General features: G+C 54.0%; 101 protein-coding genes and 1 pseudogene (1 of these 102 running past the window's edge). 43 read left to right on the forward strand and 59 right to left on the reverse strand.

Going from position 1 to position 115,343, the window contains the following annotated elements:
- Window positions 1-409: 409 nt before the first annotated feature.
- Window positions 410-970 (reverse strand): D-glycero-beta-D-manno-heptose 1,7-bisphosphate 7-phosphatase, encoded by a 561-nt coding sequence (gene gmhB, locus C7433_RS06400; protein ID WP_006117790.1) that lies wholly within the window; start codon window positions 968-970, stop codon window positions 410-412.
- Window positions 971-1,158: 188 nt separating this feature from the next.
- On the opposite strand from gmhB, the gene metN reads away from it, so the two are divergent.
- From metN to proS, 6 genes are all read left to right on the forward strand, one after another.
- Complete coding sequence (metN, locus tag C7433_RS06405; protein ID WP_033740329.1) at window positions 1,159-2,190, forward strand: methionine ABC transporter ATP-binding protein MetN; 1,032 nt, start codon at window positions 1,159-1,161, stop codon at window positions 2,188-2,190.
- Complete coding sequence (locus C7433_RS06410; RefSeq protein WP_110267832.1) at window positions 2,183-2,836, forward strand: methionine ABC transporter permease MetI; 654 nt, start codon at window positions 2,183-2,185, stop codon at window positions 2,834-2,836. The genes metN and C7433_RS06410 overlap by 8 nt, the downstream gene beginning before the upstream one ends.
- Window positions 2,837-2,865: 29 nt before the next feature.
- Window positions 2,866-3,681 carry a MetQ/NlpA family lipoprotein gene (locus C7433_RS06415; protein WP_033740328.1) on the forward strand — a complete coding sequence of 272 codons (816 nt, stop codon included), beginning with the start codon at window positions 2,866-2,868 and terminating at the stop codon, window positions 3,679-3,681.
- A 126-nt stretch (window positions 3,682-3,807) separates the two neighbouring features.
- Window positions 3,808-4,206 (forward strand): Rcs stress response system protein RcsF, encoded by a 399-nt coding sequence (rcsF, locus tag C7433_RS06420; RefSeq protein ID WP_006117786.1) that lies wholly within the window; start codon window positions 3,808-3,810, stop codon window positions 4,204-4,206.
- The gene (gene tsaA, locus C7433_RS06425; RefSeq protein ID WP_033740326.1) at window positions 4,203-4,907 is read left to right on the forward strand and encodes a tRNA (N6-threonylcarbamoyladenosine(37)-N6)-methyltransferase TrmO; all 705 of its coding nucleotides are present in this window, start codon (window positions 4,203-4,205) and stop codon (window positions 4,905-4,907) included. The genes rcsF and tsaA overlap by 4 nt, the downstream gene beginning before the upstream one ends.
- Before the next feature lie 89 nt (window positions 4,908-4,996).
- Window positions 4,997-6,715 (forward strand): proline--tRNA ligase, encoded by a 1,719-nt coding sequence (gene proS, locus C7433_RS06430; protein ID WP_033740325.1) that lies wholly within the window; start codon window positions 4,997-4,999, stop codon window positions 6,713-6,715.
- Between the two features lie 90 nt (window positions 6,716-6,805).
- Here proS and arfB read toward each other — a convergent pair whose 3' ends face one another.
- A complete protein-coding gene (arfB, locus tag C7433_RS06435) occupies window positions 6,806-7,216 on the reverse strand; it encodes an alternative ribosome rescue aminoacyl-tRNA hydrolase ArfB (protein ID WP_006117783.1) in 411 nt (136 codons plus the stop codon).
- A 217-nt stretch (window positions 7,217-7,433) separates the two neighbouring features.
- Between arfB and C7433_RS06440 the strand changes: the two genes are divergently transcribed.
- Both C7433_RS06440 and rof read left to right on the forward strand, forming a co-directional pair.
- On the forward strand, window positions 7,434-7,634 hold the full coding sequence (locus C7433_RS06440) for a YaeP family protein (RefSeq protein ID WP_033740323.1): 201 nt from the start codon (window positions 7,434-7,436) through the stop codon (window positions 7,632-7,634).
- Window positions 7,621-7,881 (forward strand): Rho-binding antiterminator, encoded by a 261-nt coding sequence (gene rof / locus C7433_RS06445; protein WP_033740322.1) that lies wholly within the window; start codon window positions 7,621-7,623, stop codon window positions 7,879-7,881. The genes C7433_RS06440 and rof overlap by 14 nt, the downstream gene beginning before the upstream one ends.
- Before the next feature lie 40 nt (window positions 7,882-7,921).
- Here rof and C7433_RS06450 read toward each other — a convergent pair whose 3' ends face one another.
- From C7433_RS06450 to rpsB, 21 genes are all read right to left on the reverse strand, one after another.
- Window positions 7,922-8,230, reverse strand: a complete 309-nt coding sequence (locus C7433_RS06450) for a cytochrome c (RefSeq protein WP_006117780.1) — start codon at window positions 8,228-8,230, stop codon at window positions 7,922-7,924.
- Window positions 8,227-9,534: a tRNA lysidine(34) synthetase TilS gene (tilS, locus tag C7433_RS06455; RefSeq protein ID WP_110267833.1), complete on the reverse strand. Its 1,308-nt coding sequence runs from the start codon at window positions 9,532-9,534 to the stop codon at window positions 8,227-8,229. Before tilS ends, C7433_RS06450 begins: the two co-directional genes overlap by 4 nt.
- 47 nt (window positions 9,535-9,581) lie before the next feature.
- A complete protein-coding gene (locus C7433_RS06460; protein WP_033740319.1) occupies window positions 9,582-9,971 on the reverse strand; it encodes a VOC family protein in 390 nt (129 codons plus the stop codon).
- Window positions 9,972-9,991: 20 nt separating this feature from the next.
- Window positions 9,992-12,148 (reverse strand): lysine decarboxylase LdcC, encoded by a 2,157-nt coding sequence (locus C7433_RS06465; protein WP_039338658.1) that lies wholly within the window; start codon window positions 12,146-12,148, stop codon window positions 9,992-9,994.
- A gap of 121 nt (window positions 12,149-12,269) precedes the next feature.
- Window positions 12,270-13,226, reverse strand: a complete 957-nt coding sequence (gene accA, locus C7433_RS06470) for an acetyl-CoA carboxylase carboxyl transferase subunit alpha (RefSeq protein WP_033740317.1) — start codon at window positions 13,224-13,226, stop codon at window positions 12,270-12,272.
- 12 nt (window positions 13,227-13,238) lie between these two features.
- A complete protein-coding gene (gene dnaE, locus C7433_RS06475; protein WP_110267834.1) occupies window positions 13,239-16,721 on the reverse strand; it encodes a DNA polymerase III subunit alpha in 3,483 nt (1,160 codons plus the stop codon).
- Between the two features lie 28 nt (window positions 16,722-16,749).
- Window positions 16,750-17,376: a ribonuclease HII gene (rnhB, locus tag C7433_RS06480; RefSeq protein ID WP_033740315.1), complete on the reverse strand. Its 627-nt coding sequence runs from the start codon at window positions 17,374-17,376 to the stop codon at window positions 16,750-16,752.
- Window positions 17,369-18,517 carry a lipid-A-disaccharide synthase gene (gene lpxB, locus C7433_RS06485; protein WP_054688129.1) on the reverse strand — a complete coding sequence of 383 codons (1,149 nt, stop codon included), beginning with the start codon at window positions 18,515-18,517 and terminating at the stop codon, window positions 17,369-17,371. The genes rnhB and lpxB overlap by 8 nt, the downstream gene beginning before the upstream one ends.
- A 3-nt stretch (window positions 18,518-18,520) precedes the next feature.
- Entirely contained in the window at window positions 18,521-19,309 is a 789-nt protein-coding gene (gene lpxA / locus C7433_RS06490; protein WP_006117770.1) for an acyl-ACP--UDP-N-acetylglucosamine O-acyltransferase, read from the reverse strand.
- 3 nt (window positions 19,310-19,312) lie between these two features.
- Window positions 19,313-19,768 (reverse strand): 3-hydroxyacyl-ACP dehydratase FabZ, encoded by a 456-nt coding sequence (fabZ, locus tag C7433_RS06495; RefSeq protein ID WP_006117769.1) that lies wholly within the window; start codon window positions 19,766-19,768, stop codon window positions 19,313-19,315.
- A gap of 151 nt (window positions 19,769-19,919) precedes the next feature.
- Window positions 19,920-20,945 carry a UDP-3-O-(3-hydroxymyristoyl)glucosamine N-acyltransferase gene (gene lpxD, locus C7433_RS06500; protein ID WP_033740314.1) on the reverse strand — a complete coding sequence of 342 codons (1,026 nt, stop codon included), beginning with the start codon at window positions 20,943-20,945 and terminating at the stop codon, window positions 19,920-19,922.
- Between the two features lie 3 nt (window positions 20,946-20,948).
- Window positions 20,949-21,494: an OmpH family outer membrane protein gene (locus tag C7433_RS06505; protein WP_191091151.1), complete on the reverse strand. Its 546-nt coding sequence runs from the start codon at window positions 21,492-21,494 to the stop codon at window positions 20,949-20,951.
- Window positions 21,495-21,545: 51 nt separating this feature from the next.
- Window positions 21,546-23,957 (reverse strand): outer membrane protein assembly factor BamA, encoded by a 2,412-nt coding sequence (gene bamA, locus C7433_RS06510; RefSeq protein ID WP_033740313.1) that lies wholly within the window; start codon window positions 23,955-23,957, stop codon window positions 21,546-21,548.
- 51 nt (window positions 23,958-24,008) lie between these two features.
- Window positions 24,009-25,358, reverse strand: a complete 1,350-nt coding sequence (gene rseP / locus C7433_RS06515; protein ID WP_033740312.1) for a sigma E protease regulator RseP — start codon at window positions 25,356-25,358, stop codon at window positions 24,009-24,011.
- A gap of 12 nt (window positions 25,359-25,370) precedes the next feature.
- Window positions 25,371-26,228 carry a phosphatidate cytidylyltransferase gene (cdsA, locus tag C7433_RS06520; RefSeq protein ID WP_006117764.1) on the reverse strand — a complete coding sequence of 286 codons (858 nt, stop codon included), beginning with the start codon at window positions 26,226-26,228 and terminating at the stop codon, window positions 25,371-25,373.
- Between the two features lie 18 nt (window positions 26,229-26,246).
- Window positions 26,247-26,999 (reverse strand): (2E,6E)-farnesyl-diphosphate-specific ditrans,polycis-undecaprenyl-diphosphate synthase, encoded by a 753-nt coding sequence (gene ispU, locus C7433_RS06525; protein WP_006117763.1) that lies wholly within the window; start codon window positions 26,997-26,999, stop codon window positions 26,247-26,249.
- A 177-nt stretch (window positions 27,000-27,176) separates the two neighbouring features.
- A complete protein-coding gene (gene ispC / locus C7433_RS06530) occupies window positions 27,177-28,373 on the reverse strand; it encodes a 1-deoxy-D-xylulose-5-phosphate reductoisomerase (RefSeq protein WP_006117762.1) in 1,197 nt (398 codons plus the stop codon).
- A 110-nt stretch (window positions 28,374-28,483) separates the two neighbouring features.
- Entirely contained in the window at window positions 28,484-29,041 is a 558-nt protein-coding gene (frr, locus tag C7433_RS06535) for a ribosome recycling factor (RefSeq protein ID WP_006117761.1), read from the reverse strand.
- Between the two features lie 143 nt (window positions 29,042-29,184).
- Window positions 29,185-29,910, reverse strand: coding sequence for a UMP kinase (pyrH, locus tag C7433_RS06540; RefSeq protein ID WP_006117760.1), 726 nt, complete (start codon window positions 29,908-29,910; stop codon window positions 29,185-29,187).
- 154 nt (window positions 29,911-30,064) lie between these two features.
- Window positions 30,065-30,916, reverse strand: coding sequence for a translation elongation factor Ts (gene tsf / locus C7433_RS06545; RefSeq protein ID WP_006117759.1), 852 nt, complete (start codon window positions 30,914-30,916; stop codon window positions 30,065-30,067).
- 183 nt (window positions 30,917-31,099) lie between these two features.
- Window positions 31,100-31,825 carry a 30S ribosomal protein S2 gene (gene rpsB / locus C7433_RS06550; RefSeq protein ID WP_006117758.1) on the reverse strand — a complete coding sequence of 242 codons (726 nt, stop codon included), beginning with the start codon at window positions 31,823-31,825 and terminating at the stop codon, window positions 31,100-31,102.
- Between the two features lie 316 nt (window positions 31,826-32,141).
- Here rpsB and map point away from each other — a divergent pair, with 316 nt between their 5' ends.
- From map to C7433_RS06570, 4 genes are all read left to right on the forward strand, one after another.
- The gene (gene map / locus C7433_RS06555; RefSeq protein ID WP_033740309.1) at window positions 32,142-32,936 is read left to right on the forward strand and encodes a type I methionyl aminopeptidase; all 795 of its coding nucleotides are present in this window, start codon (window positions 32,142-32,144) and stop codon (window positions 32,934-32,936) included.
- Window positions 32,937-33,001: 65 nt separating this feature from the next.
- Window positions 33,002-35,650, forward strand: coding sequence for a bifunctional uridylyltransferase/uridylyl-removing protein GlnD (glnD, locus tag C7433_RS06560; protein ID WP_039338672.1), 2,649 nt, complete (start codon window positions 33,002-33,004; stop codon window positions 35,648-35,650).
- 80 nt (window positions 35,651-35,730) lie between these two features.
- The gene (gene dapD / locus C7433_RS06565) at window positions 35,731-36,555 is read left to right on the forward strand and encodes a 2,3,4,5-tetrahydropyridine-2,6-dicarboxylate N-succinyltransferase (protein ID WP_033740308.1); all 825 of its coding nucleotides are present in this window, start codon (window positions 35,731-35,733) and stop codon (window positions 36,553-36,555) included.
- Between the two features lie 217 nt (window positions 36,556-36,772).
- Window positions 36,773-37,165: a DUF3461 family protein gene (locus C7433_RS06570; protein WP_006117754.1), complete on the forward strand. Its 393-nt coding sequence runs from the start codon at window positions 36,773-36,775 to the stop codon at window positions 37,163-37,165.
- A gap of 73 nt (window positions 37,166-37,238) precedes the next feature.
- Here C7433_RS06570 and C7433_RS06575 read toward each other — a convergent pair whose 3' ends face one another.
- From C7433_RS06575 to dgt, 4 genes are all read right to left on the reverse strand, one after another.
- Window positions 37,239-38,456 carry an alginate lyase family protein gene (locus tag C7433_RS06575; RefSeq protein ID WP_110267835.1) on the reverse strand — a complete coding sequence of 406 codons (1,218 nt, stop codon included), beginning with the start codon at window positions 38,454-38,456 and terminating at the stop codon, window positions 37,239-37,241.
- A 31-nt stretch (window positions 38,457-38,487) separates the two neighbouring features.
- Window positions 38,488-39,645, reverse strand: a complete 1,158-nt coding sequence (locus C7433_RS06580) for a CdaR family transcriptional regulator (RefSeq protein WP_058702035.1) — start codon at window positions 39,643-39,645, stop codon at window positions 38,488-38,490.
- A gap of 177 nt (window positions 39,646-39,822) precedes the next feature.
- Complete coding sequence (gene degP, locus C7433_RS06585; protein WP_033740303.1) at window positions 39,823-41,271, reverse strand: serine endoprotease DegP; 1,449 nt, start codon at window positions 41,269-41,271, stop codon at window positions 39,823-39,825.
- 133 nt (window positions 41,272-41,404) lie between these two features.
- Window positions 41,405-42,895 (reverse strand): dGTPase, encoded by a 1,491-nt coding sequence (gene dgt / locus C7433_RS06590; protein ID WP_006117749.1) that lies wholly within the window; start codon window positions 42,893-42,895, stop codon window positions 41,405-41,407.
- A gap of 92 nt (window positions 42,896-42,987) precedes the next feature.
- Between dgt and mtnN the strand changes: the two genes are divergently transcribed.
- The 3 genes from mtnN to C7433_RS06605 all read left to right on the forward strand — a co-directional run bounded on the left by mtnN (window position 42,988) and on the right by C7433_RS06605 (window position 44,864).
- Entirely contained in the window at window positions 42,988-43,686 is a 699-nt protein-coding gene (gene mtnN / locus C7433_RS06595) for a 5'-methylthioadenosine/S-adenosylhomocysteine nucleosidase (protein WP_006117747.1), read from the forward strand.
- On the forward strand, window positions 43,679-44,491 hold the full coding sequence (gene btuF / locus C7433_RS06600) for a vitamin B12 ABC transporter substrate-binding protein BtuF (protein WP_006117746.1): 813 nt from the start codon (window positions 43,679-43,681) through the stop codon (window positions 44,489-44,491). Before mtnN ends, btuF begins: the two co-directional genes overlap by 8 nt.
- A gap of 121 nt (window positions 44,492-44,612) precedes the next feature.
- Window positions 44,613-44,864 carry a hypothetical protein gene (locus C7433_RS06605; RefSeq protein ID WP_110267836.1) on the forward strand — a complete coding sequence of 84 codons (252 nt, stop codon included), beginning with the start codon at window positions 44,613-44,615 and terminating at the stop codon, window positions 44,862-44,864.
- 29 nt (window positions 44,865-44,893) lie between these two features.
- On the opposite strand, the gene erpA is transcribed toward C7433_RS06605, so the two are convergent.
- Window positions 44,894-45,241 (reverse strand): iron-sulfur cluster insertion protein ErpA, encoded by a 348-nt coding sequence (gene erpA / locus C7433_RS06610; protein WP_006117744.1) that lies wholly within the window; start codon window positions 45,239-45,241, stop codon window positions 44,894-44,896.
- Between the two features lie 200 nt (window positions 45,242-45,441).
- Between erpA and hemL the strand changes: the two genes are divergently transcribed.
- The gene (gene hemL, locus C7433_RS06615; protein WP_033740299.1) at window positions 45,442-46,722 is read left to right on the forward strand and encodes a glutamate-1-semialdehyde 2,1-aminomutase; all 1,281 of its coding nucleotides are present in this window, start codon (window positions 45,442-45,444) and stop codon (window positions 46,720-46,722) included.
- A 31-nt stretch (window positions 46,723-46,753) separates the two neighbouring features.
- Here hemL and fhuB read toward each other — a convergent pair whose 3' ends face one another.
- The 6 genes from fhuB to hrpB all read right to left on the reverse strand — a co-directional run bounded on the left by fhuB (window position 46,754) and on the right by hrpB (window position 57,966).
- Window positions 46,754-48,733, reverse strand: a complete 1,980-nt coding sequence (gene fhuB, locus C7433_RS06620) for a Fe(3+)-hydroxamate ABC transporter permease FhuB (RefSeq protein WP_110267837.1) — start codon at window positions 48,731-48,733, stop codon at window positions 46,754-46,756.
- Window positions 48,733-49,611 (reverse strand): Fe(3+)-hydroxamate ABC transporter substrate-binding protein FhuD, encoded by an 879-nt coding sequence (gene fhuD, locus C7433_RS06625; protein ID WP_039338689.1) that lies wholly within the window; start codon window positions 49,609-49,611, stop codon window positions 48,733-48,735. The genes fhuB and fhuD overlap by 1 nt, the downstream gene beginning before the upstream one ends.
- Before the next feature lie 10 nt (window positions 49,612-49,621).
- The gene (gene fhuC / locus C7433_RS06630) at window positions 49,622-50,416 is read right to left on the reverse strand and encodes a Fe3+-hydroxamate ABC transporter ATP-binding protein FhuC (protein WP_039338691.1); all 795 of its coding nucleotides are present in this window, start codon (window positions 50,414-50,416) and stop codon (window positions 49,622-49,624) included.
- 39 nt (window positions 50,417-50,455) lie between these two features.
- Window positions 50,456-52,657 carry a ferrichrome porin FhuA gene (gene fhuA / locus C7433_RS06635; RefSeq protein ID WP_110267838.1) on the reverse strand — a complete coding sequence of 734 codons (2,202 nt, stop codon included), beginning with the start codon at window positions 52,655-52,657 and terminating at the stop codon, window positions 50,456-50,458.
- 198 nt (window positions 52,658-52,855) lie between these two features.
- The gene (gene mrcB / locus C7433_RS06640) at window positions 52,856-55,387 is read right to left on the reverse strand and encodes a bifunctional glycosyl transferase/transpeptidase (protein ID WP_039338694.1); all 2,532 of its coding nucleotides are present in this window, start codon (window positions 55,385-55,387) and stop codon (window positions 52,856-52,858) included.
- An 83-nt stretch (window positions 55,388-55,470) separates the two neighbouring features.
- Complete coding sequence (gene hrpB / locus C7433_RS06645; protein ID WP_110267839.1) at window positions 55,471-57,966, reverse strand: ATP-dependent helicase HrpB; 2,496 nt, start codon at window positions 57,964-57,966, stop codon at window positions 55,471-55,473.
- 36 nt (window positions 57,967-58,002) lie between these two features.
- Here hrpB and thpR point away from each other — a divergent pair, with 36 nt between their 5' ends.
- From thpR to panD, 9 genes are all read left to right on the forward strand, one after another.
- Window positions 58,003-58,530 carry an RNA 2',3'-cyclic phosphodiesterase gene (gene thpR / locus C7433_RS06650; protein ID WP_039338696.1) on the forward strand — a complete coding sequence of 176 codons (528 nt, stop codon included), beginning with the start codon at window positions 58,003-58,005 and terminating at the stop codon, window positions 58,528-58,530.
- A gap of 11 nt (window positions 58,531-58,541) precedes the next feature.
- On the forward strand, window positions 58,542-59,246 hold the full coding sequence (gene sfsA / locus C7433_RS06655) for a DNA/RNA nuclease SfsA (protein WP_110267840.1): 705 nt from the start codon (window positions 58,542-58,544) through the stop codon (window positions 59,244-59,246).
- Window positions 59,247-59,493: 247 nt separating this feature from the next.
- On the forward strand, window positions 59,494-59,949 hold the full coding sequence (gene dksA, locus C7433_RS06665) for an RNA polymerase-binding protein DksA (protein ID WP_006117731.1): 456 nt from the start codon (window positions 59,494-59,496) through the stop codon (window positions 59,947-59,949).
- A 70-nt stretch (window positions 59,950-60,019) separates the two neighbouring features.
- A complete protein-coding gene (gene gluQRS / locus C7433_RS06670) occupies window positions 60,020-60,901 on the forward strand; it encodes a tRNA glutamyl-Q(34) synthetase GluQRS (protein WP_110268090.1) in 882 nt (293 codons plus the stop codon).
- An 86-nt stretch (window positions 60,902-60,987) separates the two neighbouring features.
- Complete coding sequence (pcnB, locus tag C7433_RS06675) at window positions 60,988-62,406, forward strand: polynucleotide adenylyltransferase PcnB (RefSeq protein WP_203232196.1); 1,419 nt, start codon at window positions 60,988-60,990, stop codon at window positions 62,404-62,406.
- Window positions 62,403-62,888, forward strand: coding sequence for a 2-amino-4-hydroxy-6-hydroxymethyldihydropteridine diphosphokinase (gene folK, locus C7433_RS06680; protein ID WP_054634482.1), 486 nt, complete (start codon window positions 62,403-62,405; stop codon window positions 62,886-62,888). The genes pcnB and folK overlap by 4 nt, the downstream gene beginning before the upstream one ends.
- 83 nt (window positions 62,889-62,971) lie before the next feature.
- On the forward strand, window positions 62,972-63,766 hold the full coding sequence (gene panB / locus C7433_RS06685) for a 3-methyl-2-oxobutanoate hydroxymethyltransferase (protein WP_110267841.1): 795 nt from the start codon (window positions 62,972-62,974) through the stop codon (window positions 63,764-63,766).
- A 15-nt stretch (window positions 63,767-63,781) separates the two neighbouring features.
- Window positions 63,782-64,636, forward strand: coding sequence for a pantoate--beta-alanine ligase (panC, locus tag C7433_RS06690; RefSeq protein WP_006117725.1), 855 nt, complete (start codon window positions 63,782-63,784; stop codon window positions 64,634-64,636).
- Window positions 64,637-64,687: 51 nt separating this feature from the next.
- Entirely contained in the window at window positions 64,688-65,068 is a 381-nt protein-coding gene (panD, locus tag C7433_RS06695) for an aspartate 1-decarboxylase (RefSeq protein ID WP_033740289.1), read from the forward strand.
- Window positions 65,069-65,119: 51 nt separating this feature from the next.
- On the opposite strand, the gene C7433_RS06700 is transcribed toward panD, so the two are convergent.
- Entirely contained in the window at window positions 65,120-65,890 is a 771-nt protein-coding gene (locus C7433_RS06700; protein WP_006117722.1) for an ABC transporter permease, read from the reverse strand.
- Window positions 65,887-66,813, reverse strand: coding sequence for an ABC transporter ATP-binding protein (locus C7433_RS06705; protein WP_006117721.1), 927 nt, complete (start codon window positions 66,811-66,813; stop codon window positions 65,887-65,889). Before C7433_RS06705 ends, C7433_RS06700 begins: the two co-directional genes overlap by 4 nt.
- A 106-nt stretch (window positions 66,814-66,919) precedes the next feature.
- On the opposite strand from C7433_RS06705, the gene can reads away from it, so the two are divergent.
- Window positions 66,920-67,585, forward strand: a complete 666-nt coding sequence (gene can, locus C7433_RS06710) for a carbonate dehydratase (RefSeq protein ID WP_033740288.1) — start codon at window positions 66,920-66,922, stop codon at window positions 67,583-67,585.
- Between the two features lie 59 nt (window positions 67,586-67,644).
- Here the strand turns inward: can and hpt are convergent, their stop codons facing one another.
- A complete protein-coding gene (hpt, locus tag C7433_RS06715; protein WP_006117719.1) occupies window positions 67,645-68,190 on the reverse strand; it encodes a hypoxanthine phosphoribosyltransferase in 546 nt (181 codons plus the stop codon).
- A 234-nt stretch (window positions 68,191-68,424) separates the two neighbouring features.
- On the opposite strand from hpt, the gene C7433_RS06720 reads away from it, so the two are divergent.
- Window positions 68,425-69,708 (forward strand): cystathionine gamma-synthase family protein, encoded by a 1,284-nt coding sequence (locus tag C7433_RS06720; protein ID WP_110267842.1) that lies wholly within the window; start codon window positions 68,425-68,427, stop codon window positions 69,706-69,708.
- Window positions 69,709-69,710: 2 nt separating this feature from the next.
- Here C7433_RS06720 and cueO read toward each other — a convergent pair whose 3' ends face one another.
- Window positions 69,711-71,312 carry a multicopper oxidase CueO gene (cueO, locus tag C7433_RS06725; protein WP_110267843.1) on the reverse strand — a complete coding sequence of 534 codons (1,602 nt, stop codon included), beginning with the start codon at window positions 71,310-71,312 and terminating at the stop codon, window positions 69,711-69,713.
- 159 nt (window positions 71,313-71,471) lie between these two features.
- Between cueO and C7433_RS06730 the strand changes: the two genes are divergently transcribed.
- The 5 genes from C7433_RS06730 (at window position 71,472) to C7433_RS06750 (ending at window position 76,282) form a co-directional block, all read left to right on the forward strand.
- Window positions 71,472-71,819, forward strand: coding sequence for a YacC family pilotin-like protein (locus C7433_RS06730; RefSeq protein ID WP_006117717.1), 348 nt, complete (start codon window positions 71,472-71,474; stop codon window positions 71,817-71,819).
- A 107-nt stretch (window positions 71,820-71,926) separates the two neighbouring features.
- Entirely contained in the window at window positions 71,927-72,790 is an 864-nt protein-coding gene (gene speE / locus C7433_RS06735) for a polyamine aminopropyltransferase (protein WP_033740285.1), read from the forward strand.
- A gap of 28 nt (window positions 72,791-72,818) precedes the next feature.
- Complete coding sequence (gene speD, locus C7433_RS06740; protein ID WP_033740284.1) at window positions 72,819-73,628, forward strand: adenosylmethionine decarboxylase; 810 nt, start codon at window positions 72,819-72,821, stop codon at window positions 73,626-73,628.
- 643 nt (window positions 73,629-74,271) lie between these two features.
- Window positions 74,272-75,108 carry an alpha/beta fold hydrolase gene (locus C7433_RS06745; protein WP_033740283.1) on the forward strand — a complete coding sequence of 279 codons (837 nt, stop codon included), beginning with the start codon at window positions 74,272-74,274 and terminating at the stop codon, window positions 75,106-75,108.
- 1 nt (window position 75,109) lies between these two features.
- Complete coding sequence (locus tag C7433_RS06750; protein WP_033740282.1) at window positions 75,110-76,282, forward strand: nucleotide disphospho-sugar-binding domain-containing protein; 1,173 nt, start codon at window positions 75,110-75,112, stop codon at window positions 76,280-76,282.
- A gap of 47 nt (window positions 76,283-76,329) precedes the next feature.
- On the opposite strand, the gene C7433_RS06755 is transcribed toward C7433_RS06750, so the two are convergent.
- From C7433_RS06755 to C7433_RS06780, 6 genes and pseudogenes are all read right to left on the reverse strand, one after another.
- Window positions 76,330-77,877 carry a methyl-accepting chemotaxis protein gene (locus C7433_RS06755; RefSeq protein ID WP_110267844.1) on the reverse strand — a complete coding sequence of 516 codons (1,548 nt, stop codon included), beginning with the start codon at window positions 77,875-77,877 and terminating at the stop codon, window positions 76,330-76,332.
- A 586-nt stretch (window positions 77,878-78,463) separates the two neighbouring features.
- Entirely contained in the window at window positions 78,464-79,732 is a 1,269-nt protein-coding gene (locus C7433_RS06760) for a four-carbon acid sugar kinase family protein (protein ID WP_110267845.1), read from the reverse strand.
- Window positions 79,729-80,299, reverse strand: a pseudogene (locus C7433_RS06765) (2-keto-3-deoxygluconate permease). The gene C7433_RS06760 and the pseudogene C7433_RS06765 overlap by 4 nt, the downstream one beginning before the upstream one ends.
- A 150-nt stretch (window positions 80,300-80,449) precedes the next feature.
- Window positions 80,450-80,812 (reverse strand): protein YacL, encoded by a 363-nt coding sequence (yacL, locus tag C7433_RS06770; protein ID WP_006117708.1) that lies wholly within the window; start codon window positions 80,810-80,812, stop codon window positions 80,450-80,452.
- A 159-nt stretch (window positions 80,813-80,971) separates the two neighbouring features.
- A complete protein-coding gene (acnB, locus tag C7433_RS06775; RefSeq protein ID WP_072021701.1) occupies window positions 80,972-83,569 on the reverse strand; it encodes a bifunctional aconitate hydratase 2/2-methylisocitrate dehydratase in 2,598 nt (865 codons plus the stop codon).
- A gap of 245 nt (window positions 83,570-83,814) precedes the next feature.
- Window positions 83,815-84,813: an aldo/keto reductase gene (locus C7433_RS06780; RefSeq protein ID WP_006117706.1), complete on the reverse strand. Its 999-nt coding sequence runs from the start codon at window positions 84,811-84,813 to the stop codon at window positions 83,815-83,817.
- A gap of 97 nt (window positions 84,814-84,910) precedes the next feature.
- On the opposite strand from C7433_RS06780, the gene C7433_RS06785 reads away from it, so the two are divergent.
- Window positions 84,911-85,831 (forward strand): LysR family transcriptional regulator, encoded by a 921-nt coding sequence (locus C7433_RS06785; protein ID WP_058702052.1) that lies wholly within the window; start codon window positions 84,911-84,913, stop codon window positions 85,829-85,831.
- Between the two features lie 615 nt (window positions 85,832-86,446).
- On the opposite strand, the gene lpdA is transcribed toward C7433_RS06785, so the two are convergent.
- The 4 genes from lpdA to pdhR all read right to left on the reverse strand — a co-directional run bounded on the left by lpdA (window position 86,447) and on the right by pdhR (window position 93,597).
- Window positions 86,447-87,871 (reverse strand): dihydrolipoyl dehydrogenase, encoded by a 1,425-nt coding sequence (lpdA, locus tag C7433_RS06790; protein ID WP_028724707.1) that lies wholly within the window; start codon window positions 87,869-87,871, stop codon window positions 86,447-86,449.
- Between the two features lie 282 nt (window positions 87,872-88,153).
- Window positions 88,154-90,049 (reverse strand): pyruvate dehydrogenase complex dihydrolipoyllysine-residue acetyltransferase, encoded by a 1,896-nt coding sequence (gene aceF, locus C7433_RS06795; RefSeq protein WP_033740275.1) that lies wholly within the window; start codon window positions 90,047-90,049, stop codon window positions 88,154-88,156.
- Window positions 90,050-90,063: 14 nt separating this feature from the next.
- Window positions 90,064-92,730 carry a pyruvate dehydrogenase (acetyl-transferring), homodimeric type gene (aceE, locus tag C7433_RS06800; protein WP_033740274.1) on the reverse strand — a complete coding sequence of 889 codons (2,667 nt, stop codon included), beginning with the start codon at window positions 92,728-92,730 and terminating at the stop codon, window positions 90,064-90,066.
- Between the two features lie 102 nt (window positions 92,731-92,832).
- Window positions 92,833-93,597 (reverse strand): pyruvate dehydrogenase complex transcriptional repressor PdhR, encoded by a 765-nt coding sequence (gene pdhR / locus C7433_RS06805; protein ID WP_033740273.1) that lies wholly within the window; start codon window positions 93,595-93,597, stop codon window positions 92,833-92,835.
- Window positions 93,598-94,108: 511 nt separating this feature from the next.
- Between pdhR and aroP the strand changes: the two genes are divergently transcribed.
- From aroP to C7433_RS06820, 3 genes are all read left to right on the forward strand, one after another.
- Complete coding sequence (gene aroP, locus C7433_RS06810; RefSeq protein ID WP_039338716.1) at window positions 94,109-95,464, forward strand: aromatic amino acid transporter AroP; 1,356 nt, start codon at window positions 94,109-94,111, stop codon at window positions 95,462-95,464.
- A 174-nt stretch (window positions 95,465-95,638) separates the two neighbouring features.
- Window positions 95,639-97,033 (forward strand): glycoside-pentoside-hexuronide (GPH):cation symporter, encoded by a 1,395-nt coding sequence (locus tag C7433_RS06815; protein ID WP_110267846.1) that lies wholly within the window; start codon window positions 95,639-95,641, stop codon window positions 97,031-97,033.
- A complete protein-coding gene (locus C7433_RS06820; protein ID WP_054634492.1) occupies window positions 97,030-97,989 on the forward strand; it encodes a family 43 glycosylhydrolase in 960 nt (319 codons plus the stop codon). The genes C7433_RS06815 and C7433_RS06820 overlap by 4 nt, the downstream gene beginning before the upstream one ends.
- Here the strand turns inward: C7433_RS06820 and ampE are convergent.
- Both ampE and ampD read right to left on the reverse strand, forming a co-directional pair.
- The gene (gene ampE / locus C7433_RS06825) at window positions 97,971-98,825 is read right to left on the reverse strand and encodes a beta-lactamase regulator AmpE (protein WP_006117697.1); all 855 of its coding nucleotides are present in this window, start codon (window positions 98,823-98,825) and stop codon (window positions 97,971-97,973) included. The two genes, C7433_RS06820 and ampE, sit on opposite strands and share 19 nt — an antisense overlap.
- Window positions 98,826-98,827: 2 nt before the next feature.
- The gene (ampD, locus tag C7433_RS06830) at window positions 98,828-99,382 is read right to left on the reverse strand and encodes a 1,6-anhydro-N-acetylmuramyl-L-alanine amidase AmpD (protein ID WP_006117696.1); all 555 of its coding nucleotides are present in this window, start codon (window positions 99,380-99,382) and stop codon (window positions 98,828-98,830) included.
- Window positions 99,383-99,582: 200 nt separating this feature from the next.
- Between ampD and nadC the strand changes: the two genes are divergently transcribed.
- From nadC to hofC, 4 genes are all read left to right on the forward strand, one after another.
- Entirely contained in the window at window positions 99,583-100,479 is an 897-nt protein-coding gene (gene nadC, locus C7433_RS06835) for a carboxylating nicotinate-nucleotide diphosphorylase (protein WP_110267847.1), read from the forward strand.
- 174 nt (window positions 100,480-100,653) lie between these two features.
- Entirely contained in the window at window positions 100,654-101,103 is a 450-nt protein-coding gene (gene ppdD / locus C7433_RS06840) for a prepilin peptidase-dependent pilin (RefSeq protein WP_006117693.1), read from the forward strand.
- The gene (gene gspE, locus C7433_RS06845; RefSeq protein ID WP_054688150.1) at window positions 101,096-102,478 is read left to right on the forward strand and encodes a type II secretion system protein GspE; all 1,383 of its coding nucleotides are present in this window, start codon (window positions 101,096-101,098) and stop codon (window positions 102,476-102,478) included. Before ppdD ends, gspE begins: the two co-directional genes overlap by 8 nt.
- Window positions 102,475-103,674 (forward strand): protein transport protein HofC, encoded by a 1,200-nt coding sequence (gene hofC / locus C7433_RS06850; RefSeq protein ID WP_110267848.1) that lies wholly within the window; start codon window positions 102,475-102,477, stop codon window positions 103,672-103,674. The genes gspE and hofC overlap by 4 nt, the downstream gene beginning before the upstream one ends.
- 39 nt (window positions 103,675-103,713) lie before the next feature.
- Here the strand turns inward: hofC and C7433_RS06855 are convergent, their stop codons facing one another.
- Entirely contained in the window at window positions 103,714-104,754 is a 1,041-nt protein-coding gene (locus tag C7433_RS06855; RefSeq protein WP_058709137.1) for a GMP reductase, read from the reverse strand.
- A gap of 226 nt (window positions 104,755-104,980) precedes the next feature.
- On the opposite strand from C7433_RS06855, the gene coaE reads away from it, so the two are divergent.
- Genes coaE through yacG form a run of 3 tightly spaced genes read left to right on the forward strand, consistent with a single transcriptional unit; the run spans window position 104,981 to window position 106,551 of the window.
- A complete protein-coding gene (coaE, locus tag C7433_RS06860; RefSeq protein ID WP_006117689.1) occupies window positions 104,981-105,598 on the forward strand; it encodes a dephospho-CoA kinase in 618 nt (205 codons plus the stop codon).
- A gap of 3 nt (window positions 105,599-105,601) precedes the next feature.
- Window positions 105,602-106,345 (forward strand): cell division protein ZapD, encoded by a 744-nt coding sequence (gene zapD / locus C7433_RS06865; RefSeq protein ID WP_006117688.1) that lies wholly within the window; start codon window positions 105,602-105,604, stop codon window positions 106,343-106,345.
- Between the two features lie 8 nt (window positions 106,346-106,353).
- Window positions 106,354-106,551: a DNA gyrase inhibitor YacG gene (gene yacG / locus C7433_RS06870; protein ID WP_006117687.1), complete on the forward strand. Its 198-nt coding sequence runs from the start codon at window positions 106,354-106,356 to the stop codon at window positions 106,549-106,551.
- Window positions 106,552-106,582: 31 nt separating this feature from the next.
- Here yacG and mutT read toward each other — a convergent pair whose 3' ends face one another.
- From mutT to C7433_RS06910, 8 genes are all read right to left on the reverse strand, one after another.
- Window positions 106,583-106,978: an 8-oxo-dGTP diphosphatase MutT gene (gene mutT, locus C7433_RS06875; RefSeq protein ID WP_006117686.1), complete on the reverse strand. Its 396-nt coding sequence runs from the start codon at window positions 106,976-106,978 to the stop codon at window positions 106,583-106,585.
- Between the two features lie 133 nt (window positions 106,979-107,111).
- Window positions 107,112-109,817, reverse strand: a complete 2,706-nt coding sequence (gene secA, locus C7433_RS06880) for a preprotein translocase subunit SecA (protein ID WP_033740260.1) — start codon at window positions 109,815-109,817, stop codon at window positions 107,112-107,114.
- A gap of 67 nt (window positions 109,818-109,884) precedes the next feature.
- Window positions 109,885-110,391: a secA translation cis-regulator SecM gene (secM, locus tag C7433_RS06885; RefSeq protein WP_233255760.1), complete on the reverse strand. Its 507-nt coding sequence runs from the start codon at window positions 110,389-110,391 to the stop codon at window positions 109,885-109,887.
- A gap of 290 nt (window positions 110,392-110,681) precedes the next feature.
- Entirely contained in the window at window positions 110,682-111,599 is a 918-nt protein-coding gene (gene lpxC / locus C7433_RS06890) for a UDP-3-O-acyl-N-acetylglucosamine deacetylase (protein WP_033740259.1), read from the reverse strand.
- Window positions 111,600-111,700: 101 nt separating this feature from the next.
- Complete coding sequence (gene ftsZ, locus C7433_RS06895; protein WP_006117682.1) at window positions 111,701-112,855, reverse strand: cell division protein FtsZ; 1,155 nt, start codon at window positions 112,853-112,855, stop codon at window positions 111,701-111,703.
- Between the two features lie 71 nt (window positions 112,856-112,926).
- Window positions 112,927-114,183 carry a cell division protein FtsA gene (gene ftsA, locus C7433_RS06900; protein ID WP_110267849.1) on the reverse strand — a complete coding sequence of 419 codons (1,257 nt, stop codon included), beginning with the start codon at window positions 114,181-114,183 and terminating at the stop codon, window positions 112,927-112,929.
- Entirely contained in the window at window positions 114,180-115,019 is an 840-nt protein-coding gene (ftsQ, locus tag C7433_RS06905; protein WP_033740258.1) for a cell division protein FtsQ, read from the reverse strand. The genes ftsA and ftsQ overlap by 4 nt, the downstream gene beginning before the upstream one ends.
- 1 nt (window position 115,020) lies before the next feature.
- Window positions 115,021-115,343 carry the final stretch of a D-alanine--D-alanine ligase gene (locus tag C7433_RS06910; protein WP_054634501.1) on the reverse strand. It continues 595 nt past the right edge of the window, so 323 of the gene's 918 nt are visible here — the last part of the coding sequence; the start codon falls outside the window, past its right edge; it ends in the stop codon at window positions 115,021-115,023.

The raw sequence follows: 115,343 nt of genomic DNA on the forward strand, positions 1-115,343 counted from the left end.
TAAAGTTTGATTTGCTGCAACCAGTGCAGCGATGCTCAAGGAAAACGTCGTAATGAATTTCAATACGTGTTCACTCTTAAGACTTGATATTTTTTGCGTCCGGAGACGCGGATATCAATCCTGCGAGTGCCCACACAGATTGTCTGATAAATTGTTAAAGAGCAGTGCAACCAGCGGGTTAACCGTCTGTTGCGAGGTGGCGTATATTACGCTTTCCTCCTTCAGAGTCAACTTCTTTTTCAGAAGTTTTTCTCCGGCGAAAACTCCGGGGAGTTCTCTGCTGAACACCGCGTTACGTAAGCCGTTGTGCCGTGTCAGTGGAGGCGCATTATAGGGAAGCTTTCGCAGAGCGCAAGTGCAAATTTAAACTTTTTTGCTGTTCGTCTGAAATTTGCACAAAAGCGCTGTTTTAACCCTTTTTAATACGGGAAGGGAGCGCCGCAAGACTCTCTATTACCCAGTCAGCCAATGCCTCGCCTTCCGGCGTAACCGGCTTACCACTGCGCACTAACACTTTCTTACCGACACCGGCGGCCTGGGCGGCCTGCATATCTTCCAGCTTATCCCCTACCATATAAGACGCAGCCATATCAATATGCAGCTCTTCTTGCGCGGCCAGCAGCATGCCGGGTTGCGGTTTACGGCAGTCGCACTGCTGGCGATACGCTTCTACCGTTGCATCCGGGTGATGTGGACAGAAATAGATCCCATCAAGGTCGACATCGCGATCGGCCAGCGACCAGTCCATCCACTCGGTAAGCTGCATAAACTGATCTTCACTAAACATGCCACGTGCGATGCCAGACTGGTTTGTCACGACAACCAGCGCAAAGCCCATCTTTTTGAGTTGCTGCAACGCTTCGATTACACCATCAATAAACTGAAAATGATCGATTTCGTGGACATAGCCGTGATCAACATTGAGGGTGCCATCGCGATCGAGAAAAATGGCCGGGACTTTATTCGCCACGTAGAAACTCCTGCTATAAAAATTGCCGCTCAGTATCGCACGATTGTCATAAAAGGGAGAATGCCCGTTTACATGACTTCGATTGATTTAGACGTCTGGATGCCTTAACATCCATCCAGCTTATGCATGCTGTCCTTTATGGCAGCACACCAGACCACGGATAATGCAAGACGGCAATAAATAACGTAATGATTAAATTAGAAAATATAACCAAAGTGTTCCAGCAAGGTTCGCGAACGATAAAGGCGTTATCTAACGTCAGCCTGCATGTCCCGGCCGGACAGATCTATGGCGTCATCGGCGCATCCGGTGCCGGAAAAAGTACGCTGATTCGTTGCGTGAATCTGCTCGAACGCCCTTCTTCAGGCCGCGTGTTGGTTGATGGCGCGGATTTAACGGCGCTGAGCGAACGACAGCTGACGCAGGCCCGCCGTCAGATTGGTATGATTTTTCAGCACTTCAACCTGATGAACTCCCGCACCGTCGCCGGCAATGTTGCGCTGCCATTAGAGTTGGGTAGCCTTTCTCGTGATGAAATTAAAAAGCGCGTCTCTGAGCTCCTGGAGCTGGTCGGCCTGGCGGATAAGCACGATGCCTGGCCTGCCAATCTCTCCGGCGGGCAAAAACAGCGTGTTGCCATTGCCCGCGCTCTGGCCAGTAACCCGAAAGTTCTGCTGTGTGATGAAGCCACCAGCGCTTTAGATCCAGCGACCACGCGCTCAATTCTGGAATTACTGAAAGATATTAACCGCCGTCTGGGCCTGACTATTCTGTTAATTACCCATGAGATGGATGTGGTGAAACGCATCTGCGATCAGGTTGCGGTCATCAGTCAGGGTGAGCTGATCGAGAAAGACAGCGTAAGTGAAGTCTTCTCGCACCCCAAAACCCCGCTGGCGCAACAGTTCATCCAGTCAACCCTGCATCTGGATATTCCAGACGACTACCAGCAGCGCCTGTCGCCCGAAGCGGGCCCTGACAGCATGCCATTACTGCGTATGGAATTTACCGGCCAGTCCGTCGATGCTCCATTGCTGTCTGAAGCAGCGCGGCGTTTTAATATCAATAACAACATTATCAGTGCGCAGATGGATTACGCCGGCGGTGTGAAGTTTGGCATCATGCTGGCGGAAATTCACGGTAGCGAAAGCGATACACAAGCCGCCATTCAGTGGCTGCAGGAACATCATGTCAAAGTCGAGGTATTAGGTTATGTCTGAAGCGATGATTGCGCTGCTGGGGCGCGGCGTCTGGGAAACGTTGATGATGACCTTTGTCTCTGGCTTTTTCGGCTTCGTTCTGGGTTTACCGGTCGGCGTACTGCTGTATGTTACCCGTCCGGGACAGATTCTTGAAAACAAAGGGCTGTACCGTGTGCTGTCCGCCCTGGTTAACGTTTTCCGCTCGATCCCTTTCATTATCCTCCTTGTGTGGATGATTCCGTTTACCCGCGTCATCGTTGGAACCTCTATTGGCTTACAGGCGGCCATCGTGCCCCTGACTGTCGGTGCGGCACCGTTTATTGCCCGTATGGTTGAAAATGCCCTACTGGAACTCCCGACCGGGTTAATTGAAGCATCACGCGCGATGGGTGCCACGCCGATACAAATCGTGCGCAAAGTCCTGCTGCCTGAAGCCCTGCCCGGTCTTGTTAACGCGGCCACCATTACGTTGATTACCCTGGTAGGTTACTCGGCGATGGGCGGCGCAGTCGGCGCGGGCGGCCTCGGACAAATTGGCTACCAGTATGGTTATATCGGATATAACGCGACGGTGATGAATACGGTATTAGTGTTATTAGTCGTTTTGGTGTATCTCATACAATTCTGTGGCGACCGCATCGTGCGTGCTGTGTCCCATAAATAAGCAAGCAATATCACTATTAAGGAAAGGATATGTCTTTCAAATTTAAAAACATTGCCGCTGTGGGTGCATTAATTGGCGCGATTGCGCTGGCAGGATGCGATCAAAAAGCCAAAGATCCCAACCATATCAAAGTGGGCGTGATCGTCGGCGCTGAACAGCAGGTTGCCGAAGCGGCGGCCAAAGTGGCGAAAGATAAGTACGGTCTGGATGTTGAGCTGGTGACCTTTAATGACTATGTGCTGCCGAACGAAGCACTGAGCAAAGGCGATATCGATGTGAATGCGTTCCAGCACAAACCGTATCTGGATCAACAGATCAAAGATCGCGGTTACAAGCTGGTTTCTGTAGGTAACTCTTTTGTTTATCCGATTGCGGGCTATTCGAAAAAAATCAAATCGCTGGATCAACTGCAGGATGGCGCACAGGTTGCCATTCCTAACGACCCAACCAACCTGGGCCGTTCGCTGCTGCTGCTGCAGAAAGTGGGCCTGATCAAGCTGAAAGACGGTGTGGGCCTGCTGCCAACCTCGCTGGATATCGTTGAGAATCCAAAACACCTGAAGATTGTTGAGCTGGAGGCGCCACAGCTGCCACGTTCACTGGACGATCAGCAAATCGCCCTGGCCGTGATCAACACCACTTACGCCAGCCAGATTGGCCTGACGCCGGCGAAAGATGGCATCTTTGTGGAAGATAAAGACTCCCCTTACGTGAACCTGATTGTGGCGCGTGAAGACAACAAAGACGCGGAAAATGTGAAGAAATTCGTGCAGGCTTATCAGTCTGACGAAGTGGCTGACGCGGCCAATAAAGTGTTTAACGGTGGTGCCGTTAAAGGCTGGTAAGGTCGTCTGATCTCTTCCCTCAGGGCGGCTTTTAGCCGCCCTTTCTGTTATTGCCATTTGCTGACTTGTTATTTATCCGTGTCCTTGTTTCAATAACGCCACTTTTTGACACTTGAGGATGTTGCTATGCGTTTTTTACCGCTCTGCTTGTTAGCATTGATGCTGACAGGGTGTGTTCGGGAATACCACCCAATAAGCAGCGCACCTTCTCATCCGCAGCAATCCAGCGAACCGACACGTAAGCCAACGTATCGTCCCGCCCCCGTTAAGGTGTACACCGATGCTGCCGATCTGGTGAGCAAGCCCTTCCGCGATCTGGGTGAAGTCTCCGCAGAGGATTGCCAGATGAGCAATCAGAGCTCACCGCCCAACATCGCTACCGCGCGTAAACGTATGCAGATTAAAGCCGCGCAGATGAAAGCTAATGCGGTACTGCTTCACAAATGTGAAATCGTGAGCAGCACCCCGGGCTGCTACCGTCAGGCTGTCTGCCAGGGTTCGGCGCTGAAAGTCACCAGTCAATGAGTGATTTTGCCTTTGCGCAGATCGGCGTAATCCGTTCGCCGTGGAAAGAGAAGTTCGCTGTCCCGCGTCAGCCTGGTCTGGTTCAGGACGGCGGCGGCGAACTGCATCTTTTGCCGCCTTATAATCAGGCAGAGGCCGTGCGCGGCCTGGAAGACTTCAGCCATCTCTGGGTGCTGTTTGTTTTTCATCAGACCCTGGAAGGCGGCTGGCGTCCGACCGTTCGCCCGCCCCGCCTGGGCGGTAACGCGCGCATGGGCGTTTTTGCTACGCGATCGACCTTTCGCCCTAATCCGATTGGGATGTCGCTGATTGAGCTCAAAGGCATCCGCTGCGCGAAGCAACAGGTCATTCTGGAGCTGGGCAGTCTGGATCTGGTGGACGGCACGCCGGTGGTCGATATCAAGCCCTATCTGCCCTTCGCCGAAGCCCTGCCTGAGGCGAGAGCGGGTTTTGCGCAGTCCGCGCCGGAAAGCAGCATGCCTGTGCGGTTTTCGCCGCTGGCCGGGCAGCAGTTGCAGCAGTATGCGCGCTATCCCTATCTTGCCCGCTTTATCCGTGAGGTTCTTGCGCAGGATCCGCGCCCTGCTTACCGTAAAGGTGAGGAAAAGGATCGCATTTATGCCGCCTCGCTGCTTGAGTTTACTGTGCGCTGGCGCGTTGATCATGCAGGCACGGAAGTCGTGGCCATCGATCCGCGTTAAAACCCGCTTTTTAGCCGGTGATCTCACTGGTACACTAGCCGCCAGCCTATTTTTGTCCGTGAATTTCCGATCAACTGGAATTGTAATCAATGCGTACTACTCAATATCTGCTCTCTACTCAGAAAGAGACACCGTCTGACGCGGAAGTGATCAGCCACCAGCTGATGCTGCGTGCCGGCATGATCCGTAAACTGGCCTCAGGGTTATATACCTGGCTGCCAACCGGACTGCGCGTATTAAAAAAAGTCGAAAACATCGTTCGCGAAGAAATGAACAACGCCGGTGCCATTGAGATTTCAATGCCTGTGGTCCAACCCGCAGACCTGTGGCAGGAGAGCGGCCGCTGGGAGCAGTACGGTCCAGAATTACTGCGTGTTGCCGATCGTCATGAACGTCCGTTTGTGCTCGGCCCAACGCATGAAGAAGTGATTACCGATCTGATTCGTAATGAGCTGAGCTCTTATAAACAGCTGCCGCTGAATCTGTATCAAATTCAGACCAAATTCCGTGATGAAGTGCGCCCACGTTTTGGCGTGATGCGTTCGCGCGAGTTCATCATGAAAGATGCCTACTCCTTCCACACCACGCAGGAATCACTGCAGGAAACCTATGACGCGATGTACCGCGCTTATAGTCAGATCTTCAGCCGTATGGGTCTGGATTTCCGTGCCGTGCAGGCGGACACCGGCTCGATTGGTGGCAGTGCCTCACATGAGTTCCAGGTACTGGCACAGAGCGGCGAAGATGATGTGATCTTCTCAACCGACTCTGACTATGCGGCGAACATTGAACTGGCCGAAGCCGTGGCACCGGCGGGCGAACGCCCTGCGCCTCAGGAAACAATGCGTCAGATCGATACACCGAATGCCAAAACCATCGCCGATCTGGTGAATCAGTTCCAGATGCCGATTGAGAAAACCGTGAAGACGCTGATGGTCAAGGGTGCAGAGGGAAGCGGTCATGCTCTGGTTGCCTTCCTGGTCCGCGGCGATCACGAACTGAACGAAATTAAGGCTGAAAAATCGCCGCTGGTTGCGTCACCGCTGGTTTTCGCGACCGAAGAAGAGATTCGTGCCGTGGTGGGTGCTGGCTTTGGTTCGCTGGGGCCGGTCGGGTTGACGATGCCGATTATCGCAGACCGTACCGTGGCGAAGATGAGTGATTTCTGCGCCGGTGCAAATGTGGACGGTAAACACTACGTTGGCATTAACTGGGAACGCGATCTGCCCATGGCCGAGGTTGCCGATATCCGTAATGTGGTAGAAGGCGATCTGAGCCCGGACGGCAAAGGCACATTGCAGATCAAACGTGGTATCGAAGTAGGCCATATTTTCCAGTTGGGCACCAAATACTCCGAAGCGATGAAAGCGGCCGTTCAGGGTGAAGATGGTCGTAATCAGGTCATGACGATGGGGTGCTACGGCATCGGTATTACCCGTGTAGTGGCGGCGGCGATCGAGCAGAACCATGACGATCGCGGTATCATCTGGCCTGCGGCACTGGCCCCGTTCGATGTAGCGATTCTGCCAATGAACATGCAGAAATCATTCCGCGTAAAAGAGTTAGCGGAAGAACTATATAACACGCTGCGCGCGAAAGGCGTCGAGGTGATTCTGGATGACCGTAAAGAACGTCCAGGCGTTATGTTCGCCGATATGGAACTGATTGGCGTCCCGCATACCATCGTGATTGGCGATCGCAATCTTGATAACCAGGAGATCGAATACAAAGCCCGTCGTGCCGGTGAAAAGCAGATGATTAAGCAGGATGAGATTGTCGATTTCCTGCTCAAGGCACTGAACAAATAAGCCTGCCATAACGCCCCTTCATGGGGCGTTTTTTTAACGCATGGTCGACTCCGTTCTCCTGACGACCACAGGTAATTCTCTGGCCACGTCTTACAGCACTTTACCGCGCAATGCTTTGGTCTGGCTGCGCCGTGATTTCCCTTCCAGCCTGCGCGCTTTCGACGCGCGTGTCGGTCGTGTTGAGCGCCGGACTTTCTCTACCTTCGTGAGCTCCTGAATCAAATTCACCAGCCGTTGCAGCGCCGCTTCGCGGTTCATCTCCTGGCTGCGGTATTCCTGCGCCTTGATGATAATCGTCCCGTCGCCGGTAATTAAATGATGGCTGGCACTGAGCAACCGCTCTTTATAAAACGGCGGCAGGGAAGACGCGGCGATATCAAAACGCAGATGAATAGCGGTGCTGGTTTTGTTGACGTGCTGCCCCCCTGCCCCCTGCGCCCGAATGGCCGTCAGTTCAATTTCATTGTCTGGCAGCTCGACATTCCGTGACAGCGCAATCATCGTCCACCCGCCTTTGTCCGGTTCCCGTTTTTTCGCTCTGACCTGTTCATCAACTTAACCTTTCGTGCTTTATCCTGAAACGTCTGATACGGCGTAGTCCGCTACTTTAGCAGTGATTTGCTCGCTGTTCCTGCTTTCGCCTGGCTGATTTTCTTGAAATGCCTGTGATATAGTCGCAAATCAACCAGAGTATTTATGCTCTGCTGAGGAGGTGCCCGTGCAAAAATATTGTGAGTTAGTTCGCCAAAAATATGCCGAAATTGGCAGCGGAGATCTGGGCTATATTCCCGATGCCATCGGCTGCGCGCTTAACGCGCTTGATGCTATTGCCGCGAATGCTGCGCTAAACTCTTCTCTCAGGGAACAGGCGGCTTATGCCGCCGCAAACTTATTGGTGAGCGACTATGTTGATGAATGAAGCTTATAAACCCATCAATTGCGATGACTACGATAATCTGGAACTCGCCTGCCAAAAAAACTGGATGCTGTCGCTGGCGTTAAAAGATGGCGAGCAGCTAAAGGCAAAGGCCAGGGACATCCTTTCACGTAAAAACGTGGAGTATCTGGCCATTGAACTGTCCGGTGAAACGCGCGAGTTACGTCTCGATCATATTGCCAGTTTTAGCCATCCTGAACTCGGCACCGTCGTGGTCAGCGAAGAGTAATTCACTTCCCGTCGGGCGGGATGCATTCCCGCCCATCTCATCAGGGCTTTAACGAACTGTAGTACGCCGCTAAATCTGTTATCTCCTCATCGCTGAGCCCCGCAACAAACGCTTTCATCACTTCTGCCTGACCACCGTTGCGCTCTCCCTTCTTATAGGCCTGTAGAGCGTGCGCGAGATAAGCGGCGTTTTGGCCCGCCAGGCTGGGATAAAGGGGAACCGTCGCAATGCCTTTCGGACCATGGCACGCCGTACAGGCCGCCGAACGCTGTTCGCCCGCGTGAATATCGCCTGCGGCACAGGCCGGAAACAACGTAAAAAACGTTAATGCCACTATCCATTGTTTCACAACGATACTCCTGTAGGTTTGTGCCAGTGAATCTGCCAGCCCTGTGCCTCCCCTGCTGCGCCTTCACGGGTCACGAACAGGCCGGGCGCGCAAATAAGCGTTTGATTATAATAAATGAGCGGAATACGTTCCCGCTGCCATGACGGGATATTCAACGCCTGCCAGATTTTCTTCATCTCGCGCCCGCCCGCGCGATCCACAATATGCACGTACCCTGTCGCGTGAAAACGCACAAATACCTGTTCCTCCGGCGTCGGTCGTCGTAGTGAAGGCATTGTATAATCGGGCTGCAGCGTGCCGATATGCTGCGGCAGGGGCAATGTCTGGTTGAGATTCTTCCAGACGATTTCGCAGTCGCGTAACGATTCTCTGATCGGCAAAATATAAAGCCGCTGGCGATAACGGCGAATTTCGCTGTGGCCTAACCGTAGCCGTGGCTGGGCATCTTCACGACTCAGCATCACTTCCTGACGAATGCGGCGCAACGCATCGCGCGAGGGCATTTGCGCGCCCTGTCCGGCCAGCCAGCGACGCAGCAAAGCATTGCTGCGCACTTCACTCATCGTCAGTAACGCGGAGAAACACAGGCTACCGTCCGGCTGAATCAGCGCAGCGAGTTGTTCCGCCAGCAACTCATCCAGCAGTTGCTCCTGCTCAGCACAGAGTGCCGCACTGCGCGCCGTCGCACTGGCGAAATGAGGCCAGCGTGCCACGACGGCCGGTAAGAGTTGCTGACGAAGAAAATTGCGGTCGTAACGCACATCCTGATTGCTCTCATCTTCAACCCATTGCAACTGATGCGTTTGGGCATACAGCTCTAATGACTGCCGGGAACAGCTTAACAGCGGGCGAAGCAGAGGGTTTTTACCCAGAGAGCCCGTCACCGGCATGGCCGCCAGACCGGCCGGGCCACTGCCGCGTTTCAGGGCCAGCAGGACGGTTTCACACTGATCGTCCAGGTGCTGTGCGGTAAGGAGTTTCTCATCAGTATGGAGCGCCTGGTGCAATGCCCGATAACGCGCCTGCCGCGCCGCCGCTTCAATGCCGTCGCCCTGATCGGTAACCTGCACGCGCAGGATTTCGCAGGGGATCTGCCATGTTGCGCACAGGGTCTGGCAATGCGCCGCCCAGTGGTCGGCATTAGTACTGAGGCCATGATGGACATGCAGCGCACGCAACCGCGAGGCCGGATGGTGCTGTTGCCAGTCCCGCAGCTTATGCAGCAGGACGGTAGAATCCAGGCCACCGCTAAACGCCACTACCAGCGCGTCGTTTTCATTCAGCAGTGCGTCAAAATCAGACATGATAATTCCATAACTCAGGCAGTGGGACGAGCCATAAAGCCGCCAGTTTACGCCTGATACAACTCAAGCGGCAAACCATCCGGGTCAGCAAAAAAGGTACAGGGTTTCCCGGTAAGCGCGTCAATGCGAATGGGTTCGCATGTCACGCCCTGCGTGTCCAGATAGCGCACCGCGGCTTCCACGTCCGGCACGCTGAAAGCCAGATGGCGAAGGCCACAGGCTTCCGGCTGACTGACCCGGGCGGGCGGGTGTGGAAAGGAAAACAGCTCAATGGTGTACTGACCGTTTAACGCCAGATCGCCTTTCCACGAATCGCGCGCTTCGCGGTAGTGCTCACTTTGCAGTTCAAATCCCAGTATGTCGCAGTAAAAGGCTTTACTGCGATGATAATCTGACGCAATGATGGCGATATGGTGAATGTGCGTTAGCTGTAGCATGTTTGCTTCCTGTTGGTCCTTCATTCCTGTTCCCCGCTCTGTTTCAGCACACGTACCCGATATTCACCTTCATCGGTTAGCGTCGCGCCGTGAATATCTGTCTCAAAGCCAGGATAGTGGCGCCCAATGCTACACAGCATGAGCAGGAAGTCGAGCACGGCGCGGCTTTGTTCTGTGATCATTTCGCCAGGCATCACCAGCGGTACACCGGGAGGATAAGGCAATATCATGTTGGCAGAGATACGGCCCACCAGCTCATTTATGTTTACGGTCTCAATATTGCCTTTCACCTGCTGCTGGAACGCCTGATGCGGCGTCATTTTCATCTCAGGTAAGACATCAAAGGCTTTCAGCATCAGACGCGGCAGGTCATGTTGCTGAATCAGGCGATGAATCCCCTGCGCCAGCGTCTGGATGCGCATCGTGCGGTAAAAGTCGGGATCTTCCGCATACAGATCCGGCAGCATGTTTTTTACGCGCAGATTCAGGTCGTAGGCGCGCTTAAATTCGGTTAATCCACGCAGCACGCTCATCGCCTTGGTCTTGTCGATGCCAATACTGAACAGGAACAACAGGTTATACGGACCGGTCTTTTCCACCACAATCCCACGCTCATCAAGGAATTTCGCCACCAGCGCAGCGGGGATCCCCTCTTCGGCCATTTCTCCTAACTCGCTCATGCCCGGTGTAAGAATGGTGACTTTGATCGGATCGAGATACATATGATCGCGATCGGCCTGGGTGAAACCATGCCACGCTTCGTCTCCCGGCTGGATCGGCCAGCACTGCGCTTCATCCACATGCTCTGGTTGCCAGATATCAAAGAACCAGCTGTCCGACTCTTCGCGCAACCGCTGTATTTCACGACGAAAATGTAACGCGCGCTCGACTGACCGATTGATGAGCCTTTTCCCCGGATTCCCCCGCAGCATGGCGGCGGCTGTTTCAATAGAGGAAACAATCGCGTAATTGGGCGATGTGGTGGTGTGCATCATGTAGGCTTCATTAAAGGTTTGTTCGTCGTACTCGCCTTTGATGTGAATTAATGAGGCCTGCGAAAAGGCAGCCAGCAGTTTATGCGTGGACTGGGTTTCATAAATCACCTTGCCCGGTATCCGCTCACCGCTCATGCCGCTTTTCCCCTCATAGATAGGGTGAAAATTGGTGTAAGGCACCCAGGCCGAATCAAAGTGAATCGAGGGGACGTCGAGCGTTTGCTTGATGTACTGCGTGTTATAAAGCAAACCGTCGTAGGTCGAGTTAGTAATTACTGCATGAACGGGCCAGCTGGCGCGCGGCGTGGCAGCCACTTTCTGTTCAATGCTGGTACGGGTAAATTCTTTTTGCGGAATGCCGCCCAGAATGCCTAAGGCATTGCGTGTGGGTTTTAGCCAGACAGGAATCAGATCGCTCATCATCAGCAAGTGGGTAAGCGACTTGTGGCAGTTGCGGTCAACCAGAATCGTGCTGCCTGCCGGCGCGGCATACATGCCCACGATCTTGTTCGAAGTCGAGGTGCCGTTAGTCACCATATAGCTCTGTTCCGCACCGAACGTGCGGGCGATGTACTCTTCGGCCTCAAGATGTGGTCCGGTATGATCCAGCAGCGAGCCCAGCTCAGTCACCGAAATCGAAATATCCGACTTAAGCGTATTCGCGCCAAAGAAGTCATAGAACAAACAGCCCACCGGGCTTTTCTGGAAGGCCGTCCCGGCCATATGGCCCGGAGTGCAGAACGTGTACTTTCCCTCTTTCACATAGGTGAACAACGCTTTGGTTAACGGTGGTGTAATGTGGTCGAGGTAATCATCCGTGTACTGGCGGATGTGCAAGGCGATATCGTCGGCCGCATTCAGCGCGTACTCAAAAAAATGCAGCGGTAGCCGCATCTCATTGATGCTGATATCCATTTGCGAGTGGGTATTAATAAAGGCATACAGGGGCAGGTATTCATTGAGCTGATTAATTTCACCGCACAGCTCAGGGCTGTTGTGCTCATCCCAGTCAAAAATCACACCGCTGATACGGGGATTGTGTTCAATCAGTTTGAGAAGATCATCTGTGTTTTTAGGCCGTATGAGCTGAAAACCTTGCTGACTCAGTGCTACATCCAACTCGCGTAACGGTTCATCTTTGTAAAACACGCCATGCGCGCCCATGATCGCCAGAATATTCAATGCACATCTCCCTGATTGTTGAGGCATTGAGTAAGCATAGCGAATTACGCCACGAAACCGCAGTCAGATTCGTGGCATAAAAAAAGCGGACCGGAGTCCGCTTTTACGTCACAGCACTAAATCAGGCGTAGCCATAACTCATCAGACGCTGATAACGGCGATCTAATAATTCTTCGGTGCTTAACCCTTCCAGGTCGGCCAGATCGGCCAGCAGTTGCTGTTTTAGCGTCTGCGCCATTTCGACCGGATGGCGATGCGCGCCGCCCAGTGGCTCAGGGATGACCGAATCAATCAGCTTAAGCTCTTTCAGACGCGGCGCGGTAATGCCCATCGCTTCTGCGGCCAGCGGCGCTTTATCGGCGCTTTTCCACAGAATAGAGGCACAGCCTTCCGGTGAAATGACCGAATAGGTGCTGTACTGCAGCATGTTCACTTTGTCGCCCACGCCGATAGCCAGTGCACCACCCGAACCGCCCTCACCGATAACGGTACAGATGACCGGTACTTTCAGGCCTGACATTTCGCGCAGGTTGCGTGCGATAGCTTCAGACTGACCGCGCTCTTCCGCGCCCACGCCCGGATACGCACCCGGCGTGTCGATAAAGGTGATAATAGGCATTTTAAAGCGTTCGGCCATTTCCATCAGGCGCAACGCTTTGCGATAGCCTTCCGGTGCCGGCATACCAAAATTACGGCGAATCTTCTCTTTGGTTTCGCGCCCTTTCTGGTGACCGATGATCATCACAGGACGGCCGTCGAGGCGGGCAATCCCGCCGACAATCGCTTTGTCATCCGCATAAGCGCGGTCACCCGCAAGCTCATCGAAATCGTCAAACGCATTGCGCACATAATCAAAGGTATAAGGACGTAATGGATGTCGCGCCAGTTGGGCGATTTGCCATGCGCCCAAATCGGCGAAGATTTTACGTGTCAGCTCAACGCTTTTCTCGCGCAGACGCTTAACTTCTTCGTCGAGATTGACGTGTTTATCGTCCTGACGACCAATCGAGGTAAGCGAATCAATTTTTGCTTCCAGTTCTGCGATTGGCTGTTCAAAATCCAGGTAATTAAGACTCATAATGTTCCTGTTTTAGTCAAACTCCAGTTCTACCTGCTCCGATCCAATTAACGACCGCAAATCGTTGAGTAAACGATCGCTGGGCGATATTCGCCACGCTGCACCAAAGCGTAGCTTCGCTCGCGCGTCGGCTCTCTGATAGTAGAGATGCACCGGAATTGTCCCTGAACGATGAGGCTCAAGGGACTGACGGAGTCGGTTTAATAGCTGGTCATCAATTTGCCTGTCTGTCAGCGAGATAGCAAGTCCGCGCGCGTATTTTTCACGCGCTTCATCTATGTCCATGACTTCACGGGCGGTCATTTTAAGGCCACCACTAAAGTCATCAAAGCTGACCTGTCCGCTGACGATCAGGATACGGTCTTTCTCCAGCAGTTGCTGGTATTTATCTAACGCATCGGTAAATAACATGACTTCAAGACGGCCAGAGCGGTCGTCCAGTGTACAAATACCAATTCGGTTGCCGCGTTTGGTCACCATTACACGCGCAGCAATCACCAGGCCTGCCGCGACGGTAATCTTACCACGATCGGTCGGATGCATATCTTTCAAACGCATCCCACCCACGTAACGCTCAATTTCTTTCAGATACTGGTTAATCGGGTGGCCGGTCAGGTACAAACCCAGGGTTTCCCGTTCACCGTCCAGTTGCACCTGTTCCGGCCATGGCGTGACGCTGGCGTAAGACTGTTCGACCTGCTCAGGCTCATCGGCCAGCACGCCAAACATGTCGGCCTGACCGATCGCTTCCGCTTTAGCATGCTGATCTGCCGCTTTCAGCGCATCGTTCAGTGCGCTCATCAGGGCGGCACGATGTGGGCCCAGACGATCAAAGGCACCGGACATGATCAACTTTTCCATTACGCGGCGATTGATCTTTTTGGTATCCGTTCGCGCGCAGAGATCGAACAGTTCGCGGAAGTAACCGCCTTCGTTACGCGCATCGATGATCGCCTCGATCGGCCCTTCACCCACACCTTTGATGGCGCCGATACCGTAAACGATCTCGCCCTCATCATTAACGTGGAACTGATACAGACCCGAGTTAATGTCCGGCGGCAGGACTTTCAGGCCCATGCGCCAGCATTCATCTACCAGACCCACCACTTTTTCTGTGTTGTCCATATCCGCCGTCATCACAGCCGCCATGAATTCCGCTGGATAGTGCGCTTTCAGCCATAAGGTCTGATAAGACACCAGCGCGTAAGCGGCGGAGTGCGACTTGTTGAAGCCATAACCCGCGAATTTCTCCACCAGATCGAAGATTTTCATCGACAGTTCGCCATCGATGCCCATCTTCTCCGCGCCCTCTTTAAAAACAGAGCGCTGTTTGGCCATCTCTTCAGGTTTCTTCTTACCCATGGCGCGACGCAGCATGTCCGCCCCGCCCAGCGTGTAGCCGGACAGGACCTGGGCAATCTGCATGACCTGTTCCTGGTAGAGGATAATACCGTAGGTCGGCTCCAGTACCGGCTTCAGGCTTTCGTGTTGCCACTGAATATCCGGGTAAGAAATGGCTTCCCGACCGTGCTTACGGTCAATGAAGTTATCAACCATGCCCGACTGTAAGGGCCCCGGACGGAACAGGGCCACAAGCGCGATCATATCTTCAAAACAGTCAGGCTTCAGGCGCTTAATCAGATCTTTCATGCCGCGCGATTCAAGCTGGAAAACCGCGGTGGTTTCCGCGCGCTGCAGCATGTCGAAGCTCTTTTTGTCTTCAAGCGGAATGGTTGCGATATCGATCGGCGGTAAGCCCTGCTTTTCGCGGCGCGGGTTAATCATTTTCAGCGCCCAGTCAATGATGGTGAGCGTTCGCAACCCCAGGAAGTCAAACTTCACCAGGCCCGCATATTCCACATCATTTTTATCGAACTGGGTTACCGGATACTGACCGTTTTCATCACAATACAGCGGTGCAAAATCGGTGATCTTGGTTGGCGCGATCACCACGCCACCCGCATGTTTACCGGCGTTTCGGGTTACCCCTTCCAGCTTCCGCGCCATATCGATAAGCGCTTTAACCTCTTCATCCGCCTCATAAATTTCAGGCAGCTGCGGTTCCGAGGCAAAGGCTTTGTCCAGCGTCATGCCCGGATCGGGCGGCACCAGTTTTGAAATACGATCGACAAAACCATAGGGATGGCCCAGCACGCGGCCCACGTCACGAATGACCGCCTTGGCCGCCATCGTACCGAAGGTAATAATCTGGGATACCGCTTCGCGGCCGTACATATCGGCCACGTGTTCAATCACCTGGTCACGTTTTTCCATACAGAAATCGACGTCGAAATCGGGCATGGAAACGCGTTCAGGGTTAAGAAAACGTTCGAACAGCAGGTCGAACTCAAGGGGATCGAGATCGGTAATTTTGAGCGCATAGGCCACCAGCGAACCGGCCCCCGAACCGCGTCCCGGCCCTACCGGTACGCCGTTATCTTTCGACCACTGGATAAACTCCATTACGATCAGGAAGTAGCCGGGGAATCCCATCTGGTTGATTACGTTCAGTTCAACGTCCAGACGTTCATCGTATTCTGGCCGTTTTTCCGCCCGCACGGCTTCATCCGGGAACAGCATCGCCAGACGCTCTTCCAGCCCCTCACGGGATTTCATTACCAGGAAATCCTCGGTGGTCATGTCGCCCGTCGGGAACTGCGGCAGAAAGTACTCACCCAGTCTGACGGTGACGTTACAACGCTTAGCAATCTCTACGCTGTTTTCGAGCGCTTCAGGGATGTCTGCGAACAACTCGCACATCTCGTCTTCGCTGCGCATATATTGCTGAGGACTGTAATTACGGGGCCGTTTAGGATCGTCCAGCGTATAACCATCATGAATGGCGACGCGAATTTCATGCGCATCAAAGTCCTCTTCATTCAGGAAGCAGACCTCGTTCGTGGCCACAACCGGGATGCCTTCGGCAATCGCCAGCTCAACGGCGGCGTGCAGATAGGTCTCTTCGTCGGGTCGGCCGGTACGTACCAGTTCCAGGTAATAGCGATCGGCAAAATGTTGCTGATAAAATGCCAGGCACTCTGAAACCAGTGCGCTGTTACCGCGCAGCAGACTGCGCCCCACATCTCCACGACGGCCACCTGACAACAGGATCAGGCCTTCCTGTAATTCAGCCAGCCAGTCACGATCGATTATCGGACCGGCCACACCGTAACCGCGTTGATACGCGCGGGAAATGAGTAACGTGAGGTTTTGATAGCCGGTGTTGTTGGCCGCCAGCACCGTAATTTGGGTCAGTTCATCCCCCATCAGTTCACTGGCAACGTTAAAATCCGCCCCGATAATCGGTTTGATCCCCGCCCCATGCGCACCACCGTAGAATTTCACCAGACCACACAGGTTGGTGAAGTCGGTAATCGCCATGGCTGGCATGCCTAACGCAGCCGCTTTCTTAATCAGCGGGCCGGTTTTCGCCAGGCCGTCGATCATGGAATAGTCGCTGTGAACATGCAGATGTATAAAACGGGGTTCGGCCATATCAGTTTCCGGTTAAAACAGGGTCGGATTAGCGCAGCGTGGAGGCGCTGCTCGCCAGCACTTCGGCATCGATGAGCGCATTACGCACCGGCGCAAAGCTGCGGCGGTGATGTGGTGTTGCGCCATACTGCGTTAACTTTTCCATATGTAACGCCGTAGGATAACCTTTATGTTGCGCAAAACCATACTGCGGAAACAACAAATCCAGCTCTGCCATTTCACGATCGCGCGTGACTTTGGCGATGATCGAGGCCGCACTGATTTCAGCAACCAGGCTGTCGCCTTTTACTACGGCCAGTGATGGCACAGGCAAGGCCGGACAGCGATTGCCGTCAATCAGCACATAATCAGGCGTGATCGCCAGGCCGGCCACCGCGCGCTGCATCGCCAGCATCGTGGCATGCAGAATATTCAGGCTGTCGATCTCTTCCGGTTCGGCACGGCCCAGACTCCAGGCCAGCGCATGCTCTTTAATCTGATCAAACAGCGCCAGGCGACGTTTCTCTGAGAGCTTTTTTGAATCGGCCAGGCCCGGAATGGGTTTCGCCGGATCGAGAATTACCGCCGCAGTCACCACCGCACCAACCAACGGGCCGCGCCCCACTTCATCCACACCGGCAATCAGTCGGGCGTTGGGATAGATAAAATCAGCCATTGGCGAGCTCCAGTACCGCATTTGCGGCTTGTTCGTCCGCATTCCAGCGAATCTGCTGGTGCAGTTCGTGGAAGGTCTGCAATAACGTTTCGCGTTCATGACTGGCATGTAACAGCGGATCCAGCGCCGCAGCCAGCGCTTCAGGTTGGCACTCATCCTGCAGCAGCTCTTTGACCAGCTCTCGTCCGGCCAGCAGGTTAGGCAACGAAACGTAGTCAGTTTTGACCAGGCGTTTTGCCAGCCAGAAGGTAAACGGCTTCATGCGGTAGCCCACGACCATGGGGCATTTCGCCAGCATGCATTCAAGCGCCGCGGTGCCGGACGCCAGCAGCGCAGCATCACTGGCCACCATCGCTTCACGGCCCTGCCCGTCCAGCAGATGCACGGGCAGCTCCGGCGCAACCTGCGCTTTGATTTGCTCAAACTGCTCGCGGCGCTTCGGGTTAACCAGCGGTACCACAATTTCCAGCGCCGGATAGCGCTTACGCAGTATCTGCGCCGTTTTAAGAAAGTCAGCACTCAGCATGTCAACTTCGGCACCGCGACTGCCGGGCAATAACGCCAGACACTGGGCATTGTCGTCAATGCCCAGATGGCGACGGGCGGCGGCTTTGTCGGGCTGTAGCGGCATAGCATCCGCCATAGTGTGGCCGATAAAACGGCACGGGACACCGAAACGATCGTAAAAGGCTTTTTCAAACGGCAGAAATGCCAGCACCAGATCGGTGTTGCGACCGATTTTGAACACCCGTTTTTGCCGCCAGGCCCAGACAGAGGGACTGACGTAATGAATCGTGCGAATACCTGCGCGCTTAAGATTACCTTCCAGCGTGATATTGAAATCCGGTGCGTCAATACCGACAAACACATCGGGTTTCAGCGAGATAAAGCGCTGTGTCAGATCGCGACGAATAGCCAGCAAGCGGCGCAATCGTCCCAGCACTTCCACAATGCCCATCACCGCCAGTTCTTCCATTTCGTACCAGGCTTCACAGCCTTCGGCCTGCATCAATGGGCCTGCGACGCCAACAAACCGGGCATCAGGATGACGTGCTTTTAAGGCACGAATCAGGCCTGCACCGAGGATGTCGCCAGAGGTTTCTCCGGCGACGACGGCTATCGTAAGGGGACGCGCTGACATGAATTAGCGAATTAATCCACGAGTTGAACGGGCAAAAAAGTCATAGAAAGGCTGCACTTCACTGTGTTGCTGAGCAATCGCTTCGATTTCTGGCTTAACCTCATCCAGCGTTCTGCCGCTGCGGTAAAGCAACTTATAGGCATTACGAATCGCGTGCAGTGACTCTTTGCTGAAGCCGCGACGTTTCAGGCCTTCAATATTGATTCCGAATGGCGTCGCGTGATTCCCCTGTGCAATAACATAGGGCGGCACATCCTGAGCAACGCCTGAACACCCGCCAACCATCACATGCGCGCCAATGGTGCACCACTGGTGCACAGCGGTCATACCGCCAATGATGGCGAAATCATCCACCGTGACATGGCCGCCCAGCGTGGCGTTGTTGGCCATGATGCAGCGGTTGCCGATCACACAGTCATGGGCGATGTGGACGTTAACCATCAGCAGGTTGTCGCTGCCGACAACCGTGACATTCGTGCCCTGCGTCGTGCCGCGATGAATGGTGACGCTTTCACGGATTCGGTTACGATCGCCAATCTCAACCCGGGTAGGTTCGCCCGCGTATTTTAAATCCTGATTCACTTCACCAATGGAGGCGAACTGATAGATCTGATTGTCTTTACCGATACGTGTATGGCCATTCACCACAACGTGTGACTTGAGTACGGTTCCTTCACCAATTTCAACATTCGCCCCGATAAAGCAGAACGGGCCGATATGAACGCCAGGGCCGATGATGGCCCCGTCTTCAATGACAGAACTGGGATGGATGTTGGCGGTTGGATCAATCACGAATTATGCCTCCCGGCTACGGGCACACATCATGGTCGCTTCACAAACGATTTTACCGTCCACGGTCGCTACGCCGTTAAAGCGCGTCAGACCACGGCGGGTTTTCTCGAAAGTCACTTCCATAATCATTTGATCGCCCGGTACGACCGGACGTTTGAAACGGGCATTATCAATGCCTGCAAAATAATAGAGCTCGCCTGGCTCCAGTTTACCCACACTTTTGAATGCCAGAATACCGGTGGCCTGCGCCATCGCTTCCAGAATCAGAACGCCGGGAAAAATCGGTTTACCAGGGAAATGCCCCTGGAAAAACGGTTCGTTAAAGGAGACGTTCTTTACCGCGCGCAGATATTTGTTTTCTTCAAAATCCAGCACGCGGTCTACCAGCAGAAACGGATAACGGTGCGGCAGCAGCTCTAAAATCTCTTCAATTTGCAGAGTATGAGTTTCAGTAGTCAAAATACTCTTCCTGTCCTAAAAATCTGATGACATCAATAACACGGCCTGCACCGATCATCATGATCGTTGGCAGGCCGCAAATAGTTTCCGTGGCGCCTGGCTTCCCTGCTTACACTGTTATTATGAAAGCCGGTCAGTCATGGGATGGCGTTTAGTCGTCTTTGCCGACTTTGCGCTCGATTGCTTTTAAGCGTTTGCTCATGTCGTCGATATTCATCACCAACGCTGCAGTTTTGCGCCAGGTTTTGTTGGGCTGTAATGGAATTCCTGAGGAGTATACACCAGGTTCTGTTATCGGACGCATAACCATGCCCATACCGGTTACGGTTACTTTGTCACAGATTTCCATATGGCCGTTGATGACGCTGGCACCGCCAATCATACAATAACGACCAATTTTTAAACTACCCGCCATGATCACACCGCCAGCAACCGCAGTATTGTCGCCAATCACTACGTTGTGGGCAATCTGACATTGGTTATCTATGATAACACCATTGCCGATCAGAGTGTTATCCAGCGCGCCACGATCAATGGTCGTACAGGCACCAATTTCTACCCGATCGCCAATAATCACCGAGCCCAACTGCGGTATTTTCACCCAGTTACCCCGATCGTTCGCGTAGCCGAAGCCATCAGAACCGATGACGGTGCCGGACTGAATCAGGCAATGCTGACCAATGACTACTTCATGGTAAACCGAGACGTTAGCCCACAAACGCGTACCGCTGCCGATACGGGTTTTTTTACCCACAAAACAGCCTGCGCCAATGACAACGTTATCACCGAGCTCAACGTCAGATTCAATAACCGCATTGGCCCCGACAGAGACATTGGCACCGAGTCTCGCGCTGGGATCAATCACAGCACTTGGCGCAATATCCTGCGCGGGCTGTGGCGTAGTGTCGAGCAGCTGCGCCATTCTCGCATAGGTGAGATAAGGATTTTTCACCACCAGCGCGGCGGTTTTACACCATTCCAGATCCGCTTCCGTCAGCACCACGGCTGATGCCTGGACCAGCGCGAGCTGCTCGCGGTAGCGGCTGTTGGCAAGAAATGTGATTTGACCAGTTGTGGCGGATTGCATAGAAGCAATGCCGGAGATGGCGATATCGCCATCTCCGTGCAATTCTGCATCCAACTGCTGGGCTAAATCAGCCAGTCGAATTGATGACATCGATTATTTAACCTGCTTCGCAACTTCATCAGTGATGTCTTTCACATCAGAACCAGAATAAAGCACAGCCTGAGAATTCAGGACCAGGTCATATCCGCCGCTTTTGGCAACTGACTGAACGGCAGTCTGGATTTTTTCCAGCAGCTTGTTACGTTCCTGAACCTGACGAGTCTGGTTGTCTTTCTCAAACGCGTCTGCTTTCGCCTGGAAGGCATTGCGCTCAGATTCGATCTGCTTCTCTTTCTTGTTGCGCTCGCTCGCCTTCATGGTCGGCGCATTGCGCTGCAGATCCTGCATTTCCTGCTGAATTTTGTCGTGCTGAGAACGGAGTTCAGTGGCGCGGCCCTGGAACTCACTCTCAAGCTGTTTGGAGATAGCAGCGCGCTGAGGTGATTTCTGGAAAACCTGGCTCAGATCAACAGTTGCGACTTTATCGGCCGCCTGTGCGCCAGCAGAAGCAGCCAATGCAACACCCAGAGTAACTGCACATAACAACTTTTTCACTATAAACTCCTTACCCTCAACATGTATGTTTGCAGTGCGGAGCATAACAATGCTCCACAGCTGCAAGCTATTTTTTTCACATCCCTGTACAGAACGTTACCAGGTTTTACCAATGTTAAACTGGAACTGCTCTGACTTATCTCCATCCACTTTCTTAACCGGCTGGGCGTAGGAGAACACTAACGGCCCCAGCGGCGACATCCACTGTAAAGACACACCGGTCGAGACGCGAATGTTGTTTGGATCGCTGTAGTCAGGAATACCGGCAGCGCGCGTTTCAGCGGTGTTCTGCCATTTGGTATCCCAGACGGTACCGGCGTCAACAAACAGCGACGTACGTACCGAGTTGGAATATTTCTCACTCAGGAACGGCGTGGGCGTAATCAGCTCAAGGCTGGCAATCGCCATCGCGTTACCGCCCACCGCATCACTCGATTTACAGATACCGTTAGGATCGCTCAGGTTACAGTACGATGAGCCATCATTCAGGTAGGCCGCTTTCGGACCGATGGTGTTGGACTGGAAGCCACGCACAGTACTGGAACCACCGGCGTAGAAGTTCTCATAGAACGGCATCTCTTTGCCGCCCAGCCCGTCACCATAGCCGACACGGCCACGCCCCAGCACAACCCAGGTGTGATCTTTATTGATCGGCACATACTGTTGGCTGTCCAGGGTGACTTTGTAGAACTCATTATCGGAACCCGGGATCGTCACCTTACCGTTCAGGTTGGTACGGTTACCCGAAGTCGCGAAGAAACCGCGGTCCAGCGTGTTATACGTCCAGCCATAGTTAAAGGTGAAGTCGTCAGCCGAGAAATCGCCATTGCGGTTTAACTGCTGTGGCTTACCAACCGAGTCCAGATAGCGCCACATCGCAACCTGAGGACGCATATCCGACAGGTCGTTGTGTACATAACCCAGACCGACGCGCAGCGAGTTGTTCTCATTGATTGGGAAGCCCAATGTCCCGTCTGTACCGTAACTTCTGTTGGTATAGCCGGAGAGATCGGCGTCGCTGGCCTTAAAGTTGTTGTAGAACACCCGGCCGCCCAGACTCACACCATCAACGGTGAAGTAAGGATCGGTCAGGGAGAACTCTGCATAGGTCTGGTAGTCGTTTTTGGTTCCGCTGATACCGACGGTATTCCCGGTACCCAGCCAGTTATCCTGGGTCACGCCGACCTGGAAGCTGACGCCACTTTCCGTACCGTAGCCGACGCCGAAGTTAAAGGTACCGGTGTTACGCTCTTTAACTTTGTAAACCACGTCAACCTGATCCGGTGAGCCCGGTACACGCTGCGTATCCACGTCAACGGTTTCGAAGTAACCTGTACGGTTCAGGCGCTCTTTACCCTGATCGACCAGATCGCTGCCCAGCCAGGCACCTTCCATCTGGCGCATTTCGCGACGCAGTACGGCATCTTTCGAGGTGTCGTTACCTTCAAAGCGCACTTTACGCACGTAGTAGCGGTTGCCCGCATCCACGTTGATATGCAACTTAACGGTTTTATCGGCATCGTTAATTTCAGGCTGCGTCACGACGCGCGGATAGGCATAACCGTAGCGGCCTAACAGCTTCTTGATATCATCTTCCATCGACGTGACTTTTGCGCCGTTATACAGCTCGCCCGCCGGGATTTTGGTCAGATGTTCGATTTCCGCCGAATGGCCGGCCATGCTGCCGTTAACAATAACGCCAGCAATCTTGTACTGATCGCCTTCGGTGATGTTAACGGTGATGTAGATGCCTTTTTTATCCGGCGTCAGGCTCACCTGCGTCGAATCAATATTGAAACGGGCATAACCGCGATCCAGATAGAAGCTGCGCAGGGTTTCAAGGTCACCCGCCAGTTTCTGTTTCTGGTATTTACGGTCAGCCACCACGTTCCACCACGGCACTTCGTCACGCAGCTGGAAACGGGAAATGAGTTCGTCTGAACTGAAGGCTTTATTACCTACAATGTTGATCTGCTGAATTTTGGCAGAAACACCTTCGGTAAAGACCAGTTTCAGATCGACGCGGTTACGCGGCAGCGGTGTGACAACGGCTTTTACGCTGGCGGTATATTTACCCACGCTGTAGTAGAAGTCTTCCAGTCCCTTCTCGATTGAAGAGATTGTGGTGCGGTCCAGCGCTTCGCCGACGCGCACACCTGAGGCTTCAAGGTTCTGTTTGAGCTGATCGTCCTTAACCGCTTTGTTACCGCTGAAGGTAATGCTGGCGATGGTAGGACGTTCTTTAACCTGAACAATCAGCGTATTACCATCTCGCAGGACCTGAACATCCTCAAAGTTGCCAGTCGCGAACAGGGAGCGAATGGTATTTCTGACGTCATCGTCATTCACCGTATCGCCAACCCGAACTGGCATGCTCAGCAGAGCCGCGCCGACGGCGACTCGCTGCAGCCCTTCGAAATGAATGTCCTTCACCACGAAATCGTCTGCACCGTAAACGGTGGCGCTGCTAAACAGCAGCGACGCTATGAGCAACTTTTTCATCGCCATCGTTATTATGCGTTTTCCTAACACATCCCACGCAAGCTCGCGTTCCAGCGGTTACAGGCGTGAGAAATCATTGAAAAGTGCAAGCCCCATTAACATCACCAGCAGTATTGAGCCGATGCGATAACTAAAGTCTTGAACTCGATCGGACACCGGTCCCCCTTTGATCTTTTCGATCGCCAGGAAGAGCAAGTGCCCACCATCTAAAACCGGCAGCGGGAACAGATTGATGATTCCTAAGTTGACGCTAATCAACGCCAGGAACATCAGGTAGTAAATCATTCCGTACTCGGCTGACAAACCTGCACCTTGCGCAATCGAGATTGGGCCGCTCAGGTTGTTCAACTTCACATCACCGGTTATTAACTTGCCCAACATGGAGACGGTCAGCTTCATCAGTTGCCAGGTTTTTACACTGGCCTCACCAATGGCCGGGAACGCGCCATATTGTCTTACCGTTTTGTACTCGTCTGGCAGAGGAACAACTCGCGGAATGACGCCCGCAAACCCTTCCGCTTTATTTCCAGGTTTCGCTTCCGGCGTCAGGGTCAACTTCACCGCTTCACCGTTGCGATCGACCTCAAGGGCCATACTTTTTCCGGGGTTATCCCGAACCTGAGTCGCAAAAAGCTGCCATTGCGTTAATAACTGACCATCGACTTTAACGATCCTGTCGCCCGCTTGCAAACCGGCTTCACTGGCGGGTGAATTCTTTTGCACTTCAGCCAGTGTCGTTTCGATCTGTGGACCGCGAGGACGTATCCCCAGCGCCACCACCGGATCCTGCTTATCAGGCTCAAACTGCCAGTTCCGCAAATCAACGTGCTTTTGCTGCGTCCCTTGTTCGCCAAAGCGACCCACTGTCAGCGTCGTGCTGCTGTCACCGATTTTACCGACCAGCGCCATGCGCACAGCTTCCCAGTCAGGCGTTTCGATACCGTCGACGGCCTTAAGTTCCGTTCCGGGTGTAATTTGCGCTTCCGCCGCTACCGAACCGTTCAGAATTTCACCAACCACAGGTTTCACACCCGGCACGCCATGAATGAAGACGACCCAGTAGGCAAAGATGGCGAACAGGAAATTGGCGACAGGACCAGCAGCGATAATGGAGGCGCGCTGCCAGATGGCTTTATTGTTAAACGCCTGGTGCCGGAGTTCCGCAGGGACGCTTTCGACCCGCTCATCCAGCATTTTGACGTAACCGCCAAGTGGAATGAGGGCAAGAACAAATTCGGTCCCATGTCGGTCACGGCGTTGCCATAACGCTTTACCAAAACCGATTGAAAAACGTTCGACTCTGACCCCGCAGCGCCGCGCCACCCAAAAATGGCCAAATTCATGCACCGTAATTAATATGCCCAGTGCAATGATGAATGCGGCAAAACTCCAGATTACGCTTAACATCGTCGTTTGCCCTTAGAGTGTCTGAAACACCAACAGTAACAGGCAGGCAAAGACCGGTACGGCTGCTGTCAGGCTGTCAATGCGGTCGAGGATGCCGCCATGTCCCGGGATCAGGTTACCGCTGTCTTTGATACCGGCTTCACGTTTAAACATGCTTTCCGTGAGATCGCCCAGGACTGATGCGAGCGTCGAAATCACCGCACACATGACCAGCGTGCCCGTCGGGATGGTCAGCGGCGCAAAGCTGGCAAAAAGCACAGCAATAAGCGCGGAAGAGACCAGTCCGCCCAAAAATCCTTCCCAGGTTTTACCGGGTGACACTTTGGGGGCCAGCTTATGCCTGCCAAACAGCTTACCGAACATATAGGCACCTGAATCGGCCCCCCAGACCAGAAACATGACAAACAACAGCCACCATGCCCCGGCAAAATGATCAGATTCGTAGTGATACTGGCGGAGCGCCATCATGCCCCAGAAGAAAGGAATAATGGTTAAGACACCGAACAGCAGGCGGAGCAGCCGGGAATGACGCCAGAGTGTCGCAGAGGCCGGATAAAACAGAACCAACAGCAGCGCGCCCGTCCACCAGGCCAGCGAAGCCCACAGCCAGCCTGTAACCTGCGGCAGATAGGCGTTATGTTCGTAAGGGGGAAGGGTAAGGAGCATAAGCGTCAGCACAAGGCCACAGATCACGGCCAGCCAGATACGTTGCTGACGCGATGCCATACCGGACAGTTGCCCCCATTCCCAGGCGGCAAGCATACAGATGATAATCGTAACAATTGCAAAGCCAACAGGCGGTAACCAGAACAATGCAGCGATCACCAGCGGAATAAGGATCAGCGCGGTGATCAGACGAGACTTCAGCAAAGGTTACCCCCAGATTGCTCAGGCGCCGCCTGGTGCAGCGCCGCCAAAGCGTCGCTCCCGCAGAGAGAATGCATTCAGTGCACCTTCAAAAACGTGTTCATCAAAATCCGGCCAGAGCACATCAGTAAAATAGAATTCCGCATAGGCAATCTGCCACAACAGGAAGTTGCTAATCCGATGCTCTCCCCCGGTCCTTATCACTAAATCCACTGGCGCCAGCTGGTTCATACACAGCTGCGACGTCAGACTCTCTTCGGTTATCTGATCAGGGCGTAACAAGCCTTCCTGTACCTGTTCAGCCAACTTTTTAACACCTTCGATGATATCCCAACGTCCGCCGTAGTTAGCGGCGATGTTTAACGTCAGGCGATCGTTATTTTCCGTCAGCGCCTCGGCCCGACGGACACGTTCCTGAATACGCGGGCTGAATCGACTGATATCGCCAATAATGCGTAAGCGGACATTGTGTTTATGCAGGCTCTTCACTTCGCTATCCAGCGCCCAGACAAACAGTTCCATTAAGGCTGTCACTTCCTGCGCAGGACGGCTCCAGTTTTCGCTGCTAAAGGCGTAAAGCGTTAACGCTTCCAGATTATTATTGACAGCAAAGCTAACGGCGCGGCGTACTGATTTCACGCCCGCTTTATGGCCGGAAATACGCAGTTTTCCCTGGTTTTTAGCCCAGCGGCCATTGCCATCCATGATGATAGCGACGTGGCGCGGACCGGTACCCTGTTGGTCATCGGTGTTGTTGTGATTTTCAGACGACATAACGCGTAATCAATTCCTTTCATCAGAAATGCTGTGGTTTCTGAATACATTGCGCCCGGTACAAATCCCGACATTGCCTGCCGGGCCACACCGAATTCGGTGACAGACCGTTAAACGCGAGCCAGCGACTATAACATTTTCACCCGAAGCGAACAAATAGCCTCAGCGTAATCGTTATTACGACGTGAAATGGGACAACATTTCTGTTGCCGCCGCGCGTGCGCTTCGGTCAATGTCAATGACCGCATCCACGGAGTCCGGCTCCTGACAGTGATGCGCCGACAGCACTGCGCTGTTCAACGCGGCAATATCCGTAAAACGGATCTGCTTATCCAGGAAAGCCGCCACGGCAATCTCATTGGCCGCATTGAGCGTGGTGGTCGCTGCCTGTCCGGCTTCGCAGGCATCAATCGCGAGTTTGAGACAGGGGTAACGACCAAAATCAGGTGCCGAGAAGGTCAGTGCCGACATGCGGGTAAAGTCCAGCGGTGTGACCCCAGCCTCAATACGTGCGGGCCAGGCCATACTGTGGGCGATTGGTGTCCGCATGTCAGGCGAACCTAACTGGGCCAGCACGCTGCCATCGCAATACCGCACCATGGAGTGGATCACCGATTGTGGGTGCAAAATCACTTCCATCTGCGCTGCGCTGGCATTAAACAGCCAGCGCGCTTCAATGTATTCAAGACCTTTATTCATCATGGTGGCCGAATCAACAGAGATTTTACGCCCCATTGTCCAGTTCGGATGTGCACAAGCCTGATCTGGCGACATATTGCTCAGATCCGCTAAATTTGTGTCACGAAAAGGGCCACCCGATCCCGTAAGAATAATCGACTCAATGCCGTTATTCTGCAGGTCAGCGTAACCTAACTGATGCTGGATGGAAGCGGGCAAACTCTGAAAAATGGCATTGTGCTCGCTATCGACCGGCAACAACTGCGCGTTATGTTGACGTACCGCCTCCATAAATAAACGGCCGCAGGTGACCAGCGATTCTTTGTTCGCCAGCAAGACCGTTTTGCCGGCGCGAATGGCGGCCAGCGTGGGTAATAACCCCGATGCACCCACAATCGCGGCCATCACCTGGTCAACCTCATCCAGCGCGGCCAGTTCACAGGCTGCCTGAACGCCGGAGAGCACTTCAGTCCTGATCTTCAATGCTCTCAGTCGCTCACGTAGCGCGGCGGCAGCGTCTTCATCTGCCATGGCGGCGTAGCGCGGTTGAAACTGTGCACACTGTTCTGCCATCAGGGCTACATTTTTGCCCGCCACCAGCGCCGTGACCTGGTAAAGCGCCGGATTGGCTTTAACAACGGCCAGCGTGCTGGTGCCGATTGATCCGGTCGAACCCAGCAGAGTTAATCGCTTCATAATGCTGTCCCTGTATCGGTAAAAGCGTGGGGCACAACGTAAAACGCCGCCAGAGATGGCATTCAGTCAGAAGGCCTCCCTGTACGGCGTTTTCGTCGGCGAAGATGGAATTAGAAATCCATCAGCTCCGTTTCTTTTTCGGCCAATGCTGCATCGACTTTCTTGATGTGCGCATCGGTCATTTTCTGGATTTCATCCTGCGCGCGACGTTCGTCGTCTTCGCTGATCTCTTTATCTTTCAGCAGCGCTTTGATCTTATCGTTGGCATCGCGACGGACGTTACGTACCGACACACGGCCCTGCTCGGCTTCGCCGCGCACGATTTTAATCAGGTCTTTACGACGTTCTTCGGTCAGTGCAGGCAGCGGAACACGAATGTCCGAACCGGCAGAGCTGGGATTCAGCCCAAGATCAGACGCCATAATCGCTTTTTCAACGGCCGGGCCGAGAGAGCGATCAAACACGTTGATTTTCAGCGTGCGGGAATCTTCAACAGTGACGGAAGCCAGCTGACGCAGTGGCGTCGGCGTGCCGTAATATTCAACGATGATGCCGTCGAGCAGTGAAGGTGAAGCACGACCTGTGCGCACCTTGCTGATAGTGGTTTTGAATGCTTCCACGCATTTATCCATGCGCGTATCAGCATCTTTTTTAATGTCGTTAATCACGTTAAAACCCTTGGATTCGGTTTGACCTGGCCAGTTCCGGCATTACCGGAAGCGGGATCGATAAGCATCGATAATCCTGAATGGCGTGCGGCAATACCGCGCCGCACTGACAGAATATACCCTATTTTATCTCGCCTCGGGTATTAATGCGTAATCAGGGTGCCTTCTTTTTCACCCATCACTACGCGACGCAATGCGCCAGGCTTGTTCATGTTGAAAACGCGGATAGGCAGTTTGTGATCGCGCGCCAGCGTAAACGCGGCGAGATCCATCACTTTTAGCTCTTGATCCAGCACTTCCGCATAGGTCAGTTTTTCGTACAGTGTTGCATCGGGGTGCTTCACGGGGTCCGCAGAATAAACGCCGTCAACTTTGGTGGCTTTCAACACCACATCGGCTTCGATTTCGATACCGCGCAGACAGGCGGCAGAATCCGTCGTAAAGAAGGGGTTACCGGTACCTGCGGAGAAGATGACAACGCGGTTATTGCGCAACAGGCTGATGGCTTCTGCCCAGCTGTAGTTGTCGCACACGCCGTTCAGGGGAATCGCCGACATCAGACGGGCGTTAACATAGGCACGATGCAGCGCATCGCGCATTGCCAGGCCATTCATTACGGTGGCCAGCATCCCCATGTGGTCGCCGACAACGCGGTTCATGCCCGCCTGTGCCAGACCCGCTCCACGGAACAGGTTGCCCCCGCCAATCACAACGCCCACCTGGATACCCAGTTCGACCAGCTCTTTAACTTCCTGAGCCATGCGGTCAAGCACACTCGCGTCGATACCAAAACCTTCTGCACCTTGCAGTGCTTCACCGCTGAGTTTTAGCAGGATACGTTGATAAACAGGTTTTGCGTTGGTCGCCATGGTCAGTTCTTCCTGGAAGATATGATGAGTGAGAAGTAATTCCGATCAATCATCCGCTTACAGCAAAAGAATTGCTATTGGGATGAAACTGAAAACGTATCTTTTGCCTGTGGCAGACAAAAAAGAACCGCCATCTGGCGGTTCTTTCAGATCATTAAGACTGTTTGGACATCGCTGCAACTTCAGCAGCAAAATCAGTCTCAACTTTCTCGATGCCTTCGCCCACTTCGAAGCGGATGAAGTTGATCACGTCAGCGCCCTGCTCTTTCAGCGCCTGGCCAACGGTTTTGGCTGGATCGATAACGAATGCCTGACCGGTCAGAGAAACTTCACCGGTGAATTTCTTCATGCGGCCTTCAACCATTTTCTCTGCGATTTCTTTTGGCTTGCCAGACTGCATCGCGATATCCAGCTGAACCTGGTACTCTTTCTCAACCACTTCGGCAGAAACGTCTTCTGGCTTAACAAACTCAGGCTTGCTTGCCGCAACGTGCATCGCGATCTGTTTGATCAGATCTTCGTTAGCGCCTTTCGCTGAAACCAGAACGCCGATACGTGCGCCGTGCAGGTAGCTGCCCAGCTCTTCGCCTTCCAGCACTGCAACGCGACGAATGTTGATGTTTTCACCGATTTTGGCAACCAGTGCAACGCGCTCTTCTTCAAACTGTGCTTTCAGCGCTTCAACGTCGGTGATGCGGTTAGCCGCAGCCGCGTCCAGCACTTTGTCAGCAAATGCCTGGAAGCCGCCATCTTTTGCAACGAAGTCAGTCTGGCAGTTTACTTCCAGAATCACACCGTAGTTACCAACGATTTTGGTTTTGATCACGCCGTCAGCAGCAACGTTACCTGCTTTTTTCGCTGCTTTGATTGCGCCAGACTTACGCATGTTTTCAATCGCCAGCTCGATGTCGCCGCTCGCTTCAGTCAGCGCTTTTTTGCAGTCCATCATGCCTGCGCCAGTACGCTCACGCAGTTCTTTTACCAGTGCAGCGGTAATTTCAGCCATTCCAGAATCCTCGGTTCGTACCTGAGCACGGGTGCATCAACAGGTACTTATTTGCGGAAAATTTACTCTGTCCCGCCGGCCTGAACAGGGGCGTTACAGACTTGGATAAAATAAAGGGGCCATGTTTGGCCCCTTACAGATCACATCTGAATGCTAAGGGCTCTTCTACAGAGCAAACCTTAATTAAGCGTTTTCTAAAGACGCTTCTTCAGCCTGCTCAGCCAGATCCTGAGAACGGCCTTCGCGAACGGTAGTCGCAACGGCAGTCAGGTACAGGTTGATAGCACGGATCGCATCGTCGTTGCCTGGGATAACGTAATCAACGCCATCCGGATCAGAGTTAGTATCAACGATAGCAAATACTGGGATGCCCAGGTTGTTTGCTTCTTTGATTGCGATGTGTTCGTGGTCAGCATCGACAACAAACAGTGCATCCGGCAAACCGCCCATGTCTTTGATACCGCCCAGGCTGTTTTCCAGCTTGGCCAGCTCACGAGCGCGCATCAGCGCTTCTTTCTTGGTCAGTTTGTCGAAAGTGCCGTCCTGAGACTGAGTCTCAAGCTCTTTCAGACGTTTGATAGACTGACGAACGGTTTTCCAGTTAGTCAGCATACCACCCAACCAGCGGTGGTTTACGAAGAACTGGTCGCAGCTCAGTGCAGACTCTTTTACCGCTTCGGCAGCAGCGCGCTTGGTACCAACGAACAGAATCTTACCTTTACGGGAAGAGATTTTGGTCAACTCAGCCAGAGCTTCGTTGAACATTGGTACGGTTTTCTCAAGGTTGATGATGTGAACTTTGTTACGCGCACCGAAAATGAATGGCTTCATTTTTGGGCACCAGTAACGGGTCTGGTGACCGAAGTGAACACCAGCCTTGAGCATATCGCGCATGGAAACAGTTGCCATGATTACTACCTCTAGTTTAATTGGGGTTGGGCCTCCATGTATCCCATACAACCGACCTCTTTCAAGGCACCCCGGCGTATGTGTCGATACATGTGTGTTTTAGTACACATAGTGAGATTATTGCGGTTCCCGTTGACCTTGCAGCCCACAGAGAATCGTCGGCGCGCTTTATACCACAATCAGGCTCTGGACGCCAATAATTGTTCGCTTATGGCGCGCGATGCGTTCTCCGTTTGGCAGCCCTTTTGGCTTGCTGTTAACATGACAGCACAGCGTTCATTATTGCTGAAAATTTCAGCAACAGCGGAATAATTTAATGGCAATCTCAATAAAAACTCCCGAAGAAATCGAAAAAATGCGCGTCGCAGGTCGGCTGGCTGCGGAAGTGCTTGAAATGATCGAACCGCACGTGCAGCCTGGCGTGACGACGGGCGAACTGGATCGCCTTTGTCATGCGCACATTACCGAGAAGCAGCAGGCGGTGTCTGCCTGCCTGGGTTACCACGGTTTCCCTAAATCTGTCTGTATCTCAGTGAATGAAGTGGTTTGCCATGGCATTCCCAGTGACGATCGCCCGTTAAAAGACGGGGATATCGTTAACATTGACGTGACCGTGATTAAAGACGATTACCATGGCGATACGTCCAAAATGTTTATCGTGGGTAAACCCACCATTCAGGGCGAACGTCTGTGCCGCGTGACGCAGGAAAGCCTTTATCTGTCACTGCGTTTAGTTAAGCCGGGCATTCGGCTGCGCGAGCTGGGCCGCGCGATTCAAAAATACGTCGAAGCGAATGACTTCTCTGTCGTGCGGGAATACTGCGGTCACGGCATTGGCAAAGGCTTCCATGAAGAGCCTCAGGTGCTGCATTACGACGCGGATGACGGCGGAGTGGTCCTGCAGGCAGGAATGACCTTTACCGTTGAACCGATGGTAAACGCCGGTGATTACCGCATTCGTACCATGAAAGACGGCTGGACGGTGAAAACCAAAGATCGCAGCTTGTCGGCGCAGTACGAGCATACTATTGTGGTGACGGATAACGGCTGTGAGATTTTAACCCTGCGAAAAGACGACACCCTGCCTGCGGTGTTAGTTAACCAGGAGTAATTCCACCACGAATAAAAAAGCCGGCGCTCTGCCGGTTTTTTTATGGTTAATGATGAGAGCGTTGCATGAGCCTGTCGCAAGAAGTGAAAAACGGCCTGAATGATTCCCCTGGCGAGTGGCAAGACGATACGCTGACACGCGACGTCTTAAAGCAACGTCTGGAGGGCTTCCAGCAGCACCTGGCGGCGGCGTTTGATGCCGGTGAGCCTGTCGAAGATCTGATTCACGCCCGAACGCTGTTTATCGATCGCCTGCTGCGCCGTTTGTGGCGTTTTTTTGGCTTCGACAGCATGAAAGCCATCACGCTTGTCGCCGTCGGCGGTTACGGTCGCGGTGAACTGCATCCCCTTTCCGATATCGATATCTTAATTCTCAGCCGTCAGCCGCTGGATGAGCAGGCGGCGCAGAGCGCCAGCGCGCTACTGACGCTGATGTGGGATCTCAAGCTGGAGGTCGGCCACAGTGTACGTAGCCTCGAAGAGTGCCTGCTGGAAGGGCTGTCCGATCTGACCGTGGCGACCAATCTGATTGAAGCCCGAATGCTGACCGGCGATGTCGCGCTGTTTCTGGAATTACAAAAAAATGTCTTCAGCGATGGCTTCTGGCCATCATCCCGCTTTTTTGCCGCCAAAATCGACGAGCAGCAGGAACGCCATACACGTTATCACGGTACCAGCTATAACCTGGAACCGGATATCAAAAGCAGCCCCGGCGGGTTACGTGACATTCATACCTTACAATGGGTTGCCCGTCGCCACTTTGGCGCGACCACGCTGGATGAGATGTCAGGCTTTGGTTTCCTGACGGACGCAGAGCGCAGCGAGCTGAATGAGTGCCAGGCGTTTCTCTGGCGCATTCGCTTTGCCCTACACCTGTCTCTGCCACGGTACGATAACCGCCTGCTGTTTGACCGCCAGCTCAGCGTTGCCCGGCGCCTGAATTATGAGGGAGAAGGCAACGAACCGGTCGAACGCATGATGAAAGATTTTTACCGCGTCACGCGGCGCATCGGTGAGCTTAACCAGATGCTGTTGCAACTGTTCGATGAGGCCATTCTGGCGCTCTCCACCAATGAAAAACCCTATGCCATTGATGACGATTTCCAGCTGCGCGGTAACCTGATCGATCTGCGTGATGAAACCCTGTTTGATCGGGAACCCCAGGCGATCTTGCGTATGTTCTATGTCATGGTACGCAATGAAAACATCAAAGGGATCTACTCCACTACACTGCGCCGCCTGCGTCATACACGACGTCATCTTGAGCAACCCTTATGCCAGTTGCCTGAAGCGCGTCGCCTGTTTATGTCGATTCTGCGTCATCCCGGTGCGGTCAGTCGCGCGCTGGTCCCGATGCATCGCCACAGCGTGCTCTGGGCTTATACGCCGCTCTGGGGCCACATTGTCGGGCAGATGCAGTTTGATTTATTTCATGCTTATACCGTCGATGAGCACACTATCCGGGTGTTGCAGAAACTGGAGAGCTTTGCCAATGAAGCAACGCGCCCGCAACATCCGTTGTGCGTTGAACTCTGGCCTCGCCTGCCACAACAGGAATTACTGTTAATGGCTGCGCTGTTACACGACATCGCGAAAGGGCGTAACGGCGATCACTCCGTGCTGGGTGCGCAGGACGCGCTGGCGTTTGCGGAGATGCACGGTCTTAACTCACGTGAAACCCAGTTAGTGGCCTGGCTGGTTCGTCATCATCTGCTGATGTCAGTTACCGCGCAGCGCCGCGACATTCAGGATCCTACGGTCATTCAACAGTTCGCCGAAGTCATGCAGAACGAGAACCGGCTGCGTTATCTGGTTTGCCTGACCGTTGCCGACATCTGCGCCACTAATGAAAGCTTGTGGAACAGCTGGAAGCAAAGCCTGCTGCGAGAACTGTTCTTTGCCACTGAAAAACAGCTGCGCCGCGGCATGGAGAACAGCCCGGATCTCCGTGAGCGTGTCCGTCATCACCGTTTACAGGCGCTGGCACTGTTGCGCATGGACAACATCGATGAAGCCCGCCTGCACCACATCTGGAACCGGTGCCGTGCCGACTATTTCCTGCGTCACACGCCGAATCAGATCGCCTGGCATGCGCGCCATTTACTGGAACACGATCTGCGTAAACCGTTGGTGCTGGTAAGCCCCCAGGCTACACGAGGCGGTACAGAAATTTTTATCTGGAGCCCGGACCGGCCACACCTGTTTGCCGCCGTGGCCGGTGAGCTGGATCGCCGCAATCTCAGCGTGCATGATGCGCAGATTTTTACCAGCCGCGATGGTATGGCGATGGATACGTTTATCGTGCTGGAGCCGGATGGCAGCCCGCTGGCTCCCGATCGTCATGCGCTGATCATTCAGGCGCTGGAACAGGCGATTACGCAGTCAGACTGGGTGCCACCACGTACCCGCCGTCAGGCTGCCCGACTCCGCCATTTCAGCGTGGATACCGAAGTAAACTTTCTGCCGACGCATACCGATCGCCGGAGTTATCTGGAACTGGTGGCGCTCGATCAGCCGGGCTTGCTGGCGCGCGTCGGCGAGGTGTTTGCCGATCTCGGCGTATCACTGCATGGCGCGCGCATCAGTACCATTGGAGAACGTGTCGAAGATTTGTTTATTCTGGCCAATAGCGAACGCCGGGCACTGGATGAGGAAATGCGCCAGACCCTGCAACAACGGTTGACAGAGGCCCTTAATCCAAACGATAAAGTGTGACCCGCTTCAATTTGTGAACTTTCACTTTTTACCTGTGCTGGTCGCTGACCGGCACCACAAATGACAGATCAGGAAAAAATATGCAACAGTTACAGAGTGTTATTGAATCTGCCTTCGAACGTCGCGCTGATATCACCCCGACCAGTGTGGATACTGAAACCCGCGACGCGATTAATCAGGTTATCGCCAAACTGGACAGTGGTGAGCTGCGCGTTTCTGAAAAAATCGACGGTGAATGGGTAACGCATCAGTGGCTGAAAAAAGCCGTTCTGCTCTCTTTCCGCATCAATGACAATCAGGTCATGGAAGGCGCAGAAACACGCTTTTACGACAAAGTGCCAATGAAATTCGCTGACTGGGACGATGCGCGCTTTAAAGCCGCCGGTTTCCGCGTCGTACCGCCTGCCGCCGTGCGTAAAGGTGCCTTTATTGCACGTAATACCGTGCTGATGCCTTCCTATGTGAACATCGGTGCCTTTGTTGACGAAGGAACGATGGTGGACACCTGGGCCACCGTGGGCTCCTGTGCGCAAATTGGTAAAAATGTCCACTTATCTGGTGGCGTAGGCATCGGTGGGGTGCTTGAGCCCCTGCAGGCTAATCCGACCATTATTGAAGATAACTGCTTCATCGGCGCACGTTCTGAAATTGTTGAAGGCGTAATTGTTGAAGAAGGTTCCGTTATTTCAATGGGCGTTTATATTGGTCAAAGCACCAAAATTTATGACCGCGAAACTGGTGAAATTCATTACGGACGCGTACCTGCCGGATCGGTCGTCGTCTCGGGTAATCTGCCGTCAAAAGATGGCAGCTACAGCCTGTATTGCGCGGTTATCGTGAAAAAAGTGGATGCCAAAACACTGGCCAAAACCGGCATTAATGAATTGCTGCGCACGATCGACTAAGCTTGTGGACGGGCTGCCTGACAGCCCGTCATCTTTTGTTTACAGCTGTTACGGGTAATGTTGTTTTTCAACGCGAACCAACGGGTGCGTTTACTTTTCATCCAGGTCATAATTCGCGCCAGTTAAATCCTGTTGCGCACTGATTCATGTTATTTATGTCTACAGTCATTAAGTCATGAACAATTCTGCGCGCTTATCATTTGGTGGAAAAAACGTTATGTATGACAATATTAAGAGCTTAGGCATTAGTAACCCCGACGATATCGATCGCTACAGCCTGCGTCAGGAAGCGAATAACGATATTTTGAAAATTTATTTCCGCAAAGATAAAGGCGAATTTTTCGCTAAAAGCGTGAAATTTAAATATCCTCGTCAGCGTAAAACGGTCGTCGCCGATAATGCGTCGCAGGGCTACCGTGAAGTGCAGGAAATCAGCCCTAACCTGCGCTATGTCATCGATGAGCTGGATCAAATTTGCCAGCGCGATCAGGTTGAAGTCGATCTGAAACGTAAAATTCTGGACGATCTGCGTCATCTGGAAGGCGTGGTGTCACACAAGATCGCGGAAATTGAATCCGATCTGGAAAAACTGACCCGCAGCGGCCGTTAATCCCTTCAAACGCACTATAGCCTGCCGTCCTGAGTGAGCGTCACTTGGTGCGGCGGGCCTTTTTTATGCCCTGCTACTCCTGTCGCAGCAACGCCCCTTCACGCAAGACATCTTCAGTCGCCTCACGCCAGTCAAACCGGTCAATCCAGGATTGATAGCGTGCAGAACCCAGCGCATTATCCGCCAGCATAAGCAGGGGAATGACGCGCCCGCTGTTACGGTCGCGCGTCTTCCACGGCCAGCGGCGCGCAGAATCACTAAACGGTGCCATATAATCCAACGCAGCCTGCAGCGAGCCGCCCTGTTTGTCAGAGTAGTGCCAGAGATCGTCCCCACCGCGCTGAGACGATAAGGCCGCTATCGCAGTCAGCGCCTGTAAATTAAAAAAACTGTAGTGAAAAGAGCGGGTGCGGGCCAGTTCAAGCGGCTGCGTGCCATCACGCGCTATCTGCCCATCGATCTTCGTTTTAGCCAGCGCCATCATGTCCCTCATGACGGCATCGTTATGCAGGTAAGCGGCAATCCCGGCCACCTGAACACAATACCAGCTACCGTGATTGTTGGCCGCATGCCGCTCCTGGCGCGCCAGCTTACTGGTTTGCAGCCAGGTAAGGTAGTCGTGGAACCAGCGCTGCAGCGCGGCCTCGTCGTCTGCACGCCAGCCGGGTGACTGACGCAGCAATATCAACGCATCAACAATACGGGTGGCAAAATAACGCCCATCCAGTACGCCATCGTGCCGACCCGTGCTGATGCCCGGCACGCCTTGCGCAAAGTTAAGGTTGGGGTTCATGCGGCTGGCGGGATCGATAAACCAGTGACGGATCATCGATTGGGCTTTACTGGCATAGCGTACATCGCCCGAAAAGAACCAGGCCAGCGTCAGTGCCTGCACATCGGCACTAAAGCGCGCAAAACGCAGCCCGTCTGTTTGGTTGTTTTTTGTGTCGGGATTCACCTCGCCATCCCGACGGCTCCACGGAAGCCCCGTTTTCTGCCGGGCGTCCGGCCACCAGTACGCGCTCAGGCTGAGATAATCGTGTCGCGAGCCGCTGGGGGGCACCAGACCTTTGTCCATGACGCTGGGATCGGGCTGCTTAAGCGCCTTATCCGCCTGCTGTTTCAGCTGTTGCCAGGCTTGCTGCGTACGTGGGCTTGCCTGCTGATTCTGGATGGTCTGCCGTGTAGTGAGCAAAGTCTTTTTCGAGAGAAAAATCAGTGTGTCCGCCGCCGCCGCCTGGCAGGTGAACGCAAGTATCAGTAAGCCACATCCCCAACTCAGTGCGCGCATCAGTCTGTCCTCTTCGTTTTTTCGGGCCCTGTCAGCCCTGCTCATCCAGTTGGATCGCGATGTACAACAGCAGGCGATCGTCGACCTTGCCCAGGTTGAGTCCCGTCAATTCAGCAATACGATTTAAACGGTATTCCAGGGTATTTCGATGAATAAAAAGCGCACGCGACGTCGCGCCGGGCTGCACGTTGTTGCTGAACCAGGCACTCAGCGTGCGTCGCAGCAAACCGTTGCTGTCCATGCTTTTTAGCTTTTCCAGCGGACGCGCCAGTTCATTTGACTGCCAGCCACCCCGTAAGCTGTCGAGCAGGACCGGCAGCATCAAATCCTGATAAAAATAGCTGCGAACCTCGGGCATACGCTGCTTTCCCACCGCCATCGTTGTTCGCGCAGTACGATATGAACGTGCAATGCTGCCCATGCCCGTAAAAAAATTGCCCAGCGCGATACGCATGCGCAGATGACCACTTTCCTTCATGCGCTGCATGAGCTGTTCGATCCGCCTGCGGTGATCGTGTTGATCATAACGTCCGTGTGCATTTAATGCCGGTTTCAGCACGACCATTTCGGTTAGTGAGACGATGGCAATCAGGTTATCCCGCGCCGGTGTCGTCAATAACGTCTGCAACTGCTGTAATTCTGACATCGCGCTGTCAACGCCAAGCTGCCCGCTGTCCACTTCGATCACCGCCACGATTCGGGGCTGATTAAGATCGATGCCGAGGCGCTGCGCCCATTCGGTGAGTTGCGGGGAGATCGCGTCACTGCGAATGAGATTGAGCACCAACTCTTCCCGCAGACGGCTGTCCTGCGCCAGCATGTGCAACAGCCGCGCCTGCTCCAGCATCATCTCTGCGGCCATACAGACTAATTCACCATAGTGACGCAGCGCACCCGGCTCGCCCGTCAGACCAATCACTCCAACAATCATCCCGTCGATACGCAACGGCAGATTAATTCCCGGCCTGACTCCATGCAGATGCCGGGCCACCGCATCGTCAATATCCACAATACGTCCCTGAGACAGCACTAACAATGCACCCTCATGCAATTCGCCGATGCGCTCCCGGTCACCGCTGCCAATAATCCGTCCTCTTGCATCCATAACGTTGACATTGCCATCAATGATTTTCATAGTGCGCGCGACAATTTCCTGCGCCAGTCGTGCGTCGAGATGACAGGTTGCCATCCTGTACTCCTGAGTCATAAAGAGGGGGAAAACAGCATAGACGCGCGATACCGGGAGAACATTGTGCATCTGCACAAGGCCTGGCAGGCATTAACAGAAATGCGGCGATCATCACATTTGTGCGCGTCGCCATAAAAAAGGCGGACCGAAGTCCGCCTGATAAACCCCTGCCTGTGATTACTGCGCCAGCAGATACAGTGAACTGTCTCCGCGCTGCACGTTCAACGCCAGTACCGGTGGTTTGGTATCGAGGATTTTACGCAGTTCGCCCAGATTGCTGACGGCCTGCTGGTTGACGCCAAGAATCAGGTCGCCTTTTTTCAGGCCAATTCTGGCCGCCGCGCTGCCCGCTTTCACGCTGTCAACCCGAACGCCTTTCTCTTTACCTGAATTATTGCTCAGATCCGCGCCTTCAATACCGGTGTAAATGGTGGCGGACTGCACCTTGTCCTGCGTGCTCTGCTGCAGCTGAACCGTCACATCCAGCGGTTTACCGTCACGCAGTATGCCAAGTTTCAGCGTGGTTCCCACCGGCAACGAGCCGACTTCGGCACGCAGTGAAGCAAAGCTGGTTAACGGCTTACCGTTCATCGACACAATGACGTCACCCGCTTTAATACCGCCCTTCGCCGCCGCGGAGTTCGGTACGACCTGACTGACGAATGCACCACGTTGCGCATCGACTTTCATCGCCTTCGCCAGCTCAGAGTTAAGCTCGGTCCCCATAATGCCCAGCTCGCCGCGTTTAACCTGACCGTATTCCACCATTTGTGCCGTCAGGTTTTTCACCATGTTGCTCGGGATGGCGAAGCCAATACCAATATTGCCGCCGTCCGGGGCCAGGATAGCGGTGTTGATGCCAATCAGCTCGCCGTTGAGATTTACCAGAGCGCCACCCGAGTTACCCCGGTTGATGGCCGCATCGGTTTGAATAAAGTTCTCATAGTTTTCAACATTCAGGCCACTGCGTCCCAGCGCGGACACGATACCAGACGTAACGGTTTCACCCAGACCATACGGGTTACCAATCGCCACGGCGTAATCGCCCACCCGTAAATTGTCAGAGTCGGCCATCTTAATCGCGGTAAGATTTTTAGCACCTTCCAGCTGAATCAATGCGATATCCGAGCTGGGATCTTTACCAATCACTTTGGCATCGTAACTGCGACCATCGCTCAGTTTTACCTGAATTTTCGTCGCGTCGTTTACCACATGGTTATTGGTGACCACATAGCCTTTTTCAGCGTTAATGATGACACCAGAGCCCAGCGCTCTAAATTTTTGCTGCTGCGTATCTGGCGCGGCAGGGGCACCGCCACCGTCACCGCCCTGGCAAAGCGGTGAGCCCATGAATGGCGAACCGTCCTGGCAGAAAGGCGAATTATCGCCAAAAAATTGCTGAAACTGCTGCGGCATCCGTGGCGTTTTGACCGTCGTACTTCCTTCAACGCTGATACTCACGACTGAAGGCATAACCTTTTCCAGCATTGGCGCAAGGCTCGGCAACTGCTGGCTGTTGGTGGATGACACGGAAGAGGACGTTTCCGCAGCGAAAGCACTCACAGGGGTCAGTGCCATGCCAAGACTAAGCGCCAGGGCGCTTAACATTAACGAGGTTTTTTTCATTTTGGTATCTCACAATGATGGATATACTGACCATTGCTGTGGTCGAATGTTGAGATAAATGTTTTAGCGCGAAGTTCCTCTAAAAGTTTTAGGCAAAAGTAAAAATTTATTCGCGCTCTTTACAATTCTCGGGTTATTCCACCGCCATTAAGCGACGATACTCATCCCAGGCATAGAGATCCGTCATGCCACTAATGTAATCCTGAATCAGGCGAAAACGATAATAACGTTCCCATAACAAACGCTCATATTTATGCTCAACAACCAATGTACGCATTTTATACAAATAGGCTTTTCGGTGTTTACCAGACAGTTTATGGAACAGTCGGGTCTCTATGGGATGATGGCGTAAAAAGTCTTCATTTATCAGTGTGGTAAACGCTTCATAATTGAGCGACATCAGCGGCTGATATATTTCCAGCAAGCCCTTAATTACCCGATAACCCTGCAGTTCCAGTTGCTCAACTTCGGAATGATTAAACACCTGCTGGCGCGCCACGGTTTTAAAAATCTGTAATAAACGGCCCTCTTCACCTTCGTCTTCTAATAAAGCATGGTTGAAGTGCCCCTCGAATATGGCAGGCAGATTATCAATAAAACGTTTCACCGCGTAGGTGACCAAAACATTCTGAACATTGACCCGCAGCGACATAAAAAATTGATCGCTACGGCTACGGCGTTTTTTACTGCCCGCTTCGCGCCACGCTTCCCCCACTGTACGACTGAAGGCATCGTTATTATTTATTGTTCCCCAGGCCTTGCTGAGATATTCATACAGACTGTCCACGTTAAATATGGCTTTTTCAACGGCATCGTCTAAATCGGCAATACAATAGGAGATGTCGTCAGCGGCTTCCATGATATAGGTCAGCGGAAAGCGATGGTGTTCCGTCAAATTTGTGGCGGTGCGAAGCTCATCGATATATTCCCGCTCAGATAAATAGAAGCCCGGCTTTTTCATTAATACGCTAAACTGAGCCGGTTTTTCCCCCTGCCACCATGCGGGCGCGGTATATTTCAGGATGCAGGCTACCTGAGAATAGCTCAGGTTGAGTTGCAGCAGCGAATGCACCATGCGAATAGCCTGAGCATTCCCTTCGAAGTGGCACAAATCCTGACGAATCATGGCGTTCATGCGATCAAAGTCCGCGCGCTGCGCCTCGTTTTCAACACCCGCAACCAGCGGATCGACCAGTTCAGCGGGCAGGTTATCTTCAAACCAGTCATTAATGGCGGCTTCGCCAAAATGCCCAAACGGTGGGTTACCTACATCATGTAACAGGCAGGCCATTTCGACGAGGCTTTCGAACGCCCCTTCCATGTCATCCAGACCATATTTTGCCAGTCCACCCTGCATCTTTAGCGTCTGCAGAATTTCTTTGCTGATATACCGGCCGGTTTGTTGCACTTCAAGCGAATGCGTCAGACGGGAACGTACGGCGGCGTTGCGCTCAAGCGGGAATACCTGGGTTTTTTGTTGCAGTCGACGAATTGCCGCTGAATTAATGATCCGCCCACGATCGCTTTCGAAATGGCGGGTAATAAAATATTCCCCCTGTGGATCTTTACGGTTGCTATAAGGGCGAGTGAAGCTGATCTTCTTCCTGAAATTGATCGTCGCCATAGCTGTCCCCTTATTTTTTCGTGAAATAATCCCGTCACTGCCATGATAGACTATGCCTGATATTGACATCCATTACATTAGCGAGACGTAAAATGAAAGCAGGCATCATTGGCGCAATGGAGCAGGAAGTTACCCTGCTGCGAGACAAAATTGAAAATCGCCAGACCCTGTCTCTGGCTGGTTGTGAAATTTACACTGGCACACTGAATGGTGTGGACGTTGCGTTGCTGAAATCCGGCATTGGTAAGACCTCGGCCGCTATGGGCACCACATTGTTACTGCAATTGTGCAAACCCGATTTGGTGATTAACACCGGCTCAGCGGGCGGCTTAGCCTCTTCGTTAAAGGTAGGCGATATTGTGGTGTCCGATGAAGTGCGCTATCACGATGCCGATGTCACAGCCTTTGGTTATGAACCGGGCCAGATGGCGGGCTGCCCCGCGGCCTTTACCGCAGACAGTAAGCTGATCGCCGCCGCAGAAGCCTGTATTCAGCAGTTGAATCTCAACGCGGTTCGCGGCCTGGTAGTCAGCGGTGACGCGTTTATCAATGGCGCAGCCCCTCTGGCCCGCATTCGCGCCACGTTCCCACAGGCGATTGCCGTTGAGATGGAAGCCACCGCTATCGGCCATGTCTGCCACCAGTTTAACGTGCCGTTTGTGGTCGTCCGCGCGATCTCCGATGTGGCCGATCAGGAATCGCACCTGAGTTTCGATGAGTTCCTGAGCGTTGCCGCTAAGCAGTCCTCCCTGATGGTGGAAAATCTGCTGGCCCGCCTGGCACATGGCTAAATCCCTGCTGTTTTGCTGGCTGCTGCTGTTTTGCAGCAGCCTACCTGCTGCACCGCCCCGCGTCATCACCCTGGCTCCTCACCTGACTGAACTGGCTTTTGCCGCCGGCATCACGCCGGTTGCGGTCAGTGCCTGGTCGGGTTATCCCGCTGAAGCACAAAAGATTGAGCAGGTCGCGACCTGGCAGGGGATGAACCTTGAGCGCATTTTACAGCTTAAGCCCGATGTTGTGCTGGCATGGCCCGGCGGCACCTCATCCCGTCAGGTGGCGCAGTTAGTGCACTCAGGGATTCATGTGGAATGGGTCGCCACCTCGACACTGGATGACATGATTCATTCGCTGGCTGGATTAGCCCGTTGGAGCCCGTCCCCCCAGCGTGCTACACAGGCCGCTACGCAACTACGCCAGCAGGTCGCAGCCTTGCGCCAACGCTACCGTCCGCAACCCCCCGTACGCGTTTTTGTGCAGTTTGGTCTTTCCCCCCTGTATACGGCGGCTAAAGCGACGCTGCAAAATGACATTATCGGCCTGTGTGGCGGGCAAAATATTTTTGCCGCAAGTCCGGTGAGCTGGCCTCAGGTGAGCCGGGAGCAGGTCCTGATGCGCCACCCTCAGGTCATTGTGACAACGGGCGGTTCGCAACAGGCTGAAACGCTTGCGCAGTTCTGGCGACCGCAGCTTAACGTACGCATCATTGCCATTAACGAGGACTGGCTCAGCCGTCCGGGCCCGCGTATCCTGTTAGCCGCAGAGCAGCTCTGTGAGGCACTGCATCCTGCCCCAAAGGCATCTTCAGGCCACTGAATATTGCCCTGCCGATTAAAGTAATCATTTTCACTGCCGTTAACGTTATTTAAGAGACGCGTGCCATGTAAGCCCGCCGTCCTTCAGCGCGATGCGCTTTTGACTACACCAGGAATTCAATATGACTAAAGCCCTGCTTATGGCCATAGGGCTTGTGATCGCGCAGCAGGCGTTCGCGGGATCCACGACCGGCTCTATCAATGTCAGACTTGTTATCTATTCACGTTGCGAAGTCAACAGCGTGCGAAGCCCGTCTTCGCCACAGGTTGACTGCGGTCGCCAGAGCAGCGCACAGCCGCGCGTGACGCAAACGGTGCTGAAGCGTCAGGGAAGCCGCACAACGAACGACAGACTGGTGACAATCGAATGGTAAGAGGCCGCCCGGAGAGAGCGGCCTGATGATCAGATGCTGAAGGAAGACCCGCAACCGCAGGTGGTTTTGGCGTTCGGGTTGGTTACGATAAAGCGCGACCCTTCCAGACCTTCGGTGTAATCCACCGAACCGCCTACCAGATACTGCAGACTCATTGGATCAACCACCAGCGAAACGCCCTGCTTTTCAATGGTCATATCACCGTCGTTCATTTGATCGTCGAAGGTGAAACCATACTGAAAGCCGCTGCAACCACCACCAGTGATATACACACGCAGCTTCAGCGCCGGGTTATCTTCGTCAGCAATCAGATTTTTCACTTTGTTGGCTGCTGCGTCGGTAAACTGCAACGGCAGTGCTACTACTTCATCACTCATGAGTTACTCCGTAAACGTCCGGGTCAGAAAACGACCTCAATGTTGCTATTATCTGCCAGCGACCCGCCGCAATCAAGCGCTCAGCTTCGCACTCTGTGCCGGATTGACGCGGAGAAGTCGTACGCAGGGATATCTGGCTTTCGTCGGCCGCCCCTCTTCCGTAGAATAGCCCGAAATTATATGAACTGCTGGAGCCGAAAATGAGTAAGTCTGAAAAACTGTTCGCCGAAGCACAACGCCTGATCCCCGGCGGTGTGAACTCGCCGGTCCGTGCGTTTACCGGTGTCGGCGGCGTTCCGCTGTTCATTGAGCATGCTGATGGCGCCTGTCTGTATGACGCCGATGGCAAAGCCTATATCGACTATGTTGGCTCATGGGGGCCAATGGTACTGGGACATAACAACGAAGGCATTCGTCAGGCTGTGATTGAGGCAGCCCAGCGCGGCCTGAGCTTTGGTGCGCCGACCGAAATGGAAGTCACCATGGCGCAGCTGGTATGTGACCTGGTACCGAGTATGGAAATGGTGCGCATGGTCAACTCCGGCACCGAAGCGACCATGAGTGCGATTCGTCTGGCGCGCGGGTTTACCGGACGCGATAAGATCATCAAGTTCGAAGGGTGCTATCACGGCCATGCCGACCACCTGCTGGTGAAAGCCGGATCAGGTGCGCTGACGCTGGGCCAACCCAACTCGCCGGGCGTACCCGCCGATTTTGCTAAGCATACGCTGACCTGCACCTATAACGATCTGGATTCTGTTCGTGCGGCCTTTGAACAGTATCCCGCGGCTGTCGCTGCCATTATCGTTGAGCCTGTTGCCGGCAATATGAACTGTATCCCTCCGCAGCCTGACTTCCTGCCGGGCCTGCGTGCCCTGTGCGATGAGTTCGGTGCGCTGCTGATTATTGATGAAGTGATGACAGGCTTCCGTGTGGCGCTGGGCGGCGCACAGGCACACTATAACGTGAAGCCGGATCTCACCTGCCTGGGCAAAATCATCGGCGGTGGCATGCCAGTGGGTGCGTTCGGTGGCCGTCGCGAGGTCATGTCCGCGCTGGCTCCGACCGGGCCGGTTTATCAGGCCGGTACGTTGTCCGGTAATCCCGTAGCCATGGCCGCCGGTTATGCCTGCCTGACGCAGATTGCGCAGCCAGGTATGCATGACAGGCTGAACCGTCTGACTGAACAACTGGCTCAGGGGCTGGTTGAGGCAGCCAGACAGGAAAATATTCCCGTGGTGGTGAATCAGGTTGGCGGCATGTTTGGCCTGTTCTTTACCGATGCCGACAGCGTCACCTGCTATCAGGACGTGACACAGTGCGACGTGGAACGCTTCAAGCGCTTCTTCCACCTGATGCTCGAAGAAGGCGTGTATTTTGCGCCGTCCGCATTTGAGGCCGGGTTTATGTCGCTGGCACACACTGATGAGGATATTCAGCACACCATCGAGGCGGCCCGGCGCTGTTTCGCGAAGCTCTGATGAGAAAAGACCGGCTGAGCCGGTCTTTTTTTTAACGTGAACGGCGCAGTAGCCAGATAAAATAGGGTGCGCCCAAAAAGGTCGCCATCAGGCCCGCCGGAATCTGACTGGGAAAGGCCAGCATGCGCCCGCACCAGTCTGCGGCCACCATTAACCCGGCCCCCAGCACGCCAGACAATAAAACCTGTGGCAGCGCGCGGCGAAAGCCCAACATACGGGCCATATGGGGTGCCATTAAGCCGACAAAGCTCAGCGGCCCAATCGTCAGCGTGGCGCAAGCCGTTAAAGCCGCCGCTAACAACAACAGGGCGAGTCGTGAACCCGTCAGTGCCATACCGACAGACCGTGCGGTCATGCTGCCAAGTGGCAGAATGGTTAACCAGCGGCTGGCCAGTGGCGCTAATGCCACTAAAACAGCCGCACAGCCTGCACTTTGCAGCGCCTGCGTAGCACTGATGTTGTAAGTTGATCCGGATATCCAGGTCAGTAACCCTGCCATGCGCGGATCGCCACTTGCCATCAACAGCATCAGAATGGTGACAAAGGCGCTGTTGAGTGCCATACCCGCCAGTAGCATACGTTCCGGTGAGAAACCACCACGACTGGCGACCAGCATAATAACCGCCAGCGTTATCGCCGCCCCCAGCGCACCTGCCGGCAACAGAAATGCCAGCGCGTTGCCGGGAACAAAGAACAGCATCACGACCACACCGCAGGCCGCGCCGGAACTGATGCCCAGCACTTCAGGACTGGCCATGGGATTACCGGTGAGGCGCTGGATCAGGCTGCCCGCCACACCGAGCATCAGGCCGACCTCCAGTGCCGCCAGCACACGCGGCGCGCGCCAGGGTAATAACTGTTGCAGCATGTCGCCAGACGTCCAAACCCAGCCATGCGCATCGCGCCCAAAGGCCAGGCACAGCCATGTCAGCCCGCCCAGCATCAGCAATCCCACCAGCGTCCAGCGCCCGTAACGGTATCGCTCGACCGGCACGTTGTCCCCCTGATCCAGCGCAGGCGGAACGGATCCGGTTCGCAGGCGAGGTAACAGCGCCAACAGAATGGGCACGCCCAGCAGCGCCGTCACGGTTCCGGTGGAGACCTCGCGCCAGTGCGCCGTGAGCCAGAGTACGCAGGCATCCGCCAGCCAGAGCAGCAGTGCACCAATCAGAGGTGCCAGCAGCATGCGGCTCAGTAACCGCCGTCCACCCAGCAGCCTTGCCAGCAGCGGTGCAAATAAACCAATGAAGCCAATGATCCCCGCTACGCTCACCAACTGAGCGCTCAGCAAGATGGCCAGAACCAGGACGGCCAGCCGCGTAGCAGACAGCGCTAACCCAAGATTTTTGGCGACGCCATCGTCCAGCCCCATCAGCGTAAGCGGTCTCAGTAGTGCCAGAGACAGCACCAGCGCCAGCACCAGACGTGGCCAGAGTTGGGTAACGCTGTCCCAGCTCATCTGATTCAACGTGCCGGTGCTCCACAGAAACATATTCTGCAGTTGATCGTGGTTAAAGATGGCAAATATTTGGTTCACTGCGCCGCTGTACAGGCTGAGAACCAGCCCTGCCAGAATCAGCGTAACGGGCGACAGACGTTTGCGCCAGGCCACGCTGAACACCAGCGCACCGACCAACAGCGCGCCACCCGACGCGGCGAACTGATGAGCCAGCGCCCCACCCGGCAGGTGCCATAAGGTCGCGACGGTCATTCCTAACTGCGCGCCGGATGAAACGCCTAACGTGCCCGGTTCGGCCAGCGGATTGCGCAACACCTGCTGAAACAGTAATCCGGCTAACCCCAGCCCTGCCCCCACCAGCAGCGCCAGTGACCAGCGCGGCAGTAAGCTGTAGTGAAAGACCATTTGCTCAATGTTGCTGCTGTCCGGTGTCCACAGCGCCTGCAACCACTGGTTCGTGGGCAGCGCCTGTTGCAGATTGATCGCGGTTAACACCAGCGCCAGGAAGAACAGCGTACCTGTCACGGCTAACGGGAAAAAACGATGACGCATTACGATTTCTCCAGCGCACGTTCCAGCACGCGAATAAAGTGCAGGGCTGACAAGGTCGCACCGTAGTACCACACCGCCGGAACGCGCTGGAAATGGCCGCTGTGAACAAACGGCATGGACTGCCATAACGGACTTCGCGACAGCTGCTGCATCACGGCATCATTGTCATGATCGAAGCAGATCGCCTCTACGTCATGGAAAACGGCCAGCCGTTCCAGTCCAATCACGGCGCTGCCCCAAAAACTGGTTTCGCCCTGCCAAGCATTTTTCAGATTCAAAAGCGCCATCACTTCCAGGAATAAGCTGTTTTTACCGAAGGTAATAGCGTGGCGGCTGTCGAGTAGCGACATCAGCAAAATGGCCCGACCGGCGTGCGGCGCCAGACGCTGACGCGCCGCCGCAATCTCCGCATCCACCTGTTGCAGATGCGCTTCAGCCTGCGCCTCCCGTCCCAGTCGGGCCGCCAGCGCCCGCAATGAGGCCCGTGCGCGACTCAGCGGTTTGCCATCGCCATTGTGCAGGTCAAACCCCATGATCGGCGCAATGCGCCGCAGCTTATCTTTCGGTGGACCGTAACCGTTCGAGCAGAGAATCAGCGAGGGATGCATCTGAGTCATCAGTTCAAGATTTGGCTCGGTACGTAACCCGACATCCACCACGCCCGCAGGCAATGGCGGCTGTCCGACCCAGACGTTGTAGTTATGCACGTCCGCCACACCCAACGGGTTCACGCCCAGCGCCAGGAGTAACTCGGTGGGCAGCCACTCCAGCGCAATAACGCGGTCGCTGTCAGGCTGTGCCGCAGGCGATGGGAAAGACGGGATGAGAGGCGACAACGCCATTGCCATCAGCAGGCGACGGCGATATAAATCCGGCATTATCGTATCCTTAACACACAAAACTCACCGGCGCGCCGCCGCCAGGATGGGGGAAGATGCCCATTGGGATACCGTAAATCGCCTGCAACACATCTGCCTGCATAATGTGTTCTGGTCCACCTTCTGCAATCAGTTTGCCGCCGCGCAAGGCGACCAGATGGTCACAATAGCGAGCCGCCATATTAATATCGTGTAAGACGGTAATGACCGTTAAGCCATGTTCATGGCTCAGCGTCTGAATCAGCGCCAGCACATCCACCTGGTGGGCAATATCCAGCGCAGAGGTAGGTTCATCCAGCAACAGGCAGCGGCTGTTCTGAGCGACCATCATTGCCAGCCATGCACGCTGGCGCTCACCACCAGAGAGGCTGTCGACCAGCCGCGAGGCGAATGGCGTTAGTCCAACCCGCGCGATTGCCTGCGCGACCCGCTCGCGATCGTCCTGCGTAAAGCGCCCCAGCGCACCATGCCAGGGATAACGCCCAATGGCCACCAACTCACGTACCGTCATGCCTTCCGCAGCCGGTAACTGCTGCGGCAAATAGGCGACCTCACGGGCAAACGCTTTGCTACTCCAGCGATCAACAGGCTGTTCGTTGAGCAGAACCCGCCCTTCACTGGCCGCGTGATGCCGCCCCAGCATTTTTAACAGCGTGGATTTCCCTGAACCATTGTGCCCAATCAGCGCGGTGACTTTACCTGGCGTAAAAGCGAGAGAAACGGGATGAAGGAGCGTACGGCCCGGTACGCGAAAGCTGGCGTTATCCAGTCGGAAGGCGGTCTGTTGGTACTGCGGAAGCTGCATGGTTATCCCTGTAAACGGGCGCCGAAGCGCCCTCATCGATCAGAACCGGAACGTGGCGGTGCCGACAATTTGTCGCTCTGCGCCCCAGTAGCACGCGTATTCACGGTAGCAACTGGCAACGTAGTCACGGTTAAACAGGTTGTTAACGTTAACGCCAACCGTTGAGCCAGGCAAACCAAAACGGCCTAAATCATATTTCAACGCGGCATCGACGGTAGTGTAACCCGCGACGGTGAAGTTTTGGTTCACGTCGGGACCCGCACTGTATAACCCCTGTGTTTCGCCCACATAACGGACGCCCGCGCCCACCGTTACGCCGGACAGCGCCGTTTCATGGAAGGTATAGTCGCTCCACAGCGAGGCCATGTGCTTAGGCACCTGCACCGGGGTTTTGCCTTTAAGCTGTGTATCTTCCGTATATTCAGCATCGGTGTAGGTGTAAGACGCGGTCAGGTTGACGTTGGCATTGAGGGCCGCCTTGGCTTCCAGTTCGACACCGCGAGAACGGATTTCGCCGCTCTGGATGCTGAAAAGGGTATGGTCAGGATCGGCTGTTAAATTTTTGGACTTAGTCAGTTCATACATCGCAGCCGTAACCACGACAGGACGATCTTTCGGCACATATTTCACTCCCGTTTCGTACTGCTTAGCACGCGATGGGTCGAAAGTTTGCCCGCTCACTGTCGTCCCGGCCGTTGGGATAAAGGATTCGCTATAACTGAAATAAGGCGCGATACCGTTATCAAAAACGTAGTTTACGCCGCCACGCCAGGTGAAGGCCTGATCATGATTTTTGACTTCGGTATTGGTGTCGCGATTTAACGCAGATGTCATCGCGTAATCATAACGGCTGCCTAACGTCAGCACCCAACGATCCCACGCCATTTGATCCTGCGCGTAAAGGCCGGTTTGTTCCTGTTTGTTCAGATAACGATAGGGGAAAGGCGTGCCGTTAAGCGAATCATTACCGTACTGAGGAGCAACCGCATTCAAAGGAAATGCTGAACCAAACGCTGCGTTGATATCATTACGCATGCGTTGATAATCCACACCAAGCAAAAGCGTATGGCCGAGTTGACCGGTTGCAAATTTTGCCTGTGCCTGGTTATCGACGGCGAACTCATTCAGTTTTTCGTCTGAAGTGGCATAACCTCGCGTGATTTCCTGTGTGGCGGCGTTAAATCCATTGCCATAAATGCTGCGGTAATCCGTCGTTAACTCGGCATAACGCAGGTTCTGGCGTACCGTCCAGGTCTCATCAAAACGGTGTTCAAAGCTGTAGCCGACCATTTTGGTGTTACGGGAGATGCGATTGCTCTTCTCCCCTTCATCAAAGTTGGTGGGCAGTTTGTACTGACTGCCATCAGGACGCGTAATGGGCACGACAGTGCCTTCACGCGGTAACCAGCCGTAATAACCCGTGTCCGGTTCATTCTGGAAGTAGGTCAGCAGATCCAGACGGGTGTTTTCGTCTGGTCGCCAGCTGAAGGACGGCGCGATGGTGTAGCGCTTTTGCTTGTTGTTCGCCTGCTGGGCATCCTGGCTGCTCGCCAGGCCTGTCAGACGGTAGCTGTAAACGCCTGCGTCATCGATCGCACCGCCAAAATCAAAGCCGGTGGAGTAAAGATTGTGATTGCCCATCTGAAACTGCACTTCACGCAGCGTTTCCTGGGTGGGACGTTTACTGACCAGCGCGACCACACCGCCCGGGTTGCTCTTACCGTACAGCACCGACACCGGCCCGCGCAGCAGCTCAGCCCGCTCCAGGAAATAGGGATCAATAGCGAATTCCGAGTAGTTGTCGCCCTGCAGCTTTAACCCATCGAGATACTGGTTGGTGTTGGTTTCGCTAAAACCGCGAATTGACAACGCATCATAGACGCCTGAACTGCCGCGGTTACCGGTAAGCACACCCGGCGTGTAATTAAAGGCCTGCTTCACGCTGGTGACGCTGCGCATCTCCATCTCTTCACGTGTCACCACAGAAACCGACTGCGGATTCTTTTCAATCGGCGTGTCCGTTTTGGTGCCGGTGGCGCTGTGTTTTGCGGCGATGGTGGGCGCCGGGCCCCACGCGTTTTCCTGCGCCACCGCACCACCGCCATTTGCAGATACCACCACCGTTTGTTCAGCGTAAGCCATTACGCTTGCGCCGCTGGTCACCAGGGCAATGATCAAAGCCAGAGGCCGACGCGTAAATACGCCGGATGGAGAAGCAAAAGGGATAGAACGCGCTGTCATGAAGGTGTCTCTCAAATGGGGATGATTAAGCGAATCGAAACGATAATGATTATTATAACGATTGGATAATATGCGAAGTCTCGCAATTTCTGCAAGCAGAATTCCCCGGCGTGGCGTCGTGTCACGGGCGATAACAAGGGGTTTTGATGTGGAATAAAAAAAGGCACCGAAGTGCCTTTTTCATCCGCGTTTGACGGGTTATTTGCCGAACATATCTTTTATCCAGCCAGCAACGCCGTTGCTGTCTTTTTGTTCCTGCTGTTGCTGCTGCTGTAACTGCTGTTGTTGCTGGTCCTGCATCTGCTGCTGTTGTTGCATTTGCTGAACCTGCTGTTGCTGCTGCTGGCAGAGCGCATTTGGATCCAGCGTCCAGACAGGCAGAGTGCGCCATGTGCTGCTTCCTGAACCGCAAACAAAGTTACCCGCAGTATCAATGTTCATCATCGTCACATCTTCCGGCGGCGTAAGCTGCAGCGGCATCGGAGCCTGATTGTCCAGGTAGCGGCGGTAAATCTGCATCGCCCCGCTGGCACCATAGAGTTTGGTCGGCTGGTTGTTATCACGGCCAACCCAGGTGATCGCCACTTCTTTACCATCAATCCCGGCAAACCAGCTGTCGACCAGATCGTTCGTGGTGCCGGTTTTCCCTGCCAGATGCGCATTCGGGAAACGTGCCCCCAGCGCCCGGGCGGTACCGCGATCGACGACCTGTTGCATGGTATACAGCGTTAAGTAAGCCGCCTGTGCCGGTTCTACGCGCTGCGCCTGCGGGAAGCTCTGGTACAGCACGGTACCGTCTTCCGCGATGACCGAACGCACGGCTGACAGTTCTGCATGATTCCCGCCGCTGGCAATGGACTGGAAGGCCTGAGCCACTTCCACAGGCGTCAGGTTGAGTGCGCCCAGTAACATCGCCGGAACCGGATTCAGCTGATCTTTAGGCACACCCAGCTTCGTCCAGGTGTCCACCACCGCATTCAGTCCCAGCGTCATGCCCAGGTTAACCGTTGGCACGTTCATGGAGTTCGTCAGCGCATCGACCAGCATCACTTTGCCACTAAACCGCCGGTCGTCGTTCATGGGTTTCCAGATGCTGCCATTCGGCTGTTTCAGCGCAATAGGCTCATCCGCAATCCAGCTGTTAAGGCGGTAAGTGTTGGGTTGGCTCAGCGCGGTCAGATAGGTGGCCGGTTTCGCCAGCGAGCCGATGGATCGGCGCGCCTGCAACGCGCGGTTATACCCGGCAAACTGCGGATCGGCCCCACCGACCATCGCGCGAACTTCACCCGTAAAGCGGTCAACGACCACCATTGCGGTTTCCAGATCTTTCAGACCGCGCTGTTTTTTCAGGGTGGGAATACCGTCTACAACGGCTTTTTCGGCCGCATCCTGAGAAACCGGATCCAGGGTGGTGAAAATTTTCACGCCCGACAGATCTTTGACTTTGTCGCCCAGTTTTGCCTGAAGCTCATTACGCACCATCTGCATAAAGGCAGGCTGTGGCGTAATCACACCGCCTTTCGGCTGCACGCCCAACGGACGGGCCGACAGCATGTCGTACAGTTCCTGATCGATCACTTTCTGCTGCTGCAGCAGGCGCAGCACCAGATTACGTCGTTCCAGGGCCAGTTTCGGGTTACGCCATGGGTTATAGAGCGATGCCCCTTTCACCATGCCCACCAGCATCGCCTGCTGATCGAGACTCAGCTCGTCAACCGGGCGGCCAAAATAGTAGAGGCTGGCCAGAGGGAAACCGCGGATCTGATCGTTACCTGCCTGACCGAGATACACCTCGTTCAGGTAAAGCTCCAGAATACGATCTTTGCTGTAACGGGCATCCATGATCACGGCCATATAGGCTTCACGGGCTTTACGCCACAGCGAACGCTCATTAGTCAGGAACAGGTTTTTGACCAGTTGCTGGGTAAGCGTACTGCCGCCCTGCACCGCTTTTCCGGCAGTGATGTTCGCCAGGAAGGCACGGCCAATGGAGTACGGGCTGATGCCGTCGTGCTCATAAAAGTGGCGATCTTCCGTTGCGATTAAGGTATCCACCAACAGATCAGGGAAACCGGCACGGGGAACGAACAAGCGCTGTTCACCATTGGGTGACTGCAGCATCGTAATCAGACGAGGATCAAGCCGGAAGAAACCAAAATCACGCCCGGTTTCGACGTTCTTAATCTCACTCAGCTCATCTTTGCTGAATGTCATTCGGGCATGAATCTGCCCTTCTTTGCTGTCCGGGAAATCAAACGGACGACGCAGCAGTTCAATGGTGTTACCTTTGACCGAGAATTCTCCCGGACGCGTAATGCGCGAGACTTCGCGGTACTGCGTGCCTTCCAGCAGGGCAATCATTTCGCTTTTATTGTAGGCCATGCCAGGTTCGAGGCTGACCATACGACCGTAGACAGCAGCGGGCAGTTGCCACACTTTACCGTCAATGCGGCTGCGAATTTCCGAATCGAGGTATACGCCCCACGCGGCCATGACCACTACAAATACCAGGAACAGCTTAATAAACCATCCCAGCCAACGGCGTTTGCCGCGCGGCGGTTTTCCACCTTTACCTTTACGTGGCACCGGCGCTTCCTCCTCGTAATCATCATCAAAATCGTCCTGAGCGACATCACTATCGATGTCTCTGCGCCGCCCACGGCGGGCGCTGTTGCGCGGTGGCAACGGTTTTCCTTTGCGCCCAATAGGTTCGCGATCGTTCCCAGACATTGGTTTCATTCTCCAGGCATAGCTTACGGCTGCGCCGCTACTCTAACTGCTTTCTTCACTGTCGCATGGCAGAACCCTCTGAATTAAACAGCGGGCCCGCCCTGTGACGTATTCTTTTTCGTCCGCCGGGTCGGTATTGCGGAGGCCGGATCGTCGGGCCAGGGATGTTTGGGATAACGCCCTTTCATTTCTTTTTGCACATCTTTATAGGCACCGCGCCAGAACGCCGCCAGATCGCGGGTGATCTGTAAGGGACGCTGGGCGGGCGATAACAGCTCCAGCACCAGCGGCACGCGACCTTCTGCGACGGCAGGATTACTGGCTTCGCCAAACATTTCCTGAATCCGCACCGCCAGCGCGGGCGGTTTATCTGCATCATAGCGAATCGGCAGCCGACTTCCGGTGGGCACAGTGTAATGAGTTGGCAGCACAGTATCCAGCCGCTGACGTTGTGACCATGTGAGCAAATGTAAGAGCGCAGTGACCAGATTGACCGACTGCAGACTCTTCAGATCCCGCACGGCGCTCATCTGCGGTTGCAGCCAGCGATCCAGCGAGTCAAGCAGGCTGGCCTCATCGACGGCGGGCCAGTTCTCTTCGGGCAGCCACTGGGCGGCACACTGGATACGTAACCGCAGTTGCTCAGCCTCCGGCGTCCATCCCAGTACCGATAACCCCTTTTTAGCGACCCAGCGTAGCAGCGCGGCCTGTAACGCCTCCGCATCCGGTCGGGCAAGCGGCTGAGTCTTCAGTATCAGTTCGCCAATCTGCTCACGGCGTAAGGTGCGCAACGTGCCCTTCTCGTCATCCCATTCCACGTCGGTACGCTGTTCGACAAGCTGTGGACAGGCCTGCGTCAATGCCGCAAGCTCGACGGGAAGGGCCAGCAGGATACGTGCATCGGGGGCGCTGCTGCCCTGTAATAAGACAGGCGCAATGAGCCATTCGTAACGCGTGAGCGCCTGCTGTTCGTCCAGCCCTGCCCCCAGTCCGTTGGCTAACTGATAGCGTCCGCTGTTATCGCGTCGGCGCGCCAGACGATCGCGAAATCCCGCCGTTAACAACGCGGGAAAATGCGCGTCATCGACCCGTCCGCCTGTGACGCCAAGGCGTTTTTGCCAGTGCTGCGCGCGCCGCAACCAGTGCGGTAAAGGCCGACAGAGAACATCACGTAGATCGACACTGCCCGCGCGGGGCGGATCCTCCAGCACGGCGACGAGTAGTGCCGCGCTGGCCACCGCATCGGCATCACGTCCTGCGGCGCATAACATAGCGCTCAGCCTGGCATCACTGCCGAGCTGCGCCATGCGTCTGCCCTGTGTGTTCAGTCGTCCTGATTCATCCAGCGCTCCAAGACGCATCAGCTGCTGCTGCGCTGCCCGTAAGTGCTTTTCGGGTGGCCGATCGATCCACTGTAGCTGGTCGATGTCTGTACAGCCCCACTGCAGCAGTTCCAGCCACAATGACGCGAGATCGCTGTGCAGGATTTCGGCTTCGCCCTGTGCAGGCGCCCGTTCCGCCTGCTCCTGTGAAGTCAGGTGCAGGCAGATGCCCGGCATCAGTCGTCCGGCACGTCCGGCGCGCTGCGTCATCGACGCCTGGCTGATGCGCTGAGTCTGCAACCGCGTCACGCCGCTGCGTGCATCAAACAGCGCGCGCCGCTCCTGGGCACTGTCCACGACCAGACGAATACCTTCGATCGTTAAGCTGGTTTCGGCAATATTGGTCGCCAGCACCACTTTGCGGCGTCCGGGGGCGGCAGGCAAAATAGCCTGCTGCTGAGCGGCCAGCGGAAGCGCGCCATAAAGCGGCGTTAAATCGACATCCTCATCGACACGGGTTTCCAGCTCGCGTTTTACGCGCGCTATCTCTGCCACGCCGGGCAGAAAAAGCAGCAGCGAGCCGCTTTCCTGTCGAAGCAACTGCGCGACTTCACGCGCTACCGCCTCGTCAAAACGCAGGCTCGGGCTCAACGGAGCATAACGCCGTTCGACCGGATAGCTGCGCCCTTCTGAGGCAATCAGCGGCGCGTCCGGTAGCAGCGTCGCCAGGCGAGTATTATCGAGCGTGGCTGACATCAGCAAAATTTTCAGATCGTCACGCAATCCCTGCTGAACATCCAGCAACAGCGCCAGCGCCAGATCCGCCTGCAGGCTGCGCTCATGAAATTCATCCAGAATCACCAGCGACACGCCATCCAGCATCGGATCCTGCTGCAACATGCGCGTCAGAATACCTTCGGTCACCACCTCAAGCCGGGTCATGGGTCCGCTGCAGTTTTCGCCGCGCATGCGGTAACCCACCGTGGCGCCGGGCTGTTCGCCCAGTAGCTCAGCCAGCCTCTGCGCCACGTTGCGCGCGGCCAGTCGGCGTGGCTCCAGCATGATAATGCGCCCTGACAGCGCCTTGTGCTGTAACAGCTGAAGGGGTAACCAGGTGGATTTACCTGCGCCGGTAGGCGCAGCCAGCAGGACGTTCGAGGCCTGATCAAGGGCGCTCAGCAGGTCAGGCAACACCGCGCTGACGGGGAGATCACTCACCAAAAACTCCGCTAATGGCTGTGTTAAGATGGCGCGCATTGTAGCACTCATCCGTGAGGATTACCGGAGACCGCCATGGCGTTACAGCGCTTATTTTTTGCTATTGCCCCACCCGAAGACCTGCAACAGCAACTGGTGCAGTGGCGAGCTGAGACCTTCAGTGAGGAGGCAGGTCGCCCGATTGCGGCCGCGAACCTTCATCTGACGCTGGCTTTTTTGGGCGAGGTCTCAGCGGAGACCTCAAAACAGCTGCAAACCCTGGCCTCGCGCATCCATCAGCCTGCTTTTGATGTGACGTTAGATGATGCGGGGCACTGGCCGCGCCCCGGCGTGGTCTGGCTGGGCTGTCAGCGCCCACCCCGGGGATTGCTGCAGCTGGCAAGTCTGCTGCGTGCCCAGGCCGCCCGGCACGGCTGTGAGCAGCCCGCTCAGCCTTTTCATCCACACATCACCCTGCTGCGCTCGGCGACGCAACCCGTTGCCCTGCCCCCTCGCGGCTTTCTCTGGCGCTTTACGGCCAGTCAGTTTTCGCTTTTTGCCTCAGAGTACGTAAAAGGGCGGACGCGCTACCGGACACTGGCCACCTGGCCGTTACAGTCATAATCAGGAGCCCTATGCTTTTTTCTCCCACCCTCAAACCGGCACGTCTGATTACCCGTTACAAACGCTTTCTGGCGGATGTCATTACGCCGGAAGGCGAGACGCTCACCATCCATTGTGCCAACACCGGCGCCATGACCGGTTGTGCTACGCCGGGTGATACCGTGTGGTACTCCACGTCCGACAGCCTGACACGCAAGTATCCGCACAGTTGGGAGATGACCGAGACGCAGCAAGGCCACTGGATTTGCGTGAATACGTTGCGCGCGAATCAACTGGTAAAGGAGGCGTTAAGCGAAAACCGAATTCTGCCGCTGTCGGGCTACGAAGCGTGTCGGGCTGAAGTAAAATACGGCAGCGAAAAAAGTCGAATTGATTTCCTGCTTACAGCACAGGACCGACCTGAGTGCTATATTGAGGTGAAATCCGTAACGCTTTTACAGGAAGGTAAAGGCTATTTTCCGGATGCGGTGACGATTCGAGGACAAAAACACCTGCGCGAGCTGAGTCAGGCTGCGGCAGAAGGTCATCGGGCCGTTTTGTTGTTTGCCGTTCTGCACTCGGGGATTGAGGACGTTTCCCCGGCGCGTCACATCGATGCGGCTTACGCAGAACAACTGGTACAGGCGCGGCTGAGTGGCGTGGAAATTTTGGCGTACCGGGCAGAACTGTCATCAGAAGGCATGTTTATTACAACGGCTGTTGACGTAACGTTGTAATATCACTGGCATCCTTCTGTGATAGGACTATCTTCTGTCAGGGGCCAACTACGCTGTTCCTCACAGGCTTGTCAAGATGGGCGCAGGAATAATTGCCAACCTTGACAGCTTCTGTTATTTATAGCGGCCTGTTTTTCCCCGTTGGGGGATCGATGTACCCAAGAGTGCGTCATCAATGAAGGTTAGTGTGAATATACTGGCCGATGGCAATCGAAGGGTATAGTGCGTGTTATCCAGGAGAAACAACATGCAAGAAGGGCAAAACCGTAAAACATCGTCCCTGAGTATTCTCGCCATCGCTGGGGTGGAGCCTTATCAGGAGAAGCCGGGCGAAGAGTATATGAATGACGCGCAACTGGACCATTTTCGCAAGATTCTGGAAGCCTGGCGTAATCAATTGCGGGACGAAGTTGATCGCACCGTTACACACATGCAGGATGAAGCCGCTAACTTTCCGGACCCGGTTGACCGTGCCGCTCAGGAAGAGGAATTCAGCCTGGAACTGCGTAACCGCGATCGCGAGCGCAAGCTCATTAAAAAGATCGAAAAAACGCTGAAGAAAGTTGAAGATGACGACTTTGGCTATTGCGATTCCTGTGGCGTTGAGATCGGTATCCGCCGTCTTGAAGCGCGTCCGACGGCCGATCTGTGCATCGACTGTAAGACACTGGCAGAAATTCGTGAGAAGCAAATGGCGGGCTAATGTTGCCGTCTGACTGCAGCCATGCGGCGGGAAAAGGCCCTCTTTTTCCGCCGTCTGGTTCATGAAACCTATGGCATTCTCATCCTGTATCGGGCGCTTTGCGCCGTCTCCCTCTGGTGAACTCCACTTTGGATCGCTGATCGCTGCCTTAGGCAGTTACCTTAGCGCACGCGCGCAGCATGGCCGCTGGCTGGTACGCATTGAGGATATTGATCCTCCCCGTGAAGTCGCAGGAGCCGCCACGCGTATTCTGCACCAGTTAGAACAGTACAGTTTGCACTGGGACGGTGAAGTCATGTGGCAGTCACAGCGCCATCACGCTTATCGGGACGCCCTACAGTGGTTAAGAGCGCACCGGCAGAGTTATTACTGCACCTGCAGCCGAAGCCGCATTCAGCAGCTGGGTGGTTTTTACGACGGGCACTGCCGGGATGCAGGTTCAGGTCCGGAGAATGCGGCACTGCGGTTGCGTCAGCATGCGCCGGTTTTCCAGTTTGAAGACCGGTTACGGGGCACGCTTGTGGCCGATCGGCGGCTGGCTGAAGAGGATTTTATTATCCATCGTCGCGACGGCCTGTTTGCCTACAATCTGGCCGTGGTGGTTGATGACCATCATCAGGGCGTCACCGAGATCGTGCGTGGCGCAGACTTAATCGAGCCGACGGTGCGGCAGATTGCCCTTTATCGACAGTTTGGCTGGGCCGTTCCGGATTATCTGCATTTGCCGTTGGCCATCACTGCTGACGGACACAAACTTTCTAAGCAAAATCATGCGCCCGCGCTGCCGGATGGCGATCCGCGCCCGTGCCTGGTGCAGGCCTTACGGTTTCTGGGACAGCCGGTCAGCGAAGGCTGGCAGGACGATTCTCAGGAGAAACTGCTGTCTGATGCTGTGAAGCAGTGGAATATCGCTTTGATACCGCATGATAACGCCCTGAGAGCGGATGCATAGACAACAGCATTCTCAAATGATTCACAACAGGCTATGATTAGCCGCTGATTTTACCTACACCCTAATTGTCACTGTCGAGGTGTCCCATTTTTACCCGAGTCGCTAATTTTTGCCGGAAAGTCCTGAAGCGTGATGACGAGGAAGCACCAGCAGAGGTTGAACCTGAGAGTCATATGACCATCATTCCTCGTGAAAGCCACACCATCTCACGTAAAGACATCAGCGAAAATGCCCTCAAGGTGCTGTATCGTCTGAATAAAGCCGGTTATGAGGCCTACCTGGTGGGCGGTGGCGTTCGCGATTTACTGCTGGGGCAGAAGCCTAAAGACTTCGACGTGACCACAAACGCCACGCCGGAGCAGATGCGTAAACTGTTCCGCAACTGCCGTCTGGTTGGCCGCCGTTTTCGCCTGGCACATGTGATGTTTGGTCCGGAAGTGATCGAAGTGGCTACGTTCCGCGGTCATCATCAGATTGAAGAGAACAGCGAAGATCACAATAATTCCCAGCGTGCCCAGAGCGGTATGCTGCTACGGGACAATATTTTCGGCAGTATTGAAGATGATGCCCAACGGCGTGATTTAACTATTAACAGCCTGTATTACAGCGTGGCCGATTTTTCGGTGCGGGATTATGTTGGCGGCCTGAACGATCTGCAACAAGGCATCATTCGGTTGATCGGCGATCCGGAAACACGCTATCGCGAAGATCCGGTGCGCATGCTGCGCGTCGCGCGCTTCGCGGCCAAACTGAATATGCGCATTGCTCCTGAAACGGCAGAGCCCATTCCCCGCCTGGCATCGCTGTTACGCGATGTACCTGCTGCGCGCCTGTTTGAAGAGTCGCTAAAGCTGCTTCAGGCTGGTTATGGCTACAGCACCTGGCTAAAACTGTGTGAATATCAGTTATTCCAGCCGCTGTTCCCTACGCTGGCACGCAACTTTACCGAACAGGGCGACAGCCATATGGAGCGCATGCTCGCCCAGGTGCTGAAGAATACGGATAACCGCATTCAAAATGATATGCGCGTTAATCCGGCGTTTCTGTTCGCGGCCATGTTCTGGTATCCGCAGCTTGAAGCCGCCGAGCGCATTGCGCAGGAAAGCGGCCTGACTTATTACGATGCGTTTGCCCTGGCGATGAATGATACGCTGGATGAAGCCTGCCGCGCGCTGGCTATTCCTAAGCGCATTACGTCGCTGATTCGTGATATCTGGCAGTTGCAGTTACGCATGTCCCGTCGTCACGGTAAACGCGCCTGGAAGCTGATGGAGCATCCGAAGTTCCGTGCGGCTTATGATCTGCTGGCCCTGCGGGCTGAAGTGGAAAATAACCCGGAGCTGCTGCGCCTGAGTAAGTGGTGGGGAGAGTTCCAGGTCGCTGCGCCGCCGCAGCAGAAAACCATGCTCAACACGCTGGGAGACGATCCGGCACCGCGCAGCCGTACGCGCCGCCCGCGTCGTCGTTCTTCCGCGCCCCGTCGTGATAACTCTAACGCGTCATGACGCGCGTTTATCTGGCATTAGGCAGTAACCTTGCCGATCCGCTGCATCAGATTGATGCAGCGTTGTCAGCGCTGGATGCGCTCACCGGTGTTCAGCGCATCGCCACCTCGTCCTTTTACCGCACGCCACCTTATGGCCCACCCGATCAGCCCGACTATCTCAATGCGGCGGTGGCCCTTGAGACCACCTTGTCGGCTGAGGCCTTGCTGGATGAGACGCAGCGCATTGAGCGGGAACATGGCCGGGTGCGCAAAGCCGAGCGCTGGGGGCCACGCACGCTGGATATTGACATTATGCTGTTTGGTTCAGAGCAGATTCACAGCGAACGCCTGATCGTCCCCCATTACGATATGCTGAACCGTGCGTTTATGCTGGTGCCGCTGCTGGAAATTGCGCCCGATCTGCGCCTGCCTGATGGCCGTCCGCTCCAGCCGCTTATGGCAACGCTTGACTGCGCCAGCATCCGTCCCTGGCACAGCTGACCATCTATTCGCGCGTCACAGATTCCGCTCAGCAACGCGATACAGTAAAATGCGTCCATCTGAATTTCTGAGCTGAGATCGTCATGAAACCCACCACCCTTTCTCATCTGCGTCAGTGCAAAGCGAGCGGTAAAAAATTCGCGACGCTGACCGCTTACGATTTTAGTTTTGCCCGCCTGTTTGCTGACGAAGGCATTCAGGTTCTGCTGGTTGGTGACTCGCTTGGCATGACGGTGCAGGGTCATGATTCCACGCTGCCCGTCACGGTAAATGATATTGCTTACCATACCGCCGCCGTCCGTCGTGGTGCGCCTCACGCGCTCCTGTTAGCCGATTTGCCTTTCATGAGTTATGCCACACCACAGCAAACCTTTGATAACGCGGCGCAGCTCATGCGCGCCGGGGCCAATATGGTGAAGCTGGAAGGCGGCGCATGGCTGGCCGACAGCGTGCGCATGCTGACCGAACGCGCCGTGCCCGTGTGTGGTCATCTGGGCTTAACGCCACAGTCCGTAAATATTTTTGGCGGCTATAAAGTGCAGGGACGTGATGAAGCCGGTGCAGAGCAGCTTATGGCTGACGCGCTGGCGCTTGAGGCCGCAGGCGCACAGCTGATGGTGCTGGAATGCGTACCGGTGGCCCTGGCCCAGCGCGTAACGCAGGCACTGGCGATTCCGGTGATTGGTATTGGCGCAGGCAACGTGACTGATGGACAAATTCTGGTGATGCACGATGCGTTTGGCATTACCGGTGGACATATCCCTAAATTTGCAAAAAATTTCCTGGCGGAGACAGGCGATATCCGTGCCGCCATTCGCCGCTATATTGCTGAGGTTGAAGCAGGAAGCTACCCCGCAGCGGAACACAGTTTCCAGTAATTCAGGAGAATGGCAGTGCTGATCATCGACACTCTGCCCATGCTGCGCCGTGAAGTGCGCCGCTGGCGTCAGCAAGGTAAACGTATTGCGTTAGTGCCCACGATGGGCAATCTGCACGAAGGGCATTTAACGCTGGTAGATGAAGCGCGTGAGCGGGCCGATATTGTGATCGTGTCGGTTTTCGTTAACCCGATGCAGTTTGATCGGCCTGACGATCTGGCGCGCTACCCGCGCACGCTGCAGGAAGACTGTGAGAAACTGAACCGCCATGCGGTGGATGTCGTCTTTGCGCCCTCGCCTGCTGAGGTGTATCCACACGGGCTGGCTAATCAGACCTTTGTCGAAGTGCCGGTGCTTTCATCTTTACTGGAAGGCGCCAGTCGTCCCGGCCATTTTCGCGGCGTGGCGACCATCGTCAGCAAGTTGTTTAATCTGGTTCAGCCCGATATCGCCTGCTTCGGCGAGAAAGATTTCCAGCAGTTAGCCATCATTCGTAAAATGGTGGCAGACATGGGGTTCGATATCGAGATTGTCGGCGTGCCTACGGTGCGAGCCAGGGACGGTCTGGCCCTGAGTTCACGTAACGGCTACCTCACTGAAGATGAGCGTAAGCTGGCACCTGGCCTGAGCCAGGTGATGAATGCGATGGCCGCCCGACTGGCTAATGGTGAACGGCAGATTGACGATATTATTGAAGACGCAACGCGGTCGCTGCAGGAAAAAGGATTGCGTCCGGATGGCCTGGCCATCTGTGATGCGGAAACGCTGCAGCCTCTGACGGTGGACAGTCAGCGAGCCGTCGTGTTAATGGCCGCCTGGCTGGGGAATGCACGGCTGATCGATAATCAACAGGTAGACCTCACGCAGTAGTCTTGCAGGCTGAGGGTCACTCTTTTTGGCTGTATAACAAGGTTTCTGACTATGATTCGCACGGTTTTACAAGGCAAACTGCATCGCGTTAAAGTCACGCAGGCGGACCTCAACTATGAAGGCTCCTGCGCCATCGATCAGGATTTCCTTGATGCTTCTGGCATCCTGCAATATGAAGCTATCGATATTTATAACGTGACCAACGGTCAGCGTTTCTCTACTTATGCCATTGCCGCTGAACGCGGATCGAAAATCATTTCGGTCAACGGTGCGGCCGCGCGCTGTGCCTGTGAAGGCGATATCCTGATTATCTGCTCGTATGTCCAGGTCGATGATGCAGAAGCGCGCCAGTGGCAGCCTAAAGTGGCCTACTTTGAAGGTGATAACCAGATGAAGCGTCTGGCGAAAGCCCTGCCGGTGCAGCTGGCCTGAGTCTGGTCGCATAAAAAAAGCAGCGCTAACGCTGCTTTTTTTTCGCCGGTATCAGGTCCGCAATCCGCGGCCCCGCTGAATCAGAAAATACACGGCGATATAAAACACCACGATAAAGGCAATCAGTACCGACATGGTCAAGGTCAGAGGAACATCGTGAATGCCCAGAAAGCCAAAGCGGAAACCGCTGATCATATAAACCACCGGATTAAGTTTTGATACTGCCTGCCAGAAGGGCGGTAACAGCGTCAGCGAATAAAACACGCCGCCCAGATACGTTAGCGGTGTCAGCACAAACGTGGGGATCAGGCTGATATCGTCAAACGTGCGGGCAAACACCGCGTTAATCAGTCCCGCCAGCGAGAACAGTACCGCGGTTAGCAGCAGCGTAATGGCCACCATCAGCCATGAATGCACATGAAACGGCACAAAGAACAGCGAAACGGCGGTCACCAGCACACCGACACAGATCCCGCGCGCAACGCCGCCGCCGACATAGCCAGCGATAATAATGTGCGTCGGTACCGGTGCCACCAGCAACTCTTCAATATTGCGCTGAAACTTGGCGCTAAAGAACGACGATGCCACGTTGGCATACGCATTGGTGATCACCGACATCATAATGAGCCCTGGCACAATGAACTGCATATAGCTGAAGCCGTTCATATCGCCGATGCGCGCACCGATAAGGTTACCGAAGATGATAAAATACAGCGTCATGGTGATCACGGGCGGCACCAGCGTCTGGATCCAGATGCGGGCGAACCGGTTCACCTCTTTGGCCCAGATGCTTTTTAACGCCACCCAGTACAAATGTGTCATGCTTTTGCTCCTGTTTTTCCTTGCGTCAGGCCGACGAACAGCTCTTCCAGACGATTCGCTTTATTACGCATACTGAGAACCTGAACGCCCTGTGCGCTGAGCTGGCTAAACACGCTGTTCAGCCCCTGCTCGCGCAGGACTTCAACTTCGAGCGTCGAGGTATCCACTAACCGGTACTGGAAACCTTCCAGCGACGGTAACGGGCTGCGCGGGGCCAGATCCAGAATGAAGGTTTCGGATTTGAGCTTCGACAGCAGGGATTTCATTGAGGTGTTTTCAACCAGTTCACCATTTTGAATAATGCCGATATTGCGGCACAGCATTTCCGCTTCTTCAAGATAGTGAGTCGTCAAAATGATGGTCGTCCCCTGCGCATTCAAATCTTTCAGGAAAACCCACATCGACCGACGCAGTTCAATATCCACCCCGGCGGTAGGTTCATCCAGAATCAACAGTTTGGGCGCGTGCATCAGAGCACGGGCGATCATCAGACGGCGCTTCATCCCGCCAGACAACATGCGCGCCCTTTCGTGACGTTTCTCCCACAGGTCGAGCTGTTTAAGGTACTTTTCGGCCCGCTGAAGGGCCTCACGGCGCTCAACACCATAGTAACCGGCCTGGTTCACCACGATCTGCATGACCGTCTCGAACGGGTTGAAATTGAACTCCTGCGGCACCAGGCCCAGCTGGCGTTTGGCATTGACGACATCTTTTTCCAGATCGTAACCAAAGACGCGGACGCTGCCTTCCGACTTATTCACCAGCGAACTGATAATCCCGATGGTGGTCGATTTGCCCGCGCCGTTGGGTCCCAGTAGCGCATAAAAATCACCGGCTTCAACGTTAAGATCGATGCCCTTGAGCGCCTGTACGCCGCCGGGATAGGTCTTGGTCAGCCGGGAAAGTTCCAGTGCATAGGTCATTCTGAATACATACCCTGTTTTATGGCATTGTAATGCCGTTTGAATTTAGGAAGCCTTCGCCTATAGTACGCGCACGCAAATGCGCAGTAACAGGTTGCTTAACGCCATGACAGACATTGATACCCTGATCAGTAATAACCGCGAATGGTCCAGATTACTGGTCAAAGAAGATCCTGGTTTTTTTGAGCGACTGGCTCAGGCGCAAAAACCACGTTTCCTTTGGATTGGCTGTTCAGACAGTCGCGTCCCCGCAGAACGTCTGACCGGTCTTGAGCCAGGTGAACTGTTTGTCCACCGTAACGTTGCCAACCTGGTTATCCATACCGATCTTAACTGCCTTTCTGTGGTGCAGTACGCGGTTGAAGTGCTGGAAGTTGAACACATCATTGTGTGCGGCCACTATGGCTGCGGTGGCGTGCAGGCAGCCATGGATAACCCGGAGTTAGGGCTCATTGATAACTGGCTGCTGCACATTCGCGATCTCTGGTACAAGCATAGCGTGTTGCTGGGTGAACTGCCGCCCGATAAACGTCTGGATAAACTCTGCGAAATCAACGTTGTTGAGCAGGTCTACAATCTGGGGCATTCCACCATCTTGCAATCGGCCTGGAAGCGTGGACGTAAAGTCTCGCTACATGGCTGGGTCTACGGTATTCAGGATGGCTGCCTGCGTAACCTGAATGTTACCGCGAACAGCCGCGAAAACCTGGAGCAACGCTATCGTCACGGCATGGCTAACCTGTTAGTCAGTGGCGATTTTCACCGCCCCTGATGCACGCGCGCGACAAGCCTACACGAATCCAGAGGTCAGAGCCTTGGAAGAATGTGCGGTCACTCGCCTGAGGATTCGAGGGGAACCACTTTGCCAATGTAAGGCAGATGGCGATAACGCTGCGCATAATCGATGCCAAAGCCCACCACGAACTCATCAGGGATAGCAAAGCCCACGAATTCAACCTGAACGTCGACTTCACGGCGTTCAGGCTTATCCAGCAGCGTACAGATGGCCAGGGATTTTGGCTCCCGCAGACGCAGGATTTCCCGCACTTTGCTGAGCGTATTGCCTGAGTCAATGATGTCTTCAACGATTAACACGTCTTTACCGCGGATATCCTCATCCAAATCTTTGAGGATTTTGACATCGCGACTGCTGGACATCCCGCTGCCGTAACTAGAGGCGGTCATAAAATCCACTTCGTGCGGAACGTCAATCACGCGGCATAAATCCGCCATAAACATAAATGAGCCACGAAGTAGCCCTACCAGCACCATATCGCTGCCGCTGTCGCGGTAGTGGTCGGTAATTTCTTTGCCCAGTTCCGCGATGCGCGCGGCGATTGCCTGCTCAGGGATCATTACGTCAACAGTGTGTTTCATTGCCTTCAGCCCGGTCTCTCACAAAGCCACGCAGTCTACCATAACAGAAGTCCCTACTGACGCCGCGCAGAGAACGCAAACGTTTACGTGCACTAAAAATCTTCACCTGCGCGCAGGCAGTTGCACAAACAGCATTACCTTAGAACAACCCGGCATTTAGCCGCATTAATAGCTGCATGATACGATTTTATCGACATATCGTTATGCAGTTAGCGACCTTATTGGGAGATCTCAATGACTTCACCCTCAAGTAAAAAAACGCACGTCGGCGACCGCCCACTGCATCCCGAAACACAAATGCTGAACTACGGTTATGATCCGCGCCTGTCTGAAGGGGCCGTGAAACCGCCCGTCTTTTTGACCTCCACCTTTGTGTTTAACAGTGCAGAAGAAGGCCGCGATTTTTTTGATTATGTTTCCGGCCGCCGTCAGCCTCCCGAAGGTAAAAGTGGCGGACTGGTGTATTCCCGTTTTAATCATCCCAACAGTGAGATTGTTGAGGACCGCCTCGCTCTCTACGAACAGGCAGAAAGTTGCGCGCTGTTTGCCTCCGGCATGGCGGCCATTTCGACGGCGTTGCTGACCTTTACGCGACCAGGGGAAGTGATTTTGCATTCCCAGCCCCTGTACGGCGGTACGGAAACGCTGCTCAGTAAAACCCTGCACAACCTTGATATTCGTGCGGTGGGTTTCACTGACGGGCATGATGAAGCCAAAGTGCGCGAGGCCGCCCAGCGTGCAATGGCGCAGGGACGCGTCGCCATGATCCTGGTGGAAACGCCGGCAAACCCGACGAACAGCCTTGTGAATATCGCGCTGATGGCCCGTATTGCGGACGAGATCGATCGTCAGCAGGGTTCACGCCCGGTCGTCGCCTGTGATAACACCTTACTGGGGCCGATTTTTCAGCAACCGCTCACGCTGGGCGCGGATTTATCGCTGTATTCCCTGACAAAATACGTGGGCGGTCACTCTGACCTGATTGCGGGTGCGGTGATGGGAAACAAAACACTTATGTCGCCGATCCGCGCTCTGCGTAGCGCTATTGGCACTCAGCTTGATCCGCATTCAAGCTGGATGATTGGCCGTTCGCTGGAAACGCTGTCGCTGCGCATGGAAAAAGCCTGTCATAACGCTGAAACCGTCGCCGCCTTTTTACGTACACATCCTGATGTCGCCGCCCTGCACTGGTTACCGTATCTGGATGCAGACAGCCCGGCAGGCAAAACCTATCGGGAACAATGCACCGGGGCCGGTTCAACCTTCTCTTTTGACATTGTCGGCGGACAACTTGCAGCGTTTCGTTTCCTGAATGCTCTGACGCTGTTTAAACAGGCCGTCAGTCTGGGCGGGACAGAATCGCTTGCCAGCCATCCTGCCACCACCACCCATTCTGGCGTGCCGGATACAGTGCGTCAGCGCATCGGGATCACCGACGCGACGATACGCTTATCCATCGGTATCGAGAACGCCGGGGATCTGGTGGAGGATATCCGTCTGGCGCTGGCGCAGGCCTGATATCAGGTCACGGTGAAGCCCAGCATCATGCCGGTGTCTTCATGCTCCAGTAAATGGCAATGCGCCATATACGCATGATCGGCGGCGGCAAGGTGGTTGAAGCGCACCAGCACTTCGCTACGCCAGCCGTCGATATTGACCATGTCTTTCCAGCCCTGACGGTGTGGCGCAGGTTGCTTGCCATTTTCAGAAAGAATACGGAACTGGGTGCCGTGAATATGGAAAGGATGCAGCATGCTGTCGCCTTCACCGGAAATGGTCCATTTTTCAACGGTGCCCTGCTTCACATCAAAGGCTGGCCGCGTCATATCAAATGGCTGGCCATTGATTTTATTGCCATTGTGAAAATCGTAGGCAGTCGCGGCCATCCCGTCATGGTCCATCTTCTGATGATCCATTCCCTGGGACGCGCTGTCGTGCTGCATCGCATGATCATTACCGCCCATAGCCATATCATGGTGCGCACCGTTCCCTATCGCTTTCGCGCCATAGCGTGCCATCAGCGCCTGCATACCTTGCTGATCCAGTTGGGGATCCATACTGAGTTGTAACCAGCGCGATGACAGACCGTCCGTTTTCGGTATGGCCGGTAATGTGGCTAGCTGATCCGGTAAAGTCGCGCTGGCCATGATCCGCAGCGGAATGATATTGACCAGCGGCAGGGGTCGATCGAAGGGAGCCAGCGTCATGCCCATTTGCGAAACAGGTAGCGTCACGATATCAAAAGCCTTGCCATCGGACGTATCGACCATGACTTCAAAGCGCTCGCCCGGCAGGAGCGGAAGGGAATCGACCTTTACCGGCTCAGGCAGCAGACCGCCGTCACTGGCAATCACATACAGTGGGCGTTTATCGCTGGCAGTCAGATGCAGCGAACGGGCATTGCAGCCATTAAGCAAACGCAGACGTAACCATCCACGCGGTACGGCATGCTGAGGATACTGCGCACCGTTGGTCAGCATCATGTCGCCGAACCAGCCCACTGCGGCCCGCATAATATCAAGCTCATAATCGATGCGGTCACCGGATGAGGTGAGCTGTTTGTCCTGAAAAATCAGTGGAACATCGTCGGTGCCCCATTGATTAGGCAGACGAAGCGTCCCTGACGGCTGATCCTCTAACACAATCATGCCGGCCAGCCCCTGGGCAACCTGATGACCCGTTTTGCCATGCAGATGAGGATGATACCAGCAGGTGGCGGCAGGCTGGTCCGGCATAAACGTCACCTGACGCGTGGCGCCCGGCGCAATGATTCCCTGCGGTCCACCGTCCACCTCGCCGGGGATTTCCAGACCGTGCCAGTGCAGGGTCGTCGCTTCACTAAGCCGGTTATGAATATTGATGGTGGCCGCCTTGCCACGCTGGAGCCGAATTGCGGGCCCCAAAAGGCTGCCATTGTAGCCCCAGGTGGGTACGTCTTTGCCCTGCCACTGGCTGATGCCCGGCATCGCCGTCAGGCTGTACTCTCCTTTCGCATCCGCGTCCAGCAGGGAAGGAACCGGCAGCAGTGGCCGACTGGCCGCCATCAGGGATCGGCTCCAGAGCGGCAGCGCCCCTGCAGCACCCAGTGCCGCGCTCAGTTTCAGAAAGTGACGACGTTGCATAATCCGCATCCTTGTAACGAAATGACCTCAAGCCTAAACCCTGCCCTTATGGCAAGGTCAAGCATCAGCAGGCAGAATGCCCCAAAAATCGTAAATTGATCGAAAATCTTTACACAACTGTGCTAACGTCTTTCAGACGACTATTACATGAGAATATCTATGAAGAAGAGCATCAGGATCCTGCTACTGGCAGGACTCTTCGGCTTCTCCTCCACCAGCTTTGCCCTGAGCGAATCCGAAGCAGAAGATCTTGCCGATCTGACTGCGGTATTCGTTTATCTCAAGAACGACTGTGGCTATCAGGATTTGCCCGATGCGCAGATCCGCAAGGCGTTGGTGTTTTTTGCCCAGCAAAACCGCTGGGATTTAAGCAATTACAACAACTACAACATGAAAGCCCTGGGTGAAGACAGTTACCGTGATTTAAGCGGTATCGCGATTGCCAACGACAAAAAATGTAAGTCGCTGGCCAGAGATTCTCTCAGCTTGCTTGCCTATGTAAAGTAGCGCCTCAGCCCGCTCTCCCGTCAGACATTTGACCGTGCAACGACTATCATAGTTAGCTATGATGTTTCGCCGATTTTTATGGCAATGTCACGAAGGAGAGCCCCATCATGGCCCAAAACGAGATGTGGTATGAAACACTTCATACCGGCTTTGGCCAGTATTTTACCGTCGATAAAGAGCTTTATCGTGATAAAACGGCCCACCAGGATTTAATCATCTTTGAAAATGCGGCGATGGGCCGCGTTATGGCGCTGGATGGCGTGGTGCAAACGACCGAACGTGATGAATTTATCTATCACGAAATGATGACGCATGTGCCGTTGCTGGCGCATGGTGCCGCCAAAAGCGTACTGATTATTGGAGGGGGCGATGGCGCGATGTTGCGCGAAGTGTCCCGCCATACCGGCATTGAGAAAATCACCATGGTCGAGATCGACGCCGGCGTGGTGACCTTCTGTTGTCAGTATCTGCCGAACCACAGCGCTGGTGCGTACGACGATCCGCGTTTTAATCTGGTCATCGATGATGGTGTGAATTTCGTCAACCGCACCACCGAAAAGTTTGACGTTATCATCTCTGACTGTACCGATCCCATTGGGCCTGGCGAAAGCCTGTTTACGTCCGACTTTTATGCGGGCTGTAAAAATGCGCTGAATGAAAATGGGATCTTTGTTGCACAGAACGGCGTTTGCTTCCTGCAGCAGGATGAAGCGGTTAACAGCCATCGTAAACTCAGCCATTACTTTGCCGATGTCAGTTTTTATCAGGCGGCCATCCCAACCTACTACGGCGGCATCATGACCTTTGCCTGGGCAAGCGATAATCCGGCCCTGCGCCAGCTTGATCCCGCCCTTCTGCAGGCGCGCTTTGCGGCCTCGGGCCTGAACTGCCGTTACTACACACCGGCGATCCACACGGGCAGCTTTGCTCTGCCACAATATCTGTTGAATGCTCTGTCAGAGACGCGCTGATCGATCATTTATAAGGGGGTGAATAAAATTGCAAAAGCTAAAACTGCATGGCTTCAATAATCTGACCAAAAGCCTGAGTTTTTGTATCTACGATATTTGCTATGCGAATACCGAAGCCGAGCGCGATGGTTATATTGCTTATATTGATGAGCAATACAATGCCAATCGCCTGACGGAAATTTTGACCGAAACCTGTTCGATTATTGGTGCGAATGTGCTGAACATTGCGCGCCAGGATTATGAGCCACAGGGTGCCAGCGTCACGATTTTGGTCAGTGAAGAACCTGTTGATCCTAAAGATATTGATACGTCTGAGCATCCCGGCCCGTTGCCTAATTCCGTGGTCGCGCATCTTGATAAAAGCCATATTTGTGTGCACACGTATCCGGAAAGCCATCCTGAAGGCGGCCTCTGTACCTTCCGTGCAGACATTGAGGTCTCAACCTGCGGCGTGATCTCACCGCTTAAGGCGCTCAATTACCTGATTCACCAGCTGGAATCTGACATTGTCACTGTGGACTACCGCGTACGGGGTTTTACACGTGATGTGAACGGCGTTAAACACTTTATCGACCATGAAATTAACTCCATTCAAAACTTCATGTCCGACGATATGAAGCGGATGTACGATATGGTTGATGTGAATGTTTACCAGGAAAACATCTTCCATACCAAGATGTTGCTGAAAGAATTCGATTTAAAACATTATCTCTTTAATACCCGCCCGGAAGATCTGACACCGCAGGAGCACAAACGCATTACTGACCTGCTGTGGAAAGAGATGCGTGAGATTTATTACGGTCGCAATATTCCGTCTGTGGGATTAAAAACCTACTAAGTTATGCCCCCTTTGCGGGGCATTCTCTCTTTCGTCTGCCTGTTATCTGTCAAAGCCCGATCAGGGCCACTTATTGCGCCCTGCGAACCAGGATAGCCCCGGCTGCCTTTCTTTCGCGGCATGTCATCTTGCGATGGTGAGACTGGCAGACCCGTTACGACGTTCTTCCGTGAAATAAATCAGCCGCCCCCTGCGTTCTGTTGTGCAGACGCTATTTCTGAGATCGTCCCGCAACGCCTGTCAGTAACAGGCCACAGTGTGGCACTAACACAAACTCACCACAGTAATCCCTGCCGAGCCATTCGCCCCATGATAAAACATTAATTAAATTTACCATGAATACAGTAAGGATAATAAAGTTTTATGACACTATAAAAAAGACCAGCCTCCCTTTCCTCGCCTGGATTTTATGAGGAAAATCACACTTTAACGGTCTGTTAAGTTACTTAATTTTCCATGAAAACTAAGGTGATGGAGAAAAACCAGGAGCATTTAATTTATAAATACCCTTAAATCAATAAGATGAAAGATTGCGGATTAAAAACAGCGATAAAACATAAAAATAACTTAATGATTACCATTTGCTGTGATATACATTAGAAAACTTTAATATTTGATGATGTTTCTTGGTGGGGAGAGTGATATGAGTCACGGTTATTCTGTAGTAAACATAAATGAACTTAACATTTATGTGGAGTTAACAAAATGCAGTGTCCCGACCCGTAACAGGACCATCCTGATTAACGGTGCACTGGCAACCTCGTCTTCTTTCCGCAACTGGAAACGCTTCCTGGCGGATAAATCAGATGTCATTACGTTTGATCTTCCGTTCTCAGGCAAATCAAAACCCTTCAACGAACAGGGCTGCCATATCGTCACGCTTGATGATGAAGTCACGATTATTCGCGAGCTGATTTCAATTTATAAGCCCAATATTATTGCCTCAGCCTCCTGGGGCGGCGCATCGACTCTCAAGCTCTTGAATCACGGTGAAGAGGGCCTGGAACATGCCATCATCGCGTCCTATTCCTTTGAATTTAATGACCGTATGCGGACTTACGTGAAGCAAGCCAATCTGTTTTCAAAAGAGAAGAACTTTGTCGAGCTTGCGCATTTGATGAATGACGAAGTGGGTGCATATCTGCCGAATAAGATGAAGTTCTGCAACTTCAGGCATCTGACGTCGCTGGATGAGATTGAATACCGTCAGGGGCGTTTCCATCTTGAGCAGATTGCCACGCTGCGCAACCACGACTACAAAAACATTATTGATAACTCGGCCTGCCAGTTTCACTTTATCAACGGCGACCTGGATATTCATACGCCGCAAAAAAACATCGAAGAGATATGCGGCGAGTCGGATAAAACGCGCTTTTATCAAATCAGGGATGCCGGACATTTTCTGGATCTGGAAGGCAAGCGCAGCCGGGAAAGGACCGCAGCCGCCTTCAACACTATTTTTAGTCAGATTGGTGTCTGAGATGAAAGTGATTATTGGCGCACTGGGCTCAGCAGGCGATGTCTTTCCCTGTATTGAGATTGGCTCGCTGTTAAAAGAAAAGAATCATGATGTTTACCTGCTCGCTAACGACTATTTCAGATCTGAGGCAGTAGATCGCGGCCTGTCCTTTGTGGCGGTCGGCGACAAAGAGACTTATGTGAAAGCCGTCCAGGATCGGGCGTTATGGGACAAAAAGCACGCCCTGAAACGGATTTCACATTATATGGCGGAACAGCAGGAGGCGATGTTCGATGCCATGAGCGCTCTTGTCGAAGATGACGCCATCATCATTCACTCTTTATGGTGTTTTGCGGCGAAAGCCGTCAGCGAGAAATACCGGTTAAAGAAATATGCTATCAGCCTGACCAATTCAAATTTAAAATTGCAGCCCGGGCGTGTTATCCATGCGCTGGAAAAAAGCCTGCGTGTCAGTCTGAACTGGAAACTGGCTTTATTTCAACGGGCCCTGGTTTCGCCTGCACTCCAGCGTACCATCGACACGCTGCGACGCGACCATAATCTGCCCGCCTCTCGCAATATTTACGCTGACTGGGTCAATAACGAACCGCAGTCGATTGTGTTATACGAACCCTGGTTTTATCAAAAGAAAGCGCGCGAGGGATTTTATGCCGGTTTTTTACTGAACAAGAGCCGGGCCTCGCTGGATGACGATCGTATTACCGATTTTATTGACTCCCGTACGGTGGTTTTTTTTACCAGTTGGGCCCTGGCTGAACAATCATCCGTGACACGCGTTTTACAGGACTTAAAAACAGAAGGACTGAAGTGCGTGCTTGTTACGCCAACCGCAGCCGCGTTAGCGGTAAACGATGATGTGATGACGCTGCCGCATCTCAATATTGCCCTGACTGAAACCTGCTTATTTGCCATTCATCATGGCGGTATTGGCACCACCGCGCAGTTGCTCAAGAACGGGGTGCCTCAACTGATTTATCCGTGCGCATTTGATCAGTTTGAAAATGCCCGCGCCCTTGAACGACTGGCCTGCGGCCTCAAGGGAAAAGGGATCAGGGAAATCAGAAAAATGGCGGCTCTTGCACGTCAGAAGAAACACAACTGCGACTTTTATGCTGTGCAACTGGCTAATCAAACCCACAGAGGTCTTGAGCTGGAACGCTTTCTGACCCGTTAAACGCGTCTTCAGGCCAGGCATCGGGGTGCATGCCTGGCCTGAAGGCATCAGACCTGGAACGCCGCGGTTAACATGCGCAGACTGCGCGCCTGTTCAGTTAAGGATTGCGATGCCGAAGCCGACTGCTCCACCAGCGCGGCATTGCTTTGTGTGACGCTGTCCATCTGCGTGACGGCAATGCTGACCTGCGAAACGCCCTGCATTTGTTCCACTGATGCCAGCGCCAGACCATCCATATACTGTGCCAGTGACGCGACTTCACTTGCCGCTTTAAGAATACTCTGGGCGGTATGATCGGCCGCCTGTACACCTTTCGCCACGCCGGTGACCGCTTCTTCAATCAGGTTACCGATTTCACGCGACGATGATGCGCTGCGCTGTGCCAGCGTACGGACTTCCGTTGCGACAACGGCAAAGCCACGACCGTGCTCACCCGCTCTTGCCGCTTCTACCGCCGCATTCAGCGCCAGAATGTTGGTCTGAAAAGCGATACTTTGAATAACCGCGGTAATCTCTTTCACTTTCGCCGCGCTCACCGAAATGCTGTGCATCGTGTGGCTCATTTCATTGACGGCTTTTTCGCTGGCGCGCGTCAGTGATTCCGTCTCCCGGGCCGAAGACGCTGTAGATTCAGCGACAGAGGTGTTATTGCGAACCGTCGCAGTAATTTGTTCCATGCTTGCCGCCGTCTGTTGCAATGCCGCAGCCTGCTCTTCCGTACGGGAGGACAGCTCGGTATTGCCCTGCGCAATTTCACTGGCCGCCAGTTCAACCGATGCCGCAGAATCTTTGATCTGGGTCACCAGGTTCCGCAAATGATTTTGCATGTTCGCCAGGGCCGTCAGCAGCTTTCCGGTTTCATCCTGACGGTTTACGGTAATCACAGAGGTCAGATCGCCCCGGGCAATGGTATCGGCCGTGTGCACCGCGATAGCCAGAGGACGAGAAATACTGCGGGAAATCAGCAGGCCCAGAATCAGGGAAATTCCCGCTGACAGTAGCAGTCCGGCCACCAGGATCACGCGCGTTTTGGTCCGCTCGCTAGTCAGTTCATCTTCACGCGATTTGAGTAATGATTTCTCCGTGACAATCATGGATTCAATCACGTTACGCATCGCATCCATTTGCACTTTACCTTCATCAGTCGCAAAGATGTCTAAAAAGTGTTGCTGGTCGAGGTTCCCCTGATTCAGACGCTCACGCGCCGCCATTACGTTACGGGCATAGCTTTCCAGCCAGTTCTTCTGTCTGCTTTCCAGATCGACTAAGCGTTGCTGCTGCACCGGATTGTCCTGCGTCAGCTGATGTGTACTCGCGGTGTAGTCGCTAAAGGCCTGTTTACCCTGATTAAAGGGTGCCAGCATTTGTGTCTGACCGCTAAGTGCATAACCCCGAAGGCCGGTTTCCATATTCAGCAGACTCTCGGTCACCTTATTCAGGCCTTCAACCACCTGATAGGTATGAACGTTAAGCTTGCTGGCCTGCGTGACGCGATTAAACCCCATATAAAACAGACTGCATACCACAATCATGACAAGCGTCATGGCACCAAACGCCATATAAAGGCGGGTTCTGATAGATGTATTGCTGAGCATAATATCTCCGCGAGTGGAAAGAGAATAATTAAATTCCATTAATTCACGAGAATAATGGCAAGGCACATTAATAAATCAGGCATATAAATTTAATGAAAAGCCTGACCACTCAACCGAACGGTGAGTGACGTAGAAGTGAACGCATCAATGTTAAGTTGATTATTAGCGCTCTCGCGGAAATTTCCACTGCGTTACAATTTAAATTAGCGTTAGCGGAAATAACGAGAAAACAGGGAGGAGGATAATCCCTGTTATCGCCCTGTTCTCACGGTGCGCGTGGCCATAAAAAACTGAAAAATCAAACAGATTAAGCATTCAAAAAGGACAGTGAAGCCTGTTTCGTTTTACCGAACAGTAAATTTGACTTAAGCGAGTAGTTGCATTCAGGTAACGAAATGTAACAGCACCCTTGGGGAGTACAGCATTACACATCGAACAGGGAGCGTAAGGATTTATTATATTTTAATAATGGAGAATATCGCGCCCTTTATTAAACAGGGCACAGCTATTCTCATCATTCCTCCAAATTTCCCCTGACTTATCCTGTCGAAACGCAATTCTGGCCTGCACATCTGCAGGCTCAGGTTTACTCATTCAGATACAGCTCCTCAATATAATGCAGCGCATCACAGAGCGTATCATCCGTCCCGAATCCCCCTGCTTTAGTGATAACGGGCAGATCATCGATGTCACTGTTTACGAAGGTGCCACACGGGATACAGGGCGCCACTTCACCATGGATACGGTAACCTTCTGCGCCGAGAGCATTCGCCACCGCGATCGCGATGTCGCCGCCCGTCAGGAACAGCCCACCCGTACGGGCACGATCCAGGATCGCTAAGGTGATATCCCCCATTCGCCGACTCAGCGTTTCGCCCAACGCCTCGCGACTCAATGCATATTTTCCGGTCAGCGCTGCAATCTGGTTACGGTCGTCCCCGTGGCTGCTGGTCTGCAGAACACAGTGCCTGTTCTGTGCAAGGATCTGGCACGCCTGCTCTACGATCTCTTTTTGCTCTTTCTCAGGTGCAAGCAGGGTTTCGACCGCGATTCTGACCACGTCAGCCCGCCCCAGACGTTGCGCCTGAGCTACCTGACGCCGGGTCATTTCACTCATCGAGCCCGCCACCACCAGAACCGGAAGCGGTTGATCGCTGTCCATATAGCTGTCGGTCGGAAGCGCGTTGGCCAGTCCCGCCGCCCCAACCAGCAAAGGGCGCGCAGCCATTGAGAGAGCAGCCCGGGCAATGAGGGCCAGATCGTTATCGCTTTCTGCATCAATAATGACGATGCTGGCGGGCTGTTGGCGCAGGTTTTCAAGCCGGTCTGCGAGGTCGCCACGCCTGACGTCGTCCAGCGTCATCTCCCTGACAGGCAGATCGGTCTGTAAGCCGATCAGCGTGCGGATACGCGAGGAGATAATCGGTGTGCGCGGATCGCTGGCAAACTCGGTTTCCAGCAACGGGCGCTGGTGAACCCAGCATTCACCATTGCGCGTCATGCGCCCCGCAGACGGAATGGCTGCGGCGACAATCGCCAGCGTGGTTCCGCTGGCGGCCATAGCTGCAGCAATCTCTGCGCCGGGATTGCCACGAAAGGTAGAGTCGATTTTTTTATAGATCAGTACGCTGTTTTGCCCAGGGCGCAGCCAGGGAGACAGCGCCTGTTTCACCGCGGCGGCCGCCTGTTCAGCGCTGAGTGCCCGGCTGTCTGTGTTAATCACCAGCACGTCAGCGCGACGTGAGGGCTTTTGCTGTGACGTCAGCATCACTTCCGTACGTGCCCCTTTTTTAGCCAGTTGCACGCCCGTATCATTCGCACCGGTAAAGTCGTCGGCAATAACGATCATTTTCATCGTGATTTTTCCGTAGATGAAGCGACAGCCCGTCGCTGATTACCTTTTGCCACCCAGGAAGGTCAGCATCGGCGTTAAAAGGGCGGTGACAATCACCGATGTCGCAATCAGCGGCGTTGCCGCGGCGACCACACAAGACAGGGCCGGATCGGCCTGCGCCAGCGCAGCCGGCGTGATGGCAGTTGTCCTGGCGGCGGCCCCTGCCGGGACCGTATGAAGACCGCCGTTGCTGTTGTCCATCGCCGCAATGACCGCAACGGATGACAATCCCCACCGGCCTTCAGGGCCAGACAACGTATCGACAGACAGACCCAGCGCGACAGCAGCAAGACACTTCGTCACGATGATACCGCCGCCCATAACCCGCGCCTGGGGCAGCGCTTTAACCGATCTCATGCATAACAAAAAAACACCGATAAGCGCAGGCACGTCCTCTTTAAACGGTGCCGGCGTAAAGCCCCCTGTCCCTGAGGCGTCGGGAGCCAGCGTGTTAGCGGCGGCCCCCTGCACCAACGGGATAATCATCATTCCGCCAGGCACTTTTTCGATTGTTTTCTTAATCTTCATACCACCACCTTGATGATTAATTGTAATCACAATGATGATATTAAATCACAAGAATAAAATATGCGGCGAGAATCTCAGATTAAAACGCTGATAATTGAGCATTATCAATCAATAAAGGAGGTAAATGGCGATCGGTGTGCAAGCTTTCAATCATTTGCCCGACATAAATCGCCGCCAGGCGGCAATCACGGCCAGGAAATCTTCCTTACCGCAGAAGCACAGGCTTTCTTCATCGTAGTAATTCATGCCCTCTTCCATCTCATCGCCTTCGAAATTCAATGTATTCGCGCGGACAATGACCTCTTCATCATCCATCCAGAGCGTATATTCGCGCCCGATGCGCTGCCACTGGCGCTCACTGCCTGTAAGTTTTTGGGCTTCGGCTTCAACCTCATCCAGCACGCTGGCGTCATGCCCGACTTCTTCATTAAACCAGTGGCCTAATGCTTCATGGCCCATCGACATGCGCACTTTTACCTTGCCCGTGATGTCGCGTAAAAATTCATACTCCATGATCTTATCTCTTTGTCAGTTACTCGCGCTGTTATACCGCTATTTTTATTGCCGTGCACCTGCTTAGCGCGCCTATCCAGATTCCCTGGACGCCCCTTTTCAGGCATAAAAAAAGAGGAGCGCCGGGGCGCTCCTCTCAAACAGAACGATCGTCACCTGTCAGACGGCAGTCTGGAAAATTACGCCGTCTGCTTTTTCCGTGTACTGACTCAACTGGTCAAAGTTGAGATAGCGATAGGTGTCAGTGGCTGTTTTATCAACCTGTGCCATGAACTGCTGATACTCATCTGGCGTAGGCAGTTTACCTAACAGCGATGAGACGGCAGCCAGCTCCGCAGAGGCCAGATAGACATTAGCCCCTGTACCCAGACGGTTCGGGAAGTTACGGGTTGACGTCGAGACCACCGTTGCGCCGTCAGCCACACGTGCCTGGTTACCCATGCACAGTGAACAGCCCGGGATCTCAATACGCGCACCGCTCTTACCAAATACGCTGTAGTAACCTTCTTCTGTCAGCTGAGCCGCGTCCATTTTGGTCGGTGGTGCAACCCACAGACGGGTTGGTAACTGGCCTTTATGGCTGTCCAGCAACTTACCTGCCGCACGGAAGTGACCGATATTGGTCATGCACGAGCCGATAAAGACTTCATCAATCTTCTCGCCCTGCACATCAGACAGCAGACGCGCATCGTCCGGATCGTTTGGCGCACACAGAATCGGCTCTTTGATCTCAGCCAGATCGATGTCAATCACCGCGGCATATTCCGCATCGGCGTCGGCTTCAAGCAACTGTGGATCCGCCAGCCATTTCTCCATGCCTTCGATACGGCGCTCCAGCGTACGACGATCGCCGTAGCCTTCAGAGATCATCCATTTCAAGAGGACAATGTTAGAGGTCAGGTACTCTTTGATCGGCGCCTGATCCAACTTAATGGTACAGCCTGCAGCAGAACGTTCTGCAGACGCATCGGTCAGTTCGAACGCCTGCTCAACTTTCAGATCGGGCAGACCTTCAATTTCAAGGATGCGGCCAGAGAAGATGTTCTTCTTGCCTTTCTTCTCGACGGTCAGCAGGCCCTGCTTAATGGCATACAACGGAATGGCGTGAACCAGATCGCGCAGCGTAATGCCAGGCTGCATTTTGCCTTTGAAACGTACCAGCACCGATTCCGGCATATCGAGCGGCATAACGCCCGTTGCCGCAGCAAAGGCGACCAGGCCCGAGCCTGCCGGGAACGAAATCCCGATAGGGAAACGCGTATGAGAATCGCCACCTGTTCCGACGGTATCCGGCAGCAGCATACGGTTCAGCCATGAGTGAATAACCCCGTCACCCGGACGCAGAGAAACCCCGCCGCGGTTCATGATGAAGTCAGGTAACGTATGGTGCGTGTTCACATCCACCGGCTTAGGATAAGCCGCCGTGTGACAGAACGACTGCATGACCAGGTCAGCCGAGAAGCCCAGGCAGGCCAGGTCTTTCAGTTCGTCTCGGGTCATTGGACCGGTAGTATCCTGTGAGCCCACAGAGGTCATCTTAGGTTCGCAGTACGCACCAGGACGGATGCCGTCAACACCACAGGCACGGCCCACCATTTTCTGTGCCAGCGAGTAGCCACGTGTGCTTTCAGCCACGTCTTTCGCGATACGGAACACGGTACTGGCAGGCAGCCCCAGCGATTCGCGCGCTTTGGTCGTCAGGCCACGGCCAATGATCAGGGGAATACGACCACCAGCACGGACTTCATCGATCAGGACGTCGGTTTTCAGTTCAAAACTGGCCAGCAGGTCGCCGGTTTCGTGGTTGCGGACTTCACCTTTGAAGGGGTAGATATCAATGACATCGCCCATATTCAGGTTGTTCACATCCACTTCAATCGGCAGCGCGCCTGCATCTTCCATGGTGTTGAAGAAGATAGGGGCAATCTTGCCACCCAGCACAACGCCACCGCCTTTTTTGTTTGGCACGTTCGGAATGTCATCGCCCATAAACCACAGCACCGAGTTGGTCGCCGATTTACGTGATGAACCGGTGCCTACAACGTCACCGACGTAGGCCAGCGGAAAACCTTTGGCCTGCAGCGCTTCAATTTGTTTGATCGGTCCGATGTTGCCTGGCTCATCTGGCTCAATGCCTTCGCGGGCATTTTTCAGCATTGCCAGCGCATGCAGAGGGATATCAGGACGTGACCAGGCATCCGGTGCCGGAGACAGATCGTCTGTATTGGTTTCGCCAGTGACTTTGAAAACCGTTACGGTAATTTTTTCAGCCAGCTCTGGACGTGACAGATACCATTCGGCATCCGCCCATGACTGCATCACCTGTTTCGCATGCGCGTTGCCTGCTTTGGCTTTTTCTTCAACGTCGTAAAAGCTGTCAAACATCAGCAACGTGTGGGAAAGCGCTTTTGCCGCAATCGGCGCGAGTTTCGCATCATCTAATGCTTCAATCAGAGGATGGATGTTGTAACCGCCCTGCATGGTACCGAGCAGTTCAACGGCTTTTTCAGGAGATACCAGAGGAGAGGTTGTTTCGCCTTTGGCGACAGCAGCCAGGAAACCTGCTTTAACATACGCCGCTTCATCGACGCCGGGTGGTACGCGGTTGACCAACAAATCGGTCAAAAATTCTTCTTCACCCGCAGGTGGATTTTTTAGCAGTTCAACCAGCGCGGCCATCTGGGAAGCATCTAATGGCTTAGGTACGATCCCTTGGGCAGCACGCTCGGCAACGTGCTTACGGTATTCTTCTAGCACGACGTTCTCCTCGCTCTCATTGTATGGGTTTCCGGTGCACCCTGATGACAACGCATTCCATGAGTAGGGTAAGGTGCCCGGTTCCGCGTGGGGCAGCATAGCAGGATTTCAACAGCTTGTTAATCTGTTTACAAAAAAGCAACATTGCGGTTTTCTGCAGCAGAATGCGCTACCTGAACAGAGATAAACGAAAAAAACGCAGGACTTAATGCCCTGCCGGTTAACCCAGTCATTTCGCTGTAAGCTTAACGATCGATCATGCCATATTCTGCATCCGCATAGCGTTCACCCCGCACGTTTTGCGGCGCAAAGAGCCTGTCCAGCGTGTCACTGTCCGCCCCTGTCAGGACGACATTCGCTGCGGCACAGTTTTCTTCCAGATGATGGACCTTGCTCGCTCCCGGAATCGGCACAATATCTTCCCCCTTCGCCATGACCCATGCCAGCGCCAGTTGTGCCGCAGTAATACCATAACTGTGTGCCATCTCAGTGAGCTGCGCGACTAACTTTTGGTTATGTTCCTGTGCCTGCTCCTGAAAACGGGGCAAACTGCGGCGGAAGTCATGCGGATCCAGCGCGTCCACGGACGTCAGTTTGCCCGTCAGGAAGCCCCGGCCCAACGGACTGTAAGGCACAAAACCGACATTCAGTTCACGACAGGTCGCCAGAATGTCCTGCTCGGGATCGCGGGTCCAGAGTGAGTATTCGCTTTGTAAGGCAGAAACGGGATGGACGGCACAGGCGCGCCGCAGCGTAGCAGATGAGACTTCAGACAACCCAATATAGCGGGCTTTTCCCTCTTTAATCAGATCCGCCATCGTGCCAATCACGTCTTCAATCGGTACGCTCGGATCAAAACGGTGCTGGTAAAGCAGATCGATATGATCGGTTCCCAAACGGGTTAACGATCCTTCGACTGCGCGGCGAATATGCTGAGGCTGGCTGTTAACGCCCGTCATCTTTTCCCAGCCCTGACCTTCGCCAGTAATCGCAAAACCAAATTTTGTGGCAACCGTGATATTGTCGCGGCGGCCTTTAAGGGCTTTAGCGATGAGCACCTCGTTGGTAAAGGGACCGTAGATTTCGGCGGTATCCAGAAAGTTGATGCCCAGTTCAAACGCGCGCGACAGCGTATTTAATGCCTGCTGCTCATCATGATTGCCATAGGCGAAGGTCATGCCCATACAGCCGAGTCCCAGTGCTGAAACCCGTAATCCCTGATTACCCAATTGACGTTGTTGCATGATGTTTTCCTCTTTGTTGCGGTGTTATTGTTATAATCCTCATCAATACCAACAACAATTGCGCTATTCTTGCCCATTCAGTGAGGAAAATTCATCAATGACACTTTCGCGTGCCACCCTGCAGGAACTGGAAATGTTCAGCGCCATTGCGCATCACCGGAGCTTCCGCAAAGCCGCACAGGCACGCAACGTGACGCCGTCTGCGCTGAGCCACGCCATGCGTCATTTCGAACAACGACTAGGAGTGAGATTACTCAACCGCACGACGCGCAGTGTCTCACTGACCGAGGCTGGACAACATTTCCTGCAGCGCATTCAGCCTGCCTTACTTGATTTATCGCAGGCCGTGGATGAACTTAACGACTGGCGAGCCCGGCCTCACGGTACGCTGAAACTCAATATGCCCCGCTCTGCAGAAGCGCTGTTTTTTGACAGCCTGATCCTGCCATTCCTCCAGCGCTATCCGGACATTACGCTGGAAATTGACAGTAACGATGCGCTGGTGGATATCCTTGAAGCCGGTTTTGATGCAGGCATTCGCTACGGTGATGTGCTGGCGCAGGATATGATCGCCCTGCCCTTTGGCCCGGCAATGCGTACACTGGTTGTCGCAAGCCCGGCGTTTATCGAACGTCATGGTGCCCCGCAAACACCGGACGATCTGCTGCAGTTTCCCTGCATTGAGCGGCGTTTCCCGAGCGGGCAACGCTATCGCTGGGAATTCATGCACGCAGGGAAAAAGCGGGAAGTCGCCGTCAGTGGCTCTCTGGTGCTGGACAACAACGAACGAATATTGCAGGCCGCCCTTGCGGGAGCAGGGATTGCTTTTCTGCAGGAGGCCGTGGTCAGTGCCAGTCTGCGAAGTGGCTCACTCGTTGAGCTGTTAAGTCACTATACGGAGAATGCCGATGGCTTCTGGCTCTACTATCCCGGCAGGCGTTATGTCTCTGCACCATTACGTCATTTTATTGACTGGTTGCGTGTTAATAATAACGAAGTGATCAACCATCAAAATTAACAGCAACATAGGAACCGAGAAATAATTATTTTAAAATAGTCATGAAAGAATCAGCATAAATAACATTTAAAATATAAAAGACAGAAATTTTTATTAATTAGCATTATGAAAAAATAAAAATAAGGGGGCAGTAAAATAATAAATGCGTAGACTGCGGTTGGGCGCCTGAAGCTTTCTGCTTTGGGTAAAAACCTGAGGTGGAAAGAGGAAGGAACCGCTCACATTAATCAGTCAACTAATGCGAGCGGAGGTCACTACCCTAACACCCAAACACTGTCAGGGTAGCCCCTCGCTCGATGAAAATCAAGAGAGGTGCCACCATGAAGTCGAAATACGGTTTACTTGTTATTAGCGGGTTAATTCTCTTAGGATTGAGTTTATCAAACCGAGGTTCATTATGTGAGCTTCGCCTCAGAATAATGAGTGCTGAACTTTCGGCTGTCTTGAATTACGAAACCAGGCAGTAAAACTTCGTTAGTGGCGGAGTTTACTCCGCCCTATATGCCAGTGTAAATGTGTTAGCGCAGGCGCCCTTTCCTTTATTGATTTTCTTATTCGATAATAATCAGCATAAAAAAACGGCCCCATAAGGGGCCGCTATGACTGTCCTGAGACTTATTTCTTCTTCGCTTTCGCGTTAGGCAGATCGGTGATGCTGCCTTCAAAAATTTCAGCCGCCAGTCCTACGGATTCATGCAGGGTTGGGTGCGCATGAATGGTCAGCGCAATATCTTCTGCGTCACAGCCCATTTCAATGGCCAGACCGATTTCACCCAGCAGTTCACCGCCGTTCGTTCCGACAATGGCACCACCGATAACACGATGGGTCTCTTTGTCGAAAATCAGTTTGGTGATGCCATCTGCACAGTCAGAAGCAATCGCACGGCCTGATGCTGCCCACGGGAATGTGGCGGTTTCATAGCTGATGCCTTTCTCTTTCGCTTCTTTCTCAGTCAGACCGACCCAGGCAACTTCTGGCTCAGTATAGGCAATGGAAGGAATCACTTTCGGATCGAAGTAGTGTTTCAGACCTGAAATGACTTCTGCCGCAACATGGCCTTCATGCACGCCTTTGTGTGCCAGCATTGGCTGACCTACAATGTCGCCGATCGCATAAATGTGTGGCACATTGGTGCGCATCTGCTTGTCAACGCGGATGAAGCCGCGATCGTCAACTTCGACACCGGCTTTGTCAGCATCCAGGCCTTTACCGTTCGGTACACGACCAATTGCAACCAGAACCGCATCATAACGCTGAGCTTCGCCCGGCGCTTTTTTGCCTTCCATCGAAACATAGATACCGTCGTCCTTGGCTTCTACGGCGGTCACCTTGGTTTCCAGCATCAGGTTAAATTTCTTGCTGATACGTTTGGTAAAGACTTTAACCACGTCTTTATCGGCCGCCGGGATAACCTGGTCAAACATCTCGACCACGTCGATCTCTGAACCCAGCGCATGGTAAACGGTAGCCATTTCCAGACCGATGATTCCGCCACCCATAACCAGCAGACGCTTAGGCACTTCTTTCAGTTCCAGTGCGTCAGTGGAATCCCATACACGAGGATCTTCATGAGGAATGAATGGCAGTTCGATAGGACGTGAACCTGCAGCGATAATGGCGTTATCGAAGTTAATAGTGGTTGCGCCACCTTCACCTTCGACCACCAGCGTATTGGCACCGGTAAATTTGCCCAGGCCATTAACCACTTTCACTTTACGCCCTTTCGCCATGCCAGACAGGCCGCCGGTCAGTTGGTTAATCACCTTCTCTTTCCAGCTACGGATTTTGTTGATATCCGTTTGCGGCTGACCAAACACAATGCCGTGTTCTTCGAGCGCTTTCGCTTCTTCAATCACTTTAGCAACGTGCAGCAGCGCTTTAGACGGGATACAGCCTACGTTAAGACAGACACCACCGAGGGTGCTGTAGCGCTCAACCAGTACGGTTTCCAGACCTAAGTCAGCGCAACGAAAAGCTGCAGAGTAACCTGCAGGACCTGCCCCAAGTACCACGACCTGAGTTTTAATCTCTGTACTCATCATGACCTCTTATTGGATTTCCGGCGGGTCAGACGCTGAGCCTATCCCATTAGGCTAGTTAACTGGCCATATTGCGTCTGCTGCTGCAAACATTCCCCTATCGGATTTGCCTGCCGTGACTCAATCTGACTGCGCCAATTATGCCTAATGGAATAGGCTCATAATGTCCTTATTCCACCGGGACATGTTCACCGCAAGAGTTTACAGAATTGTTAATAAACTGCCAACAGCGGTGCCCTGAATGTTACAAAAAGGCCGGCATTTGCCGGCCTTTTGCGCTTTTTACATAACCAGACGACGAATGTCTGACAGCATATTGCCAATAATAGTAATGAAACGTGCACCATCCGCACCGTCGATAACACGGTGATCGAAGGACAGAGAGATCGGCATCATCAGACGTGGTGCAAACTCTTTACCGTTCCATACAGGCTCCATTGCGGATTTGGACACGCCAAGGATGGCCACTTCCGGCGCGTTAACAATCGGCGCAAAGTGCGTGGTGCCCAGGCCGCCCAGGCTGGAGATGGTGAAACAACCGCCCTGCATATCGCCTGCGGTCAGTTTGCCATCGCGCGCCTTTTTAGAGACCGCCATCAGCTCACGAGACAGCTCGGTGATGCCCTTCTTGTTCACGTCTTTAAAGACCGGAACGACCAGACCATTTGGCGTATCGACCGCCACGCCGATGTTGATGTATTTTTTCAACGTCAGCTTCTGCGCGTCTTCAGACAGAGAGCTGTTGAAACGTGGCATCTGCTCAAGCGCTGCAGCGACAGCTTTCATGATGAAAACCACTGGCGTGTATTTCACGTCCAGTTTGCGCTTCTCGGCTTCGGCGTTCTGCTGCTTACGGAAAGCTTCCAGATCGGTAATATCGGTTTTATCAAAGTGGGTTACGTGTGGGATCATCACCCAGTTACGGCTCAGGTTGGCACCCGAGATTTTCTGGATACGGCCCAGTTCCACTTCTTCAACTTCACCGAACTTACTGAAGTCAACTTTCGGCCATGGCAGCATGCCCGGCAATCCGCCACCGCTGGCTGCGGCTGGCGCAGCCTCTGCGCGTTTCACTGCATCTTTCACGTAAGCCTGAACGTCTTCTTTCAGGATACGGCCTTTGCGTCCTGTGCCTTTCACCTTCGCCAGGTTAACGCCAAATTCACGCGCCAGGCGACGAATCACCGGCGTGGCGTGCACATAGGCTTCATTCTCAGCAAACTCGCCTTTGCTGTCTGCTTTTGGTGCAGGGGCAGCGGCAGGCTTAGATTCCGCCGCCGCAGGTGCAGGGGCCGACTCTTTCTTAGCCGCCGGTGCCGCGGCAGGGGCAGCGCCTTCCACTTCAAACACCATGATCAGCGAACCGGTGCTGACTTTATCGCCCGTCGCGACTTTCAGTTCTTTGACGGTGCCCGCGAACGGTGCCGGAACTTCCATCGACGCCTTATCGCCTTCCACTACAATCAGTGACTGCTCAGCCTCGACTTTATCGCCGACCTTCACCAGCACTTCGGTGACTTCAACTTCGTCGCCGCCGATGTCAGGTACGTTAACGTCTTTTGCCCCTGCGGCCGCAGCGGGTGCCGTCGCAGCCTCTTCTTTCACTTCTGGCTTCGCATCAGCAGCCGGTGCAGCACCCTCTGTTTCAAAGACCATGATGTGAGAGCCGGTATTCACTTTATCGCCGGTGGCGATTTTAATCGCTTTCACCACGCCCGCGAACGGTGCCGGGACTTCCATTGAGGCTTTGTCGCCTTCAACGACGATCAGCGATTGTTCAGCTTCAACTTTGTCGCCCACTTTCACCAGAATTTCGGTGACTTCGACTTCGTCACCACCGATATCTGGTACGTTAACGTCTTTGCTGGCGCTGGCAGACGCAGCGGCGGCAGGGGCGGCCTCGGCTTTTTTCTCTTGAGCTGGCGCCGGTGCCGCTTCAGCAGCACCTTCTGCGTCAAACATCATGATCAGCGAGCCGGTTTCCACTTTGTCACCGGTTGCGATTTTGATCTCTTTTACTACGCCGGCCTGCGGCGAAGGCACTTCCATAGAGGCTTTATCGCCTTCTACAGTGATCAGCGACTGCTCGGCTTCCACCTTATCGCCAACCTTGACCAGAATTTCGGTGACTTCAACTTCGTCTGACCCGATATCCGGTACCTTGATTTCAATAGCCATTACTCTGTTACCTCTTAAGCCAGACGCGGGTTAACTTTATCGGCATCGATCTTGAACTTCACGATCGCATCCGCCACGACTTTCTTATCGATTTCGCCACGTTTAGCCAGTTCACCCAGCGCGGCTACCACAACGTATGCTGCATCCACTTCAAAGTGGTGACGCAGATTTTCACGGCTGTCAGAGCGGCCAAAGCCGTCGGTGCCCAGCACACGGTAATCGCTTGAAGGCACGTAGCTGCGAACCTGCTCAGCAAACAGCTTCATGTAGTCGGTTGATGCGACAGCGGGTGCTTCGTTCATCACCTGAGCGATGTAAGGCACACGCGGCGCTTCTGTCGGATGCAGCATATTCCAGCGCTCACAATCCTGACCATCGCGGGCCAGTTCGGTGAACGAGGTGACGCTGTAAACGTCCGAACCGATGCCGTAATCAGCCGACAGGATCTGCGCGGCTTCACGCACATGGCGCAGGATAGAACCTGAACCCAACAGCTGAACTTTACCTTTGCTACCGTCTACGGTTTCCAGCTTGTAGATACCTTTACGGATACCTTCTTCGGCACCTTTCGGCATCGCTGGCATGTGGTAGTTTTCGTTCAGCGTAGTGATGTAGTAATAAATGTTTTCCTGCGCTTCACCGTACATGCGTACCAGACCGTCGTGCATGATGACAGCCACTTCGTAGGCATACGCTGGATCGTAGGAGATACAGTTTGGAATGGTCAGTGACTGAATATGGCTGTGACCATCTTCATGCTGCAGACCTTCACCATTTAGCGTAGTACGGCCTGAGGTACCGCCGACCAGGAAGCCGCGCGCCTGCTGGTCACCCGCCAGCCACATCAAATCACCAATGCGCTGGAAGCCAAACATCGAATAATAGATGTAGAACGGAATCATCGGCAGGTTGTTAGTGCTGTATGAGGTCGCCGCCGCCAGCCAGGACGATCCTGCGCCCAGCTCGTTGATCCCTTCCTGCAGAATCTGACCTTTCTCGTCTTCTTTATAGTAAGCCACCTGCTCGCGGTCCTGCGGCGTGTACTGCTGACCGTTCGGGCTGTAGATACCAATCTGACGGAACAGGCCCTCCATACCAAAGGTACGGGCTTCATCGGCAAGAATCGGCACCAGACGATCTTTAATCGACTTGTTCTTCAGCATCACATTCAGCGCACGCACAAACGCGATGGTGGTAGAGATCTCTTTGTTCTGCTCTTCCAGCAGCGCACTGAACTCTTCCAGCGCCGGCATTTCCAGCTTTTCCGTGAAGTTAGGCTGACGTGAAGGCAGGTAACCGCCTAACTTCTCGCGCTGACCATGCAGGTAGTTGTACTCTTCGGAGCCTTTCTCAAAGGTGATGTAAGGCAGCGACTCAATTTTGTCGTCTTCGACCGGCACGTTGAAACGATCACGGATATAGCGTACGCCATCCATGTTCATCTTCTTCACCTGGTGCGCGATGTTCTTGCCTTCTGCGGTGTCACCCATACCGTAACCTTTGATGGTATGAGCCAGAATCAGAACCGGCTTGCCTTTGGTGTCCTGCGCTTTTTTCAGTGCCGCGTAAATTTTCTTCGGATCGTGACCACCACGGTTCAGTGACCAAATCTCATCGTCTGACCAGTCTTTCACCAGCGCAGCGGTTTCCGGATATTTACCGAAGAAGTGCTCACGCACGTAGGCACCATCACGCGATTTAAACGTCTGGTAGTCGCCGTCGACGGTTTCGTTCATCAGTTGGATCAGTTTACCGCTGGTGTCATTGCGCAGCAGTTCATCCCAACGACCGCCCCAGATAACCTTGATCACTTCCCAGCCAGCACCGGCAAAAATGCCTTCCAGCTCGTTGATGATCTTACCGTTACCGGTGACCGGTCCATCCAGACGCTGCAGGTTACAGTTGATGATAAAGACCAGGTTATCCAGTTTTTCACGGGTCGCGATAGTGATCGCACCTTTGGATTCTGGTTCATCCATCTCGCCGTCGCCCAGGAACGCGTAAACGGTCTGGCCAGAAGTGTCTTTCAGACCACGGTGTTCCAGGTACTTCAGGAACTTAGCCTGATAGATAGCGTTGAGTGGGCCCAGGCCCATTGAAACGGTCGGGAACTGCCAGAACTCCGGCATCAGTTTTGGATGCGGATAAGAAGACAGGCCTTTACCATCGACTTCCTGACGGAAGTTATTCATCTGCTCTTCGGTCAGACGGCCTTCCAGGAAAGCACGGGCATAGATACCCGGAGAAATATGGCCCTGGAAGTACACCAGATCGCCGCCATCTTTCTCACTGCGCGCGCGGAAGAAGTGGTTAAAACACACTTCATAGATAGTGGCAGAAGACTGGAAGGAGGACATGTGGCCGCCAAGCTCCAGATCTTTCTTCGATGCGCGCAACACCGACATGATGGCGTTCCAGCGGATAGCGGATCGGATACGACGTTCAAGTGAGGTGTTGCCCGGATATTCCGGTTCATCTTCAACGGCAATAGAGTTGATATAGTTACTGATAGCGGCAGCACCGCCAGCAACTTTCACACCGCCTTTACGGGCTGCACTCAGCACCTGATCAATCAGATACTGTGCACGTTCAACACCTTCTTCACGGATGACCGATTCGATCGCCTGTAGCCAGTCACGAGTTTCAATCGGATCCACGTCATTGTGTAAACGTTCTGACATGGGGGTATTCCTTATCTGTGTCTAATACGTTGAAAAATCGGGAGCCTGTTAACGTCAGGGAGACAGGCTCGTCGCACATGTCCGCACGGTCTTTGCCGCGCGTTATTCCTTACGTTGCTGTAAACGACGTAGGGAGCGTTCTCGACGGCTCTGCTCCCGACTTCTGTCCAGCAAGATTTCCTCAATGAACGCCAGGTGACGGTGTGATGCCTCGCGTGCTTGTTCTGGCTCACGAGCCACAATCGCCTCAAAAATTCTGGCGCGGTGACCGCTCACTTTCGCCAGCATTTCCCGGCGAGAGTAGAGCAATTCAAAATTCTGTCGGACATTCTGTTCCAGCATAGGGCCCATTGATCGTAGCAAATGCAAAAGCACGACATTATGGGCCGCTTCTGTGACAGCGATCTGATACTTCATCACTGCGTCTGCTTCAGCGTCGAGATCGCCGCTGTCCTGCGCCTGTTGGATATGAAGATGACAGTCGCGAATACGCTGCAAATCTTCTTCTGTGCCACGCAGTGCCGCATAGTAAGCCGCAATGCCTTCTAAAGCGTGGCGCGTTTCCAGCAGATCAAACTGAGATTCCGGATGTTCGGCGAGTAGCTCTACGAGTGGATCGCTCATGCTCTGCCAGAGATGTTTTTGTACGAATGTTCCGCCGCCCTGACGGCGTAATAACAATCCTTTCGCTTCTAATCGCTGGATTGCCTCACGGAGAGACGGACGTGAAACATCGAATTGTTTGGCGAGTTCGCGCTCGGGGAGCAACTTCTCTCCCGGCTGCAGCGTCCCTTCCATAATGAGGGATTCCAGTTGCTGCTCAATCGCATCGGAGAGTTTGGGTTGACGAATCTTGCTATAAGCCATCTTCCCTTCTTAAAGTATGCCGGTCAAACAAAGTAAATTGGTAATACCAATTCAAAAAAGGTGCCCGTAAAGTAACAAAGTATTCACCTTGTGTCTATACGGCATCTGTGACACTTCAGTGAAGAAATGCGGGATGCGCGCGTTAAATCCAGAGATAAAAGTGGAGAATCAGGCCATACCTGGACGTTAATTTTTTTAACCTTTACCAAAAATTACACAGCATGTATGACTAAACCGATTTAGCCATCAGCGCCTGGTCAGCGCGGTTTGCTGCCGTTTTTCTCATCGGGGGTTAATAAGACGGCAGACCGTTTGATTCTTTTTAAGCCAACTCGTACCGGGGCTGGCGAAAGCAGGTGCAAAGCCCTGCGCTTATCACTATTCTGTTGGTCAGGTTACAGCTGGCGGCATTACGCAAGTCTGACACCTTAAAAACATCATTCTTAAGTGTATTTAATTCTTTACAGTCAGCACATTCTGAAGCGAAGAATAACAACATCATGAGGTGTGTATGGAACAACAGCACGGTGAATCGCTGAAGCGCGGTTTAAAAAATCGCCATATACAGTTGATCGCCTTGGGCGGTGCAGTGGGAACCGGCCTGTTTCTGGGCAGCGCGTCGGTCATCAAATCCGCAGGTCCCGCCGTTATTTTAGGCTATGCGATTGCCGGGTTTATCGCCTTTCTTATCATGCGTCAGTTGGGTGAAATGGTGGTCGAGGAGCCCGTTGCCGGGAGCTTCAGCCACTTTGCCTATAAATACTGGGGAAATTTTGCCGGTTTCGCCTCTGGCTGGAACTACTGGGTGCTGTATGTGCTGGTCGCCATGGCGGAGCTGAGTGCCGTCGGTAAATACATTCAGTTCTGGGCGCCCGATTTTCCCACCTGGGCATCAGCCGCTATCTTCTTCGTGCTGATTAATGCCATTAACCTGACGAACGTTAAAGTGTTTGGTGAAATGGAGTTCTGGTTTGCCATTATTAAAGTTATCGCGGTGATTGCGATGATCCTGTTTGGCGGCTGGTTACTGTTCAGTGGTACCGGTGGGCCGCAGGCAACCGTGCGTAACCTGTGGGAACACGGCGGCTTTATGCCGAATGGCCTCGGTGGGCTGGTGATGGTTATGGCGATTATCATGTTCTCCTTTGGCGGTCTGGAACTGGTCGGGATTACGGCGGCAGAAGCGGACAATCCTGAAACCACGATTCCAAAAGCCACCAACCAGGTGTTGTGGCGTATCCTGATTTTCTATATCGGCTCGCTGGCAGTGCTGCTGTCATTAATGCCGTGGACGCGCGTGACTGAAGATACCAGCCCCTTTGTGTTTATCTTCCACGAACTGGGCGATGCCATGGTTGCCAATGCGCTGAACGTGGTGATCCTCACCGCCGCACTGTCGGTCTATAACAGCTGCGTTTACTGTAACAGCCGCATGTTGTTTGGTCTGGCACAGCAGGGGAATGCGCCAAAAGCGCTGCTGAACGTGGACCGCCGCGGTGTGCCCGTGATGAGTATTCTGGTGTCAGCCGTCGCCACCGCGCTGTGCGTGCTGCTGAACTTCCTGATGCCGGGCGAGGCGTTTGGTCTGCTGATGTCGCTGGTCGTGTCTGCGCTGGTCATCAACTGGGCGATGATTAGCCTGGCGCACCTGAAATTCCGTAAAAAGAAAAACCAGCAGGGCGTTACCACCCGTTTCAAAGCGGTACTGTACCCTCTGGGTAACTGGGTTTGCCTGATCTTCCTGGCTGGCATCCTGGTCCTGATGGCGATGACGCCAGGCATGGCCATTTCCGTATGGCTCATTCCTGTCTGGCTGATCATCCTGGCTATTGGCTATTTCATCAAGAATAAGACGCAAAAAGCCTGACGGCATTGCCAGCCCGCCGACAGAAAACGGCGGGCTGGCTCGGTAAACCCGACCCTGCTCACACTTCTCCTTGCACGGCTGTTTTGTCCATCATCCCAACAATTTCTTGCCGCGTCGCCTGTGGATTAAACATTAATAATCCTTTTATGTTTAATTCCTCTGCAGGTTACAACAATGACAGATAACCCCCTCTCATTCAGAGAAAAGCTGGGCTATGGCATGGGTGATGCGGGGTGCAACATGATCGGTGGCGCTGTCATGCTGTTCCTCAGCTATTTCTATACCGACGTTTTTGGCTTAGCACCGGCCTTAGTGGGCGTGCTGTTACTCTCGGTGCGCATTCTGGATGCCATCACCGACCCGATAATGGGCGCGATAGCTGACCGTACCAAAAGCCGCTGGGGACGTTTCCGTCCCTGGTTACTGTGGGTGTCAGTGCCCTACGTTATATTCAGTGTACTGATGTTTACCACGCCAGACTGGAGCTATCCCAGCAAGGTCATCTGGGCCTTTACCACCTACTTTTTCATGTCCCTGGCCTATACCGCCATTAATATCCCCTACTGCTCGCTGGGTGGCGTCATGACTAACGATCCCGGTGAGCGTGTCTCCTGCCAGTCGTACCGGTTTGTCATGGTCGGCATTGCCACCCTGATTCTGTCACTGTCGTTGCTGCCGATGGCGGAATGGTTTGGCGGTGAGAACAAGGCGCGGGGTTATCAGATGGCGATGGCTGTGCTGGCCCTGGTGGGACTGGCAATGTTTCTGTTCTGCTTCGCCACCGTGCGGGAACGTATTCAGCCTGCCGTCCCTACTCATGATGATCTGAAAAACGATTTGCGTGATGTGTGGAAGAACGATCAGTGGGTGCGCATCTTGCTGTTGACACTTTGCAATGTCTGCCCGGGTTTTATTCGTATGGCAGCAACCCTGTATTACGTGACCTGGGTCATGGGACAAACGGCGCACTTTGCCACGCTGTTTATCAGCCTGGGGGTGGTTGGCATGATGCTGGGTAGCACGCTGGCAAAAGTCCTCACCGACCGCTGGTGTAAGTTGAAAGTCTTTTTCTGGACCAATATCGCCCTTGCCCTGTTCTCCTGCGGTTTCTACTGGCTTGATCCCCACGCCACCGTGACAGTCGTTATCGCTTACTTTCTGCTGAATGTCCTTCATCAAATTCCCTCCCCTTTACACTGGTCTTTGATGGCGGATGTGGACGATTACGGTGAATGGAAAACCGGTAAGCGTATTACCGGCATCAGCTTTTCAGGCAATCTGTTCTTTCTCAAGGTCGGACTGGCCGTCGCGGGGGCGATGGTCGGTTTTCTGCTCTCGGCTTACGGTTATGATGCGGGTGCGAAACAGCAATCGGCTCACGCGCTCAACGGCATTGTCCTGCTGTTTACCGTTATCCCCGGGGCTGGCTATTTGATTACCGCGGGCGTGGTGCGACTGATGAAAGTGGATCGCACATTAATGCAAACCATTCAACGCGATCTTGCCCTCCGCCAGATTCAGGCGCACGAAAAACACCCTACCGAGCTTCCGACTGGAGAGTTGAAATGAGCGAAAACTGGCCCAACCCCTTTATTGAACGGCGCGCCGATCCGTTTATCCTGCGCCACGGAGAACACTATTACTTTATTGCTTCCGTACCGGAATATGATCGTCTTGAGCTACGTCGTGCCAGCACGCTAACGGCCTTACGCACCGCGACACCGGTCGTGGTCTGGCGTAAACCCGATATTGGGCCGTTCAGTGAGCTGATCTGGGCACCGGAGTTGCATCGTATTGCAGAACACTGGGTTATCTATTTTGCCGCAGCGCCTTCGCGCGATATCAAAGATGGCTTGTTTCAGCACCGGATGTACGCGCTGGTGTGCAACGATGACGACCCGCTCAGTGGCCACTGGCAGCCCCCGCGCCAGGTGTTAAGTCATCTCGACAGTTTTGCGCTGGATGCCACCCACTTTGTTCACCAGGGGAAAAACTGGTACTTATGGGCGCAGAAAGATCCTGCAATTCCAGGGAATTCCAACCTCTATCTGGCTGAATTGCGTAATCCATGGACGCTCAAAGGCAAACCGGTGATGCTGAGCCGTCCGGAATATGAATGGGAGTGCGCGGGGTTTAGCGTCAACGAAGGCGCGGCCGCGATAGTGCATGGTGACTGGCTGTTTATTACCTATTCTGCCAGCGCAACGGATGAAAACTACTGCATGGGCCTGCTTTCCATTCCGCGTGATGCCGATCCGCTGAACGCGATGGCCTGGCAGAAATCAGCGCGTCCGGTCTTTGCAACCAGTTGGGAAAACCGCCAGTATGGACCGGGACACAGTTGTTTTACTCAGGATGAGGACGGGCGCGATCTGCTGGTCTATCACGCACGCAATTATACAGAAATTGAGGGCGATCCCCTTTGGGACGGTAATCGCCATACGCGTCTGAAATATTTTCACTGGCGTGAGGATGGCACACCCGACTTCGGGGTTCCCCCTGCCGACTACACCAACGTGCCGTAAATGGTCAGCAACGCCACAACCACCACCAGCACCAGCGAAATGCGCTTCGCCAGCGCCACGGCGACACGTGGCGTTGCGACCTTATCGCTGTGCGGATCGCGAGCCAGCGAAAACTGCGCCAGCGTGGTTAAAACCTGGTACTGCGAGTGGTGCCTGTCCGTCAGCGAGGCAAACCAGGCAGGCAAGGCTTTCTCACCGTGCCCCAGCAGCGCATAGGCAACGCCCGCCAGCCGCACCGGGAGCCAGTCAACCACATGCAGAATGCTGTCCACGCCAGACTGAGAGCGGGCCATGGGCGTGCAGTGTTTTGCCAGCCAGCTTTGCCAGGCGCGTAAAAACGCATACCCCACGAGTAACACCGGTCCCCAGGCACCGCCCACCACGAACCAAAACATCGGTGCCAGATAGAAACGGAAGTTAATCCAGATGAGCGCATTCTGAAGCTCACGAAGGAATTCGCGTTCGCTGCACTCAACAGGCACACCGTGGATCAGGGTTAACTCTGCCGCCATGGCCTGATGTGCCGCGGCGTCATCACGACTCGCCGCCTGCAAATACGTATGATAGTGCTGACGCACCACACCCGCTCCGATGCACAGTAACCCCACCACGATCCAGAACAGAAGCTGAGGAATACCAAACAAAATGCCTTTCAGGCTCCCGACCACCAGCGCGGTCAGGCCCATCGCGATAATCAGCATCAGCAGTGTGCGCATCACCGAAAAGTGCTGACGGCGACGAAACACAGGCTCCAGCCGGTGATCCAGTTGCCAGTGCTCCCCCAGCTTAAACAGCCGTTCCCAACCTAAAACCAGTAACAAGGTAAATAACGTCATAGTTACTCCAATTTTTGTTGCTGTAACCGCTGTTTAAAATCGTCCCAGTCAAACGCCGGGCCGGGATCGGTTTTCCGTCCCGGTGCAATATCACTGTGGCCGGTAATGCGCGCAGGCGTTAACGGATAATGGGCTAACAACGTCTGCGTGACCTGATGCAGAGCGGCGTATTGTGCCTCGGTATAAGGTTCAATATCCGTGCCCTCCAGTTCAATGCCAATTGAAAAGTCGTTGCAGTTTTCCCGCCCCTCAAACTGCGAGATGCCAGCGTGCCAGGCACGTTTATCAAAAGGGACATATTGCACGATTTCGCCATCACGTCGGATAAGGCAGTGCGCCGCAACGCGCAAATGAGCAATCTCAGCAAAGTAGGGATGCGCGTCGGCAGGCAGCGTGCCGGTGAACAGTTTATCAATCCACGGGCCGCCGAATTCACCGGGCGGCAGGCTGATATTGTGAATGACCAAAAGGGATGGCGCTTCGTTATGCGGCCGATCATTACAATGGGGGGACGGCACCTGTCGCACACCGGACAGCCAACCTTTTTCTACTTTCATGCTGGATTCTCTTCGCAGGACCGGTTTGAGAATAGCATGAATTTTAAGGGATTATTGCGTCAAAATGCGTTGCACTATCGGGCTGATAAACGCACATGTTAAGTATACTAAACAAAAAGTGACTAAGGACTGGTGCCTTCGCGCTATTCAGGCTATGGTAATCGCCTCTGTTAGCTGACATTTACTGGAGCGGAACGCGTATGTCTGTGCGTCGCTATGATCCTGACAGTCGCCATCAGGCGCTGCTTGAACGTATTGAAAATGATATCCCCGAAGCCGTTGAACGCGCATTAAAGGAAGATCTCGGCGGTGAGACAGAGAGCGACCGCGACATTACCGCGCAGCTCCTGCCAGCCGACAGTCGGGCACATGCTCAGGTTATTACCCGTGAAGTCGGTGTTTTTTGTGGTAAACGCTGGGTCGAAGAGGTGTTTAACCAGCTAGGCGCGCACACCGCCCTGACATGGCATGTGGAAGATGGACAACATGTTATCCCGGATCAACCCCTGTTTGAGGTTGACGGGCCAGCCCGCCTGTTGCTGACGGCCGAACGCACCGCATTGAATTTTGTGCAAACCTTGTCCGGCGTCGCCACGGAAGTCAGCCGCTATGTCGCGCTGCTGGAAGGCACACAGACACAGCTTCTGGATACACGCAAAACATTGCCAGGCTTGCGAACAGCGCTGAAATACGCCGTGCTGTGCGGTGGCGGCAGTAATCATCGCCTCGGCCTGTCCGATGCGTTTCTGATTAAAGAAAACCATATTATCGCCAGCGGCTCAATTCGTCAGGCCGTCGAAAAAGCCTTTTGGCTTTATCCGGATGTCCCTGTGGAAGTCGAAGTTGAATCGCTGAAAGAGCTGGAAGAGGCACTGGCTGCGGCGGCCGACATCATCATGCTGGACAATTTTTCCCTTCAGGCGATGCGCGAGGCGGTGAAGATCACGGCTGGTCGTGCGCTACTGGAGGTGTCAGGCAACGTCACCGAAACGACGATTCGGGACATCGCCGAGACCGGTGTGGATTATGTCTCTGTCGGCGCGCTGACCAAGCATGTGCGTGCTCTGGATCTGTCGATGCGCTTTCAGGCGCAATAATCTCTGTTGCCGTGCCGCCGGCACGGCCTGTTTTGTGCACCAGCATCCAGTGACGTAGTCCTGTTCCTGTAACCCTCCAGATTTATTGCCTGCCCTTTTCCACTCTCCGGGTTTCCTGCTGTTATTACCCACAGCGTCTTCCTAGACTGCGGCCTTCTTACTCAGGAGGCAAATATGCACTATCAACAAGGATTCACGTTAGTTGAATTAATGATTGTGGTCGGCATCGTGGCGATCCTCAGCGCTATCGGGCTGCCTGCCTATCAAAATTATCTGCAGCGCGCCGCGCTGACCGACATGCTGCAAACCATGGTGCCCTTTAAGACGGCCGTTGAGCTTTGCGCGATTGAACGCGGCGGGCCTGAACAGTGTCAGGCCGGGCAACGCGGTATTCCGCAGGGCACAACATCACGTTACGTGTCGGCGATCACCGTGGTCAACGGCATGATTACCCTGACCGGGCAGGAGAGCCTGAATGGATTAAGCGTAGAAATGCTGCCCGTCTGGGACAGTAACGAAGGCACGCTCGTCTGGCAGCGTACCTGTACCAGCACTAACACCACGTTACGTGACAACTGTCAGGAACAATTCCGCTTTGACAGTCGTGGGGGCACAAATGAGTAAACCCGACGATGCGATAGCGCTGATCTGTCAGCGCTATCGCGCCATCATCCTCGACCACAACGCGACGCATTTACGTCTTGCTGTCGCTGAGCAGGTTCCGCCAGGACTGGCCGAAGCCCTGCAATTTGCCAGCCCGTGTCAGATCGCTATTGAGTGCTGGCCGCAGGCCCGGCTCGAACAGGCTGAAGCGATGCATAGCCCCTTGTGTGCTAAAGAGGGTGCCGCCACAGAATCGGCAATCGATACCGCCAGCCAGCTTCTGCATCAGGCCGCACAGCGGCGGGCCTCAGACATCCATATTGAGCCTTATCAGCACAGCCTGCGTATTCGTCTGCGCATTGACGGCGTGTTGCATCCCCTGCCCCTGCAACGGGACATACAGCCAGCGGCTCTGCTGGCGCGGCTTAAAATTTTGGCCGGACTGGATATTGCCGAACGTCGTCTGCCACAGGACGGTCAGTTCAGCCATGAGATTGACGGTCAGGTCGCTTCCTTTCGGCTCTCAACGTTGCTGACGCAGGGCGGAGAGAAAGCCGTCGTACGTTTGCTGCAGCGGGAAGGCGCTACACTGTCCCTGGACTCGCTGGGCTTACCCGCGGCACCGCTGCGCCTGCTCAAGGCTGCGCTGGCACAGCCCCAGGGCCTGATTCTGGTCACGGGCCCAACCGGCAGTGGAAAAACGTTTACCCTTTACAGCGGACTGAGCGCGATTAATCAGCCCGGAAAGAACATTTGCAGTGTGGAAGATCCCATTGAGATCCCTTTGCCGGGCATCAATCAGACGCAAATTAATCCAAAGTATGGGCTCGATTTTAATCGTGTGTTACGCGCGCTGCTTCGCCAGGATCCGGATGTCATCATGATAGGCGAAATACGGGACGGCGAGACCGCTGAAATTGCCGTAAAAGCCGCGCAAACCGGTCATCTTGTCCTCTCGACTTTGCACACTAACTCAACGGCTGAAACGCTAACGCGCTTACGCCAGATGGGCATTCCTGGTTATTTACTGGGCTCAGCGTTGCGCCTGATTATTGCTCAGCGCCTGGTCAGACGCCTGTGTCCGCACTGTCGTGAACCTGCACAGGCCGTGGCACATCTCCCGGCGTCAGTCTGGCCAGGCACGTTACAAACCTGGCGGGCACCGGGTTGCGATCACTGCTTTTCGGGTTATTTTGGCCGTCTGGCTTTATTCGAACTCCTGCCCGTTACAGCCAAACTGCAAAATGCTATCGCCGCCGAAATGCCTCTGGAGGAGGTATTGGCGCTGGCAAAACAGCAAGGGATGCGCACGCTACAGGCTTCGGGGCTGGACGCTGTCAGCCGCGGCGAAACCTCTCTGGAGGAGATGCAGCGCGTTATTGGGCTCGAATCATGACGCACCTTTTTCTTTATCGCTGGTATGCCGTAGATACACAGGGCAGACTGCAAACGGGTTATCATCTGGCCCCCGACAGTGAGACGCTGTCTGACGATCTTTCGCGCCGGCACTTAGTGCCGGTGAGCGAGAAACGGGAAAAAATGATGCGCCGACGTGACTGGCGGTCACAGCATAAAATTGATTTCATTCGCCAGCTCGCCACCCTGCTAAAGGCGGGCCTTCCTTTATCGCAAAGCCTTGATCTGCTGGCATCAGGTCACCCGCATGCCGCCTGGCGGGCGTTGATGCAGGCCTTACAGCATCACGTCTTGCGTGGCGAGCCATTTTCGCAGGCATTACGCCAGTGGCCAGAGGTTTTTCCGCCACTTTTCGCTGCGCTAATGGCGGTCGGCGAGCTGACCGGTCAGTTGGATATCTGCTGCGAACAACTGGCGCAGCAACAAACACGTCAGCAGCATTTGCGCGCTAAGGTTCTGAAAGCCCTGCGTTATCCCCTGTTTATTCTGTTCGTGGCGTTGGCCGTCACCTGCGGTATGTTGCTGTTTGTCTTGCCGGAGTTTGTTTCCGTCTATGCCTCGTTTGACGCGCCTTTACCCGCCTTCACCGCCGCCGTTATCACCCTGTCCGACGGATTACAGGCGGGCGGATTGCCGCTAATCGGGGGCATTGCCCTGCTGGCGACGGGCTGGTACCACGCGCGGCGGCGCTCTGAAAACTGGCAGCGCTGTGAGCAACGCGCCCTGCTGCGTGTGCCGGTTATCGCCGGGCTATGGCAGGGTAGTCAACTGACGCAAATCTACAGTGTGTTGCAACTGACCCAGCAGGCAGGATTAACCCTGCTCCAGGGACTTGATGCGGCCTGTGTCACGTTGTCATCGCGGCTGTGGCAGGATACCATCAGGGCTATTCAGCAGCACATTGCGCAAGGCAATCCTCTGCACCAGGCGTTGCACATGCATCCCCTGTTTACGCCACTTTGTCGTCAGTTGATTCGTGTGGGCGAAGAGTCAGGCGCACTGGATGTGATGCTGGCGCGTCTGGCTGAATGGCATGAAAGAGAAACGCTGACGCGGGCTGATAATCTGGCCGCCTCGCTGGAACCCGTGATGATGGTTGTGATTGGCGGCATTGTCGGCACACTGGTGATCGCCATGTATCTGCCTGTGTTTGGGCTAGGTGAGGCCATGCAGTAAAGGTGCTCCGTTCCTTTACTGCATGCTGAGCAGGCAGGGTTAACGGGAAAAGATGCGGTTTTCCTGCTCGGCCACCCGAATAAACGTGGTGCGCTTGGTTAACTCTTTTAGCCGCTCAGCTCCCACATAGGTGCAGGCAGAACGAAGCCCGCCGAGAATATCGCGAAGGGTTTCTTCTACCGGCCCGCGCAAGGGGAGTTTCACTGTCTTCCCTTCTGCCGCACGATATTCCGCCACGCTTCCCGCATGACGTTTCATTGCGGATTCTGAGCTCATGCCGTAAAACAGCATAAACCGCTCGCCGTTTTCTTCTGTAATTCGGCCTTCGCACTCATCATGTGCCGCCAGCATACCGCCCAGCATGACAAAATCCGCGCCGCCACCAAACGCTTTGGCGATATCACCCGGCACAGCGCATCCGCCATCGCTGACGATTTGCCCACTCAGGCCGTGCGCCGCATCGGCGCACTCAATCACGGCAGAGAGCTGCGGATATCCCACGCCGGTTTTGACGCGCGTGGTGCAGACTGAGCCCGGTCCAATCCCCACCTTCACGATATCGGCTCCGGACAGGATTAGCTCTTCGACCATTTCCCCCGTGACGACGTTACCCGCACAAATCGTTTTGCCCGGGAAGATCTCACGCGCACGCTTCAGGAAATCGACAAAGTGCTCAGAATAACCATTGGCAACGTCAATACAGATGAACTGCAGGTCATCGCAAATGGCCATGACCGCGATAAGTTTGGTGAGATCGGCGTCTGAGGTGCCGGTAGATACCATCACATATTTCAGTACTGATGCCGGTACGCGTTGAACAAACGTCCGCCAGTCTTCCACACTGTAGTGTTTGTGTACGGCTGTTAAGACATTGAAACTGGCCAGCGCCTCGGCCATTGAAAAAGTCCCCACCGTATCCATGTTGGCCGCGATAACAGGTACGCCGCGCCAGTCCAGGCCGGAGTGTTTGAACGTAAAGCTGCGATCCAGTTCGACCTGAGATCGGCTTTTCAGCGTGGAGCGCTTTGGACGAATCAGTACGTCTTTAAAGCCCAGTTTCAAATCTTCTTCAATGCGCATACATAGTGTCCTGGTAAGAGGTTATTCATCGCCATGAAGGGCGTTATCACAAAGCCAGTCACCTCATGATACGCGCCATTTGCACCGCAACAAGAGTGCGAATTTCACTTTATTTACGCTACAATCCATCAGATTCGACGGCGTCTTTCTAACGAAATCGGACGCGCAACATGATCGTGTCGTAACGCTTTGGCTTACCTGTGACTGAACGACTAAGAGAGTGAGAGTGAGAGATACGCCCTACACGGTGGCGCTGACCGGTGGCATTGGCAGCGGCAAGAGCACTATTGCCGCGTACTTTGCTGCAGAAGGCGTGACGATCATTGACGCTGATGTCATTGCCCGCGAGGTCGTCGAGCCGGGCACGCCTGCTCTGCAGGCGATTGTTGCACGCTATGGTGACAGTATTCTGACCGATCAGGGAACACTGCAACGTGCGCGCTTAAGAGAGATTATTTTTGCGGCACCTGATGAAAAAAACTGGCTAAACGCGCTGCTTCATCCCCTGATTAACGCCCGCACACAGCAGCTTAAAGCGCAGGCGACCTCACCTTATGTCCTGTGGGTCGTGCCGTTGCTGGTTGAAAACCAGCTCCAGCATCAGGCCGATCGGGTTTTGGTTATCGACACCGATGAAGAAACACAGCTGAAACGTACGCTCGCACGCGACAACGTTTCTCCTGAGCAGGCTAAACGCATTCTTGCGGCACAGGCGACGCGCCAACAGCGCCTCGCCTGTGCCGATGATATTATTGATAACAGTGGCGCGCCTGAAAATGCGCTACCCCAGGTTGCCAGACTTCATCAGCGTTATCTGAAGCTTGCGGCAGCGAAACAGGATTAATCCATGAGTACAGTCGTTCTGTTTGAACATCCACTGAATGAAAAAATGCGCACCTGGCTGCGTGTCGAATTCCTGATCGATCAGTTGCATCAGGTTACGCCATTGGAAAATACCGCCACGGCACTGACTTTTTTTCGTCTGATCGGCGAACTGCTGGATATCTTTGAACGCGGCGACATGCGCACCGAGTTGCTGAAAGAGCTTGAGCGTCAGCAAACCAAACTGCGCGCGTGGGCGGATGTGCCCGGCGTGGATATGTCCGTGGTGGATGCATTACGCGACAAACTAAAAGCACAATCTGTTCTGCTTAACAGTGCACCGCGTATGGGGCAGCAACTGAGGGAAGATCGTCTGATTGCTCTGGTTCGTCAGCGGCTCAGTATTCCGGGCGGGTGCTGCAGTTTCGATCTGCCTGGTCTGCACATCTGGCTGCATCTGCCGCAGACAACACGTGATGCGCAGGTTACAAGCTGGATGGAAACCCTGATACCGCTGCACAGCACACTGGCCATGTTGCTCGATTTAATCCGTCAGTCGGGCACTTACCGTTTACAAACCAGTCTGAACGGTTTTTATCAGGATAATGCCGAAGGCGCCGATCTTCTGCGTCTGCAACTGGACATAGAGGACGCACTTTATCCTCAGGTATCCGGTCATAAGAGCCGTTTTGCGATACGTTTTATGCCACTGGACAGTGAGCGCGGTGAAGTCCCCGCGCGCCTCAACTTCCAACTGGCCTGTTGTTAGAGGTGAACATGCAGGAAGAAATTATGACCGTTAACTGTCCGCAGTGCGGTAAAACGGTTATCTGGGATGAACTGAGCCCGTGGCGGCCGTTTTGCAGCAAACGTTGTCAGTTAATTGACCTTGGCGAATGGGCTGCGGAAGAAAAGCGCATACCCAGCAGCGATGAGTTGAACGACAGTGACAACTGGAGTGAAGAAGAACGCTAAGTCACGCGGTGGGGCATAATGCCCCACCCTGTTACAGTTCGCCTGCCACCAGACGCGCTATCAGTTCATGATTTGCCGCCGGAAATTCTTCAGCGATCAGCGCCCGCTGTTCGACCCAACGCTGTGGCTGCCCCTCTTTGCCCCAGGGTTCACCTTTCCAGCCTTCGACCAGGAAAAAATGCAGCGTCACACGCAGATCGTCATAGGTATGATCTTTGATGCCAATGGCGCGGGCATCAGTCACCTCAATGCCGGTCTCTTCGAGCAGTTCGCGCACTAAACCCTGCTCAGGGCTTTCACCCGCTTCAATTTTACCGCCGGGAAATTCCCACTTATTGGCCATGTAGGAGGAAGCCGCACGCTGGGCAAGAAAAATGTGTTTATCAGCATTGCGGATAATGCCGACGGCAACCTGCAGGTGCTTCATGAAGGTATCCTGAAGAGTAGGTGAATGAGCGCTGATTCTAAAACATGTTAAGCGGGTTGTTAACCGCGCCATCGTTCAGCGGACAAAAAGCCAAAAAAAAGGAGCCAGAGGCTCCTTTTCAGTCAACACGTTATCAGGCCAGGCGACCATGACACTGTTTGTATTTCTTACCTGAACCGCATGGGCAAGGATCGTTACGTCCGACTTTACGCTCGCCGCCCTGCTGGGCAAGCGACTCGGCCGCCAGCACATCTTCGCTGACATGGCTGAGATGCTGCTGCTGCGCCAGACGCTCTGCCTCTTCGCGACGTTGCTGCTCCATCGCTTCCACTTCTTCTGGCATTCGCACCTGCACCTTGCTCAGTGTGCTGATTACTTCATACTTCAGCGTTTCAAGCATGGCGGCAAACATGGCAAACGATTCACGTTTATATTCCTGCTTCGGATCTTTCTGCGCGTAGCCACGTAAGTGGATGCCCTGACGCAGATAATCCATTGCCGCCAGGTGCTCTTTCCACAGGGAGTCCAGCGTTTGCAGCATCACGCCTTTCTCAAAGTTACGCATCATCTCCGCGCCCACGATCTCTTCTTTCGCCGCATAGCTATCGGCAGCGTGTTTCATAATGCGCTCACGCAGCGTCTCTTCATGCAGGTCCGGTTCTTTATCCAGCCATTCACTGATTGGCAGATCCAGATCGAAATCGTTACGCAGGCGCTCTTCCAGTCCCGGTACGTCCCACATTTCTTCCAGTGACTGCGGTGGAATGTAGCTGTCGATAATCGATTTATAGACGTCTTCGCGAATACTGTTGATGGTATCGGAGACATCAGAAACATCCAGCAGCTCATTACGCTGGCTATAGATCGCGCGGCGTTGGTCATTCGCCACATCATCGTATTCCAGCAGTTGCTTACGAATATCGAAGTTACGGCTTTCCACTTTACGCTGTGCGTTGGCAATCGCTTTGGTTACCCACGGGTGCTCAATGGCCTCGCCCGGTTTCATTCCCAGCTTGCGCATCATGTTAGAAACACGATCAGAGGCAAAAATACGCATCAGCGCATCTTCCATTGACAGGTAGAAACGTGAAGAACCCGCGTCCCCCTGACGACCCGCACGACCGCGCAGCTGGTTGTCAATACGACGCGATTCATGGCGTTCCGTACCGACGATATGTAAGCCACCTGACGCCAGCACGGCATCATGGCGAACCTGCCAGGCCGCTTTAATCGCCTCGATCTGCTCTTCAGTCGGATCCTGCAGCTCAGCGACTTCGGCATGCCAGCTACCGCCCAGCATAATATCGGTACCACGGCCCGCCATGTTGGTGGCGATGGTTACGGCACCCGGCTGACCAGCCTGAGCAACAATATCCGCTTCGCGGGCGTGGAATTTGGCGTTCAGAACATTGTGCTTAATGCCTGCGCGTGTCAGCTCGTTTGATACAACTTCTGACTTCTCGATCGAAATCGTACCTACCAGTACCGGTTGCCCTTTCGCGGTACGTTCGCGAATATCCTCAATAATGGCATCGATCTTCTCTTTCTCTGTCATGTAGACCAGATCGGCCAGATCTTTACGCACCATCGGACGGTTGGTTGGCACAACGATGGTATCGAGCTTGTAGATGGAGCTGAACTCAAACGCTTCTGTATCAGCCGTACCCGTCATACCGGCCAGCTTTTCATAGAGGCGGAAGTAGTTCTGGAAGGTGATCGATGCCAGCGTCTGGTTTTCGTTCTGGATTTCAACGCCTTCTTTGGCTTCAACGGCCTGATGCAGACCATCAGACCAGCGACGTCCTTGCATGGTACGACCGGTATGCTCATCGACAATGATGACTTCGCCATCTTTAACGATGTAATCAACATCGCGCGTGAACAGCGCATGTGCACGCAGCGCAGCCGTCACGTGATGCATCAGCATGATATTCGTCGGTGAATAGAGGGATTCACCTTCCACCATAATGCCCTGGCTCACCAGCAGCTCTTCGACTTTCACCAGGCCGCGCTCGGTCATGTGCGCCTGACGCGCTTTCTCGTCAACCCAGAAATCGCCTTCACCCTGGAAGTGGTCAGAATCTTCTTTTTCCTGACGGATCAGGTGAGGAATGATTTTGTTCACTTTGGTATAGAGTTCAGAGCTGTCTTCTGCCGGACCTGAGATGATCAGTGGCGTTCGCGCTTCGTCAATAAGGATGGAGTCGACCTCATCCACCAGCGCATAGTGCAGTTTACGCTGTACGCGCTCTTCAGGGCTGAACGCCATATTGTCGCGCAGATAGTCGAAGCCATATTCGTTGTTCGTACCGTAAGTGATGTCCGCTGCATAGGCTTCACGTTTGGCGACGGAAGGCAGACCTGACATGTTGATACCGACACTCAGGCCAAGAAATTCAAACAACGGGCGGTTATTTTCCGCATCACGCTGGGCCAGGTAATCGTTGACGGTAACAACATGAACACCTTTACCGGTCAGGGCATTCAGGTAGGCTGGCAGCGTTGCCGTAAGCGTTTTACCTTCACCGGTACGCATCTCAGCAATACAGCGGTTGTTAAGTACCATACCGCCAATCAGCTGGACATCAAAGTGACGCATGCCAAAGACGCGTTTACTGGCTTCACGCACGGTTGCAAAGGCTTCCGGAAGTAAACTCTCCAGCGACTCGCCTTTTTTCAGGCGCTCACGGAACAGTTCCGTTTTCGCTTTCAGTTCTTCATCAGAGAGCTTTTCAAAATCCGGTTCCATCTTATTGATGATATCAACGGTTTTACGCATGCGGCGCAAAGTACGATCATTGCTGCTACCAAAAACCTTGGTTAACATTTTGATTAACATAATAAATATATTCTCAATTCAGCCGAATCGTCGGACTGCGAAATCTAAAAGGGTGTAATGAAAGTGATTAGCAGAACAATGAAGCGGGGCCAGCACGGATACCGTGCACTTTGCCATGCCAGGCTGCTCGCGTCAGGGCAGGCGCGTCAGACACAGGCAGCAGAGACAAACCAAAGGCGTCGTATGTCTGTGCTGTCTGGGAGGTCAATAAGGCATGAAGTGAATCGATTAACGCCAGCTTTTGCGCGGCCAGCGGATGTACCTGCTCTTCCGCCTGAGACTGCGGCGTCAGCGTGAAAGAGAGGTGGCGGATAACCGTGCGAATGGCATGCTGGTGCCAGTAGTCAACCGTAAAACTGGGACGTCGCGAGGCTTCCTGAAGACGAATAAGATGATCGAAACGAACGGCATTGCCGATGAACAGGCTGCTGGCTGAGGATTCGGATCCGGTGTTAAGTTCCGCTGTTTGCGCACACGCCGGCAAGCCGAGACTGGCCGCCACCATTCCCAGCAGGAAATGAGGCCAGAAATAGCGTCTACCTATTTGTCGCCAGCGTAGAAGGATTCCGATCACAATTGTTCCATTGCGCATAACAATTTCATTATTCACTGCTGTTTTCAGCAGCATGCAGCCTGTAAAAGCGCCAGAGATAGTAACACTAATGTGGCGTGCCGACACCTGCGTTTAAAGCGACAACGGAAGAAATCGCACCTGATTGTGCAGCAATTCAGCAATTGTTTGCTTTAGCATGTGAAGAGTGTCGCAACACACAGAGAGCGAAGGCGGGGCAATAAAAAACGGCCGGCGCGACTGACCGGAGAGAGTGTCAGCGCAACCAGCCGTTTTTACGTTCTGATCAGGAATTAAGCCAGAACCAGATTTGGTGCTTTAAACGCCAGCGGCAATTCAGCTTCGTCTTCGAAGGTCGCCCATTCCCAGGCTTCCTGCTTAGCCAAAACGGCCTGCAGCAGTTTGTTGTTCAATGCATGGCCCGATTTGTACGCGGTAAACGCGCCGATAATGTTATGGCCACACATAAACAGATCGCCGATAGCGTCCAGCATTTTGTGACGGACAAACTCGTCTTCAAAACGCAGACCTTCTTCATTAAGCACGCGGAAATCATCAAGGCCTATCGCACAATCTAAACTACCGCCCAGGCACAGGCCTTTAGACTGCAGATATTCGATTTCATGCATGAAGCCAAAGGTGCGTGCACGGCTAATCTGACGAACAAACGCTTCGGCAGAGAATTTCATCTGGTAACGCTGAGAGCTGGCATCGATAGCCGGGTGTTTGAAATCAATAGTGAAATCAAGCGAAAAACCGTTATACGGTTTAATTTCCGCCCATTTATCACCATCTTCAACACGCACGGTTTGCTTAACGCGCACAAACTTCTTGGCGCTGCTGAGCTGCTCGATACCTGCATCCATCAGCAGATAGATAAAAGGCGCTGCGCTGCCATCCATAATCGGGATTTCAGGTGCATCGACTTCCACAATAATGTTGTCGATGCCCAGGCCCGCCAGTGCGGCATTCAAGTGTTCAACTGTCGAAATACGCACGCCTTCATCATTCACCAGGCAGGTACTCAGCATGGTGTCGCGCACGTATTTTGCATCAGCCGGAAAATCAACCGGGGGATTCAAGTCGGTGCGACGATAGATGACCCCGGTATTAGCCGGTGCAGGGCGCAACGTCAGGCTGACTTTCTTGCCGGTATGTAAACCGACACCTGTCGCCTGAACAATACGTTTTAATGTCCTTTGTTTGATCATCGTAATTATCTCGCAATATTACTTTCCGACCGCCAGTATACGTTACCAGCGGGCGAACACTTTAGCACAAAGAGCGGGAAAACCCAATTATAAGGTTATTCCTAGTCGGCCTGCTTACGCAAAAACGCCGGGATATCAAGGTAATCTGGCTCTTTGTTCGATTGCGCATTCTGATCGTTCACCACTTTCGCTGCAGGTTTCTGCTCCTGCGGCAGCGGCGACATGCCGTGCTGCTGATAACGGTGATCCATCACTGGCTGGCTGGCCGGTTTGTTGGTGACCAGCGTGATTTCAGGACGCTTGTCCATACCAATACCGGTTGCCACCACGGTGACGCGCAGTTCATCGTTCATTTCTGGATCCAGAGAGGTACCGATAACCACGGTGGCGTTGTCTGAGGCGAAGGCGCGGATGGTATTACCCACGGTTTCGAACTCATCCAGACGCAGGTCAAAGCCCGCCGTGATGTTGACCAGCACGCCACGCGCACCAGACAGGTCGATATCTTCCAGCAGTGGGCTGGAAATCGCCATCTCAGCAGCTTCTTCCGCACGATCTTCACCGCATGCCACGCCAGAGCCCATCATGGCATAACCCATTTCTGACATGACGGTACGCACGTCAGCAAAGTCGACGTTCATCAGGCCAGGGCGGGTAATCAGTTCAGCGATACCCTGCACTGCGCCTTTCAGTACGTCGTTGGCTGCGCCAAAAGCGTCGAGCAGCGAAATGCCGCGCCCAAGCACTTTTAACAGCTTGTCGTTAGGAATGGTGATCAGTGAATCGACGTGCTTAGACAGCTCTGCGATCCCCTGCTCGGCAAACGCCATGCGCTTCTTGCCTTCGAAGTTGAAAGGCTTGGTCACGACCGCAACGGTCAGAATACCTAAATCTTTCGCCACTTCAGCTACAACAGGCGCTGCACCGGTACCGGTACCGCCACCCATACCCGCTGCGATGAACACCATGTCTGCCCCTTCCAGCGCAGAACGCAGTGCTTCGCGATCTTCCTCTGCAGAGTTACGGCCCACTTCCGGGTTCGCACCCGCACCCAGCCCTTTGGTAATGTTATTACCAATCTGGATGGTCTGGCCGACCGCTGTTTTACGCAACGCCTGGGCGTCGGTGTTAACAGCGAAGAATTCCACACCTTCGATACGCTCGCGTACCATGTGCTCTACGGCGTTGCCGCCGCCACCGCCGACGCCGATGACTTTAATCACCGCGTCATTGGTTAATTCCATAGGTTCAAACATGATTTCTCTCCGTTATGTGCCTGTCGCCTGGAGATCACAAAAGAAAACAGCATGATCCCCTTTTACAAAAATTAAAACTCTTTTTTTAACCAACTATTGATACGTTTAAACCAGTTGCCGACTGAAACCCGCTTTTCCGCCTCTGCGTCACCGTTCATGTGTGACTCTTTGCCGTAATGCAACAGCCCTACCGCCGTGGAATAGTAAGGCTCCTGCGCGTAGTCCGTCAGGCCAGTAATGTTCAGCGGCTGTCCAATGCGCACCTGCGTATGGAATACGCGCTGCGCGCAGGCGGCCAGACCTTCAATCTGCGCCGCGCCGCCGGTTAATACAATCCCCGCAGCAAGATGATGTTTCACTCCCTGCTGGCGAAGCTGCTCTTGCAACTGCAAAATCTCGTCATTGACCAGATTTAAAAGTTCGGTGTAACGCGGCTCAATTACCTCAGCCAGCGTCTGGCGCTGTAAGCTCCGTGGCGGACGTCCGCCAACGCTCGGCACTTCAACGTTCTCATCTTTTCCAACAATCGATCCCAGCGCGCAACCATGCCGGACTTTAATCGCTTCCGCATCGGTAGGCGGCGTGCCAAAGGCGTACGCAATATCGCTGGTAACTACATTGCCCGCATAAGGAATGACCTTCGTGTGGCGCAGTGCACCGCCAGTATAGACGGCGATATCCATTGTGCCGCCCCCGATATCCACCACGCAAACGCCCAGTTCGCGTTCGTCTTCGGTCAGTACAGCAAAGCTGGACGCCAGACCGGCAAAAATCAGTTGGTCAACTTTGAGGCCACAACGTTCAACGGCTTTAACAATATTTTTCGCCATATCATTGTGACAGGTGATCAAATGGACTTTCGCCTGCATACGTACACCGGAAAGGCCGACCGGGTTCTTAATGCCTTCCTGGTAATCGATGGCATATTCCTGAGGAATAACGTGCAGAATGCGATGCTCGTCACGAACGCGCACAGACTTTGCCGTGTGCACCACATTCTCTACATCATCCTGAGTCACTTCCTCTTCTGAAATCGGAACCATCCCGATTTCGTTCTGGCAGCTGATATGTTTGCCCGATAATGCAAGGTAGACAGAGGAAATCTGGCAATCCGCCATTAACTCAGCCTGATCAATGGCGCGCTGTACGCATTTCACCACCGACTCAAGATCGTTAACGCCACCTTTATCCATACCGCGGGACGGACAACTGCCGACCCCAATAATATTGACCATACCATCGGGCAGAATTTCCCCAACCAGGGCGGCGACTTTCGCAGTGCCGATTTCGAGTCCAACTACCAGTTTTCTGTCCGTTGCCTTGATCATTGTTGTTTAGCCTGTGCCTGGTTTTGTTGCTGATTACTGTCCTGTGGCTCCATCACTATCGGTGTCCAGCCAACGGAGGCGCCAGAGTCATAGCGTAAATCAACGGAGTTGATGCGCTTGTGTTCATTCTCGCCTTGTTGCTGCAACACCGGATAAAGCTCAATAAAACGATTCAGACGCTTCATGGTATCGGTACGGCCCAGTTCGATACGTACATCGTCACTGGTCACCAGCTGCCATGAACGTCGTGCCGTCATCGACGCCACCTTCAGGGTAAACTTCCTGGCTTTCAGCACATCATCCATACTGTGATAGCCCGCCAGGACCTCTTTTTCACTGCCTTCTGGCCCATACAACATGGGCAACGCTTCTTTGCCCATATGATTGGCCGGTACGCTAAATGACACGCCGTCGCTGTCCACCATATGCGCGTCGTTCCAGCGTGCCACCGGCGTGTACTCAACCAGATGAATCTTCAGTTCATCAGGCCACTGTTTGCGCACACTGACCTGTTTAATCCACGGCAACCGTTCAATCTGCTGCTGGATAATGTTCACATCCTGCGACATAAAGGTGCCGGGTGGCCCCAGGGATAAAATCGCCTGGCGGATGTCGTCGTGGGTGGTGTAATGCAACTCACCGGTGACCACCAGTTTCGACAGGGGTAAGCGGGATGCATCATTCATCCACTTCAGCACCACTAATCCACCCGCAATCATTATGCCCATTACCATCAGCAGAAAGACGATGCCAAACAGCCGGGCACCGTTACTGCGGCCGGTGCGTGCCCGCTCCTGCGCCTCACGATTGCGTACATTCATCGCCGCCTGTGACATATCAGTCGGCCAGTTCCAGAATGCGTACGACCAGTTGAGAAAAGGTCAGTCCCGCCTGCTTTGCTGCCATCGGCACTAAGCTGTGGCTGGTCATGCCCGGGGAAGTATTGGCTTCCAGCAACTGAAAGCGGCCTTCACCATCGGTCATCACATCGACACGACCCCAACCCTGACATCCCAGCGCCTGCCAGGCAGACCACACCAGCTGTTGTAATTCTGCTTCACGCTCTGCACTCAGCCCTGCGGGACAGAAGTACTGAGTATCGTCAGAAATGTATTTAGCTTCATAGTCATAGAACTCGCTGGCAGTCTTTATTTTTATCG

The sequence above is a fragment of the Pantoea sp. PNA 03-3 genome, assembly GCF_003201175.1.
In the GTDB taxonomy this organism is placed as follows: Bacteria; Pseudomonadota; Gammaproteobacteria; order Enterobacterales; family Enterobacteriaceae; genus Pantoea; species Pantoea stewartii.

Bases quoted from the DNA above. Each gene is read 5' to 3' on its own strand.
- aceE (WP_033740274.1), bottom strand. From the start codon at position 92,730: ATGTCAGAACGTTTACACAATGACGTGGATCCGATTGAAACTCGTGAC.
- speE (WP_033740285.1), top strand. From the start codon at position 71,927: ATGGCCCAAAACGAGATGTGGTATGAAACACTTCATACCGGCTTTGGC.
- fhuD (WP_039338689.1), bottom strand. From the start codon at position 49,611: ATGCCGGATTTATATCGCCGTCGCCTGCTGATGGCAATGGCGTTGTCG.
- pdhR (WP_033740273.1), bottom strand. From the start codon at position 93,597: ATGGCTTATAGCAAGATTCGTCAACCCAAACTCTCCGATGCGATTGAG.
- ppdD (WP_006117693.1), top strand. From the start codon at position 100,654: ATGCACTATCAACAAGGATTCACGTTAGTTGAATTAATGATTGTGGTC.
- yacL (WP_006117708.1), bottom strand. From the start codon at position 80,812: ATGGAGTATGAATTTTTACGCGACATCACGGGCAAGGTAAAAGTGCGC.
- lpxB (WP_054688129.1), bottom strand. From the start codon at position 18,517: ATGTCAGCGCGTCCCCTTACGATAGCCGTCGTCGCCGGAGAAACCTCT.
- C7433_RS06570 (WP_006117754.1), top strand. From the start codon at position 36,773: ATGTATGACAATATTAAGAGCTTAGGCATTAGTAACCCCGACGATATC.
- ispC (WP_006117762.1), bottom strand. From the start codon at position 28,373: ATGAAGCGATTAACTCTGCTGGGTTCGACCGGATCAATCGGCACCAGC.
- C7433_RS06745 (WP_033740283.1), top strand. From the start codon at position 74,272: ATGAGTCACGGTTATTCTGTAGTAAACATAAATGAACTTAACATTTAT.
- mtnN (WP_006117747.1), top strand. From the start codon at position 42,988: ATGAAAGCAGGCATCATTGGCGCAATGGAGCAGGAAGTTACCCTGCTG.
- folK (WP_054634482.1), top strand. From the start codon at position 62,403: ATGACGCGCGTTTATCTGGCATTAGGCAGTAACCTTGCCGATCCGCTG.
- ftsA (WP_110267849.1), bottom strand. From the start codon at position 114,183: ATGATCAAGGCAACGGACAGAAAACTGGTAGTTGGACTCGAAATCGGC.
- ftsQ (WP_033740258.1), bottom strand. From the start codon at position 115,019: ATGTCACAGGCGGCGATGAATGTACGCAATCGTGAGGCGCAGGAGCGG.
- lpxD (WP_033740314.1), bottom strand. From the start codon at position 20,945: ATGTCATCAATTCGACTGGCTGATTTAGCCCAGCAGTTGGATGCAGAA.
- dnaE (WP_110267834.1), bottom strand. From the start codon at position 16,721: ATGGCCGAACCCCGTTTTATACATCTGCATGTTCACAGCGACTATTCC.
- aceF (WP_033740275.1), bottom strand. From the start codon at position 90,049: ATGGCTATTGAAATCAAGGTACCGGATATCGGGTCAGACGAAGTTGAA.
- hemL (WP_033740299.1), top strand. From the start codon at position 45,442: ATGAGTAAGTCTGAAAAACTGTTCGCCGAAGCACAACGCCTGATCCCC.
- gluQRS (WP_110268090.1), top strand. From the start codon at position 60,020: ATGGCATTCTCATCCTGTATCGGGCGCTTTGCGCCGTCTCCCTCTGGT.
- C7433_RS06415 (WP_033740328.1), top strand. From the start codon at position 2,866: ATGTCTTTCAAATTTAAAAACATTGCCGCTGTGGGTGCATTAATTGGC.
- arfB (WP_006117783.1), bottom strand. From the start codon at position 7,216: ATGATTGCGCTGTCACGGAATGTCGAGCTGCCAGACAATGAAATTGAA.
- tilS (WP_110267833.1), bottom strand. From the start codon at position 9,534: ATGTCTGATTTTGACGCACTGCTGAATGAAAACGACGCGCTGGTAGTG.
- tsaA (WP_033740326.1), top strand. From the start codon at position 4,203: ATGAGTGATTTTGCCTTTGCGCAGATCGGCGTAATCCGTTCGCCGTGG.
- dgt (WP_006117749.1), bottom strand. From the start codon at position 42,895: ATGGCGACGATCAATTTCAGGAAGAAGATCAGCTTCACTCGCCCTTAT.
- C7433_RS06750 (WP_033740282.1), top strand. From the start codon at position 75,110: ATGAAAGTGATTATTGGCGCACTGGGCTCAGCAGGCGATGTCTTTCCC.
- proS (WP_033740325.1), top strand. From the start codon at position 4,997: ATGCGTACTACTCAATATCTGCTCTCTACTCAGAAAGAGACACCGTCT.
- C7433_RS06575 (WP_110267835.1), bottom strand. From the start codon at position 38,456: ATGCGCGCACTGAGTTGGGGATGTGGCTTACTGATACTTGCGTTCACC.
- hrpB (WP_110267839.1), bottom strand. From the start codon at position 57,966: ATGCGCGCCATCTTAACACAGCCATTAGCGGAGTTTTTGGTGAGTGAT.
- lpxC (WP_033740259.1), bottom strand. From the start codon at position 111,599: ATGATCAAACAAAGGACATTAAAACGTATTGTTCAGGCGACAGGTGTC.
- aroP (WP_039338716.1), top strand. From the start codon at position 94,109: ATGGAACAACAGCACGGTGAATCGCTGAAGCGCGGTTTAAAAAATCGC.
- C7433_RS06580 (WP_058702035.1), bottom strand. From the start codon at position 39,645: ATGGCAACCTGTCATCTCGACGCACGACTGGCGCAGGAAATTGTCGCG.
- ampE (WP_006117697.1), bottom strand. From the start codon at position 98,825: ATGACGTTATTTACCTTGTTACTGGTTTTAGGTTGGGAACGGCTGTTT.
- hpt (WP_006117719.1), bottom strand. From the start codon at position 68,190: ATGAAACACACTGTTGACGTAATGATCCCTGAGCAGGCAATCGCCGCG.
- C7433_RS06760 (WP_110267845.1), bottom strand. From the start codon at position 79,732: ATGAAAATGATCGTTATTGCCGACGACTTTACCGGTGCGAATGATACG.
- pyrH (WP_006117760.1), bottom strand. From the start codon at position 29,910: ATGGCGACCAACGCAAAACCTGTTTATCAACGTATCCTGCTAAAACTC.
- bamA (WP_033740313.1), bottom strand. From the start codon at position 23,957: ATGGCGATGAAAAAGTTGCTCATAGCGTCGCTGCTGTTTAGCAGCGCC.
- tsf (WP_006117759.1), bottom strand. From the start codon at position 30,916: ATGGCTGAAATTACCGCTGCACTGGTAAAAGAACTGCGTGAGCGTACT.
- cueO (WP_110267843.1), bottom strand. From the start codon at position 71,312: ATGCAACGTCGTCACTTTCTGAAACTGAGCGCGGCACTGGGTGCTGCA.
- C7433_RS06460 (WP_033740319.1), bottom strand. From the start codon at position 9,971: ATGCTACAGCTAACGCACATTCACCATATCGCCATCATTGCGTCAGAT.
- degP (WP_033740303.1), bottom strand. From the start codon at position 41,271: ATGAAAAAAACCTCGTTAATGTTAAGCGCCCTGGCGCTTAGTCTTGGC.
- gspE (WP_054688150.1), top strand. From the start codon at position 101,096: ATGAGTAAACCCGACGATGCGATAGCGCTGATCTGTCAGCGCTATCGC.
- secA (WP_033740260.1), bottom strand. From the start codon at position 109,817: ATGTTAATCAAAATGTTAACCAAGGTTTTTGGTAGCAGCAATGATCGT.
- rnhB (WP_033740315.1), bottom strand. From the start codon at position 17,376: ATGGCTGATTTTATCTATCCCAACGCCCGACTGATTGCCGGTGTGGAT.
- fhuA (WP_110267838.1), bottom strand. From the start codon at position 52,657: ATGACAGCGCGTTCTATCCCTTTTGCTTCTCCATCCGGCGTATTTACG.
- lpdA (WP_028724707.1), bottom strand. From the start codon at position 87,871: ATGAGTACAGAGATTAAAACTCAGGTCGTGGTACTTGGGGCAGGTCCT.
- C7433_RS06720 (WP_110267842.1), top strand. From the start codon at position 68,425: ATGACTTCACCCTCAAGTAAAAAAACGCACGTCGGCGACCGCCCACTG.
- mrcB (WP_039338694.1), bottom strand. From the start codon at position 55,387: ATGTCTGGGAACGATCGCGAACCTATTGGGCGCAAAGGAAAACCGTTG.
- zapD (WP_006117688.1), top strand. From the start codon at position 105,602: ATGAGTACAGTCGTTCTGTTTGAACATCCACTGAATGAAAAAATGCGC.
- C7433_RS06700 (WP_006117722.1), bottom strand. From the start codon at position 65,890: ATGACACATTTGTACTGGGTGGCGTTAAAAAGCATCTGGGCCAAAGAG.
- btuF (WP_006117746.1), top strand. From the start codon at position 43,679: ATGGCTAAATCCCTGCTGTTTTGCTGGCTGCTGCTGTTTTGCAGCAGC.
- rseP (WP_033740312.1), bottom strand. From the start codon at position 25,358: ATGTTAAGCGTAATCTGGAGTTTTGCCGCATTCATCATTGCACTGGGC.
- glnD (WP_039338672.1), top strand. From the start codon at position 33,002: ATGAGCCTGTCGCAAGAAGTGAAAAACGGCCTGAATGATTCCCCTGGC.
- C7433_RS06780 (WP_006117706.1), bottom strand. From the start codon at position 84,813: ATGCAACAACGTCAATTGGGTAATCAGGGATTACGGGTTTCAGCACTG.
- rpsB (WP_006117758.1), bottom strand. From the start codon at position 31,825: ATGGCAACTGTTTCCATGCGCGATATGCTCAAGGCTGGTGTTCACTTC.
- dksA (WP_006117731.1), top strand. From the start codon at position 59,494: ATGCAAGAAGGGCAAAACCGTAAAACATCGTCCCTGAGTATTCTCGCC.
- C7433_RS06785 (WP_058702052.1), top strand. From the start codon at position 84,911: ATGACACTTTCGCGTGCCACCCTGCAGGAACTGGAAATGTTCAGCGCC.
- metN (WP_033740329.1), top strand. From the start codon at position 1,159: ATGATTAAATTAGAAAATATAACCAAAGTGTTCCAGCAAGGTTCGCGA.
- thpR (WP_039338696.1), top strand. From the start codon at position 58,003: ATGGCGTTACAGCGCTTATTTTTTGCTATTGCCCCACCCGAAGACCTG.
- C7433_RS06730 (WP_006117717.1), top strand. From the start codon at position 71,472: ATGAAGAAGAGCATCAGGATCCTGCTACTGGCAGGACTCTTCGGCTTC.
- panB (WP_110267841.1), top strand. From the start codon at position 62,972: ATGAAACCCACCACCCTTTCTCATCTGCGTCAGTGCAAAGCGAGCGGT.
- erpA (WP_006117744.1), bottom strand. From the start codon at position 45,241: ATGAGTGATGAAGTAGTAGCACTGCCGTTGCAGTTTACCGACGCAGCA.
- C7433_RS06705 (WP_006117721.1), bottom strand. From the start codon at position 66,813: ATGACCTATGCACTGGAACTTTCCCGGCTGACCAAGACCTATCCCGGC.
- C7433_RS06410 (WP_110267832.1), top strand. From the start codon at position 2,183: ATGTCTGAAGCGATGATTGCGCTGCTGGGGCGCGGCGTCTGGGAAACG.
- C7433_RS06820 (WP_054634492.1), top strand. From the start codon at position 97,030: ATGAGCGAAAACTGGCCCAACCCCTTTATTGAACGGCGCGCCGATCCG.
- C7433_RS06755 (WP_110267844.1), bottom strand. From the start codon at position 77,877: ATGCTCAGCAATACATCTATCAGAACCCGCCTTTATATGGCGTTTGGT.
- rof (WP_033740322.1), top strand. From the start codon at position 7,621: ATGTTGATGAATGAAGCTTATAAACCCATCAATTGCGATGACTACGAT.
- sfsA (WP_110267840.1), top strand. From the start codon at position 58,542: ATGCTTTTTTCTCCCACCCTCAAACCGGCACGTCTGATTACCCGTTAC.
- C7433_RS06605 (WP_110267836.1), top strand. From the start codon at position 44,613: ATGACTAAAGCCCTGCTTATGGCCATAGGGCTTGTGATCGCGCAGCAG.
- accA (WP_033740317.1), bottom strand. From the start codon at position 13,226: ATGAGTCTTAATTACCTGGATTTTGAACAGCCAATCGCAGAACTGGAA.
- ftsZ (WP_006117682.1), bottom strand. From the start codon at position 112,855: ATGTTTGAACCTATGGAATTAACCAATGACGCGGTGATTAAAGTCATC.
- mutT (WP_006117686.1), bottom strand. From the start codon at position 106,978: ATGAAGCACCTGCAGGTTGCCGTCGGCATTATCCGCAATGCTGATAAA.
- rcsF (WP_006117786.1), top strand. From the start codon at position 3,808: ATGCGTTTTTTACCGCTCTGCTTGTTAGCATTGATGCTGACAGGGTGT.
- nadC (WP_110267847.1), top strand. From the start codon at position 99,583: ATGTCTGTGCGTCGCTATGATCCTGACAGTCGCCATCAGGCGCTGCTT.
- C7433_RS06815 (WP_110267846.1), top strand. From the start codon at position 95,639: ATGACAGATAACCCCCTCTCATTCAGAGAAAAGCTGGGCTATGGCATG.
- C7433_RS06505 (WP_191091151.1), bottom strand. From the start codon at position 21,494: ATGCTCCGCACTGCAAACATACATGTTGAGGGTAAGGAGTTTATAGTG.
- map (WP_033740309.1), top strand. From the start codon at position 32,142: ATGGCAATCTCAATAAAAACTCCCGAAGAAATCGAAAAAATGCGCGTC.
- ispU (WP_006117763.1), bottom strand. From the start codon at position 26,999: ATGTCGTCTGAAAATCACAACAACACCGATGACCAACAGGGTACCGGT.
- ampD (WP_006117696.1), bottom strand. From the start codon at position 99,382: ATGAAAGTAGAAAAAGGTTGGCTGTCCGGTGTGCGACAGGTGCCGTCC.
- can (WP_033740288.1), top strand. From the start codon at position 66,920: ATGACAGACATTGATACCCTGATCAGTAATAACCGCGAATGGTCCAGA.
- fhuB (WP_110267837.1), bottom strand. From the start codon at position 48,733: ATGCGTCATCGTTTTTTCCCGTTAGCCGTGACAGGTACGCTGTTCTTC.
- fhuC (WP_039338691.1), bottom strand. From the start codon at position 50,416: ATGCAGCTTCCGCAGTACCAACAGACCGCCTTCCGACTGGATAACGCC.
- C7433_RS06855 (WP_058709137.1), bottom strand. From the start codon at position 104,754: ATGCGCATTGAAGAAGATTTGAAACTGGGCTTTAAAGACGTACTGATT.
- yacG (WP_006117687.1), top strand. From the start codon at position 106,354: ATGCAGGAAGAAATTATGACCGTTAACTGTCCGCAGTGCGGTAAAACG.
- panD (WP_033740289.1), top strand. From the start codon at position 64,688: ATGATTCGCACGGTTTTACAAGGCAAACTGCATCGCGTTAAAGTCACG.
- hofC (WP_110267848.1), top strand. From the start codon at position 102,475: ATGACGCACCTTTTTCTTTATCGCTGGTATGCCGTAGATACACAGGGC.
- dapD (WP_033740308.1), top strand. From the start codon at position 35,731: ATGCAACAGTTACAGAGTGTTATTGAATCTGCCTTCGAACGTCGCGCT.